This is a genomic window from Kitasatospora sp. HPM-01-4 (assembly GCF_051374625.1).
In the GTDB taxonomy this organism is placed as follows: Bacteria; Actinomycetota; Actinomycetes; order Streptomycetales; family Streptomycetaceae; genus Kitasatospora.
The window spans coordinates 5606227-5721569 of the sequence record NZ_JBPQGP010000005.1; the positions used below are offsets into that span (position 1 = coordinate 5606227).

The window sequence follows — 115343 nt, forward strand, 5'->3', positions numbered from 1 at the left end:
CCTGCGGCGGTCCGAGCGGCGGTCCGCATAGCGAGACGGCCGTCCCACCCACTTGACACCCGGTACCGCCGAGGAGGAAGGTCGGTCCCATGCGCACCCGAATTCTCGTACTTGGCAGGCGCGTCGGCTGAGCGGACCCCGCTCGTGAGAGACCGACGCGCCACCCCTCGCATGCCCTTGGCACGAGGGGTTTTTTGTTGCACTGACACTGCTCGACCACCGCACGAACACTGGCTTCGATCACCCCGAATCGGGACGATTGAGGCAGAGCCGGAGAACGGCCCACCAGTACGGCAGCACCCTCCAACTGCCGGGGCCGAACGAACCCGAGAAGAGACAGGCAGATGACTGAGCACGCCGCATCCCCCCGCCGCGGGGACAACCCGGCCGCCCATGCTCCGGGACCGAGCACCATCGTCGAGACGATGACCGGCGCACAGTCGCTCATCCGCTCGCTGGAGGCCGTAGGCGCGGACACCGTCTTCGGCATCCCGGGCGGGGCCATCCTTCCCGCGTACGACCCGCTGATGGACTCCGTCAAGGTGCGCCACATCCTGGTCCGCCACGAGCAGGGCGCCGGGCACGCCGCCACCGGGTACGCGCAGGCCACCGGCAGGGTCGGGGTCTGCATGGCCACCTCGGGTCCGGGCGCCACCAACCTGGTCACCCCGATCGCCGACGCCTACATGGACTCCGTCCCGATCGTCGCGATCACCGGCCAGGTCTCCTCCAAGGCGATCGGCACCGATGCCTTCCAGGAGGCGGACATCTGCGGCATCACCATGCCGATCACCAAGCACAACTTCCTGGTCACCGACCCCGCCGAGATCCCCGAGGTGATCGCCGAGGCCTTCCACATCGCCTCCACCGGCCGCCCGGGCCCGGTCCTGGTCGACATCGCCAAGGACGCGCTGCAGGCCACCACCACCTTCCGCTGGCCGGTGGAGACCTCGCTGCCCGGCTACCGCCCGGTCACCAAGCCGCACGCCAAGCAGATCCGCGAGGCCGCCAAGCTGCTGGTGAACTCCAAGCGGCCGGTGCTCTACGTCGGCGGCGGCGTGCTCAAGGCGCAGGCCAGCGCCGAGCTGCGGATCCTCGCCGAGCTGACCGGCGCGCCGGTGGTCACCACGCTGATGGCGCTGGGCGTCTTCCCCGACAGCCACCCGCAGCACCTGGGCATGCCCGGGATGCACGGCAGCGTCCCCGCGGTCACCGCACTGCAGAAGGCCGACCTGCTGTTCACCCTGGGCGCCCGCTTCGACGACCGGGTCACCGGCAAGCTGGACAGCTTCGCCCCGTACGCCAAGGTCGTGCACGCCGACATCGACCCGGCCGAGATCGGCAAGAACCGCCCGGCCGACGTGCCGATCGTCGGTGACGCCCGCGAGGTGCTGGCCGACCTGATCGTCGCCGTCCAGGCCGAGTTCGACGCCGGGCACAAGGGCGACTACGCCGACTGGTGGGCCAGGCTCAACGAGTGGAAGAAGACCTACCCGCTGGGCTACGAGCCCGCACCGGCCGGTGAGCTCTCCCCGCAGCAGGTGATCGAGCGGATCGGCCGACTGGTCGGCCCGGACGCCATCTACGCCGCCGGGGTGGGCCAACACCAGATGTGGGCCTCGCAGTTCATCAACTACGAGAAGCCGGCCAGCTGGCTCAACTCCGGTGGCGCGGGCACCATGGGCTACGCCGTCCCGGCCGCCATGGGCGCCAAGGCCGGCCGGCCGGAGGTGCCGGTCTGGGCGATCGACGGCGACGGCTGCTTCCAGATGACCAATCAGGAACTGGTCACCTGCGCGCTGAACGACATCCCGATCAAGGTCGCGGTCATCAACAACGGCTCGCTGGGCATGGTCCGCCAGTGGCAGACCCTGTTCTACAACCAGCGCTACTCCAACACCGTGCTGCACGCGGGCCCGGGGCACGACGGCGTCGCGCCGCCGGCCCAGGGCACCCGGATCCCGGACTTCGTCCTGCTCGCCCAGGCGATGGGCTGCGTCGGTCTGCGCTGCGAGCGCCCCGAGGACCTGGACGCGGTGATCAAGCAGGCGATGGAGATCAACGACCGCCCGGTGGTCATCGACTTCATCGTCCACCAGGACGCCATGGTCTGGCCCATGGTCGCGGCAGGCACCAGCAACGACGAGATCCAGTTCGCCAAGGGCGTCCGCCCCGACTTCGGCGACGACCTCGACTGACGACCCGCCCGCCCCCCTGCCCGCCGTCGGGCCGGAGGGGCCCTCCCGCCCCCGGTGGATCCGGCCTCGCCGGAGCCCCTCTTGAGGACGATCCGATAGAGAGCCCATGACCGACATGTCCAAGCACACCCTCTCCGTCCTGGTCGAGAACAAGCCCGGCGTGCTCGCCCGCATCGCCAGCCTGTTCTCCCGTCGGGGTTTCAACATCGACTCCCTCGCCGTCGGCCCGACCGAGCACCCGGACATCTCCCGGATGACCATCGTGGTCAATGTCGAGGACCTCCCGCTGGAGCAGGTCACCAAGCAGCTGAACAAGCTGGTCAACGTGATAAAGATCGTCGAACTGGACCAGGCCCAGGCCGTCCAGCGGGAGCTGGTCCTGGTCAAGGTCCGCGCGGACGCCGAGACCCGCTCGCAGGTCGTCGAGATCGTGCAGCTGTTCCGGGCCAAGACCGTCGACGTCTCGCCGGACGCGGTGACCATCGAGGCCACCGGCAGTTCCGACAAACTGGAGGCGATGCTCAGGATGCTGGAGCCGTACGGCATCAAGGAGCTCGTGCAGTCCGGCCTGGTGGCGATCGGGCGCGGCGCCCGGTCGATCACCGACCGCTCGCTGCGCTCCCTCGACCGCAGCGCCTGAGAGACCTCGGGGTAGGACGGGCATCCGTCTCACCCCCTGAACCACCGCACCACACCCTCGCCGGTCGCAACTACGTTTAGGTTGGCGGAACCGGCAAAACCACCACGCAAGGAGATGTGCCAGAAGTGGCCGAGCTGTTCTACGAAGACGACGCCGACCTGTCCATCATCCAGGGCCGCAAGGTCGCGGTCATCGGCTACGGCAGCCAGGGCCACGCCCACGCGCTGTCCCTGCGGGACTCGGGCGCCGACGTCCGCGTCGGCCTGCTGGAGGGCTCCAAGTCCCGTGCCAAGGCCGAGGAGGCCGGCCTGCGCGTCACCACCCCGGGCGAGGCCGCGGCCGAGGCCGACGTCATCATGATCCTGGTGCCGGACCCGATCCAGGCCGACGTCTACAAGGAGGCCATCGAGCCGAACCTGAAGGCGGGCGACGCCCTGTTCTTCGGCCACGGCCTGAACATCCGCTTCGGCTTCATCAAGCCCCCGGCCGACGTCGACGTCTGCATGGTCGCCCCGAAGGGCCCGGGTCACCTGGTCCGCCGCCAGTACGAGGAGGGCCGCGGCGTCCCGTGCATCGTGGCCGTCGAGCAGGACGCCACCGGTGGCGCCTTCGACCTGGCCCTCTCGTACGCCAAGGGCATCGGCGGCACCCGGGCGGGTGTCATCAAGACCACCTTCACCGAGGAGACCGAGACCGACCTGTTCGGCGAGCAGGCCGTCCTCTGCGGTGGCACCGCCGCCCTGGTCAAGGCCGGTTTCGAGACCCTGGTCGAGGCCGGCTACCAGCCGGAGATCGCGTACTTCGAGTGCCTGCACGAGCTGAAGCTCATCGTCGACCTGATGTACGAGGGCGGCCTGGAGAAGATGCGCTGGTCGATCTCGGAGACCGCCGAGTGGGGCGACTACGTCACCGGCCCGCGCATCATCACCGACGCCACCAAGGCCGAGATGAAGAAGGTCCTCGCGGAGATCCAGGACGGCACCTTCGCCAACACCTGGATCGCCGAGTACAAGGCGGGTCTGCCGAAGTACAACGAGTACAAGAACGCCGACTCCCAGCACCTGCTGGAGACCACCGGCAAGAAGCTGCGCAAGCTGATGAGCTGGGTCGACGAGGAGGCGTGACCTCCCGCTGAGGCCGTCAACGGCCTTGTACAACAAGGCTGCTCCCGTCCGGGTGATTTCGCCGGACGGGAGCAGCCCCCCGGCCAGCCCGTCGATACACTTCCGAGTGCGCGTCAGGCCCACAGCGTCGTGCGTCTACCTACGCGGCATGCCACCCTCCCCCTGCCCGTCACGCCACCTCCGTGGGCAGTGGGAACCGGACAGCCATAAGGACAACTGTCGTGAGCAAATCTGTCGTACTGATCGCCGAAGAGCTGTCGCCCGCCACCGTCGACGCGCTCGGACCCGACTTCGAGATCCGCCACTGCAACGGCGGGGACCGCGGTGAACTGCTGGCCGCCATCGCGGACGTGGACGCCGTCCTGATCCGCAGCGCCACCAAGGTGGACGCCGAGGCGCTGGCCGTCGCCAAGCGGCTCAAGGTCGTCGCCCGGGCCGGCGTGGGCCTGGACAACGTGGACGTCTCCGCCGCCACCAAGGCCGGTGTGATGGTCGTCAACGCGCCGACCTCCAACATCGTCACCGCCGCCGAACTCGCCTGCGGCCTGCTGATCTCGGTCGCCCGCAACATCGCGCCGGCCAACGCCGCGCTGAAGGCGGGCGAGTGGAAGCGCAACAAGTACACCGGCGTCGAGCTCTCCGAGAAGGTGCTCGGCGTGGTCGGCCTCGGCCGGATCGGTGTGCTGGTCGCCCAGCGGATGTCCGCGTTCGGTATGAAGATCGTCGCTTACGACCCCTACATCCAGGCCGCCCGCGCCGCCCAGATGGGCGTCAAGCTGGTCACTCTCGAAGAGCTGCTCCAGGCCTCGGACTTCATCACGGTCCACCTGCCCAAGACCCCGGAGACCATCGGCCTGATCGGCGACGAGGCGCTGCACAAGGTCAAGCCGACCGTGCGCATCGTCAACGCCGCGCGCGGCGGCATCGTGGACGAGGACGCGCTGGTCAGCGCGCTCAAGGAGGGCCGGGTGGCCGGGGCCGGCCTGGACGTCTACGCCCAGGAGCCGTGCACCGACTCCCCGCTGTTCGCCTTCGACAACGTGGTCGCCACCCCGCACCTGGGCGCCTCCACCGACGAGGCGCAGGAGAAGGCCGGTATCGCGGTCGCCAGGTCGGTCCGCCTGGCGCTGGCCGGCGAGCTGGTGCCGGACGCGGTCAACGTCCAGGGCGGCGTGATCGCCGAGGACGTCCGCCCGGGGCTGCCGCTGGCCGAGAAGCTGGGCCGGATCTTCACCGCCCTGGCCGGCGAGGTGGCCGTCCGCCTCGACGTCGAGGTGCGTGGCGAGATCACCCAGCACGACGTCAAGGTGCTCGAACTCTCCGCGCTGAAGGGCGTGTTCGAGGACGTGGTGGCCGAGACGGTGTCCTACGTCAACGCCCCGCTGTTCGCCCAGGAGCGCGGCGTGGAGGTCCGGCTGACCACCTCCAGCGAGAGCCCCGAGCACCGCAACGTGATCACCGTGCGCGGCACCCTCTCCGACGGCAGCGAGACCGCCATCTCCGGCACCCTCTCCGGCCCGAAGCAGACCCAGAAGATCGTCGGTGTGGACTCCTTCGAGGTGGACGTCGCGCTCACCGACCACATGGCCTTCTTCAAGTACGAGGACCGCCCCGGCGTGGTCGGCACCCTCGGCAGGATCCTCGGCGACGCCGGCATCAACATCGCCGGTATGCAGGTCGCCCGGGACAACGGCCTTGCGCTGGCCTCGATCACCGTGGACACCGAGGTGTCCCAGGAGGTGCTCGCCGAGATCTCCAGCGCGATCGGCGCCCGGTTCGCGCGCGCGGTCAACCTCGGCTGACCCCGGTAGGCCGGCCGCTTTTCGACAGCCCTTCTCCGCTGTTGTGCTGATTGTGCAACAGGAACGGGGAAGGGCTGTCGGCTGCTCGGCCCGGGCCTCTACAGTCATGTCGAACGATGGCACGACCAAAAGGGGAATCCCAGATGAGCGACGGTTTCGGCGGCCTGCTCGGCATCGCCCAGCAGCTGCTCGGCGGCGCGCAGCAGCAGGGCCACGGGGAGCGGCACGACGACTTCCTGCAGGGCCTGAGCCAGCGCCTGCTGGACGGTCACGAGCCGGTACAGAACGGTGTGACCTACGAGATCGACGAGAAGTTCTTCTCGCCCACCCACGACTTCTGGATCAAGCGCAACGGTGAGCGCGTCTTCCAGGTCGACGAGAAGATGTTCAGCTTCAGCGGTGCCATCGCCCTGCAGGACGTGAACGGCAACGAGCTGTACCGGATCTCCGAGAAGATCATGACGCTCCGCGACATCCGCTACATCCACCGTGGTGAGCAGCGGATCGCGACCGTGAAGAAGGCCCTGTTCTCGCCGCTGGTCTACAAGTTCACCGTGACCTTCGAGAACGGCGCCGAGCTGCACGTCACCGGCAACATCACCGACCACCAGTACGCCATCACCTACGGCCAGCAGGAGGTCGCGCACATCGACCGCAAGTGGTCGCTGCTGAGCGAGCACTACGGCGTCACCGTGGTTCCGGGTCAGGACGACGCGCTGCTCCTGACCATCGCGGCCTGCGCCGAGGCCATGGTGCTGGACGACTGATCCGCTGTCGGTGAAAGGCCCGGACCGCTTCGGTCCGGGCCTTTCGCGCTGTCCCGGGTGAATGCCGTCTCAGATACTAGGAAATCCAACTATTCGTGCAGACAGCGACTGCCGGGCGTCGTACTTTGGAAGAGCCGCACGGTGAGCCGCCCTCGACAAGCGGGGAGCGCCGGCCCGTGCATGCGGTACGCGTACCGGCGGGTGACCCCTGTCCGGCGTGCCCGCCCGTCGTCCGCCACCACCCTGTCAAGGGCGAGCTGCGCGCGGCACTCACTCCTTACCTCTGAGTCTCCCTGCACCCTCGGCGCGCCTCGGCGCGCGCCCCGCACCAAGGAGCCCGGCATGCCCCCCACCGCAGACCGCCACCCCGCCCCGACCGCTCCCGTCCGCACCCCGCGCCGCCGGCGCCGCCTGGTGCCCGATCCCCATGCGGCCGCCGCGCTCCAGCGCTCGCTGGACCGCCGGGACAACGGCGGTGCCACCGGCCACGTCGGATGAATCATCCGATTGGCCCGAGAGACTGACGATGCATCACTCACAGGAGTGCACTCCCTCCCCGAAGGAGGGGCTCCGCTCGCCCGCACCGGCGCGATGATCGTAATTTGAGCCCTTCCGGAGGGGTGATCGACGTCCGCGCGGCGCGGGCGGCAGCGAGATCTGTCCGCCCCTGCCGGGGAAGGACGGCTCAGTGCACACCCCACCGGCTCCCCGCCCGATCCCTACCGGCCCGATCCCCACTGGTTCGATCCCTGGCCCGATCCCCGCTGGCCCGATCCCCGCTGGCCCGATCCCCACAGGCCCAAGACGCCGGCCCAGCGGGCCGACCAGGCTGGGGCTCGCCCTCGCCATGCTGGCGGGCTGTGCCTCGCTCACCTGCGCGCCGCCCGGCGTGGCGGCCGGTCCGGGACCGCTGCCGGTCCGGTCCGGGCCGCAGCGGGTGCTGCTGGAGCTGGACACCGAACCCGTCGCCCCCGTCTGGCGCAGGGCCGCCGACGGCGCCCGCCGGGCCAGGCGCTCACCGGAGGAGGTCCGCCGGGCCGCCGCCGAAGCCGGGGCCGGGCAGCGCCGCCAAGCCGACCGGGCACTGGACCGGCTGGGCGGCGAGGTCCGCCGCGCCGCCCCCGGAGCCCGCGAGCTGTACCGCACGCACACCCTGCTCACCGGCATCGCGGTGGCCGCGCCGCCCGCCCGGCTGGCCGCGCTGCGGCGGCTGCCCGGGGTGCGGGCGGTGCATCCGATCACCCTCAAGCACCGCTCCAACGGGTACTCGGTCCCGCTCACCGGCGCCCCCGCCCTCTGGTCGGGCACCGCCGGGCTGCCGGGCAACACCGGCGAGGGGGTCAGGGTCGGCGTCATCGACTCCGGTATCGACTACACCCACGCGGACTTCGGCGGACCCGGCACCGAAGCGGCGTTCCGCTCGGCATCCGGTGCCAGGACCGCCCCCGCCGGGCTCTTCCCCAGCGCCAAGGTGGTCGGCGGCAAGGACCTGGTCGGCGACGACTACGACCCCGACCCCCAGGCCGAGCACCCGCAGCCGGTGCCGCACCCCGGCGACAACCCGCTCGACTGCGCCGCCAACGGCCACGGCACCCATGTCGCGGGCACCGTCGCCGGCCTCGGCGTCACCACCGCCGGCCGCACCTACACCGGCCCCTACCGCCCGGGCCTCGACCCGGCCGCCTTCAAGGTCGCCCCCGGCGCCGCCCCCGGCGCCAAGCTGTACGCGATCCGGGTCTTCGGCTGCCACGGCTCCACCGACCAGCTCGGCCAGGCCCTCGACCTGGCCGCCGACCCCGACGGCGACGGCGATCTGGCGGACCGGCTGGACGTGGTCAACCTCTCCCTCGGCGGCCGCTTCGGCGGAGCGGACGACGCGGACGCGATCGCCGTGGACCGGCTGTCCGAGCTCGGCACGGTGGTGGCCGCCGCGATCGGCAACGACGGCGACGTGTACGGCATCGGCGGCAGCCCCGGCACCGCCGCGCGCGCCATCGGGGTGGCCGCCTCGGTCGGTCCGCACACCGACGCGGACGGGATCCGGGTGCTCGCCCCCCAGTCCCTGGCCGGACTGGTCCCGGCGCACTGGAGCGCCAGGTACCCCGGCTGGTCCACCGAGGAGGTCGGGGGCCGACTCGCCCTGCCCGCGGACCAGGCGGACGGCTGCACGCCGTTCGACGCGGCCGACACCGAGCGGCTGCGCGGCAGGGTCGCCGTACTGTCCTGGCGGACCAGCGGGGCCGACCGGGCCTGCGGCTCCACGGTGCGGGCGGACCACGCGGCACAGGCCGGGGCGGTGGGCGCGCTGTTCGCGGCCGACGGCGACGACCTCGGCGAACTCTCCGGTGACGACCGGATCCCGGTGGCGATCGTCGGGAAGGCGGACGGCGAACGGCTGACCAGGGCCGCGGCCGCCGGCGAGGTGCGGGTCCAACTGGCCGGCAGGGGAAACCCGCTGCACGGCGCGGTGAGCCAGGACCAGCCGCAGCGCACCGACACCCTCGCCTCCTTCAGCTCGCGCGGCATCGGCGTCCCGGGCCTGGTGAAGCCGGACCTCGCGGCGCCCGGGGAGACCATCTGGTCGGCCAGGGCGGGCAGTGGCAGCGGCGGTGCGCGCGAGGACGGCACCTCGATGGCCACCCCGCACATCGCCGGACTCGCCGCCCTGGTCCGCGCCGCCCACCCCGACTGGACGGCGGCCGAGGTCAAGGCGGCCCTGATGAACACCGCGGCCGACACCTTCCCCGGCGACAACCGCTCCGGACCGGTCTACGGGCCCGAGCGGGCCGGCGCCGGCCGGGTCCAGGTGGACCGGGCCGTCCGGACACCCGCCGTGGCGTACGCGGCGGGCGAGGGGGCGGTGGACGGCGCGGTCGGCGTCTCCTTCGGCCCGGTACCGGTCACCGGCCCGACCTCGCTGCGACGGGAGGTGGAGATCCGCAACTTCTCGTCCCGGCCGGTCGGTTACGCCACCGGTTACCAGTCGTCCACCGAAGTCCCCGGCGCGGCCTTCGAAGTGACGCCTGGTCACATCGACGTCCCCGCGGGGGGAAGGGCCAGGGTCACCGTCACACTGAGCGTCCCCGGGCGGCTGGGCCGCTCGCCCGACCCGACCATCGACCTCATCCAGGCGGGCCGGGCCCGCAGCTGGCGGGCCGAGCTCTCCGGGCGGCTGCTGCTCACCCCCGCCGACGCGGGGCTGCCGGCTCTGCGGGTGCCGCTGTTCGCCGCGCCGCGTCCGGCCTCCGGGCTCCTGGCCGGGGCCCAGGTGCGCTTCTCGCGGTCCAGCACCGTGCTCGCCCTGAACGGCACCGCCGCTCCCGCCGAGGGCGGCGGCCTGGTCAGCGCCTTCGCCCTCGGCGGGGAGGGCGCACGCCGGCCGGACTGCGCGGTGGGCGCCCCGGACGGCCCGCACCAGGTCGGGCGGGCACCGGATGTCGAGGACACCGACCGGTGCGCCGCCTCGGACGGGGACCGCGCCGCCGACCTGCGCTACGCCGGGGCGGCCACCGACGCCCCGGCGCTCGGCGGCGGGGGTCTAGAACACGGCATGCTCTACCTGGCCGCGGCCTTCTGGGCCCCGGCGGCCACCCCGGTGGGCGACTTCGCGGTCCGGGCCTCGCTGGACACCGACGGGGACGGCGTCACCGACGCGGTCGTGGTCGCCGACCGGCTGCCCGACAGTGACGTCCTGGTGGCCCGCACCCTGGACGCCAGGAGCGGCAAGGAGCTGGACGTCCAGCCGCTGAACGCCCGCTGGGGCGACACCGACACCGGACTGCTGGACAGCGCCGCCGTGGTGCTGCCGGTCCGGCTGGACAGGCTGCCCGGGCTGAAGCCGGACGCCACCGGCATCCGCTACGGACTGTGGACGGGCGTCACCGACGGCCCTCTGCCCAGCGCGCTGGACGCCGTCTCCTCGATCGGGATGGACGGCGAGAAACCCACCCTGGCCATCGACGTCCTGCACCCGGCGCTGGACGTCCGCAGCGGACCCGGCGGTCCGGCCGCGGTCCTGGCCCCGGAGCAGCCGGGCGGAGTGCTGGAGCTGCGCCGCGCGGCGGGCGACCGCTCCAGGCTGCTACTTCTCCACCACCTCAACCCGGACGGCGGCCGCGTCCAGCTGGTCGACCCCGACTGAGCCGTGCTGACCGGCCGGGGCGGGCGTCCCGGCCCGGCCGGTCAGCACGATCTTCGACAGCACGAAGGTGACCGGGATCGCGACCAGCGCGGCCACCAGCGGGGCGATCCTGCTGTCCAGCCGCACCCACTGGACCAGGGCGACCACGCCGAAGCTCTGCACCAGGTAGTTGGTGATGTTGGGCAGCGGGAAGAGCAGGAACTTCTTCCAGGTCGGCCTGGTCCGGTAGGTGAAGTAGGTGTGCAGGAAGAACGAGCCGACCATGCTGAGCAGGAAGGCTATGGTGAACGCCGCGAAGTACGGCAGGAACGGGTGCAGCGCCAGGTAGACGAGGTAGAAGGTCGCGGTGTTGGCGACGCCGACCAGCCCGAACCTGACGATCTGCCAGAGCTGCGGCTTCACCGCTCTTCCTCCCCGGGGCCCCGGTAGCCCTCGGTCCTGAAGGTCGCGCGCGGCGTGTTGCTCTCCTTCACCAGGAAGTGCGGGCGGCGCTTGGTCTCGTAGTAGATCCGCCCGATGTACTCGCCGATCAGGCCGAGCATCACCATCTGCAGACCGCCGAGAGCGACTATCGCGACGATCAGGGTGACGTAACCGGGGGAGTCGATGCCGTCCACCATGGCCACGCCGGTGACCCACGCCGCGTAGAGGGCGGCCAGGCCGACCAGGGCCAGGCCGAGGTAGATGGCGATCCGCAGCGGGCGGTTGTTGAAGGAGATCAGGCCGTCCATGCCGTAGTTCAGCAGGGCGCCGAACCGCCACTTGGTCTCGCCGGCCTCGCGGGCGACGTTCTTGTAGTCGAAGGTGACGGTGTCGAAGCCGATCCAGGAGAACAGGCCCTTGGAGAAGCGGTTGTACTCCGGCAGCGAGAGCAGCGCGTCCACGGCCTTGCGGGAGAGCAGCCGGAAGTCGCCGACGCCGTCCTCGATCTCGACGTCCACCCACTTGTTGATCAGCTGGTAGTAGAGCCGGCTGACCGCGCTGCGCACCGCCTTGTCGCCCTCGCGGGTGCGGCGGGCGATCACCTGGTCGTGGCCCCGGTCGTACAGCTCCAGCATCCGCTCGATCAGTTCCGGGGGGTGCTGGAGATCGGCGTCCATCAGCACCACGGCGTCGCCGGTGGCCTCCCGGAGGCCGGCCAGCATGCCGGCCTCCTTGCCGAAGTTGCGGCTGAAGGACACGTACCTGGTGGAGCCCGGATGCTCGGCGGCGAGCTTGCGCAGGTGCTCCAGGGTGCCGTCGCGGCTGCCGTCGTCCACGTAGCAGAGCTCGTAGTCGACCGGCAGTTCGTCCAGGTTGGCGCGGATCGACTTGTCGAAGAGTTCGATCACGTCTTCTTCGTTGTAACAGGGGACAACGACCGACAGTCGCACGGGCTCACCTCCGGTAGTGGGCACTCAGGGCGGCTGGTCGCACGGCCACATTTGTCCCGATAATCACGTCGATGGTACCGGGGCGGCCGGTCCGTCCGTCCGGCCCTTGCGCCGCAGCCTAGCGGCGAGCGGCACTGCGACGAGGAGCACCATGCCGACTCCGCCGGCCGCGAGTCCCGGGGCGAGACCGGGCGTGTGGTAGCTGCAGGACAGACGCGAGGCGCCGCTGCCGAGCGGTACCCCGATCATCCCGAGCACGGACCGCACGGGGCGCTCGGCACCGCCGTCCACCGAGCACTGCCAGCCGGTGACGGCGGGGAGCGCGACCAGGGCGGTGCCGCTCGACCCGGCGGGCAGCTCGGCGCTCAGGGTGTGCCCGCCGGAGCTGACGTGGGTGGCGCCCTTGAGAGCGGTGAGCGCCCGGTCGAGCGCGGCCTGGCTGAAGCAGCCGACCGGCTGGGCCGGGACCTGGGCCGCGGCCGAGGCGCGCAGCTGCACCTGGACCCTGCCGTCGGCGCCGACCGTGCCGAGCGACCTGATCGGCATGGCGGTCATCGGCTGCTTGCCGTAGCTCTCGTACTTGGCGCCCATGCCCATCACCGTGCCGCCGAACCACGGCGCGTAGAGGAACGCGCTGCTGCCGGGGGTGCAGCTGCCGGTGAAGGTGGTCCACACACTGCCCCGCGGCGTGGCCGGGACGGACCAGCCGCTGGTGCCGTGCGGGGTCGGCCTGGGCCCGGCGGTCCAGGCCAGCTGCGGGACCTCGTACACCTTGGCGCCGAGCAGGGACTCCTGGCGGGACCAGACCGAGGTGGTGTCCGGCCTGATCGAGGGGTGCACGGTGACCAGCGGCGCCGCGGTGGCCCGCTTGGCGGTGAAGCCGTTCGGGGCCGAGCTGCTGTCCAGGTAGGTGGTCACGCCGAACAGCGCCCGCCCGACCGGGTCGGCCGGGCTGAGGGTGTGCCGGCCCTGGATGAACCAGCCCGCGCCCAGGTCGTGCAGCAGGTCGGCGGTGACCGCCGGCAGGTAGCTGCTGTAGTACGAGCCGCCCTCGCCGGCCAGCAGCATCGGGTCGTTGGAGGCGAACTCGTGCGGACCCGGGTCGGTGCGGGTGGCGGGCCAGTCGTCGTGCTGCTTGAGCACCCGGTACGCTGCCAGGCTCGGCCCGCTGACGGTGGGCCGGGGGAAGAAGAACGGCAGCTTGTCGCGGATCACCGTGGCCGAGTAGGTGGACAGGGTGGTCCCGGCCAGTACGGCGCAGCCGAGCACCACGACGGCGAGCCGCTCGGTCCGGCGGTCGCCGTGCCGGCGCTCCAGCACCCAGAGCGTGGCGAAGGTGAGCGCGCCGCCCGCGAGGACCAGCGCCCAGGTCATGGCGTAGACCGAGCTGCGGCCGTGCCCGACCAGGAGGACCAGCGCGACCAGGGCGGCGCCGCCGGTCAGCGCGAACGGGTCGGGGCAGCGGGAGAGCGAGACCCAGGCGGCCATCGTCAGCATGCCGCTGAGCACGAAGGCGGCCCGGTAGGGGCTGCCGTTGGGGATCGCCAGGCCGTGCCAGAGCAGGATGGTCGGCTCCCAGACGAAGCTGAGCGCGACCAGCAGCAGCAGCGCGTACCAGGCCACCCGTTCGCGCACGGCCAGCCGGCGGTTGAACGGCAGCGAGGCGACCAGCAGCAGACCGAGCATCCCGATGAAGAGGTTCGGCGCACTGACCGCGGAGCGGCCGCCGGGCAGCAGCTGGGCCAGGTAGTCGGTGAGGGCGGGCGGGCCGTCGTAGGTGGCCGGCGGCGCGGGCTGGGAGGCCTTGCTGGCCTTGAGGCCGACGAACATCACCGGCGCGGTCAGCAGCACCCCGACCACGACCATGCCGGCCGCCCGGCCGAGCACCAGCAGCCGGGCCCGGACCGGCCGGTCGCCGGCCAGCACCACCCGGACCAGCAGCACCAGACCGGCGCCGACGGTGGCCATCGCACCGGTGTAGAAGTTCCCGGCCCAGGCGACCGCCACGAAGAGCGTGCCGAGCACCCAGCGGCGGCCCTGCAGACACCAGTCGCAGGCGATGCCCACCAGCGGCAGCGAGACCAGGCCCCACATCCACATCGGGTCGGCGGCGCCGTCGTTGACCACCCAGGCGCAGACCCCGTACCCGGTGCCGAGCAGCGCGCGCAGCCAGGGCGAGCCGGGGTGCAGCCGGCCCAGGAAGTACGTCATCACGGCCGCGCCGAGGCCGATGCTGAGCAGGGTCACCAGGAAGACCGGGAAGTTCACCGCGGCACGCGGGAACAGCCCGGTCAGCCAGGAGAACGGATTCATCAGGTAGGTGAAGAAGTCCGCCAGGAACGGCGCGCCGTAGCCGCTGTTCCAGTTGAAGACCAGGTCACCGGTGGTGTTCCCGTGCTGGAGGTCCCACAGGTGGGCGTGGAACGGCACGAACTGGTTGCCGAGGTCGTTCACCGCCCGCGAGCGGGCACCGAACGGGTACGTGCCGCGCAGCGCCAGCGCCAGGCAGTAGGCGCCCATCGAGAGTGCGGCCGCCAGCACGGCCGCGCCGAGCTCCGGACTTCTCAGGCGTCGGGTGACGGCGGTGGTCCGGCTCACGGTGTGGGGCTCCCTGGTACGGCTCGGCTTGAACTGGTCGAGCATAAGACCGACCGGCGATAGGGCCCGCGGCGTCGCGTGCCGATAGCTTTCGCCTGAACGCACATCCCTCGTCGCGCGCAGCGCCGCTGCGCTCTCTTCCCCCAGCCTGACGGCCGGGGGGACCCCCGCACGATGCACGCCCAGACTCGGCTCTCGCCCCGCTCCTTCATCCACGCTCCCTATCGCCGGTCGGTCCAAGCGGGCTGACATCACGGAAACCGGTCGCCTCAGCGGGCCGTGGTCCACGGCCCGAACGGCTGGTCCGCAGCCGGGCGCCGGGTGGTGTAGAGCTGTCCGTCGCAGCCCATCGCGACGGCGACCGGCAGGCCCTCCCGGTCGGTGGCGAGCGAGGGGGTGCCGGCCAGCAGCGGTCCGGAGTGCAGCCACTCCTGACCCTGGGAGTGCAGCCAGTCCTGGTTCGGGGAGAGGGCGACGCGGCCCTTGCCGTCCCGGATCGCGAGCGCTTCCGCGGCGGCCGCGACCCGGCCGAAACCGCCCGGCGGGGTGGTTTCGGAGACGACCTTCCAAGTACCTGCCGTACCCGCGGCATCTGCCGCACCCGCCGCACCCATGTGCCCCGTCCCGGGCTGGAGCTCGGCGGTCAGCACCCTGGCCGACCTGGGCTCGCGGAAGTGCAGCCGCAGCCGGCCCTCGCCGCCGAGCACGGCGGTGATCGGACCGCCCGGCACCGGCAGACCGGTCGGCGCGGCCGGGCGCAGCGGCCCGCCCGGGGTGTCGCTCATCCAGTGCGCGACTCCCTTGCCGGGTGCGAAGACATGGGTGCGGCCGTCGGCGTCGAGCACCGCGCCGAGACCGTCCCTGACCTGCGGGCCGACCCCGTTCGGCAGCGGCAGCACGTTCCAGCCGCCGTCCAGGGTGCGCACGGCGAGGGTGCCCGTGAAGGAGCGGGCGAAGACCTGCACGCTGCCGTCCGGACGGGCCAGGGCGCACGGGTAGCCGAACTCCATCGACTTCACCGCGTCGTCGCCGTCCGGCGCGCCCAGGCTCTGCCAGTCGCCGAAGGCCGGCGGCTCGCCCGGGCCGCCCGGGGTCTGCACACAGGTGACGATCTCCCGCCGGTGGTCCTGCAGGGTGTACCCGAGCACCGTGCGGACGCCGAACAGCCGTAGCAGCCCGTCGGCGTGGCGGACCACCTGCAGCTGGCCCTCCATGCCGTCGCCCGCGATCCGCCGGGGGCCCTGCCAGCCCTTGGCGTCCTCGTACCAGTACGCGGCCGTTCCGTTGAGCAGGGTGAAGGCCGCCAGGGTGCCGGCGGCGGTCTGCTGGAGCCACTGGCCGCTGCCCGCCGCGCGGTAACGGGTGCTCTGCGCCCAGCCGTTGCGCAGCGCGCCCTTGCCGACCTTGCGGTCGCCGCAGCCGGCCGGGTCGCCGCAGTCGCGGTTGTCCGCCCAGCCGTAGGTGTCGATCAGCCGCGCCTTGCGCTGCACGGTCGGCTGGTCGAGGTTGGCCGGCAGCTCGGCGTTGACGTAGCCGAGGTAGCTCTCCACCGTCGCGGTCCTGGCCTTGCCGTCGCCCCAGTGCCTGGCCAGCGCCGCCTGGGTGAAGTAGGCCGAGTAGGTGTGGTCCTGGTGGTCGAGGTAGAGCAGGCCCTGCGGCCTGGGCGGCGCCTTGAGGGCGTGGTCCGGGTTGGGGTCCAGCATCCGGACCACGGTGGGGCGGAAGTGGTCGAGGATGTTCACCAGGGTGTCTATCAGCTGGTCCCGGGTGTAGGTCGCGTGCGCGGGCAGGCCGCTGCGCACCGGCGGCAGGGTGGATATCTGCTGCTCCTGGCCCAGCCACAGGCCGCGCAGGCTGTCCTTCCTGGGGGTGCTGACCGCGCGGGCCTCGACCAGCGCCGGGAATATCAGCTGCACGTGGGGGGCGGCCCTGAGGGTGTGCTGCTCGACCGAGAACCCGTTGTGGTAGCTGACCAGCTTCACGTCCCACGGGCTGTTCTCGTCGCCGGTGGCCATCACCGCGTACGAGGCGGCGAGTCCGTTGATCCGCGCCCTGGTGTAGTCGGGCCGGTCGGCGGGGACGCGTCTGTGGCCGGCGTCGCTGTGCAGGACGTTCCGGCCGTCCGACTCCCCGTCGGTGAGGCAGACCGTGACGCAGGAAGCGCCGGTGGCGATGGCCTGGTCCAGGTCGGGGTTCATGAAGTAGAGGTTGTCGTCCGGGTGGGCGATCACATGGACGAAGGACATCCGCTCCGAGTTGCCCGCGATGCCGCTGGCCTGGATGGTCTCCGGCGGTGCCTTGGTGCTGTGGGACTCAGGTGGCGCTGAGCGAGTCGCCTCCCACAGTCCGTAGCCGGCTGCGGGCAGTGCCACCATCCCGCCGGTCAGCCATAGTGCGCGGCGCCGGCTGATGGGATTGACCATCGATGTTCCCCCGTGAAGAACCCATGAACTCTGGATGGATATTACCGGTTACGCCCGCTTCGTTCGAAGCTGCGTACCTCCGTCCTCGCGACACGCAAGTCCGGATCGTGGACAGAATGTGTCACGACCTGGGACGCGGAGTATGGTCCCTGCCATGTCTCGCAGCCTTCGTCTCGCAGTGATCCCCGGTGACGGCATCGGCCAGGAAGTGGTCGCCGAGGGCCGTAAGGTGCTCGCCGCCGCCCTTCCCGCCGACGTCAAGGTGGAGACCACCGAGTACGACCTCGGTTCCCGGCTCTACCACCGAACCGGTGAGACCCTGCCGGACAGCGTGCTGACCGAGCTGGGGGCGCACGACGCCATTCTGCTCGGCGCCATCGGCGACCCGTCGGTCCCCTCCGGTGTGCTGGAGCGCGGTCTGCTGCTCAAGCTGCGGTTCGCCTTCGACCACCACATCAACCTGCGTCCGGCCAAGCTCTTCCCGGGCGTCACCGGTCCGCTGGCGGGGCGGCCGGAGATCGACTTCGTGGTCGTCCGCGAGGGTACCGAGGGGCCCTACGCCGGCAACGGCGGCACCCTGCGGACCGGCACCGAGCACGAGATCGCCACCGAGGTCAGCCTCAACACCGCCTTCGGCATCGAGCGGGTCGTCCGCGACGCGTACCGCCGCGCGGCCGCCCGTCCGCGCCGGAAGCTCACCCTGGTCCACAAGAACAACGTCCTGGTGCACGCCGGCCGCCTGTGGACCCGGATCTTCGAGCAGGTCGGCCGGGAGTTCCCCGAGGTCACCACCGACTACCTGCACGTCGACGCGGCGACGATCTTCCTCGTCACCCAGCCCGAGCGCTTCGACGTCATCGTCACCGACAACCTGTTCGGCGACATCCTCACCGACCTGGCCGCGGCGGTCACCGGTGGCATCGGCCTGGCCGCCAGCGGAAACATCAACCCCGGCGGTGAGTTCCCGTCGATGTTCGAGCCGGTCCACGGCTCGGCGCCGGACATCGCGGGCCAGGGCAAGGCCGACCCGACCGCCACCGTGCTGTCCGTCGCCATGCTGCTGGAGCACCTCGGCTTCACCGCCGAGGCGGCGAAGGTCGAGGCCGCCGTCGCGGCCGACCTCGCGGAGCGCACGGGTGCCAGGAGCACCTCCCGGATCGGCGACGCGCTCGCCGGGCGAGTATCCGGCTGACGGGCCGGAACCGACAGCGAGTTCCGGCCATCGGGCCGGTCTTACTATCGGAGCAGTCTGTGGCTGTTCGGCACGGCCCCCTGGATGCGAGTATCGACAGTGGGCCGTGCCGTCGCGTGTTCGAACACCGGTGGCGGGGCCCGGACCAACCCCACGGTGAAGGACAGACAGACATGAGTACGCCCACCCAGGCGCCCATCACGTTCGAGCTCAAGCCCTCCGCGCACCCGCTGTCCGAGGCGGAGCGGCAGGCCCGGCTGGTCAACCCCGGTTTCGGCCGAGTCTTCACCGACCACATGGTCACCATCCGCTGGACCGAGGGCCGCGGTTGGCACGACGCCCAGCTGACGCCGTACGCGCCGCTGGAGATCGACCCGGCCAACATGACCCTGCACTACGGTCAGGCGATCTTCGAGGGCCTCAAGGCCTACCGTCAGGCCGACGGTTCCATCGCGACCTTCCGGCCGACCGCCAACGCCGAGCGCTTCCAGGCGTCCGCCCGTCGCCTGGCCATGCCCGAGCTGCCGGTCGAGACCTTCATCGAGGCGGTCGAGCTGCTGGTCCAGCAGGACCAGGGGTGGGTGCCGAACGAGCCGGAGCAGAGCCTCTACCTGCGTCCGTTCATGTTCGCGACCGAGGTCGGGCTCGGCGTCCGCCCGGCCGGCGAGTACCTCTTCATGATCATCGCCTCCCCGGCCGGAGCCTACTTCCCCGGTGGCGTCAAGCCGGTCTCGGTCTGGCTCTCCGAGGAGTACGTGCGCGCCGCGCCCGGCGGCACCGGCGCGGCCAAGTGCGCCGGCAACTACGCCGCCTCGCTGGTCGCCCAGGCCCAGGCCGCCGAGAAGGGCTGCGACCAGGTCGTCTGGCTCGACGCCGCCGAGCACCGGTGGATCGAGGAGATGGGCGGCATGAACCTGTACTTCGTCTTCGGCGAGGGCAAGGACGCGAAGATCGTCACCCCCGAGCTCTCCGGCGCGCTGCTGCCCGGCATCACCCGCGACTCGCTGCTGGCGCTGGCCGCCGACCTCGGCTACGCCGTCGAGGAGCGGAAGATCTCCACCGAGGAGTGGAAGCAGGGCAACGCCGACGGCACCCTCACCGAGGTCTTCGCCTGCGGCACCGCCGCCGTCATCACCCCGGTCGGCTCGGTCAAGTCCGCCCGAGCCGACTGGACCGTCGGCAAGGGCGAGCCCGGCCCGGTCACCATGGAGCTGCGCCGCAACCTGCTCGCCGTCCAGGGCGGCCAGGCGCCGGACGCCCACGGCTGGCTGCACAAGATCGTCTGAGCCGTGGCCGGGCGCCCCGCCCCGGCGGGGCGCCCGGTAGGGGTAACCTCGAACCGCTCCGCTCGCTGAGCGGTAGCGATGGAAGGAGGGGTTGTGACCGCGCTGCCTCACGAGTTCGCCGAGTCCTGGCTGGGCCAGGACGACGACCTCCTCGAAGCCTTCCTGGCCCTGGACACTCCCGAGGGGTTCAAGGCCGAGCTCATCGAGGGGGAGATCATCGTGACCCCACCGCCCGACGGTGACCACGAGACCGTGATCGGCCGGATCGCCCGGCAGGTGTTCCGCCGGTGCCCGACGGACCTTGACTTCGCTCCCGGCAAGGGGCTCATCGTGCCGGGCGGCCGGTACATCCCCGACGGCACCTTCACGGACCGCGGCGCGATGCTGGGCCGCGAGTCCTGGTCCAAACCGGACGGCGTGCTGATGGTCCTGGAGGTCACCTCCAACCGCCCGGTCAAGGACCGCGAAGCCAAGCGCAAGGGTTACGCCGCTGCTGGAATCCCGTTCTACCTGCTAGTGGACCGTCAGAAGAACCGGATCATCCTGCACGGTGATCCGCAGGGCGGCGACTACGAGTCCGTCGCCGACGTCGGGGTCGGCGAGCCGTTGCCGTTGCCCGAGCCCTTCGGCTTCGAGCTGGACACGGCCGACCTGGTCGAGTAGGTGATCCGATCCCGCATCGCGAGACGCGCAGGTCGGATTCCGGAAGGTGTGCAAGACTCCGGGGGTGTCCTCGCTTTCGCTGATTATTAGCGGCAGGCGCGCCGGTCCGCAGTGACCGCCCTCCGGCTACCCCCGGTATGGAGCGATCACCGTCGTCCAGACCCGCGCGCAGACCTCTCGCACCCGCGAGGGGTCTTTTTGTTTACCCCCGGACCGGCCGGAGCCCCCACAAGGGGCCGAGGGACACCGGGGAGCGTGCGGGATGGTGGACAGTGGAGCCGGATCCAACCGGCAGAAACGACAGCAGTACTCCCGGAAACGGAGAACCCAGGGTCATGACCGAGGCCAGCAGCCGTCCCGAAGACGGCTTCCACGTGTTCGACACCACGCTGCGCGACGGTGCCCAGCGCGAGGGCATCAACCTCACCGTCGCCGACAAGCTGACCATCGCCCGGTACCTGGACGAGTTCGGCGTCGGCTTCATCGAGGGCGGCTGGCCCGGCGCCAACCCGCGGGACACCGAGTTCTTCGCCCGGGCCGCAACCGAACTGGACCTCAGGAACGCGCAGTTGGTCGCCTTCGGAGCCACCCGAAGGCCCGGCGGCAAGGCCGCCGAGGACCCGCAGCTGGCCGCCCTGGTCAGCTCCGGCGCCCCCGTGGTCACCCTGGTCGCCAAGTCCCACGACCGCCATGTCGAACTGGCGCTGCGCACCACCCTGGAGGAGAACCTGGAGATGGTCCGGGACAGCGTGGAGTACCTGCGCTCCCAGGGCCGCCGGGTCTTCATCGACTGCGAGCACTTCTTCGACGGCTACCGGGCGAACCGCGAGTACGCCCTCGAGGTGGTCCGCACCGCGCACCGGGCCGGCGCCGACGTGGTGGTGCTCTGCGACACCAACGGCGGGATGCTGCCCGCGGGCGTCCGTGAGACCGTCGCCGACGTGCTCCGGGAGACCGGCGCCAGGCTCGGCATCCACGCCCAGGACGACACCGGCTGCGCCGTCGCCAACACCCTGGCGGCGGTGGACGCCGGGGCCACCCACGTCCAGTGCACCGCCAACGGCTACGGCGAGCGGGTCGGCAACGCCAACCTCTTCCCGGTGGTGGGCGCGCTGGAACTCAAGTACGACAGGCGGGTGCTGCCCGAAGGCCGGCTGGCCGAGATGACCCGGATCTCGCACGCCATCGCCGAGGTGGTCAATCTCGCCCCCTCCACCCACCAGCCCTACGTCGGCCTCTCCGCCTTCGCCCACAAGGCCGGGCTGCACGCCTCCGCGATCAAGATCGACCCGGACCTGTACCAGCACATCGACCCCGAACTGGTCGGCAACACCATGCGGATGCTGGTCTCCGACATGGCCGGCCGCGCCTCCGTGGAGCTCAAGGGCAAGGAGCTCGGCTACGACCTCTCCGCCGACCGGGACCTGGTCGGCCGGGTGGTCGCCAGGGTCAAGGAGCAGGAGAACCTCGGCTACACCTACGAGGCAGCCGACGCCTCCTTCGAACTGCTGCTCCGCGACGAGGCGAAGGGCCGCCGGGAGCGCTTCTTCACGCTGGAGTCCTGGCGCACCATCAGCGAGCAGCTGCCGGACGGGAAGGCGGACAACGAGGCCACCGTCAAGATCTGGGCCAAGGGCGAGCGCAGGATCGCCATCGGCGAGGGCAACGGTCCGGTGAACGCGCTGGACAAGGCGCTGCGTACGGCTCTCGAGCACATCTACCCGGAGCTCGCCCGGATCGAGCTGGTGGACTACAAGGTCCGCATCCTGGCGGGCCAGCACGGCACCGGGTCCAGGACCCGGGTGCTGATCGAGTTCGGCGACGCCGGTTCGACCTGGTCCACGGTCGGGGTCGCGGACAACGTGATCGCCGCGTCCTGGCGGGCACTTGAGGACGCCTACACCTACGGACTGCTCAGGGCCGGGCTGGACCCGGCGGAGGGCTGAGCCCCCCGGGGCGCGGGGAACCGGGTGGTTCCCTGCGCCCCTGGGGTGCTTGCCCTTGGGGTGCTGGTGCCTTTGGGGGTTGCTCGTCTCTTAGCGGAGGCGGGCGAGGAGGGCATGTTCGACGAGGGTGATGAGTGCGCTTTTGGCGCTGTCGCGTCGGCGGGCGTCGAGGGTGATGATGGGGGTGTCGGCGCCGAGTTGGAGTGCTTCGCGGACTTCGTCGGGGGTGTGGGGCTGGTGTCCGTCGAAGCCGTTGAGGGCGACGACGAAGGGGAGTCCGGAGTTCTCGAAGTAGTCGAGGGCGGGGAAGCAGTCTGCGAGGCGGCGGGTGTCGACGAGGACGACGGCGCCGATGGCGCCGCGGACGAGGTCGTCCCACATGAACCAGAAGCGGTCCTGTCCGGGGGTGCCGAACAGGTAGAGGATGAGGTCTTCGTCGAGGGTGATGCGGCCGAAGTCCATGGCGACCGTGGTGGTGGTCTTGCCCGCGGTGTGGGTGAGGTCGTCGATGCCGGCGGAGGCGCTGGTCATGACGGCTTCGGTGCGCAGGGGGTTGATCTCGGAGACGGCGCCGACGAGGGTGGTTTTGCCGACGCCGAAGCCGCCTGCGACGACGATCTTCGCGGAGGTGGTGGCGCGGCTGGGGGCGGCCGCGTTAGAGCTTGCGAAGTCCACTGAGGACCCTTTCGAGCAGCGTGACGTCGGGCTGGTTGCCGGATTCACCGCCGGCAGCGGGCTGGTGGATGGCCACTAGGCCGGCCTCGGCCAGGTCGGCCACGAGGATCCGGGCCACTCCCAGGGGAAGGGAGAGCAGCGCGGAGACCTCGGCCACGGATTTGACCTCGGTGCAGAGGGTGCAGATCCGCTGGTGCTCGGGCAGCATCGTGGCCAGGCGTTCGGGGGCGACGCTGGCGGAGACCAGTGCCTCCAGGGCCAGTTCGTACCGCGGCCGGGTGCGGCCGCCGGTCATCGCGAACGGGCGGATCAGCGGCCCCGAGTCATCGTCGTCCAACTCCTCGGCGTAGCCGGGGTCTTCGGCCTGTTCAGGGAAGTCCTCCGGTCCCGGGTAGCCGGGATGGCCGGGAGCGGGCTGCGCGAACCGCTGTTCCTGGTAGGCCTGGTGGCCGTACGGATGGGGCGGCTGCGGCTGATGGTCGCTTAAGTGCTGCTGGTAGCCGAACTGGCCGGGGTGCGGCTGTGTCGCGGGGCCGGGGTGCTGACCGTGGCCGACACCGGGCGCTCCGAAAGCGTCATGGCCGGTGCCAGGGTACGGAACGCCGTACTGGCCGCTGCGGTCGTTGGGCGGGGTCACGGTTCCTCTCCTCACTTGGTGCGGCGGTGCGGTGCGAGCTCAGCCCCCGGGGGGCCGAGCAGGTGGTGCGAAAGCCGTACAACGCCCGATCCCGGGACCGCATTGGAACGGTCCCGGGACGGGCCGGAGGTCTTTCGAATACCAGGACGGTATCCGACGAACCGTCAGTGCAGGAGACTGCCCTGGAGTTCCGCGCGGAGTGCGGGGGTGAGGACGGCCCCGGCACGGTCGACGAGCAGGGCCATTTCGTAGCCGACCAGACCGATGTCGGAGTCGGGTGCGGCGAGGACGGCGAGGGCGGAGCCGTCGCTGACGGCCATCAGGAAGAGGAAGCCGCGTTCCATCTCCACGACGGTCTGGTTGACCTCGCCGCCCTCGAAGATCCGGCTGGCGCCGGAGGTGAGGGAGGTGAGGCCGGAGGCGACGGCGGCGAGCTGGTCGGCGCGGTCGCGGGGGAAGCCCTCGGACATGCAGAGCAGGAGCCCGTCGGCGGAGACCACCACCGTGTGCGACACCCCGGGGGTGTTGTCCACGAAATTGGTGATCAGCCAGTTCAGGTTCTGTGCGGCCTGGCTCATCTGACTCAACTCAACGCTCCTGGTGGTTCGAGCCGCCGAAGAGATCGGTGCTGCTCTGCTGTCCGTTGCCGGAGTCGCCCCGGTCGGGGTCGATCCGGAAGCTCCCGGTGGAGCCGTCGCCGCTCGCGCTGCGGCCCTGCTCGACACCGCGGCGCAGGTTGGTCAGCCGGCCGCGGACCTCCTCCGGGCTGCGGGAGACCTGCGGGCCGTCCTGCGGCGTCGCCTTGGCGTTGCCCGGGACGAGGTTCTGCTTGGGCACCCGGCGCGGCAGTCCGGAGGGGGTGGTGCCGCCGGCCGCGGGCTCGCGCAGCTGTTCGGCCCGTGCCCAGTCGCCGTCGTTGGGCGACTGCCAGGGCGCGTTCGGCGAGTTGGTCGGTCCGGTCGGGCCGTAGCCGCCCAGGGCCGACACCTCGTGGCCGCGGTTCTCGTCGCCCGGGGAACCGGTGTCCTTGGCGCCGGTGAACCAGTTCGGCGTCTCGCCGCCGAAGACCGACGGGCCGCCGTGGCCGCCACCGACATCACGGGTGGAGCCGAAGCCGCCGCCCAGCTGCTGGCCGGGGAGCCGCTGCGGCAGACCCGAGCCGGGGTCGGCGGAGTGCGGCGCGGCCGGCGGCAGCGCGGGCTGCTCGGCCGCGTACGGCTCCGGGCTGTACGGGTGCCCGGCGGGCTCGTCGGCCCGGCCACCGAACGGCTGGTTCTGTTCGAACTGCTGCCCGGTGCGGCCGTAGCCGCCCTCGTCGTAGCCGTAGCCGTCGGCGTACCGGTCCTCGGCGTAGGCCTGGGGCTGGTACTGCTCCCGGCCGTACGGCTGGTCCTGGTACTGCGGCTCGGTGTAGCCCTGCCCGGGCTGCTGGTAGCCGTAGTCGTCCGCGTACTGCGGGCGGCCGTACGGCTCCTGCGGGTCGTGCTGTCCGTAGGCCTGGTACTGGTCCTGGCCGTACTGGTAGCCCTCCTCGGCGTACGGCTGGCCGTACGGCTCGGCGGGGGCCGGCGGGACCTCCTCGACCTCGGCCTCGACGATCTCCTCGGCCTCGATGGCCTCGGGGGCCGCGTCCAGGGCGGCGCGGCGGCGCTGCTGGTCCAGACGCTGCGAACGCTGCATGGCCTCCAGCGCGGGGCTGAAGCCACTGCTGCCGCTGTTGCCGGTCAGATGGTCGTCGAAGCCCAGCTCGGCGGCGCTGCGCTGGGACTCGCTGACCTCCCAGGCTGCCTCCTGCGGCTCCTGCGGCTCCTGCGGCTCCTGCTCGAAGATCCGGGAGACGGTGAACTGCTCCTCCGGCTCCGGCGCCCGGCGCATCTGGGTGAGGAAGGGCGGGAGCATGACCAGCGAGGTGGTACCGGCGGACTCGCCCGAGGGGCGCAGCTGCACGCGGATGTCGTGCCGCTGGGACAGCCGGCCGACCACGAAGAGGCCCATGCGGCGGGAGATGGTGGCGTCGACCGTGGGCGGCTCGGCCAGCTTCTCGTTGATCTCGGCGAAGTCCTCGGCGGTGAGGCCGATTCCCTTGTCGTGGATCTCGACCAGCACCCGGCCGTCCGGCAGGCCGGTGGCGTTGACCAGAACGCGGGTCTGCGGGCTGGAGAAGGTGGTGGCGTTCTCCAGCAGCTCGGCGAGCAGGTGGACGAGGTCGGTCACGGCGGCGCCGACGACCTCGGCCTCCGGGATGCCGGAGAGCTCGACACGCTCGTACTGCTCCACCTCGGAGGCGGCGGCACGGAGCACGTCGACCAGCGGGACCGGGGTGTTCCAGCGGCGGCCGGCCTCCTCACCCGCGAGAACGAGCAGGTTCTCACCGTTGCGGCGCATACGGGTCGCCAGGTGGTCCAGCTTGAAGAGGTTCTCCAGCTGGTCCGGGTCGGCCTCGTTGTTCTCCAGGTCGGTGATCAGCGCCAGCTGGCGCTGGATGAGGCCCTGGCTGCGACGCGACAGGTTGGTGAAGATCGCGTTGACGTTCCCTCGGAGCAGGGCCTGCTCGGCGGCCAGCGAGACCGCCTGCTGGTGGACCTGGTCGAAGGCGCGGGCGACCTCGCCGATCTCGTCCTTGCCCCAGAGCGGGATCCGCTCGACGTTGGTGTCCACCCGCTCCGGGTCGGTCTTGGAGAGCTTCTCGACCAGGTCCGGCAGACGGTGGTTGGCGATGTCCAGCGCGGCGGTGTTCAGGACGCGCATACCGAGGATCATCGAGCGGGCGATGAAGCCGGTGAGCAGACCGGCCAGCGCGAGCGCGGCGACCACGATGGCCGAGTTGACGATCGCGTCGAGCTGGGCGTTGTCCCGGATGTCCTGGGTGTTGGTGACGACCTCGTCGAGCAGCGTCTTCTCGGCGCTGCGCAGCGGGTTCAGGTGACTGGAGGTCGCCTGCATCCAGTTGTCGGGGGTCAGGCCTTCCTTGGCGGCGCTCTGGAAGTTGTGGTTGGCCGCGGCCTCGCCGTTGGTCCAGCCGGCGATGGCGGCGTCACTGTACGAGGCGCCGATGTTCATCAGGCCCTGCATGGTCGGAATGCTGTTGTCCGGCATGCGGAGCGTGGAGCGGGCGTCCTCGGCGGACTGCGCGACCTGGGCGTTCGAGTAGACCGCGGCGTCCTGCGGGGTGCTACCGGTGGTGAACTCGTTGAGCGCCGTCTGCTCCAGCTTGCCGGCGACCAGCAGGGACTGGATCAGCTCCTGGTTCTCGAACCGGGTCACGGTCCTGGTGCCGACACCGGTGAGCACGGTGAGCATGATCGCACGCTGGCTGGAGGCCGAGGCCTTGGCCAGCGACAGGGCGTAGATGGAGCGGCCCTTGCTGGTGACGTCGGTGCTGCCGTAGCCGACGGAGTTGTCGAAGGCCAGCAGCGGGGCGTACAGCGTCGAGTACGCGGCCTGGGTCGCGGTGGCGAACAGCTGGGGCTTGTAGGCGTTGTCCCGCAGGTGCTGGAGGAAGACGACCTGCTGCTGGAAGGCGTCGTTGCGGCGGGCCAGCGTGGCGTCGCCGGAGACCTTCTTGAAGGCGTTGTTGTACGCGACCAGGGCCTTGTCGGTCTTGGCGCGCAGCTTGGGCACCACGCCCTGGTCGTCACGGCCGGTCATCAGGGGGATCAACGTGAGGTCGCGCTCGGACTGCAGCGCGTCCGCCAGCTCGGTGGCGGTACGGGCCAGCTCGGCGGTCTTCACGGCGTGGTCGGCCGTGGTGAACTCGTCGATCGAGGAGTTGACCCGCAGGCCGCCGAAGACCAGGCCGATGACGACCGGGATCAGCAGGATGGCGACCAGTCGGGTCGGCACGCGCCAGTTGCGCGGTGCCAGGAAGTCGTACTTACCGGAGCTCTGCCGGAGCTCTTCGGTGGTCTTGGCGGCGCTCGGCGTGGTCGGCCGGGGGCCCTGGGGGCCCTTCCCGGCGCCGTTCTTGCCGGAGTCCTTGCCCTTGGGCGCCGCACCTGGCGAGCCGGGGTTGCCGGGTCCGCTCAGGATCTGGGGCGCCGGGCCGGGGGACGGGCGGTCCTCGCCGGCCGGGGTGAACGCGGAGAATCCGCTCGTCGATGGCTGGCCACTACCGACCGCCTCGTTCTCGCGGGGCTCGGAGCGCCGCTGCGGTGTGTTTGGCTGCTTACGCCTCACTCGACAACAACCTCTCGGCCGCTTGGCGGCCATGGATCAATCCAGCGGCATTCCCCCGCCTGCCGCAGCCCGCTGTGGGGTGGAACGTTCCCTGGGTGACTACGGGGTAGCTGGAATTCCAGCACGAGCGGGGAAACGGAACAAACAGTCCTCTGTATGCGATGAGTAAGGAACAAATCGGACATTAGGCGACGATGCTGGCAAAACTCGGTCTAGATGCTGCAGAGCGGGTCGAAATCGCGACGCTGTGTTACTTTCGATCTCTAAATGCCTACCGAACTGTTATCCACTGCTGTGAACCTGCCCACTCCGCTGTGAAGAGAAGTGGACTGGTTCGCGCTTTCTGTGTCGATGACCTGGGCAGATGGTCCGGTCCAGGTCCTCTGCGGTTCACCGTGGACGAGCGTGTGACGGGTGGCGCCGCCGGGTCGCGCGAACCGGCTCAGGGGCGCGGGGAACCTTGCGGTCGGCTTTCCGTGGTGGGTGGCCGGTCGGGTGGTTCCCTGCGCCCCTGGGGTGCTTGCCCTTGGGGTGCTGGTGCCCTTGGAGGTTGCTCGCTCCTTAGCGGAGGCGGGCGAGGAGGGCATGTTCGACGAGGGTGATGAGTGCGCTTTTGGCGCTGTCGCGTCGGCGGGCGTCGAGGGTGATGATGGGGGTGTCGGCGCCGAGTTGGAGTGCTTCGCGGACTTCGTCGGGGGTGTGGGGCTGGTGTCCGTCGAAGCCGTTGAGGGCGACGACGAAGGGGAGTCCGGAGTTCTCGAAGTAGTCGAGGGCGGGGAAGCAGTCTGCGAGGCGGCGGGTGTCGACGAGGACGACGGCGCCGATGGCGCCGCGGACGAGGTCGTCCCACATGAACCAGAAGCGGTCCTGTCCGGGGGTGCCGAACAGGTAGAGGATGAGGTCTTCGTCGAGGGTGATGCGGCCGAAGTCCATGGCGACCGTGGTGGTGGTCTTGCCCGCGGTGTGGGTGAGGTCGTCGATGCCGGCGGAGGCGCTGGTCATGACGGCTTCGGTGCGCAGGGGGTTGATCTCGGAGACGGCGCCGACGAGGGTGGTTTTGCCGACGCCGAAGCCGCCTGCGACGACGATCTTCGCGGAGGTGGTGGCGCGGCTGGGGGCGGCCGCGTTAGAGCTTGCGAAGTCCACTGAGGACCCTTTCGAGCAGCGTGACGTCAGGCGTACCGCCCGACTCGCCCGCGGCAGCGGGCTGGTGGATGGCGACAAGACCGGCCTCGGCCAGGTCAGCGACGAGAATGCGGGCGACCCCGAGCGGGACCCCGGCGAGCGCCGAGATCTCCGCCACCGACTTGACGTCCCGGCACAGCGCCACGATCCGCTGGTGCTCCGGCAGCATGCCGGCGGTGCGCTCGGCATTGCCGGTGGTCGAGATCAGCGCCTCGATCGCCAGCTGGTACCTGGGCCGGGTACGGCCACCGGTCATCGCGTACGGGCGAACCAGCGGCTGCTGCTCGTAGCCGTCGGACTGCTGGCCACCGTAGCCGCCGGCCTGCTGGCCGCCGTAGCCACTGCCGTACCCGTTGCCGTATGAGCCGGGTGTCGGGGGCGGGGTCATGTTCGTCTCCTAGCTAGGGCCGAGTGCGGCTCGCTCCGCGTGGAGCGGGCCGCGAATGCACCGGATGACGCTGCGCATTCAGTGGTGTGCTGTGGACTGTCAGCCGTCACGGGGTGACGGCTGGTCCCGGCGCCGGGAAGGCGCCGGGAGAGACCTGCGGAGCTGGTGCTGAAGCTCGGCTTGGATTCGTCCCGGAGTCGGTCAGGGCGGAAGCGGGAAGGTCTGCCGGGTGACCGGCGGACTCCCTGCCTCCTCGACGAGGGCGGGGAGGATGCCAAAACTCCTCCTTGCGTCCGGGAACGGCTCTGGGTGGGCCGCCGGGCTCGGGCCGACCGGGCCCGGCGGTTCCGTGCGGTGTCTCAGTGCAGCAGGCTGCCCTGGAGTTCCGCGCGGAGTGCGGGGGTGAGGACGGCCCCGGCACGGTCGACGAGCAGGGCCATTTCGTAGCCGACCAGACCGATGTCGGAGTCGGGTGCGGCGAGGACGGCGAGGGCGGAGCCGTCGCTGACGGCCATCAGGAAGAGGAAGCCGCGTTCCATCTCCACGACGGTCTGGTTGACCTCGCCGCCCTCGAAGATCCGGCTGGCGCCGGAGGTGAGGGAGGTGAGGCCGGAGGCGACGGCGGCGAGCTGGTCGGCGCGGTCGCGGGGGAAGCCCTCGGACATGCAGAGCAGGAGCCCGTCGGCGGAGACCACCACCGTGTGCGACACCCCGGGGGTGTTGTCCACGAAATTGGTGATCAGCCAGTTCAGGTTCTGTGCGGCCTGGCTCATCTGACTCAACTCAACGCTCCTGGTGATCTGGGCCGAACTCGCCGAAGCCTCCGTTGCCCCGAGGGGCGTCGAAGCCGTCGAACCGCTGCGGACGGGTGGGCCGCTGGCCCTGGGACGCGGCACCACCGAAGTTGCCGGTGGGTGCACCCGCGCCCGGCGCGCCGGGGATCGGCGTGCCGGCTGCCGGTGTGGTTCCGCCCGCGCCTGCCTGGCGGCCCTGCTGGATGCCGCGGCGCAGGTTGGTCAGTCGGCCGCGGACCTCCTCGGGCGCTCGGGAGACCTGCGGGCCGGTCAGCGGCGCCGCCTCGGCGGTGCCGGAGACCAGGTTGGCCTGCGGCGTACGCCGGGGCAGGCCGGAAAGCGTCATACCGCTGGTCGAGGGCTCGCGGACCTGCTCGGCGCGGCGCCAGCGCTCGTCGTTCGCCGACGGGCGCCACGGAGTGTCCGAGGGCTGACCGGGCTGACCGGGCTGAGCCGCCGGGCCCGGCTGACCGGGCTGAGCGGGCTGAACCGCCGGGCCGGGCCGACCGGGCAGGCCCTGCTGGGGCGCCTGCTGGTCCGGCATGACCGGACGCGGGCGCTCCTGCTCCAGGCGCTGCTGCGGGGCCTGCGGCTGCTGCTGCGGGACCTCGGACTCGGGGAAGCCCGGTGCGGTGGTACCGGGACGCTGCGGCTGGTACGACTGGCGCGGCCGGCCCAGCGGCGGCTGCTGGAACTGCCGGCCGTCCCCGACGGTGCCCTGGGGGGCATCGGTACCCGGACCGGTCGGCAGCGCCATCGGTTGCTGCCGCTGCGGGGCCGGACGATCCTGAGCGGGCTGCGGCAGCGCGGGCTGCGGCTGCCGGCCGTCCGGAACCTGCGGCCGGAAGGGCGCCTGCGGGGCCTGCGCGGCCTGCGGGGCGGCCGGGTTGGGCACGCTCGGCAGGACCGGCTCGACCAGGCCGAGGCCCAGCGGGTCACGCGGGTCGATCTGGCTGGCCTCGAAGCGCGGCCGGGCGAAGGACGCGGTGGTCTCGGCCGGAGCCGGAGCCGGAGCCGGAGCCTGCGGGGCCGGGGCCTGCGGGGCCTGCGGCTGCGGCACGGGCTGCTGCTGGCCGGTCTGCGGCCCCTGCGGCTGGGCCGGGGCGGGCTGCGGCGGCTGGCCGGGCGCGGCCTGCGGACGGCGGGTGGGCAGCTCCTGGCCGGGACGGCCCTGCTCACCGCGGGCCGGACGGCTCGGCAGGCCGCCGCCCGAGGGCTGCTCGGCGAGGCCGTGCTGCGGCTGCTCGGGGTTGGGACGCGGGCGCTCCTGCGCGGGGCCGGGACGACCGGCACCGGGCCGGGCCTCGCCACGGCGCGGCAGACCACCGCCGGGGCCGGCCGGCGCACCGGAAGCACCGGGCGTACGGCGGGGCGGCTGGCCGGGCGCCGGGTTCTCGCGCAGCGACTGTCCGACCGAGCGGGTCGGCAGACCGCCGCCGGCCGGGCCGCCGGCCTGGGGCGCGTTGGGCTCGCGGGTGGGCAGGCCGTTACCGGCCTGGGGCGCGTTGGGCTCGCGGGTGGGCAGACCACCACCGGCCTGGGGCGCGTTCGGCTGGCGGGGCGGCAGGCCGTTCGGCTGGCCGCCGTTCGGGCCGCCGTTCGGGCCGCCGGGCAGGGTGGCCTTCGGGTCACGGGTGGGCAGGCCGTTCGGCTGGCCGCTGTTCGGGCCGCCGGGCAGGGTGGCCTTCGGGTCACGGGTGGGCAGGCCGTTCGGCTGGCCGCCGAACGGCGCACCCGGCGCACCCGGCATACCCGGCGCACCCGGCATACCCGGGCGGCCGCCGGCCTGCGGGCCCTGGCCGAGCTGCGGCCGGCCGGTCGGGGCACCGGCGGACGGGCCCTGGCCGAGCGCGGCGGCCTGGCGGCCGGACAGCGCCTCGGCGGCACTGGCCCGGCCCTGGCGCGGCGCCGGACCGACCCCGCGCTGCTGCTTGGTCTGTGCGGCGCCGGGACGGCCGCCGCGCCGGTCGGACGAGTTGGTGACGTCGACCGGGAGCATGACGAGTGCGGTGGTACCGCCGGAGTCGCTGGGACGCAGCTGGATCCGGATGCCGTGACGCAGGGACAGCCGGCCGACCACGAAGAGGCCCATGCGGCGGGAGACCGAGACGTCCACGGTCGGCGGGCTGGCCAGCCGCTCGTTGATCTCCGCGAGGTCGTCGGGGGAGAGGCCGATACCGGTGTCGTGGATCTCGATCAGCACCCGGCCGTCCGGCAGGGCGTGGCCGGTGACCCGGACGCGGGTCTGCGGGCTGGAGAACGAGGTGGCGTTCTCCAGCAGCTCGGCGAGCAGGTGGACGAGGTCGTTGACGACGCGGCCGGCGACCTCGGCCGAGGGGACCGCGGCGAGTTCGATGCGCTCGTACTGCTCCACCTCGGAGGCGGCGGCGCGGAGCACGTCGACCAGCGGGACGGGACGGGTCCAGCGGCGGCCCGGGTCCTCACCGGCGAGGACGAGCAGGTTTTCGCCGTTGCGGCGCATACGGGTGGCGAGGTGGTCCAGCTTGAAGAGGCTGGCGAGCTGGTCCGGGTCGGCCTCGCGGCTCTCCAGCTCGGAGATCAGCGACAGCTGACGCTGGATCAGACCCTGGCTGCGGCGCGAGAGGTTGGTGAACATCGCGTTGATGTTGCCTCGCAGCAGGGCCTGCTCGGCGGCGAGGCGGACGGCCTCGCTGTGCACCATGTCGAAGGCGTGCGCCACGTGGCCGATCTCGTCGGCCGAGTCGACGCCGACCGGGGCGATGGAGACGTCGACGTCCTGCGGGTCGCTCTCGGAGAGCGTCTTGACCAGTTCCGGCAGCCGCCGCTCGGCGACGTCCTCGGCGGCGGCCTGCAGACGGGTCAGCGAGCGCACCATCGAGCGGGCCACGATGGCGGCACCGGCGATGGCGACGATGAGGACCAGGGCGATCAGCGCGCCGTTGATCAGGGTCTCGGTGTCGGCGTCGTCCTGGAGCTGCTGGGCCTTGCCGTTGAGGTCCTCGAGCAGCGTGGACTCGATCTTCTGCTCGGCGGTGATCTTCGCGGTGGCGTCGTCGTACCAGCTCTTGTAGGTACGGACGTCACCCTGCTTGATGCCGTTGGTGTTGAGGACGGCCTTGGTGTACCGCTCGGCCTCCGAGATCACCTGGTTGTAGGTGAGCGGGGCGCGCAGCGCGACCGCGGCGGCGTTGCCGTAGATCGCGGTGAAGTTGGTGTTGGCGTTGTCCTCTTCGGTCTGCAGCCGGATGCCGAAGGTCTCGTCCGAGGTGTTCAGGTCCTGGCCGCCGGGGCGGGCGAGCGCGGCGCTGATCAGCGCGCGCTGCATCGAGGCGGCCTCCTTGGCCAGCGAGAACTGCTGCAGGGCACGGGTGACCTTGACCAGCTCGGTGCTGTTCGAGGCGATCGCGATGTCCTGGGTGATGCCCAGCAGGTCCTTGATGATCACGTCGTAGTTGGTGATCGTGGCCTGGATGTTGTCCGGGTTGGTGTACGCGGTGCTGCGGGCCTCGGAGAGCTGGTTGAGGTCCTTGCGGACCTGGAGCAGCAGCGCCTGGCCACCGGCGAGGTCGAGGTTGTCGAAGTTGTCGGCGGTGGTCGCGAAGGCCTTGCTGAGGGTGTCCGTGTCCTTGCGGGCGTTGACGATGTCCGGGTCCTGCTGGTTGCCGTTGCTGGCGGTCAGCGGACCGGCGCTGATGTCGCGCTCGGTCTGCAGGGCGTTCGCCAGCGCGGTGGCCTTCTGCGCCAGGTCCGACAGGCCGTGCATCTGCGACAGCTGCTTGGAGTTCTGCACCGAGTTCTGGACTCGCAGACCACCGAGCACCAGGGCGACGACCACGGGGAGCAGCAGCAGGGCGATCAGGCGGGTACGGATTCGCCAGTTGCGCATGGCGAACCGGGACATACCCGTGGCGCGCCGACGGTTCAGGGAGCCGCGCAGGCGGGAGCGGCGCTTCTCACCGGCCGGCTCGCCCTCGGGAGCGCCGTCGCCGGTGCCGGGCTGCTCGGACCCGGTGACCGCGCCGACCGCCGGCTCGCCTGGCTCGGTGGCCGGTGCTGCCTGGTGGGGGCCTGCCGCGGGCTCGTGCGACTCCGGGTCACCCGCGCCGCCGCTGCCCCTCTTGAAACGTCCCTGCACTGGCGTCGCAACCTCTGGACCGGGCGTCCCTCTCCGCTGCCGCGGATGGAACGGTGTCGAGTTTTTCCGTGGCATTCCAGCACAGCGGGAGAAGTCCAACAAGGGCCGTTACCTGCCGGTGTCCTGAGCTACCCAGCGCATGCACATTCTTACTGACTGTGCGGTAACCCCGCCCGAATACGGTCCTTTTCGGACACTCGCCAGATACATGCCAACTCGGCCATCGACGGACAAGAGTCGCAGACGTTCTCATCTGTCCGGAATGCCGCGATTGTCCGGCCAGTCGGCGGGTGTGAAATGTCCCGCAATATGTATTCTGTTCATCTATTTGTGAGTGAGATCACAGCCGAATGTATAGCCCTGACCGCAGTGGCTGTGGAATGAGGTCCCTAGTCTGGCCGTGCCGGGCAGTGCGTCCATGAGCCTGCCCGGAATCACGCAGGCCGACTCCTGTGAGCGGCCCCGAACTCCGAGGTGCTACGCGATGTCCCAGTCGGCCGCCACCACGTCCATGATCATCAGCGCTGCGACGGCGAACCCGCGCCGGACCACGCTGGCCGCCGTCGGGGACTTCGGCCAACTGCCGGGCGGCGGCGCCGTACGGCGGATCGAGTACGCGGCCGAGCTGCCGGCCAGCACCGCCAACCCGCGCCGGACCGTCCTGATGGTCGCCCCGGCGCCGCGCAAGCCGGTGGACTGAACCCGGACACGGGGAACGAGGGGCGTCTGCCGCGGAGTGCGGCGGGCGCCCCTCTCCGTATGTCCCGGCCGTGCGCGAGGGGCCCGCCGCGGCCCACGCGATAGCCTGGGGAACGTTCGAGCAGGGCCCGGTAAGGCCGGTGCCCGACTGACCGAGAGGCTCCCAACCGTGCGCATTGCCAGGTTCTCCGTCCGGGAAGGGAGCCCTGCCGCCGGCAGTGTCTCCTTCGGAGTGGTCGAGGGCGACCCCGCTCAGCCCGAGTCTCTGGTGGTCCACGCGCTGGCCGGCCACCCGATCGTCTCCATGCAGCTCAGCGGTGAGACCTACCGGATGCAGGACATCCGGCTGCTCTCGCCGATCCTCCCCAACAAGGTCGTCGCGGTCGGACGGAACTACGCGGCGCACGCCGCGGAACTCGGCAACGAGGTCCCCGACGTTCCGCTGACCTTCTTCAAGCCCTCCACCGCGGTGATCGGTCCCACCGAGTCCATCGCGTACCCGCCGTTCTCCTCGGACGTCCAGCACGAGGCCGAACTGGCCGTGGTGATCGGCAGGATGGGCCGGGAGGTGCCGCTGGAGCGGGTACCGGAGATCATCTTCGGTTACACCTGCGCCAACGACGTCACCGCGCGCGACGTGCAGCAGCGCGAGGGCCAGTGGGCGAGGGCCAAGGGCTTCGACACCTCCTGCCCGCTCGGACCGTGGATCGAGACGGAGCTCGACCCCAGTGATCTGGCGATCACCTGCACGGTCAACGGCGACCTGCGGCAGACCGGCCGGACCTCCCTGATGGTCCGTTCGATCGCGGAGCTGATCGTCCACATCTCCGAGGCGATGACGCTGCTTCCGGGCGACGTCATCCTCACCGGCACCCCGGCGGGTGTCGGCCCCATCAACGTCGGCGACGAGGTCGCCGTCTCCATCGAAGGCATCGGCACTCTCACCAATAAGGTGATCAAGCGTGGTTAGCACCGAGCCGGGCACGACCCCGGCTACCCCGAAGGACCCCAGCGTTCGGGTTCGTTTCTGTCCCTCCCCGACCGGCAACCCCCATGTCGGCCTGGTCCGCACCGCTCTCTTCAACTGGGCCTTCGCCCGCCACCACGGCGGCACCCTGGTCTTCCGGATCGAGGACACCGACGCGGCCCGCGACTCCGAGGAGTCGTACAACCAGCTGCTGGACGCGATGCGCTGGCTCGGCTTCGACTGGGACGAGGGCCCCGAGGTCGGCGGCCCGCACGTGCCGTACCGGCAGTCGCAGCGGATGGACATCTACGCCGACGTCGCCCAGCGCCTGCACGAGGCCGGCCACGCCTACCACTGCTACTGCACCACCGAGGAGCTGGACGCCCGCCGCGAGGCCGCCCGCGCGGCCGGCAAGCCCTCCGGCTACGACGGCCACTGCCGCGAGCTGACCGAGGACCAGGTCGCCGTCTACAGGCAGGAGGGCCGCAAGCCGATCCTCCGCTTCCGGATGCCCGACAAGACCCTCTCCTTCGACGACCTGGTCCGCGGTGAGACGAGCTTCGAGCCGGAGAACGTGCCGGACTACGGCATCGTCCGGGCCAACGGCGCCCCGCTGTACACCCTGGTCAACCCGGTGGACGACGCCCTGATGGGCATCACCCACGTACTGCGCGGCGAGGACCTGCTCTCCTCCACCCCGCGTCAGATCGCGCTGTACGCGGCGCTGGCCGAGATCGGCGTCGGCAGCGGCCTCACCCCGCGCTTCGGCCACCTGCCGTACGTGATGGGCGAGGGCAACAAGAAGCTGTCCAAGCGCGACCCGCAGGCCAACCTCAACCTGTACCGCGAGCGCGGCTTCATCCGCGAGGGCCTGCTCAACTACCTCTCGCTGCTGGGCTGGTCGCTCGCCGAGGACCGCGACCTGTTCTCCATGGACGAGCTGGTCGCCGCCTTCGACATCTCGAAGGTGAACTCCAACCCGGCCCGCTTCGACCTGAAGAAGTGCGAGGCGATCAACGCCGAGCACCTGCGCCGGCTGGCGCCGGAGGACTTCGTCCAGCGCCTGGTCCCGTACCTGCAGGCCGCCGGCCTGCTGCCGGAGCAGCCGAGCGCCGAGCAGCTCGACCTGCTGGCCAAGGCCGCGCCGCTCACCCAGGAGCGGATGGTCGTGCTGGGCGAGATCGTCAACATGGCGGGCTTCCTCTTCGTCGACCCGGCCGACTTCAAGGTCCAGGAGGAGGACGCGGCCAAGGCGCTCACCGCCGACGCCCGTCAGGTGCTGGAGGCCGGCGTCAAGGCGCTGGAGGAGCTCGACGACTTCAGGCCCGAGCCGATCCAGGCGGCCCTGCGCGAGGCGCTGGTGGAGGGCCTGGGCATCAAGCCCAAGTTCGCCTTCACGCCGCTGCGGGTGGCCGTCACGGGCCGCCGTGTCTCCCCGCCGCTGTTCGAGTCGATGGAGCTGCTCGGCCGCGCCGAGACGCTGCGCCGGCTGAGGGCCGCTCTGGACCTCGTCCCGGCCTCCTGACGTGCGCCCGGGCGGCCGCGCGACCAGTCGCGTGGCCGCCCGGGGCCGGGCCTGGGGTTATCGATTTTGGACCCTGGCCGGACGTCGGGTAATGTTCTTTCTGCGCCGCCCGGGAGGGAACGGACGAGGGAGTGAAACCCCGTCGGTAACCAAGCGAGAGGCGCAACGCCCGAGAGGGGCTCGCAAGGGTCCAACTCTGGTGGGGTATGGTGTAATTGGCAGCACGAGTGATTCTGGTTCATTTAGTCTAGGTTCGAGTCCTGGTACCCCAGCGCAGTACAACTGAAGATCAAGCCCCCGTTGTGTAGCGGCCTAGCACGCTGCCCTCTCACGGCAGTAGCGCCGGTTCGAATCCGGTCGGGGGTACTGATCCCGCAAGGGATCGCTTGAAAGCCCCCGTTGTGTAGCGGCCTAGCACGCTGCCCTCTCACGGCAGTAGCGCCGGTTCGAATCCGGTCGGGGGTACTGATCCCGCAAGGGATCGCTTGAAAGCCCCCGTTGTGTAGCGGCCTAGCACGCTGCCCTCTCACGGCAGTAGCGCCGGTTCGAATCCGGTCGGGGGTACCAGAGCGGCTGGGCCGATGGGTGTGAACCCCATCGGCCGAGCGCTTTGTTGGGGTATGGTGTAATTGGCAGCACGAGTGATTCTGGTTCATTTAGTCTAGGTTCGAGTCCTGGTACCCCAGCCAGAAGGAAAGTCCCGGTGATCCGGGGCTTTTTTGTTTTCCCGGACTTGATCGCAGTCAATGCCGAAGGGCCGCCCCGGAAATCCGGGGCGGCCCTTTCGCGTCGCTTTTCAGCCGCGCCGCAGCGCCTCGGTAAGGCGGTTGGCGGCCTCGATGATGGCCTGGGCGTGCAGCCGGCCCGGGTGGCGGGTCAGGCGCTCGATCGGGCCGGAGACGGAGACGGCGGCCACCACGCGGTTGGAGGGGCCCCGTACGGGCGCGGAGACGGAGGCCACGCCGGGCTCCCGCTCCCCGATGGACTGGGCCCAGCCGCGCCGCCGGACGCCGCTCAGCGCGGTCGCGGTGAAGCGGGCGCCCTGGAGCCCCCGGTGGAGCCGCTCGGGCTCCTCCCAGGCCAGCAGGACCTGGGCGGCCGAGCCGGCCTTCATCGGCAGGGTGCTGCCGACCGGGACGGTGTCCCGCAGGCCGGAGAGCCGCTCGGCGGCGGCGACGCAGATCCGCATCTCGCCCTGACGGCGGTAGAGCTGTGCGCTCTCGCCGGTGACGTCGCGCAGGTGGGTCAGGACCGGGCCCGCGGTGGCGAGCAGCCGGTCCTCGCCCGCCGCGGCGGAGAGTTCGGCAAGTCGGGGGCCGAGGATGAACCGGCCCTGCATGTCCCTGGTGACCAGGCGGTGGTGTTCGAGTGCGACGGCGAGTCGGTGGGCGGTGGGCCGCGCCAGACCGGTGGCGGCGACCAGCCCCGCCAGCGTGGCGGGGCCCGACTCCAGTGCGCTGAGCACCAGAGCGGCCTTGTCGAGAACGCCGACGCCGCTAGTGTTGTCCATGCCCCGATACTGCCGTCTCATTCTGCGAGACGCAAGTTCAATCTTCCGGGAAAGGCGCCACTCTTGAAGCAGCGGCCCGGGAAGAGCCCAGGATCGGCCCCCCGCCGGGGTGTCCACATCCTGGACGGCGGATCCGGCGTGCGGGTCCACCCGCGCAGCCTCACCGGGGCGGCACGGGAAGCGACCTCGACGACACGAGAAGGCCGGCAGAGCGGCCGGCCGGAGGGAATGCGATGGGACGGACACTCGCGGAGAAGGTCTGGGACGACCACGTCGTCCGGCGCGCCGAGGGCGAGCCCGATCTGCTCTACATCGATCTGCACCTGCTGCACGAGGTGACCAGCCCGCAGGCTTTCGACGGTCTGCGCCTGGCCGGCCGGAAGGTCCGCAGGACCGACCTCACCATCGCCACCGAGGACCACAACACCCCCACCCTGGACATCGACAAGCCGATCGCCGACCCCGTCTCCAGGGTGCAGCTGGAGACCCTGCGCAGGAACGCCGAGGAGTTCGGCGTGCGCATCCACTCGCTGGGCGACGTCGAGCAGGGCGTGGTGCACGTGGTCGGCCCGCAGCTGGGCCTGACCCAGCCCGGCACGACCGTCGTCTGTGGCGACTCTCACACCTCCACCCACGGCGCCTTCGGGGCGCTGGCGTTCGGCATCGGCACCAGCCAGGTCGAGCACGTGCTGGCCACCCAGACGCTGCCGATGGCCCCCTTCAAGACCATGGCGATCACGGTCGAGGGCGAGCTGCCCGAGGGCGTCACCGCCAAGGACCTGATCCTGGCCGTCATCGCCAGGATCGGTACCGGCGGCGGCCAGGGCTACGTCCTGGAGTACCGCGGATCGGCGATCCGCAGCCTCTCGATGGAGGCCCGGATGACCATCTGCAACATGTCGATCGAGGCCGGTGCCCGCGCGGGCATGATCGCCCCCGACCGGACCACCTTCGACTACCTGCAGGGCCGCCCGCACGCGCCCCGGGGCGAGGACTGGGACGCCGCCGTCGAGTACTGGAAGACCCTGGTCACCGACGAGGACGCGGTCTTCGACGCCGAGGTCCTCATCGACGCGGGCGAGCTGACCCCGTTCGTCACCTGGGGCACCAACCCCGGCCAGGGCGCCCCGCTCGGCGCCTCGGTGCCGGACCCGGCCTCCTTCGCCGATCCGCAGGAGCGGACCGCCGCCGAGAACGCGCTCAAGTACATGGGCCTCCAGGCCGGTACGCCGCTGCGCGAGGTCGAGGTGGACGCGGTCTTCGTCGGCTCCTGCACCAACGGCCGGATCGAGGACCTGCGGGCCGCCGCCGCCGTCCTGCAGGACCGCAGCGTCGCCGCGGGCGTCCGGATGCTGGTCGTCCCCGGCTCGGTCCGGGTCGCCCTGCAGGCCGTCGAGGAGGGCCTGGACAAGGTGTTCACCGCCGCCGGCGCCGAATGGCGGCACGCGGGTTGCTCGATGTGCCTGGGCATGAACCCCGACCAGCTGGCACCCGGGGAGCGCTGCGCCTCCACCTCCAACCGCAACTTCGAGGGACGGCAGGGCAAGGGCGGCCGTACCCACCTGGTTTCCCCCCAGGTCGCCGCCGCGACCGCGGTCCTGGGCCGCCTGGCCTCGCCCGCCGACCTGACCGTTTCGCTCAAGCAGGGCGTGGAGGCCTGACCATGGAGAAGTTCACCGACCACACCGGCCGGGCCGTTCCGCTGCGCCGCAGCAACGTCGACACCGACCAGATCATCCCGGCGCACTGGCTGAAGAAGGTCACCCGATCCGGTTTCGAGGACGGGCTGTTCGAGGCCTGGCGCAAGGATCCGGAGTTCGTGCTCAACCGGCCCGAGCGGCAGGGTGCGACGGTCCTGGTGGCCGGCCCCGAGTTCGGCACCGGCTCCTCGCGCGAGCACGCGGTCTGGGCCCTGCAGAACTACGGTTTCGCGGCCGTCATCTCGTCGCGGTTCGCCGATATCTTCCGCGGCAACTCGCTGAAGAACGGCCTGCTGACGGTGGTCCTGCCGCAGGAGACGGTGGAGCGGCTGTGGGCGCTCACCGAGGCCGACCCGGCCGCCGAGATCACCGTCGACCTCCAGGCCCGCGAGGTGCGCGCCGAGGGCGTGAAGGCCTCGTTCGAGCTGGACGACAACGTCCGTTGGCGGCTGCTCAACGGCCTGGACGACATCAGCATCACGCTGCGGAACGAGGCCGACATCGCGGCCTTCGAAGGCACCCGGCCGGGCTTCAAGCCGCGTACGCAGCCGGTCGCCTGAGCACCGTCATTCTGACGGCCCGGCGGATGGCCCGCTCCCCATCGGGGGGGCGGGCCATCCGCTGTTCCGGTCCCGAGTTCGGGTCTCACGCGTGCTCGCGATAGTTGCCGTGATTTGTCGGAAGAGGGGTGCGGACAGCGCAACTCTGTACAGATGGCACAATCGATGCATGCACTGGCACCATGAACCTCCGTACGAGGGTGGCGAACCCGCGTCGACGGAGGGGACGGACGGTGTCGCCGAGAGTCGAATTGACGATCGGCAGGACGACCAGACCTCACCTGCCGCGGAACCGGACGAGCCGGAAGTCGCGGCGCTCTACGCGCTTGTGGCCGAGCGGTTGAAGCAAGCTCATGCACGCGTTCATGCGCTGAACGTGTCAGCAGCGGCAAAGACTGCTCTCACCCGTCAACTGTTGATGGTCACGGAGACCGCCAAGCGTGATCTTCCTGAGGCGGCAAGGCGGTTGAGTCGCTTTGTGCAAGACCTCGACGAGGGGCGCATGCCTCTCGGCTGAGGTCGCCGACGCGCAAATCCATTGCGACACTAGGGTGATTCGCGCGTTTGGTAATTGAAAGTCCGCAGATACATACCTAACGTGCGAAAAGAACGGATGGAATCATCCGGCGCCCGTTTCCGAAGGGGAAGACGTGAACAAGGCTCAGCTTGTCGAAGCGGTGGCCGAGCAGCTGGGTGGTCGCAAGGCTGCCGCAGAGGCCGTCGATGCAGTGCTCGACACGATGGTGCGTGCCGTGGTGGCCGGAGACCGGGTGTCGGTCACCGGTTTCGGCACCTTCGAGAAGGTGGAGCGCTCCGCGCGCTTCGCCCGTAACCCGCAGACCGGCGAGCGGGTCAAGGTCAAGAAGACCTCGGTGCCGCGCTTCCGCCCCGGCCAGGGCTTCAAGGACCTGGTCAGCGGCAGCAAGAAGCTGCCGAAGGAAGGCCCCTCGGTGAAGAAGGCCCCCAAGGGCTCGCTCACCCCGGGCAAGGCCGGCGCCGCCGCCGCCCCCGCCAAGCGCGCCGCCGCCAAGCGCGCCGCCGCGGCCGCCGCTGCCGCTCCCGCCAAGAAGGCGGCGGTGAAGAAGACCACCGCCGCTGCGGCGAAGAAGGCCGCTCCGGCCGCCGCGAAGAAGGCCGCGGTCAAGAAGACCACCGCCACCAAGACGGCCGCTGCGAAGAAGGCGACCGCCACCAAGGCCACCACCGCCAAGACCACCGCCGCGAAGACCACCGCGGCCAAGACCACCGCGGCGAAGAAGACCACCGCCGCGGCGGCCAAGAAGGCGGCGGCGGCCAAGAAGACCGCTCCGGCGAAGAAGACCACCACGCGCAAGACCACCGCGCGCAAGTCGACCGCCAAGTAAGACCCGACGGGTTTCCGAGCGGTATCAGCGGTACCAGTCGACGGCCGGACCGGCCGTGAGCCGTGGCGGCTCGCTATCGGGGAGATCCCGGAGCGAGCCGCCACGGCTCTTCCGCGTCCAGGGGCGGTGACTTCCCGCCCGCCGCCCGCCGCCGGATGCCTCCGGCAGCGAAGCCGTAGGCCGGCACCCCGGCGCCGGTGCGCCCGGCGGTCCCCGAGGGAGCGGTGCGCCCGGCGGCCCCTATTGCCGGTCGGCCTAAGACCGACCGGCAATAGGGCCCGCGGCGTCGCGTGCCGATAGCTCTCTCCCTCCTTGCCCGCCATCGGGCAGGAGGGGCCCTCGAACGCACATCCCTCGTCGCGCGCAGCGCCGCTGCGCTCTCCTCACGATGCACGCCCAGACTCGGCTCTCGCCCCGCTCCTTGATCCACGCTCCCTATTGCCGGTCGGCCCAAGCCGCGGAGGGACGCCGCTCGTCGCCCGGCCCGCGTGGAGGGCCGCCGGTCACGGGCGCTCGACCGGGAGTTCGTAACTGATCTCCCATTTGGCGTCCGGGATGACGAAGTCGGCGGTCTCCACCGGGCGGCCGTCGACGTCGAAGTACGTCCGCTCGATCAGCATGACCAGGTCGCCGGTGGTGATGCCGAGCTTCAGGGCCTGGTCCGCGGTGGCGCGGGAGGCCCGGACGGTCTCCACCGCGAAGTCGACGACGATTCCGAGCTCCGCCATCCGCTTCACCACACCCTGGTGCTTGCGGCGGCCGAACTCGGGCAGCTGGGCCCCGCTGCGGCGGGTGAGGGCCGCCGGCTCCCAACTCTCGGCGAGCTGGCCCGGTTTGCGGTCCACCAGGAACTCGTAGCTGGTGCAGACCGTGTCCGCGCCCTCCTCGATGCCGAGCCGGGCGGCGATCTCGGGCGGTGCCGGGAGGAACCGGCTGGTGCTCTCGAAGTCGTCCTGCGGCTGGAGCTGGTCGGGCTCCGCGAAGAACCGCATGCCCGTGTTGAGCGCGAGGTGGCTGGAGCGGAGCAGTCTGCGGCGGACGGTGGGCAGGCGCACGAAGGTGCCGGAGCCGCTGCGGCCCTCCAGCAGGCCTTCGGCGATCAGCCGTTCCTGGGCGCGCTGCAACGCGAACGGATGGGCACCGTACGTCTCGGCGAGCTTGGCCCGGGACGGAAGACGCTCGCCGGGTGCCCACTCACCCTGGTTGATGCGGCGCCGGAGGTCGTCGGCGATGGGCACGTAAGCGGGATCACTCCTCGACATCTGGCTCTCCATTGGCGCAGATCGGGTGACACATGGGGCAGATCGGGTGACTCAGTGTTGACAAATCTAATGCATCAGGTGAAATCTAAAGCTTTAGATTCACGTTCCGTGACTGGCCGCTCGCGGGGAGAGGCGTGGCGTGCGAAGCACCAGGGTGTATGACCTCGCGGACCGGCTCGCCGCGGCGACGGGTGCGCGGACCCGCGTCCGCCCACGTCCGGGCGGTGGCTACCTGGTGGAGGTGACCCTCCCCGCCGGCCTCACCGAGGAGCAGGAGCTCGCCGCCCTCGACGTCCTGTCGGATGCGGACCGTTACGGACACCGATACAGCTCGGCGGTCGAGAAGCTCTGGGCCGAGTTCGACGAGGAGCGGGAACAGCACACGTGAACAGCAGAGAACCCGGGGCCGCGACGGCCTTCACGGTGTCGATCGAGGACATCACCCCGCCGACGACCTTCAGTCGGCTTCCGGACGCCCTGGCGGCACTCTGGGAGGCACTCAGGGTGCTGCCGCTCGGGTGGACGCAACATGAGGCGTACCGGTACTTCCTCGGGCCCGGCGCGCAGGAGCGGGTCGCGGCATTCCTGACCCGCGACGGGGAGTTGACGCTCAGCTTCACCATGGCCGGGCGCTCGCACGCGGTCCGGGTGGTGCCGGTGCGGCCGGACGGAGGCTGAGAGCGGTCCGGGCGGTTCGCGTCGTGTGCCCGGCGTGAACCGCCGGGCGGGTCTCAGCCCTGGCCCTGGTGCTCCGCGGGGTCGGGGAAGGTCTGCAGGGTCACGAAGACCACCCGGAGGCTCTCGCCGCTGCCCTCGGTGCGGATCCGCACCCGCTGGCCGGGGCGCAGCAGGCGAAGGCCCCCGGCGTCGAAGGCCGCCGCGTCGAACGGCACCGGGGTGCCGTCGTCCAGCAGTACGGAGCCGGCGCGGGTCTCGGGGTCGAAGGTGAATGCGGTGGCCTGCATACCCGCAGCATATCGGCGAGTTGATGCGCGCGGCATCGTCGGGGCGCGGGGAGTCGTGCGAGCGACCCCGCGGCCGCGGACGGATTCGGGGAACCGTGACCACGCGGTTCCCGGGGCGTGGCCGCGGTGGCTGGAAGCCGCGCCCCCGGGGGGGCCTGCCGGCCCGGTCAGCGGTGCCCGAGGGGTGCGAACAGGGGCGCGGAGGCGGTGGCGGTGCGGGGCCCGAGGCCCAGGGAGCGGGCGGTGGCGAGGTCGTCGCCGGTGTCCACGTCGCGGCGTACCGAGGGGACGTCGGGCAGGGTGATCTCGTAGGCGCCACCGGCCGCGTGGCGCTCCCGGCTCGCCCCGCCGAACTCCGGACGCAGGCCGCAGTCCGCGGCACAGGCGAGCAGCGTGGTGCCCACCCCGGGCGCGTCCGCGAGGAAGGCCCGCCCGGTGGGCGGCACGGCGGCGAGCACCCGGCCGAGTTCGGCGGGCCGAAGGGCTGGAAGGTCGGCCGAGAGCGCGGCGACGGGGGAGCGCGGTGCGATCCGCCGGGCATGCGCCGCGCCGTGTGCGAGGGCCGGGTTGAGACCGCCACCCGGCTCGTCGTCCAGGATCAGAGCACCCAGCCGGGCCAACTCGGGCCCGGCCAGCCGGTCCTGGGTGACCACCAGGACCCTCGCCACGTCCCGGCAGGCCAGCGCCGCCGTCACGGTGTCCAGCGCGAAGGCGAGCGCGAGTGCCGCGCGCCGTTCGCCCGCGAAGGCGCCGAGGCGGCTCTTGGCCAGCGCGAGCGGTTTCACCGGCAGCACCAGCGACCAGCCGGGGCGGGTAGCGGGCGGAACCGGCTCGACGGGGCGTACCGTGTCCTGGGTCATCGGCGTCATTGTGGCGTCGGTGCCAAAGCCCTGGCCAGGCGGGTGCCGCGCGGGTTGACGTGCGATTGGTCACTTGCCCCGGGCCGTGGGGGATGGCTCCTCGACAGCCGGTGAGGCGACGGGTGAGACTGATCCGCGCCCGGGGGCCCGGGCACCAGGAACGTTCTGCGGCACCCCGGGGTGCCGCACCTGATGAGGAGGAGCTGGGGTGGCCCGCCGCTCGTACGCCAGATTCGGCAACGCCGACTACGGGTTCTGGTACCGCTTCGCGGCCGTACTCGTGAAGCCGGTGACGACCGCCCTGGTGAAGCCCGAGTGGCGCGGCTGGGAGCAGCTGCCCAAGGAGGGCGGCTTCATCGCGGTGGTGAACCACAACTCGATCATCGACCCGGTGGTGTACGCGCACTGGCAGTACAACAGCGGCCGCCCGCCCCGGATACTGGGCAAGTCCTCGCTCTTCTCGGTGCCGTTCATCGGCTTCATGCTGCGTAAGACCGGCCAGATCCCGGTGTTCCGTGAGTCCACCGACGCCGCCGAGGCGTTCCGCGCGGCGATCGACGCCATCGAGCGGGGCCAGTGCGTGCAGTTCTACCCCGAGGGCACTCTCACGCGTGACCCCGACCTGTGGCCGATGACCGGCAAGAGCGGGGCCGCCCGGGTCGCGCTGATGACCGGCGCACCGGTGATCCCGGTGGCGCACTGGGGCGCGCACGAGATCATCCCGCCGTACGGCCGGGGCGGGAAGGGCAAGTTCAACCTCTTCCCCCGGCACAAGGTGACGGTCGCGGCGGGTCCGCCGGTCGACCTGAGCAGGTACCAGGGCCAGGAGCTCACCGCCAAGGTGCTCCGCGAGGCCACCGACGACATCATGGCGGCGATCACCGCCGTCCTCGCCGACATCCGGGGCGAGGAGCCGCCGGCCGAGCGCTACGACATGCGCAAGGCCGCCCGTGCGCGGGCCGCGGCAGCCGCCGCCAAGCGCGAGCGGGCGGGCGGCAACCAGGACGATGAAGGCACCACCCCCGAGGAGAGTTCCAAGTGACCCGCTGCGCCGTCTTCGGGACCGGTTCCTGGGGTACCCCGTTCGCGATGATCCTGGCCGACGCCGGCTGCGAGGTGACCCTCTGGGGCCGCCGCCAGGAGCTGGTGGACACCATCGAGCGGACCCACGTCAACCCCGACTACCTGCCCGGGGTGCGGCTTCCGGACAGCGTCCACGCCACCACCGACGCCGCCGAGGCGCTGGCCGGCGCGGACTTCGCGGTGCTCGCCGTGCCGTCCCAGACGCTGCGTCAGAACCTGGCCGCCTGGGCGCCGTTGATCGGTCCGCAGACGGTGCTGGTGAGCCTGATGAAGGGCATCGAGCTCGGTACCGCCAAGCGGATGAGCGAGGTGATCCAGGAGGTCGCCGGGGTCGGTCCGGAGCGGGTCGCGGTGGTCAGCGGGCCCAACCTGGCCAAGGAGATCGCCAACCGGCAGCCGGCCGCGGGCGTGGTCGCCTGCAGCGACGAGGAGGTCGCCACGCGCCTCCAAGCCGCCTGCCACACCCCGTACTTCCGCGCCTACACCAACACCGACGTGGTCGGCTGCGAGCTCGGCGGCGCGGTCAAGAACGTGATCGCGCTGGCGGTCGGCATGGCGGACGGGATGGGCCTGGGCGACAACAGCAAGGCCACCCTGATGACCCGCGGACTGGCCGAGACCACCCGCCTGGGGCTCGCCCTGGGTGCCGACCCGCTCACCTTCTCGGGCCTGGCCGGGATGGGCGACCTGGTCGCCACCTGCTCCTCGCCGCTCTCCCGCAACCACACCTTCGGCACCAACCTCGGCCGGGGCATGACGGTCGAGGAGACCATCGCGGCCACCAAGCAGACCGCCGAGGGCGTCAAGTCCTGCGAGTCGGTGCTCGATCTGGCCCGGCGCAACAACGTGGAGATGCCGATCGTCGAGGCCGTGGTGGACGTGGTGCACCACGGACGGCCCACCCAGGAGGTGCTCGCCGGGCTGATGGCCCGCTCGGCGAAGCCGGAGCGGCGGTAGCGGCCGGGCGGCGGTAGCGGCCGGGTCGGCGGCCGCGGCCGGAGGGCGGCCGAAGAGGAGCAAACCGGACAACGCCCGATTCGAGCAGTCCGCGTGACTTTCCCGAAACCGCTCGCACGGTAGTCTCAAGCGCGATATGAGCATCGAACAGCACTCCCCGAACCCGGGCGCTTCGGGCGCCAAGCCGCGCGTCGCGATCGTCTTCGGCGGTCGCAGCTCCGAGCACGCCATCTCGGTCTCCACGGCCGGCAGTGTGCTCAAGGCCATCGACCGCACCAAGTACGAGGTGCTGCCGATCGGCATCACGCAGGAGGGCCGCTGGGCCCTGGTCAGCGACGAGCCGTCGCGGATGGCGATCACCGACGGCAGGCTGCCGGCCGTGTCCCAGATCGCCGAGGCCACCGAGGGCCAGGTCACCCTGCCGGTCAGCCCGGACAGCCGTGAGGTGGTCCTGGCGACCAGCACCGAGGCGCCCAAGGCCCTCGGCGAGGTCGACGTGGTCCTGCCGCTGCTGCACGGCCCGTGGGGCGAGGACGGCACCATCCAGGGCATGCTGGAGCTCTCCGGCGTCCCCTACGTCGGCTCCGGCGTGCTGGCCAGCGCGGTCGGCATGGACAAGGAGTTCACCAAGCGGATCCTCGAGTCGCACGGCATCGGCGTCGGCTCCTACACGGTGGTCAGGCCGCGCGAGTGGGAGTCCGAGGCGGGCCGCGCGGCGGCGCGCGAGCGGATCGGCGAGCTGGGTCTGCCGCTCTTCGTGAAGCCCTGCCGGGCCGGTTCCAGTGTGGGTATCAGCAAGGTCAAGGACCTCGCCGACCTGGACGCGGCGATCGAGGAGGCCCGCCGGCACGACCCCAAGGTGATCGTCGAGGCCGGGCTCGACGGCCGCGAGATCGAGTGCGCCGTGCTGGAGTTCGAGGACGGCCCGCGGGCCAGCGTCCCGGCCGAGATCCTGGTCGGCGGCGACTACGAGTTCTACGACTTCGAGGCCAAGTACATCGACTCCTCCGAGGTGCGGATCCCGGCCGAGCTGACCGAGGGCGAGACCGCCGAGATCCGCCGCCAGGCCGTCGCCGCCTTCGAGGCGCTCGGCTGCGAGGGGCTGGCCCGGGTGGACTTCTTCCTGCTCACCGACGGCCGCTGGGTGGTCAACGAGATCAACACCATGCCCGGCTTCACCCCGATCTCGGCCTACCCGAAGATGTGGGAGGCCAGCGGCGTGGGCTACGCCGAGCTGATCGACCGGCTGCTCCAGGCGGCGCTGCGCCGCTCCACCGGCCTGCGCTGAGCGGCGTCGCCCGCTTCGAGCCCGCGCGCCCGGTCCCGGGGGGTTACAGGCCCTCCGGGACCGTGGACTTGATCGCGTCGGTGAGCGAGCTGAGCGGGTCGATGTAGTTCGGGTACGCGCCCTTGGGCACGGTGATCTCCACGTACGCCTTCCGCAGCGTGGTGACGAAGTGGTATCCGCCCTGGCCGTCCGGGGCCATGCCGAACTGCACGTCGTTCACCTCGGGCGCGGAGGCGGTCGGATCCTCGTCGAGGTAGCCGGGACGGTCGATGCCGCACTTCAGCACGGTGCGCGGCGAGCTGTTCCAGGCGGCCGTATACGGCGAGGCCGGTTCGGGGTCCTGCCGCCTGTGCCCCAGCACGGTGTCGGGCAGTGCCTTGTCCAGCGCCTCGCAGATCTTCGCCACGGCCGGCTTGGGCGTGGGCGGGGTGACGTTCGGCGGGGTGTCCCAGTCGATGAGCAGCAGCCCGATCACGCCCGCCAGCACGACCGGCGGCGCGGCCCAGCGCAGCGGGGCGGGCAGCGACTTCAGGCGGGCGCTCGGGCGGAGGATCGGGGGCATCCGCCGATGGTAACCGGCTCTACAGATGGACGACCGGACAGGTCAGCGTGCGGGTGATCCCCTCGACCTGCTGGATCCTGGCCACCACCAGGCGCCCCAGCTCGTCCACCGTCCCGGCCTCGGCGCGCACGATGACGTCGTAGGGGCCGGTGACGTCCTCGGCCTGCAGCACTCCGGTGATCTCGGAGATGGTCCGGGCCACTGCGGTGGCCTTGCCCACTTCGGTCTGGATCAGGATGTATGCCTGTACCACGGGAGACCTCCAGGCGAGGGGGTGGGCTGACCGGGCAGTGTGATCACCACGCTACCGCGCAGAGGGGCCGGGCGGGGCGACTTCGGCGGGGTCCGAGGGCGTACGCTGCGCGCGGGGGCGTGTGGAACGAGTGCGGGCACGTACGGACGGGTGCGGGCGCGGCCGGGGAGGCCGGGAGCGGACCCGGCCGGGTCGGGTGCCCCAGTCATCAGTTGCTTCAGGCATCAGTGGAGAGGACGGCAGATGCAGGGGACCGTGGGCGAGCTGGGCGAGTTCGGACTCATCCGGGAGCTGACCGCCAGGCTGCCGCTGACCCCGGCCGTCGAACTCGGCCCCGGGGACGACGCCGCCGTGGTCAAGGCGCCGGACGGCCGGGTGGTGGCCACCAGCGACGTGCTGATCGAGGGCCGGCACTTCCGCCGGGACTGGTCCACCGCCTATGACGTGGGCCGCAAGTCCGCCGCGCAGAACCTGGCGGACATCGCCGCGATGGGCGCCGTCCCGACCGCCATCCTGCTGGGCCTGGTCACCCCCGCCGACCTGCCCACCACCTGGGCCACCGAGCTGATGGACGGCCTGCGCGACGAGTGCCAGGTGGCCGGGGCGGCCGTGGTCGGCGGCGACGTGGTGCGCGGCGACGCCATCACCCTGGCGATCACCGCGCTCGGCGACCTCCAGGGCCGGGCCCCGGTGAAGCGCTCGGGCGCACAGGTCGGCGACGTGGTCGCGGTGACCGGCTGGCTCGGCTGGTCGGCGGCCGGGCTGACCGTACTGCAGCGCGGCTTCCGCTCCCCGCGGGCGTTCGTGGAGGCGCACCGGCGGCCCGAACCGCCGTACCACGCGGGCCCCGCGGCGGCGGACCTCGGCGCCACCTCGATGGTCGACGTCAGCGACGGCCTGGTGGCCGACCTCGGCCATGTCGCCAAGGCCAGCGGTGTCGACATCGACCTGCACGCGGCCGACTTCGACATCCCCGCGCAGATGGCCGACATCGGCCAGGCGGTCGGGGTGGACCCGCTGGTCTGGGTGCTCTCCGGCGGTGAGGACCACGCGATCGCGGCCACCTTCCCGAGCACCGTCCAGCTGCCCGCCCGCTGGCGGGTGGTGGGCAGCGTGGTCCGCGTCGCCGGCGCCGCCCGCGGGGGCCAGGTCACCGTGGACGGGGCCCCCTGGGACCGGGTCGGCGGCTGGGACCACTTCTCGGCCGAGTAGCGAGGTAGCGAGGAGCCGTACGAGCGCCGGGCGAGTGCCCCCGGGCGCGGGGGAGTTGGCCGCGCGCACCCGGGGGAGCCCCGGGGTGCGGGCCCAACTCCCAGGCGCGGCAGGGCAGTTCCTCCGGGTGGGGGAGGCGGTGCGGCCGGCCGCGCGGCGCGGCGGGGCCGAGCCCGTGCTGCCCCTTGGCCCCCGGGGAACTGCCCTGCCGCCCGGAGGAGTTCGGCTTCCCCGACTCCCTTTCGCTCCGGGGGCACGCCTCTTTGTCGCCGGAGCTCCGCTCTACCACCGAATCCCGCCCGGTGGGGCGGGAGCCTTCCCGTAGGGGTGGTGCGGGCGCCAAGGCGCCGTTCGGGCGGGTTCCGGCGCGTAGGCTTGCGCTGTCGGTCCTGGCCGGGTTTGTCCGGTCTGCCCGGCCTGTACGGATCCATCTACCCGGAGGCGGCACCGCCTCCGGAGCGGGAGAGCGCAGCCACCATGCGAATCGGCGTCCTGACCAGCGGAGGCGACTGCCCCGGCCTCAACGCGGTGATCCGCTCGGTGGTGCACCGGGGCACCGACGTCCACGGCGACGAGATCATCGGCATCGAGGACGGCTTCCTCGGCCTGATCGAGGGCCGTGCCCGCCCGGTCTCGCACGACGACGTCACCGGCCTGCTCACCCTCGGCGGCACCATCCTCGGCTCGGCCCGGGTGCGGCGCGAGCGGATCGAGTGGGCCGTGGAGAACGCCCGTACGCTGGCCCGGAACCTCGGCATCGACGCCCTGATCGCGATCGGCGGCGAGGGCACGCTCACCGCCGCCAAGATGTTCTCCGAGGCCGGACTGCCCGTGGTGGGCGTCCCGAAGACCATCGACAACGACATCGAGGCCACCGATGTGACCTTCGGCTTCGACACGGCCGTCCATGTCGCGACCGAGGCGATCGACCGGCTGAAGACCACCGCCGAGTCCCACCAGCGGGTGATGGTGGTCGAGTTGATGGGCCGGCACACCGGCTGGATCACCCTGACCGCCGGGATGGCCGGCGGCGCCCACGGCATCCTCATCCCCGAGAAGCCCTTCGACATCGAGGCGGTGGCCCGGATGGTCGAGGAACGCTTCGAACGGCACAAGAAGTTCGCCATCATCGCGGTCGCCGAGGGTGCCAAGCCCGCGCCGGGCACGCTCCGCTTCGACCACGGCGAGATCGACCAGTACGGCCACCAGACCTTCGGCGGGATCGGCAACCGGCTCGCGCACGAGCTGGAGGACCTGCTCGGCAAGGAGGCCCGCCCGGTCATCCTCGGCCACACCCAGCGCGGCGGCACCCCCACCGCCCGGGACCGGGTGCTCGCCTCCCGCTTCGGCTGGCACGCCGTGGAGGCGATCCACCAGGGGGCCTTCGGGCACTTCACCGCGCTGCGCGGCACCGAGATCAGGCTGGTGCCGATCGCGGACGCCGTGGTCAGGCTGAAGACCGTGCCCGAGGACCGCTGGCTGGAGTCGGAAGCGGTGCTCTGAGCCGCCGGCCTCCGCGTGCCGGGCGGCCGGGTAGGTTGGCGGCATGAGCAGCCAGTCAGCACCCCCCGTCGAGGCACCTCCCCGCGTTCTCACCGTCGCCGGCTCCGACTCCGGCGGTGGCGCGGGCATCCAGGCCGACCTCAAGACCATGCTCGCGCTCGGTGTGCACGGCATGAGCGTGATCACCGCCGTCACGGCGCAGAACTCGGTCGGCGTGCAGGGCTACTGGGAACTGCCCGCCGAGGCCGTCCGCGCGCAGTTCCGCAGTGTGGTGGACGACATCGGCGTGCAGGCCGTGAAGACCGGCATGCTGGCCTCCGTCGAACTGGTCGAGACCGTGTCCGAGCTGCTCGCCGGTGTCCGGGCGCCCGTGGTGGTGGACCCGGTCGGCGTCTCCAAGCACGGCGACCCGCTGCTCGCCGCCGAGGCGGTCGCCACCGTACGGGAGCGGCTGCTCCCGGTCGCGACCCTCGTCACACCCAACCTGCACGAGGTGGCGCAGCTCACCGGCCGCACGGTGGAACGGGAGAGCGGCATGCCGGACGCCGCCAGGGCGCTGTACGACCTCGGCCCGCGCTGGGTCCTGGTCAAGGGCGGGCACCTGGCGGGCGAGGCCGCGGACCTTCTCTACGGCGGCCCCGGCGAGGAGTACTGGTACCGCGCCGAGCGCTACGACAACCGGCACACCCACGGCACCGGCTGCACCCTGGCCAGCGCCGTCGCCGCCGGACTCGCCAAGGGCCTGGCCATGCCGGAGGCGGTCGACGCGGCCAAGGCGTACGTCACCGGCGCGATCCGGCAGGGCTTCCCGCTCGGCGCGGGCATCGGCCCGGTCGACCACGGCTGGCGCTGGCGTCAGGGCGCGTCCGAGTAGTTCCCACCGGGCGCGCGACGCCCGGGCACACGACTGGGGCCCGTGAACACGTACGGCCCGGGGTGGGAACCCCGGGCCGTACGGTCAGAGCGGGACGCCGGGGCGTCCGGGAAAGACAGATAGCCGATCCACCCGAGGATGGATCGGCTGTCCGGAGGACCGGCTTACCGGTCTGCGCGTCAGCGCGAGACCTTACCGGCCTTGATGCACGAGGTGCAGACGTTGAGCCGCTTCGGCGTCCGCCCAATCACAGCGCGCACCGTCTGGATGTTGGGGTTCCAACGACGGGAGGTACGGCGGTGCGAGTGGGAGATGCTGTTGCCGAAGCCCGGCCCCTTGCCGCAGACGTCGCAGTTGGCAGCCACAGGAGTCACTCCAAGACTTCAGATCATTTACGTTCGAAAACCCCGGCTGAGCCTCCCGGGCCACTCGCGTGGACCGGATCGGTTCAAGGGGTGAGCCCGGGTTGTTCCAGGCAACCGGAAGAGCATACAACGCCTCGTCCGGTTCAACGAAACTACCACGCCCGGGGCGATGATCGTTCCCGCCGCCCCCCGGGCCGGTGCTGGTCAGCGCGCCTTCCGGGCCGCGTCCCCCCGCCTGCCTCCGCCGGGGAGGGGCCCTCTCGCCGCCCGCCTCCGGGCGCCGGCGGCGATCGCCCTGCGCGCGGCCCGTGGACGGCCACCGATAACCTGCGGGTATCGCCCCTCGCCACCGCGTTCAGTCGTGTTCCCGTGGCGTTCACCCGGAGGAGAGCTGGTGCTGGACACGCTCGACGCCCCGACCGTCCGCACCTGGAGCCGTCTCGCCCTGGCCGCCCTCGGCCAGGCCCGCGAGGAGATCGACGCGCTCAACGTCTACCCCGTTCCCGACGGCGACACCGGCACCAACCTGTACCTGACCGTCGAGGCCGCCGCCGCCGCCGTCGAGCACTGCTTCGCCGAGTACGCCGGGCGTGCCGAGGAGCCGGACCTCGCCGCCGCCGTCGCGGCCATGGCCAGGGGAGCGCTGATCGGCGCCCGCGGGAACTCCGGCGTGATGCTCGCCCAGCTGCTGCGCGGGATGGCCGAGGTGCTCGCCCGCGGCGGCGGCCCCGCGCTGCTGCGCCAGGCCCTCCAGCGGGCCGCCGAGGCCGCCTACCAGGCCGTCGCCGAACCCGTCGAGGGGACTCTGCTCACCGTCGCAGCCGAGGCCGCCAGAGCCGCGGCCCAGGCCAACGGCGGCCTCGCCGAGACCGCCGACACCGCCTACCGGGCCGCCCGCACCGCGCTGATGCACACCCCCGAGCAGCTGGACGTACTGGCCGAGGCCGGGGTGGTGGACGCCGGCGGCCGCGGACTGGTCGCCGTCCTCGGCGCCCTCGCCGACGCCGTCGCGGGGCAGACCCCGATGGGGCCGGTCGCGCTGCGCCAGGGACTCGGCGAGACCGGGCCGGTGGAGAGCTGCGAGGGACACGAGCGCCCCGCGGGCCCCGGCCACCCCGCCTTCGAGGTGGTCTACCTCCTGGACGCCTCCGACGAGGCCCTGCCGGCGCTGCGCGCCAGGCTCGCCGCCCTCGGCGACTCCCTGGTGGTCGGCGGCGGCGACGGCCTGTGGAACGTCCATGTGCACGTGGACGACGCCGGGGCCGCCGTCGAGGCCGGAGTCGAGGCCGGCCGCCCGCACCGGATCCGGATCACGCACTTCGCCGAGGCCGCCGCCCGGGCGGGGGAGCGGACCCGGACGGCGCCCGAGGGCCGCGCCGTGCTCAGCGTGGTCTCCGGCACCGGCCTCGCCGAACTCTGCGGACAGGCCGGATCCGCCGTACTGCTCGCCGACCCCGACCGGCCGCCGGCCAGCGCCGAACTCGCCGAGGCCGTCCGCCGCTGCGCCGCCCGCGAGGTCGTGCTGCTGCTCAACGACCCCGAACTGCGTGCCGCCGCCGGGGCCGCCGCCGACCAGCTCCGCGAGGAGGGCGTACGGATCGCCGTACTGCCCACCCGCTCACCCGTCCAGGGCCTGGCCGCGCTCGCCGTCCACGAGGGCGCCCGGCGCTTCGACGAGGACGTGGTCGCCATGACCTCCGCCGCCGGGGCCACCCGCTACGCCGAACTCGCCGTCGCCGAGGGCGAGTCCTGGACCATGGCCGGGGTCTGCCAGGCCGGGGACGTGCTCGGCCTGATCGACGGGGACGTCGCGGTGATCGGCGGCAGCCTCGCCGAGACCGGTGCGGTGGTGCTCTCCCGGATGCTCGCGGCCGGCGGTGAACTGGTCACCCTGGTCCTCGGCGAAGGCGTACCGGCGGGCCTGGCCGAGGAGTTGGTGGCACTCGCCCGCAAGCAGCGGCCCGAGGTCGACACCGTGGTCTTCGACGGCGGGCAGGAGGGCGCGCCGCTGCTGATCGGGGTGGAGTGACCCGGTCTGTCACGGCCGTGGTGTACACAGGGTGCGATGGGCGCTCTCGATGAACCACTGACCAAGCTGGTCGGCGACCGCACCGCGAAGGTGCTGGCCGACAGCCTCAAGCTGCGCACGGTCGGCGACCTGCTGCACCACTACCCGCGCCGCTACGTCGAGCGCGGCCAGCTCACCAGCCTGGAGGAGCTGGAGGTGGACGAGCACGTCACGGTGCTCGCCAGGATCGAGAAGGTGACACTGATCCCCTTCAAGGCGCGCAAGGGCGACCGCCTCGAGGTGGTCGTCACCGACGGCCGCAGCCGGCTCTCGCTGGTCTTCTTCAACCAGGGCTGGCGGCAGAAGGAGCTGCGCCCGGGCGCCCAGGGCCTGTTCGCCGGCAAGGTCGGCCTGTTCAACCGCACCCGCCAACTCGCCTCCCCGGACTACCAGTTGCTGGACGAGGACGCCGACTCGGGTGCCGCGCAGCAGTTCGCGGGCCGGCTGATCCCGGTCTACCCGGCCAGCGCCCAGATGCCCAGCTGGAAGCTGTCCATCTGCATCGAGACCGCCCTCACCAAGCACCTCGGCGACGTCGGCGAGCCGCTGCCCGCCGAACTCCGCGAGAAGCACCGGCTGATCCCCCTGCGCGAGGCGCTTGAACTCATCCACCGCCCGCGCAACCAGGCCGAGCGCGAGCGCGCGCAGAGCCGGCTGCGGTGGGACGAGGCCTTCGTCCTCCAGATCGCCCTGGCCCAGCGCCGGGCCGCCGACGCCGCACTGCCCGCCGTCCCCCGGCAGGCCCGCCCCGGCGGCCTGCTGGCCGCCTTCGACGCCCGGCTGCCGTTCACCCTCACCGAAGGCCAGCGGAAGGTCTCCGCCGAGATCGCCGCCGACCTCGCCTCCGCCCACCCGATGCACCGCCTGCTCCAGGGCGAGGTCGGCTCGGGCAAGACGCTGGTGGCGCTGCGGGCCATGCTCACCGTGGTCGACGCGGGCGGGCAGGCGGTGCTGCTGGCACCGACCGAGGTGCTGGCCCAGCAGCACCACCGCTCGATCGCCGAGATGATGGGGGACCTCGCCGAGGGCGGCATGCTCGGCGGCTCCGAGCTCGGGACCAAGGTCGTGCTGCTCACCGGTTCGATGGGCGCGCCGGCCCGGCGGCAGGCGATGCTCGACATGGCCTGCGGCGACGCCGGGGTGACCATCGGCACCCACGCCCTGATCGAGGACAAGGTCCAGTTCCAGGACCTCGGCCTGGTCGTGGTGGACGAGCAGCACCGCTTCGGGGTCGAGCAGCGGGACGCGCTGCGCAACAAGGGCGAACAGCCCCCGCACCTGCTGGTGATGACGGCCACCCCGATCCCGCGGACCGTCGCCATGACGGTCTTCGGCGACCTGGAGACCTCCGTCCTCGACCAGCTCCCGGCCGGGCGCTCGCCGATCTCCAGCCATGTGGTGCCCGCCGTCGAGAAGCCCAACTTCCTCGCCCGGGCGTGGGAGCGGGTCCGCGAGGAGGTGGCCAAGGGCCACCAGGCGTACGTGGTCTGCCCCCGGATCGGCGACGAGGATCCGAAGGAGCAGAAGAAGCGTCCGAAGGCGGCGCCGGACGACCCGGAGGACCTCGGCGCGGCCGGTGACGACCGCAGGCCCCCGCTCTCGGTGGTGGAGACCGCCGAGATGCTCGCCAAGGGGCCGCTGGCCGGGCTGCGGGTCGAGATCCTGCACGGCCGGCTCGCACCCGAGGCCAAGGACGACGTGATGAAGCGCTTCGCGGCCGGCGAGGTGGACGTCCTGGTCGCCACCACCGTGATCGAGGTCGGGGTCAACGTCCCCAACTCCACCGTCATGGTCATCATGGACGCCGACCGCTTCGGTGTCTCCCAGCTCCACCAGCTGCGCGGCCGGGTGGGCCGGGGCAGTGCTCCCGGCCTGTGCCTGCTGGTCAGCGACATGCCCGCGGGCAGCGCGGCCCGTGCCCGGCTGGACGCGGTGGCCGGCACCCTGGACGGCTTCGAGCTCTCCCGGATCGACCTGGAGCAGCGCCGCGAGGGCGATGTGCTCGGGCAGGCCCAGTCCGGGGTGAAGTCCTCGCTGAAGGTGCTCTCCGTCCTGGACGACGAGGACGTCATCGCCACCGCCAGGGCGGAGGCCGCCACCCTGGTCGCCGAGGACCCGGCCCTCGCCGACCACCCGGAGCTGCGCACGGCCCTGGAGAGCCTGCTGGACGAGGACCGCGCCGAGTACCTCGAAAAGGGCTGAACGCGAGCGGGCGGCGCCGGGGGCGAGGACGGCGGTCCCCGGTCCGCGGCCGGTCGGTTGTCAGTGCCCCGCGAGAGAATGAAGGTGTTCAGGGCGCACCTCAAGGTGCGTACCTGGCACGACACTTGGGGGTCCTGCCATGGCATTCCGTCATCTCAACGAGCTCCCGCTCGGCGACAAGGTCTTCCGGATCGAGCTCGCCAGTGAGGACGACCGCGAAGTCACCCTGACCCTGACCGGCTGGCGCGAGGGCGCCGCCGCCACTCCGCTCGCCTCCGGCAAGCTCCGCCTCCCCGTCGAGGACGTCGCCAGCCTCCGGATCGCACTGAACCGCGCGCTGCGGGCCCTGGCCATCGTGGCCGACGTCGCCGAGCCCATCCCCGACCGGGACGTGCTGCGCGAGCTGTACCCCGGCCACGGCGCCCCGTGGGTGCCGCAGCACGAGGAGGAGCTGGTCCGCCGCTTCCACGAGAGCGAGACCATCGCCCGGATCGCCGCCCGCTTCGGCCGCACGCCCGACTCGGTCCGCACCAAGCTGCGCGAGCTCGGCCACGACCCGCGCCGCCCGGAGCACTGCCCGCCCGACGGCTGCCTGTCCTGGTCCCGCTACGCCTCCCCGGCCCTGCTCGGGGCGGCGTCCGCCACCGAGTAGCCGGGCGGGGGAGCCGCGCGGGCGTCCCCGCCGGCCGTGATCCGGTCGCAGTCCGGCCGCGGTCCGGTCGCACGGGGCGCCCGCGCGGGCCTTCGCTCCCCTCGGTGACGGTGCGCGCCATCGCTGAGTCCCCGTATAGCGTGGTGGCGGACCCACGAAAGGACTCTGCAGCTCATGACCCGCGTGATCGCCGGTGCGGCCGGCGGCCGGCGCCTGGCCGTGCCGCCCGGCCGCAACACCCGCCCGACCTCGGACAAGGCGCGGGAGGCGATGTTCTCCACCCTGGAGGCCCTGCGCGGGACCATCCACGGCGCCCGGATGCTGGACCTGTTCGGCGGCTCGGGCGCGGTCGGCCTGGAGGCGCTGTCCCGTGGCGCGGAGCACGCCCTGTTGGTCGAGGCGGACACGAGCGCGGCCCGCACCATCCGTGCCAACATCCGCACGGTCGCCCTCCCGGGCGCCGAGCTCCGCGCCGAGCGGGCCGAGCGGGTGCTCGCGGGCCCGGCCCCCGCGGCCCCGTACGACCTGGTGTTCCTCGACCCGCCGTACATGGTCACCGACGACGCGGTGCGGGAGATGCTGATCACACTCCTCGCTGGGGGCTGGATCGCGGACGGCGCACTCGTCACCGTGGAACGCAGCACCAGGGGCGGTGAGTTCGGCTGGCCCGAGGGCTTCGAAGTGCTGCGCTCACGCCGGTACGGCGAGGGCACCCTCTGGTACGGTCGCGCCGCTGCCGAGGTTGATCAAGACTCGTAGCACCGCACCCCACAAGGGAGTCCACGCCATGCGCCGCGCCGTCTGTCCGGGATCGTTCGACCCGATCACCAACGGCCACCTCGACATCATCGAACGTGCGTCGAAGCTGTACGACGTCGTCCACGTCGTGGTGGCGATCAACCCGAGCAAGCAGGGCATGTTCAGCGTCGCCGAGCGCATCGAGCTGATCGAGGAGACCACCGCCCAGTGCGGGAACGTGGTGGTCGAGGCGCACCAGGGCCTGCTGGTGGACTACTGCAGGGAGCGCGGGATCCCGGCGATCATCAAGGGACTGCGCGCCGTCAGCGACTTCGACTACGAGCTGCAGATGGCCCAGATGAACCACGGCCTCACCGGGGTCGAGACGCTCTTCGTGCCGACCTCGCCGACGTACAGCTTCCTCTCCTCCAGCCTGGTCAAGGAGGTCGCCTCGTACGGCGGCGACGTCTCGCACCTGCTGCCGGAGCCGGTGCACCGCCGGCTGCTCGCGCGGATCGCGGAGCGGAGCGCCGCCGGCAGCGCCTGAGGCGGTGCGCCGGCCCGGTCCCGGGCCGCCTCGGTCGGGCACATCTGCCGGACCGTCATGCCGTGCTGCCGCCGCCCGGGTGGCCGGAAGGGTACGGCCGTTGTGAGCTGCGGGGTGAGTGGACGTACAGTCAGTACTCCACTGCCCGGTGGCGATACGGCGCCGTCCGGGCCTGCCTCCGCCGCATCTCGGCGGCACACGGAAAGACAGAAGCGCCCGTGGACGTGCAGAACAGACTCGACGCGATCGTCGCGGCCGTGGAGAACGCCCGCTCGATGCCCATGTCGGCGTCCTGCGTGGTGAACCGGGCCGAGCTGGTGGGCCTGCTCCAGGAGCTGCGGGAAGCCCTCCCCTCCGAGCTCGCCCAGGCCAAGTCGGTGATGGCCGACCACGAGCAGGTGGTGGCCGACGCGCAGGCCCAGGCCGACGAGATCATCCGCGGCGCGCACGACGAGCGCGGTTCGCTGATCTCGGACACCGAGGTGGTGCGCCGCGCCCAGAACGAGGCCGACCGGATCCTCGCCGAGGCCAGGGCCGAGGTCGAGGCCAAGCGTGCCGAGGCCGACGACTACGTCGACGCCAAGCTGGCCAACTTCGAGGTCGTGCTCACCAAGACCCTGGGCTCGGTCGGCCGCGGCCGGACGAAGCTGCGCGGTGAGGCGCTCGACCCCGCGGAGGGCGAGGGCGACGAGTTCCGCCCGCGCGGCACCCCGAGCCCCGAGGTGGACGAGTACGTCGATGTGAAGCTCGCCACTCTGGAGGCCGTGCTCAGCGCCACCCTGGAGGCGGTCGGCAAGGGCCGCGACAAGCTCCTCGGCAAGAAGGCGATCGACGAGCTGGGCGCCTACCTGGCCGCCGCCGACGAGGCCCAGCAGCTCAGGCACCGGGCCGAGGCGGTCGCCGCCGGCTTCTCCGAGGATGGCGAGGAGCAGCCCTGGTACCGCGAGGAGGTGCCGCAGCAGCAGAGCTGGCCCGAGCCGGCCGCGGCCGGCTGGCAGGGTGCCGGGCAGGCCCGTGGCGAGGAGTCCTACGACAACGGCTTCAACCCGCCCGCGGAGCAGTACTCCGAGGCCTACAACGGAGGCTTCGACCCGGCGGGGCAGCCGCAGCAGGATCCGTACGGCAACCCGTACGGCGGCTATCCCCAGCAGCCGCCCTACCCGCCCCAGGAGCCCGCGCTGCACGACCCGTACGGCGTCCCGCAGGCGTACTCCCAGCAGCCGGTGTACCAGCAGGACCAGGGCTACGACGCCTACGGCTACCCGCAGCAGCCCCAGCAGCCTCCGCACGGCCAGCCGCCCCACCAGCAGCAGGCGGGCCTGGACGAGACGAGCTTCTTCGACACCAGCATGATCGACATGACCAGGCTGAGGGAGCTCGGCGGCCGGTAGCGGCCGCCCGAAGTTGGGCCTGGCCGAAGTGTCCGGTAGTCTGACCACTCCGGCCTGTTCAGCGCCGGATCGTTCGGCTGCTCGCTCGAAGCTCACAGCGCGGTGCCGCACATCGTACGAAACTCGTCTCGCGCCATGCAGTGATGCGTGCCGCCGCCAGGAAGTCAGGGAACCTTGAACCGCCTCGACCACCGCGACCCGCTCGTGTTCGACACGCATGAGCTGGGCCGTCGCGCGGGCTCGATGCGCCGGATCTCCCGCACCCTGGAGGCCCCCGAGGGCCTGGGCATCGCCGATGTGATCGGTGTCCCGGAGAAGAGCGAGGTCAAGCTGGAGCTCCGCCTGGAGTCGGTGGTCGAGGGTGTGCTGGTGACCGGCACCGCGGCCGCCCACGTCGAGGGCGAGTGCGTGCGCTGCCTGGAGCCGGTCGAGGACGACCTCGAGGTCGACTTCCAGGAGCTGTACTACTACCCGGAGTCCGACGAGCGCCATCGCGCCAGGACCGCCGGGACCGAGGACCTCGACGAGGACTCGGAAGAAGAGACTTACCGCCTGGAGGGCGACTTCTTCGACCTCCAGCCGGTGCTGCGTGACGCGGTGGTGCTCGCACTGCCGCTGCAGCCGGTGTGCCAGGAAGACTGCCTGGGTCTGTGCTCCGAGTGCGGGGCACGCCTGAGCGACGACCCGGACCACCAACACGACGCCGTCGACCCGAGGTGGGCGGCTCTGCAGGGACTCTCCGCCGCCCCCGGCGACGAGGGTGACGAGAACAAGAACAGCGACACCCGTGAGGGTCTCGCCGAGAACCAGGAGAAGTAGCCGTGGCTGTTCCGAAGCGGAAGATGTCGCGCAGCAACACGCGCCACCGCCGTTCGCAGTGGAAGGCTGTCGCCCCCGCGCTCGTCGCGTGCGACCGCTGCCACGAGCCGAAGCTGGCGCACATCGCGTGCCCGAGCTGCGGCACGTACAACCGTCGCCAGGTCCTCTCGGTCTGATCGGCGGGGTGTACGGATCGATGTCGGAAAGCACCTTTTCCCGCAAGTCGGCTTCCAACGGGAGCAGGGCCGGCGGGCCGGCTTCGACCGAATACGACGTCCTGGAAGGGCGCCTCGGGTATCCACTTGAGCGCGCCCTTCTGGTACGTGCCCTGACCCACCGCTCGTACGCGTACGAGAACGGTGGTCTGCCCACCAACGAGCGCCTGGAGTTCCTCGGCGACTCGGTGCTGGGCCTGGTGGTGACCGACACCCTCTACCGCCTCCACCCGGAGGTCGCCGAGGGCACGCTCGCCAAGCTGCGCGCCGCGGTGGTCAACTCCCGCGCGCTCGCCGAGGTCGGCCGCAACCTGGACCTGGGAGCCTTCATCCGGCTCGGCAAGGGCGAGGAGGGTACCGGCGGCCGCGACAAGTCGTCGATCCTCGCCGACACCGTCGAGGCCGTGATCGGCGCCATCTACCTGGACAAGGGCCTGGACGAAGCCACCGAGTTCGTCCACCGGCTGTTCGACCCGCTGATCGAGGAGTCCTCTCGGCTGGGCGCCGGACTGGACTGGAAGACCAGCCTCCAGGAACTCACCGCCTCCGTCGGCATCGGCGTGCCCGAGTACGTCGTCTCCGAGTCGGGCCCCGACCACGAGAAGACCTTCGACGCCGCCGCCCGGGTGGCCGGCGAGGACTTCGGACACGGCAGCGGCCGCTCCAAGAAGGAAGCCGAGCAGAAGGCCGCCGAGAGCGCCTGGCGGGCGATCAAGGCCAAGTACGCCGACCAGCTGCCCGGTAACGCGGGCTGAGGCGGGCCCGGTGCCCGAACTCCCCGAGGTCGAGGTGGTCCGGCGCGGTCTGGCCCGCTGGATCACGGGCCGCACCGTGGCCGAGGTCGAGGTGCTGCACCCGCGCGCGGTGCGCCGCCAGGTGGGCGGCGCACCCGACTTCACGGCCCGGATGACCGGTGCCACCTTCGGCCAGGCGCAGCGGCGCGGCAAGTACCTCTGGGTGCCGGTTGGCGCCGGCTTCTCGATGATCGGGCACCTGGGCATGAGCGGGCAGCTGCTCGTCCAGGACCCGGCCGTGCCAGACGAGACCCATCTGAGGGTCCGCTTCCGCTTCGCCGACGGCGCCCGCGAACTGCGCTTCGTCGACCAGCGGACCTTCGGCGGCCTGGCCGTCGAGGAGGCCGAGCCGGACGATCCCGAGTCCACCCCGGTCTCCATCGCGCACATAGCCCGGGACCCGCTGGACCCCCGCTTCGACGACGGCGCCTTCATCACCGCGCTGCGGGCCAAGCGCACCACGGTCAAGCGCGCCCTGCTCGACCAGACCCTGATCAGCGGTGTCGGCAACATCTACGCCGACGAGTCGCTCTGGCGCGCCAAGCTGCACTACGAGCGGCCCACCGCGTCCCTCACCCGTCCGCAGGCCGCCCTGCTGCTGCAGCACGCCAGGGACGTGATGGACGCCGCCCTCGCGGTCGGCGGCACCAGCTTCGACAGCCTGTACGTCAACGTGAACGGCGAGAGCGGCTACTTCTCCCGGGACCTGGACGCCTACGGGCGCGAGGGCGAGCCCTGCCGCCGCTGCGGCACGCCCATCCGCCGCGCCGCCTGGATGAACCGCTCCAGCTACTTCTGCCCCCGCTGCCAGCGCGCACCCCGGTAGGACCTGCCCGACACCGGGCGCGCCGCCGGGGCCGCCCTCAGCGGCGGGCCGGTTCGGGGAGCTGCGGCTCGGCGGCCGGGTGGACCTCGGTCTCCTCCTGGCCGAAGTAGGCGACGCCGACCGCGCTGACCACGGCGAGGACGAAGCCGGAGACGGCCAGCCAGCCCAGGCCGGCCCGGGAGGAGTCGCCGAGCCAGAGCACGCCCACGGCACCCGGTACGACCGTCTCCCCGACCACCAGCGCGGCCGTGGCCCCGTTCACCGAGCCGACCTGCAGCGCCACGGTGTGCAGGTACATTCCGCCGATCCCGCCGACCATGATCGCGTACAGCGCCGGGTCCGAGAGCAGCTCACCCACGTGGAAGGGCTGAAGACCGTTCAGCACCCGGACCCCGATGCCCAGCGCGCCGAAGCCGAGCCCGGAGAGCAGACCGGCCACGATCGCGCCGCTGGAACCGAGCCGCCGCACGATCAGGCTGCCGCCGGCGATCAGCACCACCGACACGCCGAGCAGCCACCAGTGCACCGCCATCGCGGTGTGGTGCCCGCCCTCGGGCCCGGCGGCCGTGGCCAGCAGCACCAGCGCACCGCAGAGCACGCCGATCGAGGCCCACTCCAGCCCCTTCAGCCGCAGACCGAGCAGCTTGATGCTCAGCACCGCGGTGATCACCAGGTTGGCGCTGATGATGGTCTGGGAGAGGAAGAGCGGCAGCAGCCGGGCGGCCAGCGCTCCGAGCCCGAAGCCTATGAAGTCCAGGACCGTGCCGAGGATGAACTCCCAGGTCACCACGGCCTTGGCGGTCGAGGAGAGGCTCGGCCCGCCGTGCTCGGTGACTCCTGCGGCGGCGCCCTTGGCCGCCTCCTCACGGGCCGAGCGGCGGGAGCCGACCGCCTGGAGTACCGATCCGGAGCCGTAGCAGGCGGACGCCGCGACGGCGGTGACGAGACCGAGGATCACCAAGAGCTCCGATTCCCAATGGGCGGCGGATCCGGCAGTGCCGATCAGCCCGGGCAGTACTGACCAGCACAACTATGCCTGGTCCGGGCGGATGCCGGGTCACCCGTTGGGAGGAGCCGGAGACGAACCGCTCGGCGGGGGTCGGGATGAGACCAGGGGAGGTCCCGCAACAGTGGTCCGGCCAGGTACCTTCTCTCCCATGAGAACTGTGCTCCGCCGTTCCCCGGCCGCCAGGCCAGCCGCCCGCTCGGCGGCAGTGCTGGCGGGTCTGCTGGGAATGCTGCTCCTGCTGATCGCGCCCCCCGCCTCGGCGGCGGGCGGTGTCGACGAGGCCGCGTCCGCGTTGAGGAAGACTCAGGTCTACGTCGATCCGGCAATGACCAGCCGGTTCTCCGAGGACCAGGCCGACGCCCTGGGCAAGAAGCTCAGGGACTCCGGCAAGGCCGTCTACATCGCGGTCATCCCCGACAGCGCGCAGTACCCGGCCGCGACCGTCGCCCGCGACCTGCGGACCAAGGTCGGCGTGGTCGGCCTCTACGGCGTCTGGCGCGGCAACGAGTTCAAGGCCTTCGCGGACCGGTCCGCCGTCGCCAAGGGCACCGTCGCCAACATGACCGGCGCCGCGGTCCGCTCCCACCCGGGCGACATCGACGGGACCTTGAACGACTTCGCCGACCAGGCCGTCCGCCAGGTCAAGGGCCACGCCCCGGAGGCCTCCTCCGGCGGGATCAGCACCGCCGCGATCGTCATCCCGATCGCCCTGCTGGTGCTGGCCGGCGGCGGTGTCTTCCTGCTGTTCCGCCGGGCGAAGAAGCGCAAGGAGGAGAAGGCCCGCGCCGAGCTCGCCCAGCTGCGCACGGTGGTGGACGAGGACATCACCGCCTTCGGCGAGGAGCTCGACCGCCTCGACTTCAACCCCGGCGCGCCCGACGCCGACGACGCCCAGCGCGCCGACTACTCGCACGCCCTCGACTCCTACGAGCGCGCCAAGCAGACCATGGAGGCCGCTCAGCGGCCCACCGACGTCTCGCAGGTCACCGAGGCGCTGGCGGACGGCCGCTTCTCGCTGGCCACGCTGGCGGCGCGGCGGGAGAAGCGTCCGCTGCCGGAGCGCCGTTCGCCCTGCTTCTTCGACCCGCGCCACGGCGTGTCCGTCCAGGACGTCTACTGGGCGCCGGCCGGCGGCGCGCCGCGCACCGTGCCCGCCTGCGCGGCGGACGCGGCCCGGGTGACCAGCGGCCAGGAGCCGGACATCCGTACCGTGCAGACCGAGTACGGCCAGCAGCCGTACTGGAACGCCGGCCCGGCCTACAGCCCGTGGGCCGGCGGCTACTTCGGCGGCGGGATGCTGCCGGGCCTGCTGGTCGGTACCGCGCTCGGCTCGATCATCGCCGGGCCCGACACCGCCTGGGCGGCCGGTGCGGAGAGCCACGGCTACGGCGGCCTGGAGGCCGGTGACGACAGCGGCGCCGACTTCAACCCCGGTGACTTCGGCGGCTTCGACGGCGGCGACTTCGGCGGTGGCGGCGACAGCGACTTCGGCAGCTTCTGACGCTCGCCCCGACGTCCGGCCCCGGTGACCTGCCCGTCAGGTCACCGGGGCCGCTGCCGTTCCAGGGCGGGTGGCCGGGCGGCGGTCCGCAACCCGCTCCGCTGTGGCAGGCTGGCGCGGTGACCTCCCAGACCGCCGAAGACCTTCCGGGCCGTCGCCGCCCGGCGCCACCGTGCCGCACGTCCTGGCCGGTGGCCGGGTGACGGCGGCGGACAGGGCCCCGGCCGCGCCCGCTGAGGACGGCGACCGGCCGGTGCGGGCCACCATCTGGGTCCGGGGCAAGGTCCAGGAGGTCGGCTTCCGCTGGTGGACCAGGGCCCGCGCCCTGGAGATCGGTCTGAACGGGTACACCAGCAACCTCGGCGACGGCCGGGTCCAGGTGGTCGCCGAGGGCTCCCAGCCCGACTGCGAACGGCTGCTGGCCGCGTTGCGCGGGCCCGGCACGCCCGGCCGGGTCACCGGTGTCACCGAGATCTGGGGCCCCACCCGCAACTGTTATGACGGCTTCGCACTGCGCTGAGCAGGAACAGCGCGTACCGGGCGGGCAACTGCCGGTGTCATGCGGTTGCCTTCTGGGCAGACTCGTGGTTGACTCCGCAGCGAACAGTGATCCAACCCGCTGGTGCGGTGCTGTTCCCGACGGCCCCGCCGATCCCCGTGGTGTGACCATCCGCCATGCAGGTGACAGGCGCGCGGTAGCGTGCGGTGATCGTGTTGACCCGTACGGTCTTTGGTGAGACGCTGAAAGCCCGCGCACCAGTCTGCGTACTCCCGGCAGGGTCATGTTTTCATGGGCGCAGTTCATGACGGCATTCCGGCGGTGCCCAGTCGACACTTCCGGTGCGATGACCGGTGCGTACCCCCCCTTCCCCCTAGACCTAAACCGTTTCGGTTCGGTCACTCAGCGTGGAGGACCATTCATTATGGCAAAGGCGCTTCTCGGGTACGTCGGTGGCCCCGACCCGCGAATGCTCTCCGAGATGCGACGGCTGCAGCAGCGCGTTCAAGACCTGGAGGCCGAGTTGGCCCGGGTGCAGGAAGAGAACGCCGCACTCACCGCTGTCGCTGACGAGCACTCGCTGCTCAGCAGCATCGACCTGGATCACCGGGAGCCCGCACTCACCTGATCCTGACCCGATCCTCACCGATCGACGCTGCTGCGCTCGTCGAGCTTCCCGTATACGCGGAGGTAGCCGTATATGGGACGCAGCTTCCGAGGGACGCCCGGGTGGCGTCCCTTCGTCGTGTCCACAGGACCGGCGCCCGGGGGAGCGCAGTGCCGACGACATCCCGTCCAGGGGAGGCTGCCCTGACTCCGGCGTGGTGAAACCGCCGCTTGGCGGCTCGCCGTGCGCGCGGCCGGATACAGTCGGCCGGCGGGCATCTGCCGAGGCCAGGAGGAGGACGCGTGCACCTGAAGAGTCTGACGCTGCGCGGGTTCAAGTCCTTCGCCTCGGCCACCACACTGCGCTTCGAACCCGGTATCACCTGCGTGGTCGGCCCCAACGGCTCCGGCAAGTCCAACGTGGTGGACGCGCTCTCCTGGGTGATGGGCGAGCAGGGGGCCAAGTCGCTGCGCGGCGGCAAGATGGAGGACGTCATCTTCGCCGGGGCCGGCGGCCGCGCGCCGCTCGGCCGGGCCGAGGTCAGCCTCACCATCGACAACACCGACGGCGCGCTGCCCATCGACTACTCCGAAGTCACCATCACCCGCACGATGTTCCGCAACGGCGGCAGCGAGTACGCGCTCAACGGCAGCGTCTGCCGACTGCTGGACATCCAGGAGCTGCTCTCCGACTCCGGCATCGGCCGGGAGATGCATGTCATCGTCGGGCAGGGGCAGTTGGACTCCGTCCTGCACGCCGACCCGATGGGCCGGCGGGCCTTCATCGAGGAGGCGGCGGGTGTCCTCAAGCACCGCAGGCGCAAGGAGAAGGCGCTGCGGAAGCTGGACGCGATGCAGGGCAACCTCAACCGGGTGCAGGACCTGGTCGCCGAACTCCGCCGCCAGCTGGGCCCGTTGGGTCGGCAGGCGAAGATCGCCCGCCGGGCCGCCGGGATCCAGGCGGAGCTGCGCGACGCCCGGCTGCGGCTGCTCGCCGACGACCTGCTCGCCCTGCGCCGGGCGGTCGAGGCCGAGGTCGCCGACGAGCTGGCACTGAAGCTGCGCCGGGCCACCGTCGAACAGGAACTCGCCCGGGCCCGGCAGCGCGAAGCCGTACTGGAGGCCCAGGTCGAGCAGCTCGGCCCGCAGCTGGAGGCCGCCCGGCAGACCTGGTACCGGCTGTCCGCCCTCGCCGAGCGCACCAGGGGAACCATCGGACTGGCCGAGGCGCGGGTGCGGCACGCGGCTTCGAGCGGTGCGCAGGGGGAGGAGCGTCGCGGCCGCGACCCCGAGGAGCTGGCACGGGAGGCGGCCCGGGTCCGCGAGGAGGAGGCCGCGCTCGCCGAGGCGCTGGAGCAGGCACGGTACGCACTGGCCGAGGAGGTCGAGCGCAGGTCCGAGCTGGAGCGCGAACTGGCCGCCGAGGAAAGGCGGTTGAAGGACGCCGCGCGGGCCCTCGCCGACCGGCGGGAGGGCCTGGCCAGGCTGCAGGGCCAGGCGGGGGCGGCCCGGCAGCGGGCGGCCGGTGCGCAGGCCGAGATCGGACGGCTGACCGAGGCCAGGGATGCGGCGCTGCGGCGCGCCGAGGCGGCGCAGCAGGAGTACCGGCAGCTCGGGCAGCAGGTCGACGGCCGGGCGTCGGAGGAGGCGGACCTGGACTCGGCGCACCGGCGGGCGCGGGAGGAACTGACCGAGGCCGATCGCGAACTGGCCGAGGTGCGCGACGCCTTGGGCCTCGCCGAACGCGAGCGGGCCGGGCTGGCGGCGCGGCACGAGACACTGGCGCTCGGACTGCGCCGTAAGGACGGCAGTGCCGCACTGCTCGCCGCCGAGGACCGGCCGGCCGGGCTGCTCGGCCCGGCGGCGCAGCTGCTGCGGGTCGCGCCCGGGTACGAGGCCGCGCTGGCGGCGGCACTCGGCGCGGCGGCGGACGCGGTCGCGGTGGACGGGGTGGACACCGCCGCGCAGGCGCTGCGGCTGCTGCGCAAGCGGGACACCGGTCGGGCCGCACTGCTGATCGCCGGCCCGGCCGTGGACCCGTACCGGCGTGGTGAACTGCCGCAGGGCACCCGTTGGGCGGCTGAGTTGGTGGAGTCGCCGGACGGGCTGAGCCCCGCCGTCGAGGCGCTGCTGGCCGATACGGTGGTCGTCGCCGGGTTGGACGAGGCACAGCGACTGGTCGCGGAGAGACCGGAGCTGACCGCCGTCACGGCCGAGGGTGATCTGCTCGGCACCGGCTTCGCACAGGGCGGCTCGGCGGGTGCGCCGAGCCTGCTGGAGACCCGGGCGGCGGTCGAGGAGGCGGGTCGGCGGCTCGACGAACTGGACCGGCGCTGCGCCGGGCTGGCCGAGCTGATGGCACCGGCCGAGGAGCGGCGGCGGACGCTGGCCGCCGAGGTCGAGCAGCTGTCCGAGCAGCGGCGGCAGGCCGAGAAGGAGCAGGCGCGGACCGCGGGCCAGCTGGGGCGCCTCGGCGGGCAGGCCAGGGCGGCGGCCGGGGAGGCCGAGCGGCTGGCGGCGGCGGTGGCCACCGCGGAGGCAGGGCTGGCCCAGGCGCTGACGGCGGCCGAGGAGCTGGCCGAACGCCTGGCCGCCGCCGAGGAGTCGGCCGCCTCGGGCGAGGACGAGCCGGACGGCACCCGGCGCGAGGGGCTGGCCGGCGAGGCCGCCACGGCCCGGCAGACCGAACTGGAGGCCAGGCTCTCGGTCCGCACGCACGAGGAGCGGATCCGCTCCCTGTCCGGGCGGGCGGACCAACTCGACCGCGCCGCACGGGCGGAGCGCGAGGCCAGGGCCAGGGCGGCGGAGCGCCGTGAGCGGGCCCGGCACGAGGCGGCGGTGGCCGGCGCCGTCGCGGCCGGGGCCCGGCAGCTGCTGGCCCGGCTGGAGAGTTCGCTGGTGCGGGCCGAGGCGGAGCGGGTGGCGGTGGAAGAGGCCCGCGCCGAACGCGAGACGGAACTGCGGGCGGGCCGTGAGACGGGCCGCGAACTCAAGTCCGAGCTGGACCGGCTGGTGGACGCCGGGCACCGGGACGAGGTGCTGCGAGCGGAGAAGCGGCTGCGGATCGAGCAGCTGGAGGCCAGGGCGCTGGAGGAGTTCGGCATCGAGGGCGGCGAACTGCTCGCCTCGTACGGGCCGGACCAGCCGGTGCCGCCCCCGTTGCCCGAGGACGGCGGCGAACCCGGTGCGCCCGGGCCGTACGTCCGGGCCGAGCAGGAGCGGCGGCTCAAGGCCGCCGAGCGGGCCTACCAGCAGCTCGGCAAGGTGAACCCGCTGGCGCTGGAGGAGTTCGCGGCGCTGGAGGAGCGGCACCGGTTCCTCGGTGAGCAGCTGGACGACCTCAGGAAGAGCCGCCGCGACCTGATGGACATCGTCCGGGACGTGGACGCCAGGGTGGAGCAGCTGTTCAGCTCGGCCTACCAGGACACGGCGGTCCAGTTCGAGGGCGTGTTCTCCCGGCTCTTCCCCGGCGGGGAGGGCCGGCTGGTGCTCACCGATCCGCAGGACATGCTCACCACCGGGGTGGAGGTGGAGGCCAGGCCGCCCGGCAAGAAGGTCAGGCGGCTCTCGCTGCTCTCGGGCGGCGAGCGCTCCCTGACCGCGGTGGCGCTGCTGGTCGCCATCTTCAAGGCGCGGCCCAGTCCGTTCTACGTGATGGACGAGGTCGAGGCGGCCCTGGACGAGACCAACCTGCGCCGGCTGATCGCGATCATGGAAGAGCTGCGGGAGAGCTCGCAGCTGATCGTGATCACCCACCAGAAGCTGACCATGGAGGCGGCCGACGCGCTGTACGGCGTGACGATGAAGGGCGACGGCATCTCGCAGGTGATCAGCCAGCGTCTGCGCGACGAGCACCGCGAGCGCCGGCGTACCCCGGCGCCCCGGCGGGAGGGCACCGGGCTGCCGCAGGGGGAGCCCTCCGGCGGTCCGTCGGACTGATCGGACGGCCCGGACGCCGATGCTTCTGCCCGTGTCGCGGGCCCGTCGCGGATACTGGACAGGTTGTGAATCCTCCCCCTCACCGGCGAGGGGGCTTCTCACTCGGCCGCGGTGACCTCACCGCGGCCAGGCCCCGGCAGGTCCCGACGACCCGGCCGGGGCGCAGCAGTGGAGCGGCAGCGCCGTGTGCCTTGCCGACCGAAGGATCACTGAAACCCCTCGGCCGCCCGGCCGGGGGAGCCAGCAAGGGAGATCTATGTGGAATACGTGATCCTTGCCGTCGTCCTCGCCGTGATCGCCATCGGCGCGGTCGCGGGGCTCGTCGTCAGCGGCAGACGGAAGAAGGAACTGCCTCCGCAGGCCGGGGCACCCGTCATCACCAAGCCGGCCGAACCGAAGGCGGTACCGACGGCCGAGCCCAAGGCCGAGCCCGAGGCCAGGCCCGAGGCCAGGCCCGAGGCCGAGCCGGGTGCGCCGGCGGTGGCGGAACCCGTCGAGGCCGCCGAGGCCGTCGAGGAGGTGGAGCTCCCGGAGGCCGCCGCGGCCGCCCCGGCCGTCGAGGTCCCCGCGCCCACGGCCGGCCGCCTGGTCCGGCTGCGCTCCAGGCTCTCCCGCTCGCAGAACTCGCTGGGCAAGGGGCTGCTCACGCTGCTCTCCCGCGAGCGTCTGGACGAGGAGACCTGGGAGGAGATCGAGGAGACCCTGCTCACCGCCGATGTCGGTGTCGCCCCGACCCAGGAGCTGGTGGAGAAGCTGCGCACCCGGGTCAAGGTGCTCGGCACCCGTACGCCGGAGGAGCTGCGCGGGCTGCTGCACGAGGAACTGGTCGCCCTGATCGGGGCGGACGCCGACCGTTCGCTGAAGACCGCCAGGCACGAGGCCGGCCGCCCGGCCGTCGTCCTGGTGGTCGGCGTCAACGGCGTCGGCAAGACCACCACCTCGGGCAAGCTGGGCCGGGTCCTGGTCGCGGACGGCCGCAAGGTCGTGCTCGGTGCGGCGGACACCTTCCGTGCCGCCGCCGCCGACCAGCTGCAGACCTGGGGCGAGCGGGTCGGCGCGCGGACCGTGCGCGGGCCCGAGGGCGGCGACCCCGCCTCGGTCGCCTTCGACGCGGTCAAGGAGGGCATCGCCGAGCAGGCGGACACCGTCCTGATCGACACCGCCGGCCGACTGCACACCAAGACCGGTCTGATGGACGAGCTCGGCAAGGTCAAGCGGGTCGTCGAGAAGCACGGTCCGGTGGACGAGGTGCTCCTGGTGCTCGACGCCACCACCGGCCAGAACGGCCTGGTCCAGGCCCGGGTGTTCGCCGAGGTCGTGGACATCACCGGCATCGTGCTCACCAAGCTGGACGGCACCGCCAAGGGCGGCATCGTCGTCGCCGTCCAGCGCGAGCTGGGCGTACCGGTCAAGCTGATCGGGCTCGGTGAGGGCGCGGACGACCTGGCGCCCTTCGAGCCGGGTGCCTTCGTGGACGCGCTGATCGGCGACTGATCCACCCGCTCACGCAGAGGGTCCGCTCCGGATGGGAGCGGACCCTCTCGCGTTCGGGGCCCTCACGGCCGAGGGCCGCTCGCCCGCCCTACCGAAGGCTCAGGACGCGAGCCAGGCCGGTTCGGCGGAGCGTTCGCGGCTGCGGTGGCAGGCGTAGGCGAGGGTGCCGAGCAGGAGCCGGGCCTCCGGGGGGCAGCCGGCGCTGTCGCGGGAGGGGCGGCGCAGCCAGCGGACCGGCCCGAGCACGCCGAACGAACTGGGCGGCGCGGCGATCCAGCTGCCCTCGCCGTGGCAGGCGAGGTCGAGCGCGGCGTCGTCCCAGCCCATCCGGTACAGCAGCTCGGGCAGCCGCTGCGCGGTGCCCACCGCGACGAAGAAGAGCAGCCGCCCGGTCGGCAGCGCCAGCACCGGGCCGACCTGGGTGCCCATCCGCTCCAGCCGGACGAGGGCCTGCAGGCCGGGCTGCGCGGGTACGTCCAGGACGTCGAAGGAGCGCCCGGCCGGGAGCAGCAGGGGAGCGTCGGAGGCCCAGAGCGCGCGCAGTTCGGCGGCGGGCGGTCCGGGCTCGGGGCGGGGGCTGACGGTGTGCTCCGGGCCGACCGCGGTGTGAAGGCCGGGTGCCGCGCAGTGGGGTTCCCTGCAGTCGCAGCGGCCGTCCGCCGGGGTGCGGCCGGAGCCGACGGCGACCGTCCAGCCCCAGCGGCCGGTGTACTCGGCGGCGGCCTGGAAGGCGGTGGCCCGAGTACGGCGGCGGGCGCCGAACCGGAGATCGCCGAAGAGGTTGTCCATGCCTCCCCCAACAGGTCGGGATTGTCCGTGGTTACGGGACTGTTGCGGTGCGTCGATTGTCAGCTGTGGAGCGCGTTGTGCGTCGGCGGCGCGCGCTGGACGACGTGCTCCTATTCGTGTCGCCTGTGCGAGGAACCGCCTTGCCCCGGCGTGCCGGATGCCGGATCGTCGTTGCTGCACTGGGTTTCTCCGTCCTCGGCCATGGGCGGCAAAGCCGGTGTCGTCGAAGCGAGTTGACGGTGGAGCGAGTTGGCGGTGGAGCGGGCTCCGGGGAGAGCGAGCCGGCGGGGCGGGCCTGGCTGAATACCAGTGAAGCGCGGTGCGGCGCCGAGTAGTTCACTCATAGGGGTGGCGAAAGGTGGCGTTTCCCCGTTGCGGCTCCCTCGGATGGCGGAGGGAGCGTTACGTTCGGCGTACGGAACGCAGCGGACCGTCCGGCAGAGGGCGGGAGCAGAACAGACACCGCCGAATACGGCGGTCGGGTCATATGACAAGCGGGGCCCTGTGGGGCCGGGCGGGATGGGTGACGTTCCCATGGCAGAGAAGCAACCGAACGAGAAGCTGACGTCCTGGTTCGGCCGCAGCGGCTGGTCCAAGGGCGAGCTCGCCCGCCAGGTCAACCGCCGGGCTCGTCAGATCGGGGCGCACCACGTCAGCACCGACACCTCGCGGGTGCGCCGCTGGCTGGACGGCGAGCAGCCGCGCGAGCCGATCCCGAAGATCCTCTCGGAGCTGTTCTCCGAGCGCTTCGGATCGGTGGTCTCGATCGAGGACCTCGGCCTGCGCGCCGCGGTCCCGGTGAGCACCGTCGGCGGCGGGGTGGACCTGCCGTGGAGCGGCACCCAGACCGTGCAGCTGATCAGCGAGTACTCGCGCAGCGACCTGATGCTCAACCGCAGGGGTTTCCTCGGCACTTCGCTGGCGCTGACCGCGGGCGCCGCTCTGATCGAGCCGATGCAGCGCTGGCTCAGCCCGGGCCCGAGCGGCACGCCCACCCCGATCCTGGCCGCGGCCAACGGCGGTGAGCCGTACACCGGCAGGCTCTCCGAGCCCGAGCTCCAACTGCTGGAGCAGACCACGGTGATGTTCCGCCAGTGGGACGCGCAGAACGGCGGCGGGCTGCGCCGCAAGGCCGTGGTCGGCCAACTCCACGAGGTCACCGACCTGTTGCAGGAGACCTACCCCGAGCTCACCACCAAGCGGCTGTTCCGGCTGACCGCGGAACTCGCCCACCTGGCCGGGTGGATGTCGTACGACGTCGGTATGCACCCCAGCGCGCAGAAGTACTACGTGCTGGCACTGCACGCCGCCAAGGAGGCCGGGGACAGGCCGTTCGGCGCGCTGATCCTCACCGACATGAGCCGCCAGATGATCCACCTCAACCGGGGCGAGGACGCCCTGGAGCTGATCCACCTCGCCCAGTACGGCAGCCGGGACACCGCCACCCCTCGCCAGCAGGCCCTGCTGTACGCGATGGAGGCCCGGGCGTACTCGACCATCGGCGAGGTCAACCGCTGCGCCCGCGCCGCCCGGCTGGCCGAGGACACCTTCAGCGACATCCGTCCGTCCGACAACGACCCGGACTGGCTCAAGTTCTTCTCCGAGGCGGAGCTCAACGCGGAGAACGCGCACTCCTTCCGGGACCTCGCCTACAGCTCCAGCCGCAGCCCGCTCTACGCCTCGATGGCGGCGCCGGTGATGGAGCGGGCCGTCGACCTGTTCCGGCAGGACGGGGACCACGTCCGCTCCTACGCCTTCAACCTGGTCGGGATGGCCAGCGTCCACCTGCTGCAGAACGAGCCCGAGCAGGCCGTGGTGATGGCCGAGCAGGCCGTGGACATCGCCAGGACAGTGCGCTCCGAGCGGCTGAACACCCGGGTTCGCAAGACCTCGGCTGCCGCCTCGCGCACCTTCAAGGGCCTGGACGCGGTCGACCGGCTCGCCGAGCGGGTGGTGCACGACATTCCGGAGTTCACCACATCGGTGTAATCGCATGGCGGTGTGACCGGCTCCGCGGAACGGCGGGAGACCTGCTCCCGGGCGTCGCCGTTCCTTCAGCTCGGCCGTGGACGCCGCCGTAGGTCCGCAACCGATCGGGCTTCCCCGCCCCGCAACCCGGCGGGCGCCACGGTCGGTGGGCCGTCGTCGCCGCACCCGGTGGGGCGCGGCCGGACGGTAGCGCGGCCGCGCAAGCGACGCGGCCGCATTTCACGTGCTCGTAACTCTCCCGTCAACGCCGTCACACCGGTGAAACAACGAGCCGCATCGGCCGAAACCAGTCTTCGGCACTCTCCTCTTCAACGCCGACACCCCGGGTGGACACGGGACAGATATCCCGGGGGCGGTTTCAGCAGAGGAGACGCCGATGCCGGAGGGCTTCAGCGCGGGCGACACCGCATTCGTGTTCATCAGTGCGGCCCTGGTCATGTTGATGACCCCGGGCCTGGCCTTCTTCTACGGAGGCATGGTCAGGGTCAAGAGCACGCTCAACATGCTCGCGATGAGCTTCATCTCGCTGGCGATCGTCAGCGTGCTCTGGGTGCTCTACGGCTACTCGCTCGCCTTCGGCCCCGACGCCGGCGCCGGCCTGATCGGCAACCTCGACTTCCTCGGGATGCGCGGCATCGGGCTGAACGACCTCAACGGATCGATCCCGGTCACCGCGTTCGCCTCCTTCCAGCTGATGTTCGCCGTGATCACCCCGGCACTGATCAGCGGCGCCGTCGCGGACAGAGCGAAGTTCTCCGCCTGGGCGCTGTTCGTGGCGCTGTGGGTGACGGTCGTCTACTTCCCGGTCGCGCACTGGGTGTTCTTCTTCGACAACGGCCACGGCGGCTGGCTCGGCGACCGCGGCGGCGTGATCGACTTCGCCGGCGGTACGGCGGTGCACATCAACGCCGGTGTCGCGGGCCTCGCGCTCTGCCTGGTGCTCGGCAAGCGGGTCGGCTTCAGGAAGGACCCGATGCGTCCGCACAGCCTCCCGCTGGTGATGCTCGGCTCGGGCCTGCTCTGGTTCGGCTGGTTCGGCTTCAACGCGGGCTCCGCGCTGGCCGCCAACGGCGTGGCCGGGATGGCCTTCCTCAACACCCAGGTGGCCACCGCGGCGGCGATGCTCGGCTGGCTCGCCTACGAGCGGATCAAGCACGGCGCGTTCACCACGCTGGGCGCCGCCTCCGGCGCGGTGGCCGGTCTGGTCGCCATCACCCCGGCCTGCGGTTCGGTCTCGGCGCTCGGAGCGATCGTGATCGGTCTGATCGCCGGGGCGGTCTGCGCCGCCGCGATCGGTCTCAAGTACCGCCTGGGCTTCGACGATTCGCTGGACGTGGTCGGTGTGCACGCGGTCGGCGGCATCGTCGGCTCGCTCGCGGTGGGGCTGTTCGCCACCGGCCACGTCGGGCAGACTGCCCAGGGCCTCTTCTACGGCGGCGGGTTCGGACAGCTGGGCAGGCAGGCGATGGGCGTGGTCGTGGTCGGCGGCTACTCCTTCGTGCTCTCCTGGCTGCTCGGCAAGGCGATCCAGCGGACCGTCGGCTTCCGGGTCGCCGAGGAGGTCGAGGTCGCCGGGGTCGACCAGGCCGAACACGCCGAGTCGGCATACGACTTCAGCGCGGTCGGGGCCAGCCTGGCCCGGACCCTGTCGGTCCCGGCAGCCGAGCGGCTCGTCGAAAGGCCCGCCGCGAAGACCGCCGAAAGGCCCGCCGCGAAGCCGGCCGTGGGCACGGCGGCCAAGCCCGCCGCGAAGCCCGCCGACCGGACCGCCGGGAATCCCGCTGACAAGCCGGCCGACAAGCCCTCCGAGAAGACCGAGGTCGACACCCGATGAAGCTCATCACCGCCGTCATCAAGCCCCACCGACTGGACGAGGTGAAGAACGCCCTGCAGGCCTTCGGTGTCCAGGGCCTCACCGTCACCGAGGCCAGCGGCTACGGCCGCCAGCGCGGCCACACCGAGGTCTACCGGGGCGCCGAGTACACCGTGGACCTGGTCCCGAAGGTCCGGATCGAGGTCCTGGTCGACGACGCGGACGCCGACGGACTGATCGACGTACTGGTCGAGGCCGCGCGCACCGGCCGGATCGGCGACGGCAAGGTCTGGAGCATCCCGGTCGAGACCGCCGTCCGGGTCCGCACCGGCGAACGCGGGCCCGACGCGCTGTAGGCGGTCGGGGCGCGGAGATCCGCCCTCCAAACCGCCCAGCCCGTACCCGAGTTGCACCCTCCCGGGGGGCGCCGGGAACCGCGAGGCCGGCCCCCGCCCGTGCGGCGGGCCGGCCGCTCGGCTCCCCGCGCGTGCACCGCACCTACGATTCGGCACAGAACCACCGCACCACGGACGGGGACCGATGTGACACCCACCGACACCCCTCCCGCCGGGGACCCGACCGGCCCCTCCGCCTTCGCCTCCGCCCGCGCCCGGCTGTTCGCAGAACCTGGCCCCGGCGGTGCCGAACGCCGCACCGCCCTGTCAGCCCTGGCCGACGACTGGCTCAGCGGGCTGTACGAGGCGTCCGGCGCCCCGGCGGGAACCGCGCTGGTGGCGGTCGGCGGCTACGGCCGCGGTGAACTCTCGCCGCGCAGCGACCTGGACGTCCTGCTGCTGCACCACGGCACGCTCGACCCGGCCCTGCCCGAACGCATCTGGTACCCGGTCTGGGACGGCGGTGCCGCGCTCGACCACTCGGTCCGCACCCTCGCCGAGGCGCGCAGGGTCGCCGCCGAGGACCTCAAGGCGCAGCTGGGCCTGCTCGACGCCCGCCACCTCGCCGGTGACCCGGAACTCACCGCCGGGCTCCGCTCCGCGGTACTCGCCGACTGGCGTGCCGCCGCCCCCAGACGGCTGCCCGAACTCCACCGCCTCTGCCTCGAACGGGCCGAGCGGCACGGCGAGTTGTCCTTCCTGCTGGAACCCGACCTCAAGGAGGCCAGGGGCGGACTGCGGGACGTGACCGCCCTGGGCGCGATCGCCGCCAGCTGGCTCGCGGACGCCCCCAGGGACGGCCTCGACGCGGCCGCGGCCAGGCTGGCCGACGTCCGCGACGCCCTGCACCTGGCCACCGGCCGGGCCACCGAACGGCTCAGTCTGCACGACCAGGACCAGGTCGCCGAGCGGCTCGGGGTGCTCGACGCCGACACCCTGCTGCGCCAGGTCTACGAGGCGGCCCGCACCATCGCCTACGCCGGTGACGTCACCTGGCGGGCCGTCGAACGAGTCATCGCCGCCCGTGTCGGCCGGGTCCGCAGGGTCGGCCGGCTGGCCTTCCCGTTCACCGGTGCCGGGCGCGGCACGGGTGCGGTGGCGCGCGGCGCCGTGGAGCGCAGGCCGCTCGCCGAGGGCGTGGTCGAGCAGGACGGGGAGGCGGTGCTCGCCCAGGGCGCCCGCCCGGCGCAGGACCCGGTGCTGCCGCTGCGCGCCGCCGCGGCCGCCGCGCAGGCCGGGATCCCGATCGGGTACGCCACCGTGCGCAGGCTGGCCGCCGAGAGCCGGCCGCTGCCGGTGCCCTGGCCGGACGAGGCCCGCGAACAGCTGGTCACCCTGTTCGGCGCGGGGGAGTCCTGCCTGCCGGTCTGGGAGGCGCTGGAGGCGGAGGGGCTGGTCAGCCGGCTGCTGCCGGACTGGGAGCGGGTCCGCTGCCGGCCGCAGCGCAACGCCGTACACCGCTGGACGGTCGACCGGCACCTGGTCGAGACGGCGGTCCGGGCGGCCGCGATGACCCGCCGGGTGGCCAGGCCCGACCTGCTGCTGGTCGCGGCGCTGCTGCACGACCTCGGCAAGGGCTGGCCAGGCGACCACAGCGAGGCGGGCGAGGTGATCGTCCGCGACGCGGCGGCCCGGATGGGCTTCGACAAGGCGGACACCGAGACGCTGGCCCTGCTGGCGCGGCACCATCTGACACTGATCGACACCGCCACCCGCCGGGACCCGGACGATCCGGCCACCATCGACCTGATGACCAAGGTGGTCGGCACCCTCCCGCACCTGGAGCTGCTGCACGCCCTCACCGAGGCCGATGCCACCGCCACCGGTCCCACCGCCTGGAGCAGCTGGCGGGCCTCCCTGGTGGACCGGCTGGTGGACCGGGTGGCAGGCCGGCTCGCGGGAGGGGATCCCGACCCCGGGTCGGATCCCGGAGCCGTGCCCACCGTCGAGCAGGAGCGGCTGGCGGTGGAGGCCGCGAGGACCGGCGAGCCGGCCCTCGCCCTGCTCGCCCAGCCGCAGCAGGCGCCCTTCGCCGCCGAGCCGATGGGTGCCGAACTGATCCTGGCCATCCCGGACCGCCCGGCGCTGCTGAGCACGGCGGCCGGGGTGCTCGCGCTGCACCGGCTGACGGTCCGGTCCGCGGCGCTGCGGCTGCTGGACCCGATCGGGGCCGGCCAGGTGCTGCTGATCCGCTGGAAGGTCGCCGCCGCGTACGGGGAGCTGCCCGAGGCGGACCGGCTGCGGGCCGATCTGCGCCGGGCCCTGGACGGTTCGCTGGACGTGGCCCGCAAGCTGGCCGAACGGGACGCCGCCGCCCCGCGCCGCCGGGGCATCAGCACCCCGCCGCCGGTGGTCGCGGTCGCTCCCGGCGGCTCGTCCAGCGCCACCGTCCTGGAGGTCCGCGCGCACGACGCCCCCGGTCTGCTGCACCGGATCGGCCGGGCCCTGGACGCGGCCGGCGTGGTGGTCCGTACCGCCCATGTCAGTACGCTCGGCGCGGAGGCCGTGGACGCCTTCTACCTCACCGGGCCGGACCGCCGTCCGCTGACCTCCGAGCGGGCCGGGGAGGTGGCGGCCCAGGTGCGGGAGGCGCTGGGCGGCTGACGTTCGGTCCGACGGGTGCCGGCGTCCGCGAACACGTGCCGCGGTCCCGGGTCCGTGCCCCGACCCGGCCCGACCGCGGGCGGCGAACGGCAGGTGAGTACGGCTCCCAGAGCCGGTGCCGCCCTGGTCGCCCGGGGGCCGGAGCGCCTCGCGACCCGAGGCGGGCATACGGGTGGAGACCGTTCCCCGGGCGGCCGGATACCCTTGGGGGCGACGACAGTACCCGTACCGATGCCGCAAGGGACCCGCGACCGACGTGTTCGACACTCTCTCCGACCGCCTCGCAGCGACGTTCAAGAACCTCCGGGGCAAGGGCCGCCTCAGTGAGGCGGACATCGATGCCACCGCCCGCGAGATCCGGATCGCCCTGCTCGAGGCGGATGTCGCGCTGCCGGTGGTGCGGGCCTTCATCAAGCAGATCAAGGACCGCGCGCTGGGCGCCGAGGTCTCCGGCGCGCTGAACCCCGCCCAGCAGGTCGTCAAGATCGTCAACGAGGAGCTCGTCAACATCCTCGGTGGCGAGACCCGTCGACTCCGGTACGCCAAGTCCGGCCCGACCGTGATCATGCTGGCCGGTCTGCAGGGTGCCGGTAAGACCACCCTCGCGGGCAAGCTGGGCCACTGGCTGAAGAAGCAGAAGCACACCCCGCTGCTGGTCGCCTGCGACCTCCAGCGCCCGAACGCCGTCACCCAGCTGGGCGTGGTGGCCGACCGTGCCGACGTCGCCTTCTACGGCCCCGAGCCGGGCAACGGCGTCGGCGACCCGGTCAAGGTCGCCCGCGACTCGATCGAGTACGCGAAGCAGAAGCAGCACGACATCGTCATCGTCGACACCGCCGGCCGCCTCGGTATCGACGCCGAGCTGATGCAGCAGGCCGCGGACATCCGTGCCGCGATCAACCCGGACGAGGTGCTGTTCGTCCTCGACGCGATGATCGGCCAGGACGCGGTGACCACCGCGCAGGCCTTCCTCGAAGGCGTCGACTTCACCGGTGTGGTGCTGTCCAAGCTGGACGGTGACGCCCGCGGTGGTGCGGCGCTCTCGGTGGCGCACGTCACCGGCCGGCAGATCATGTTCGCCTCCAACGGCGAGAAGGTCGACGACTTCGACGCCTTCCACCCGGACCGGATGGCCTCGCGCATCCTCGGCATGGGTGACGTGCTCTCCCTGATCGAGAAGGCCGAGCAGACCTTCTCGCAGGCCGAGGCCGAGAAGATGGCCGCCAAGCTGCAGGGCGGCGGCAAGGACTTCACCCTCGACGACTTCCTGGCCCAGCTGGAGCAGGTCCAGAAGATGGGCTCGATCTCCAAGCTGCTCGGCATGCTGCCCGGCATGGGCCAGATCCGCGAGCAGATCAACAACATCGACGACAGGGACGTCAACCGGGTCGGCGCGATCATCAAGTCGATGACGCCGGCCGAGCGCACCGACCCGAAGATCATCAACGGCTCGCGGCGGGCCCGTATCGCCAAGGGTTCGGGCGTCCAGGTCGGCGAGGTCAACAACCTGGTCGAGCGGTTCTTCGACGCCCGCAAGATGATGTCCGCGATGGCCTCCGGCAAGGGCATCCCCGGCATGCCGGGCATCCCGGGCATGGGTGGCGGCGGCGCCAAGAAGTCCGGCAAGAAGGCCCCGGCGGCCAAGGGCCGCAAGCGCTCCGGCAACCCGCTGAAGCGGGCCCAGGAGGAGGCCGCCGCGGCACAGCGCAAGGCGCTCGGCCCCGGGCAGGCCCCGGAGCAGGGCGGCGCCTTCGGCCTCGGCGCGGGCAAGGGACCGGCGGACTTCGAGCTCCCCAAGGAGTTCAAGGACCTCCTCTGAGGTCCACGGGGGAAGCAGCCCCCAGGGGCACGGGCGGCCGCCCGTGCCCCTGGGGGCTGCGCCCTTTCCCACCCGGGAGGGCCGCATGGCCGCAGGCCCCCCGGATGGCGGATGATGGGTGCGTGCGAGTGATGATCCGTGCCCCGAAGTCCGCAGACCTGGCCCCGTACGCCGAGGCGGTCCGCCGTTCGGCCGAGCACGTCGGCCGGTGGAACCCGGTCGAGCCGGACGGTCTCGCGGATCTGCTGGAGCGTCAGGGGCCCGGACTGCGCACCTTCCTGATCGTGGACCTGGACACGGGCGGCCTGGTCGGCAAGTGCAACGTGGCCAACATCGTGATGGGCCGGTTCTGCAACGGGGCGCTCGGCTACGACTCGTACCTGCCGTTCGCCGGGACCGGCCGGATGAGCGAGGGGATGCGGCTGGTGGTCGACCGCTGCTTCGCCCCGCCGGAGGGCGGCGGTCTCGGGCTGCACCGCCTGGAGATCAACGTCCAGCCGGAGAACGAACGCTCGATCGCGCTGGCCAAGCGCCTCGGCTTCCGGCACGAGGGCTACACGCCCCGGATGCTCTTCCTGGGCGGCGCCTGGCGCGACCACGAGCGCTTCGCGCTGACGACGGAGGAGTGGGAGCCGCTGCCCCGGCCGTAGCGGCGGCCCGGCGTTTCGCGTGGATCACCCGTCCGGTTGTCCGTATCGTCCGACTGGTGAGCACTCCGGTACCGCCGCGTCAGACCCCCGAGCAGCCCTGGCGTTCCGAGGGCGCCCCACCCCCGCCACACCGTCGGAAGATGCCCGGCGGCTGGGGCGGCCTCGTCCTCACCGCCCTGGTGGTCTTCCTGCTCTCGGACCTGCTGCTGAGCTTCTTCGGGGCCGGCAGGTCGACCACGATCTCCTACACCGAGTTCGACCGCCAGCTCGCCCAGGGCAACATCACCAAGATCTATTCCAAGGGCGACTCGATCGAGGGCACCCTGAAGAGCGCGGCGCCCAAACCCGAGGGCAAGGGCAACTACACCGAGTTCACCACCCAGCGGCCGTCCTTCGCCGACGACAGGCTCTGGGCCACCCTCCAGCAGCAGAACGTCACGGTCACCGCCGAACCGGTCGTCCAGCAGCGCAGCTTCCTCGCCAATCTGCTGATCTCGCTCGCCCCGATGCTGCTGCTGGTCCTGGTCTGGGTGCTGCTGGCCCGCCGGATGGCCGGCGGGCTGGGCGCCGCCGGGGCGCTCGGCCGCAAGGCGCCGCCCAAGCCCGTGGACACCACGGCGGGCAAGCGGACCACCTTCGCGGACGTGGCCGGCATCGACGAGGTCGAGGCCGAACTCACCGAGGTGGTCGACTTCCTGAAGAACCCGCAGGCCTACCGCCGGCTCGGTGCCAAGATGCCGCGCGGTGTGCTGCTCAGCGGCCCGCCCGGCACCGGCAAGACCCTGCTGGCCCGGGCGGTGGCGGGCGAGGCCGACGTGCCGTTCTTCTCCGCCTCCGCCTCCGAGTTCATCGAGATGATCGTCGGCGTCGGCGCCAGCCGGGTCCGCGAACTCTTCGCCGAGGCCCGCAAGGTGGCGCCCGCGATCATCTTCATCGACGAGATCGACACCATCGGCCGCCAGCGCGGCGGCAGCGGCAGCATGGGCGGCCACGACGAGCGCGAACAGACCCTCAACCAGATCCTGACCGAGATGGACGGCTTCACCGGCTCCGAGGGCGTGATCGTGATCGCGGCCACCAACCGGGCCGAGATCCTGGACCCGGCCCTGCTGCGCCCGGGACGCTTCGACCGCCGGATCACCGTCAGCCCGCCGGACCGCGGCGGCCGCGAGGCCATCCTGCGGATCCACACCCGGGACGTGCCGCTCTCCCCGCGGAGCGATCTCGGCCAACTCGCCAAGGTGACACCGGGGATGACCGGTGCCGACCTGGCCAACCTGGTCAACGAGGCCGCGCTGCTGGCCGTCAAGCGCAAGGAGGACAGCGTCGGCCCGAACGACCTCTCGGACGCACTGGAGAAGGTCCAGCTCGGCGCGGTACGACCGCTGGTGATGCCGCAGAGCGAGCGCGAGCGCACCGCGTACCACGAGAGCGGCCACGCGCTGCTCGGCATGCTGCAGCCGGGCGCCGACCCGGTCCGCAAGATCACCATCGTGCCGCGCGGCCGGGCCCTCGGTGTCACCCTCTCCACCCCGGAGACCGACCGCTACTCCTACACCGAGCCCTACCTGCGCGGCCGGATCATCGGTGCGCTGGGCGGAATGGCCGCCGAGCAGGTCGTCTACGGGGTCGTCACCACCGGCTCCGAGAGCGACCTGGAACAGGTCACCAACATCGCCCGCGGCATGGCCGGGCGCTGGGGCATGAGCGAGCGGGTGGGCCGCCTCACCGCCGTCCCCAACGACGCCCAGGGCGCGTACGGGCTCTCCGCCGCACCCACCACGCTGGACGCGGTCGACCAGGAGGCCCGCCGGATCGTCTCCGAGTGCTACGAGGACGCGATCCGGCAGCTCACCGAGCACCGCGCCAAGCTGGACGCCCTGGCCGGAGCCCTGCTGGAGGCCGAGACCCTGGACGAGGAAGCCGCCTACCGGGCGGCGGGCGTGCCGCGCGGGGAGCACGAGCTGCCCTGACGGCTCGCGCAGGCCCTCCGGGCGGGGCCGCGGACCTGCCCGGCTCGGCGGACCTGTTCGCTTCGGTACCGCCGGTTCAGCGGGCCCGTTCGGCGATCACGTACCGGAACAGGTTGGCCATCCGTACCGAGGCGTCCGGCTGGACGAACGGCTGCAGCGCCTCCTCCAGCTCCTTCTCCACCAGGGCCGTGCCGGAGTCGTCGATCGCCGCCTCGTACACGCCGGTCGAGAGCATCCCGCGTACCGCGCTCTCCAGATCCGGGTACGCGAACGGGCAGTTCACCCGTCCGCTGCCCGCCGGGCGCAGTCCGGTGCCGGCCAGCAGCGCCTCCAGTGCGCCCGGCGAGCTCAGCGCGAACGGGTCGCAGCCGGACGCCGGGGCGGCCCGCCGGCGCGCCACGTCCAGAACGACGGCGCTCTCGCAGCGCTCCGGCGGGCCCCAGCCCGCCAGCACCACCTGGCCGCCCGCCAGGGCCAGCCGCGCGGCCATCGCCACCGACCGCCCGGGCTCGCCGGACGGCCGCAGGAACGGCGCCTGCCACAGCTCGAAGAGAGTCACCAGCGAATAGGCCGTGTGGGGGAACGGACCACCCGACCGGTCACGGTGCCCGGGACCGGAAACCCGCAGCCGCCGGCCCTGCGCCAGCTCCCTCAGCTCGGTGTCCAGCTCCTCGCCGGCCACCTGGGCCCCCCGCTCCGCCGCCAGCAGCAGGGACAGTCCCGACCGGCAGCCGAGACCGAGCAGACTGGTCGCCGAGCCGACCTCCAGGCGCTCGTACACGGCCTGGTAGAGCGGCACGAGCATGCGCTCCTGGATCTCAGCCCAGTCGCGCGCCCGCCCGTGTGCACGCGCCCCTCCATGGGCGCGGGGTCGCTGCGCGGTCGTACCGGTCACCTGCGCTGAAGCCATCGCGGCCTCCCATCCGGTCCTCTGCTGGTCTGCTCGTGACACCCCCCGGAAAGTCCCGCCCCGAGTCCAGCGAACAGCGGCCGAGCCCCGGCGTCCAGAGGGGTGCGACGGGGTACTCACGCGCCGTGGTCGTGCGCCCCCCGACCCGTGGGATCGAAACCGATTCACGGTCAGGCGCCGGATCCCCGTACCATCTGCCCCATGGCAAAGGCACCCGTTCTCACCCCCCAGGCGGACGACTTCCCGCGCTGGTACCAGGACCTCATCAACAAGGCCGAGCTGGCCGACAACGGTCCGGTGCGCGGCACCATGGTCATCCGACCGTACGGCTACGGCCTGTGGGAGCGGATGCAGCAGGAGATGGACGCCCGGATCAAGAAGGCCGGCGCCCAGAACGCGTACTTCCCGCTGTTCATCCCGCAGCACTACCTGACCAAGGAAGCCGAGCACGTCGAGGGCTTCGCCCCCGAGCTGGCCGTGGTCACCCACGGTGGTGGCAAGGAGCTGGAGGAGCCGGTCGTGGTCCGGCCGACCTCCGAGACCATCATCAACGAGTACTTCTCCAAGTGGGTGCAGAGCCACCGCGACCTGCCGCTGCTGATCAACCAGTGGGCCAACGTGGTCCGCTGGGAGCTGCGCCCGCGCGTCTTCCTGCGCACCACCGAGTTCCTCTGGCAGGAGGGCCACACCGCCCACGCCACCTACGAGGACGCGCAGGCGTACGCCTCGATGATCCACACCGACGTCTACGGCGACTTCATGACCAACGTGCTGGGCATCGACGTGGTGCTCGGCCGCAAGACCGCCAAGGAGCGCTTCGCGGGCGCCATCAACACCCTCACCCTCGAGGGCATGATGGGCGACGGCAAGGCGCTGCAGATGGGCACCAGCCACGAGCTGGGCCAGAACTTCGCCAAGGCGTTCAACACCACCTACCAGCTCCAGGGTGCCGAGCGCGAGTACGTCTGGCAGACCTCCTGGGGCGTCTCGACCCGTATGGTCGGCGGTCTGATCATGTCCCACGGCGACGACAACGGCCTGCGGGTTCCGCCGCGGCTGGCCGCCGTCCAGGCCGTGGTCCTGGCCATCAAGGGCGACGACGCGGTGCTCGCCAAGGTCCGTGAGATCGGTGCCCGGCTGGAGGCCGCCGGTGTCCGGGTCGTGGTCGACGACCGCACCGACACCCCGTTCGGCCGCCGCGCCGTCGACTGGGAGCTGAAGGGCGTGCCGGTGCGCATCGAGGTCGGCCCGCGCGACCTGGAGAACGGCACCGCGATGCTCGCCCGCCGGATCCCCGGCGGCAAGGAGCCGGTCTCCATCGACGGTCTGGCCGAGCTGCTGCCGGGCATCCTGGAGGAGGACCAGGCCCTGCTGCTGCGTCAGTCCCGCGAGCGCCGCGAGGCCCGCACCGTCGAGGTCAAGACCATCGAGGAGGCCGTCGAGGCGGCCGCGACCGGCTGGGGCCGGATGTCCTGGGCCGAGCTGGGTCCCGAGGGCGAGGCCAAGCTGGCCGAGCAGGGCGTTTCGGTGCGCTGCATCGTCGCGGCCGACGGTTCGGTTCCGCTGACGGACGATCAGGAAGGCAACGTCGCGATCGTCGCGCGCGCCTACTGATGTGCCGATAACCGGTCTCGGTTCTCGAGCCGGAGAGGTCGATTGTTCTACCGCTCGCAGACTGTCAGTTGAGAGTACTGACCAGCCGACTGCCAGTCCTATCGAACTAGCGGTACGGTGTACGGCCCGTGGCCTTGTCAATTTCCGACATTGCCACGGGCCGTCCGCCTTGGGGCGGCGCCGCCGTGCCCGCCCGGGCGTGCGGGGCCCGGACCCCGGGGCAAATCCAAGAGCCCGGCGAGGCTTGTTGGGCCCACAGTTGCAGGGGGTTGGTCTTGCGTCAGATCCGAGCAGCGAAATTCGCGCAGCGATGCGCATTGCTGGGAGTTTCCTGGGAATTCCCGGCGAAGGGGAACGTGCGGAACATCGGCTCTCGCTCCATCGTTGGCATAGCGTGAGCACGACACAGCCTCTCGTTCTCGCGGCCGAACTGGCCGCCGCCTGGAGCGACATCCAGGCATACCACCAGGACCTTCCCGACCTCGCCTCGCCCGAGGCCCTGATCGGCGAGTCCTCCTCGGCCTGCGGCACCCGGCTCGGCTTCGAGCGGTTGCTGCACGAGGCCGCCCACGGTCTGGCAGCCGCGCGGGACATCCGCGACACCTCGCGGGCCGGCCGCTACCACAACCGCCGCTTCCTGATGCTCGCCAGCGAGCTCGGGCTGGCCCACCCGATCGAGCCGCACGCCAGCAGCGGCTTCTCCCAGGTGACCATGCTCAAGGAGACCCAGGAGCGCTACGCCCAGACCATCGAGCGGCTCGACAGTGCGCTCGGTGCGCACCAGCTGGCCGTGGCCGGCGAGGGCGGTCAGCGCACGTTCCGCGGTCCGGCGGCGCGGCACGGCTCCTCGGGGGGCGGCGTCCGGGTCAAGGCGGTCTGCGGCTGCGGCCGGAACGTCCGGGTGGTGCCCTCGGTGCTCGCCCAGGCGTCGATCGTCTGCGGGGCGTGCCAGCAGCCGTTCCGGATCGCCTGAGACTTCGGGCGTCGTTCGGGTGGGGGCTCTTGCCGTCGGGGTGTCGGCGAGGGCTCTTCCCGTGGGGCGGCGCGGCCTTCGTCGGCCCGCCGACTCGGTCGGGTCGGCGCGGCGGAGCGTTCGCCGGTTCGGTGGGGCCGTCGGGCTGGGCGCGTCGGAGCGTTCGTCCGTTCGGTGGGGCCGCCGGGCCGGGGTGTCCGGTGTTCGGTGGGCCCGTCGGTCCGGCGGGTCCGTTGAATCCGGGGTGTCGTCGGTCGGTTCGGTACGTCTGCCGGCCTGCTCGTCCTCCTTGGCGCGCCGACGCTGTTGGATCGCCGCTCCCGCTGGTTCGCCGTCCGGCGGGAAGGCCCTGATTCGGGGCGGCCGGCCGCGTGTGGCAGAATGGACAGCTGAGTACTCGGCAGCCGGGCAGGACCCCTCTCTCCTACGGCTGGCGTGTCCCTTGAACGGCCCGCCCCGCAACCCCACGCGATGGCAGTGGCTGCTCACCCACGTCAACACCAGGAGAATCCACTCCCGTGGCAGTCAAGATCAAGCTGAAGCGACTCGGCAAGATTCGCTCCCCGCACTACCGCATCGTCGTCGCCGACTCCCGCACCAAGCGTGACGGTCGCGCGATCGAGGAGATCGGCCTCTACCAGCCGACCTACAACCCCTCGAAGATCGAGGTCGACAGCGACCGCGCCCAGTACTGGCTGTCCGTCGGCGCCCAGCCGACCGAGCCGGTTCTCGCCATCCTGAAGCTGACCGGCGACTGGCAGAAGTTCAAGGGCCTGCCGGCTCCGGCGCCGCTGAAGGTCGCCGAGCCGAAGGTCGAGGACTTCTCGCACCTGTTCGCCAAGGCCGTCGCCGGCTTCGAGGACAGCACCACCGGTGTCGCCATCACCCCGAAGGCCAAGAAGTCGGACAAGGCCGAGGCTGACGCCGAGGCCGCTTCCACCGAGGCCTGATCGTGATCGAGGAAGCCCTCGACCACCTGGTGAAGGGCATCGTCGAGCACCCCGACGAGGTTCAGGTGCGCTCGCGCAACCTGCGGCGGGGTAACACCATCGAGGTGCGAGTGCACCCCGATGACCTCGGCAAGGTGATCGGTCGGGGCGGCCGGACGGCGCGTGCTCTGCGCACCGTGGTCGGCGCCCTCGGCGGTCGCAACGTCCGGGTCGACCTGGTCGACGTGGACAGCATTCGCTGACGCACAGCCGTCAGGCTTGGGGCCGGTCGGGACGCTCGTCGTCCCGACCGGCCTTCTTTCGTTCCGCCCATTCCATTCCTTCTGTTCCTCGTTCCTTACGTTTTTCCGTTCCTTCGATCCTTCGCAGCGCAAGTCCAGCAACTTCAGGAGAGCGATCACCGTGCAGCTCGTCGTCGGCAAGATCGGCCGCGCCCACGGCATCAAGGGGGACGTCAGCGTCGAGGTCCGTACCGATGAGCCGGAGCTCCGGCTCGGCCCCGGCGCGGTACTGCTCACCGACCCGGCGTCGGCCGGCCCGCTGACCGTCGAGTCGGGCAAGGTGCACAGCGGCCGGCTGCTGCTGCGCTTCGCCGGAGTGAAGGACCGCAACGACGCCGAGGCGTTGCGCGGCACCCTCCTGATCGCCGAGGTCGACCCGGACGAGCGGCCGGAGGAGGAGGACGAGTACTACGACCACCAGCTGATCGGCCTGGACGTGGTCCTCCTCGACGGCACCCTGGTCGGCGAGCTGACCGAAGTCGTCCACCTGCCCTACCAGGACCTCCTCACGGTGAAGAAGGCCGATGGCACCGAGGTGCTGGTGCCGTTCGTCGAGAAGATCGTCCCGACCATCGACCTGGAGAACCAGCGCGCGGTGATCGACCCGCCGCTCGGTCTGATCGACCCCGACCAGGCAGTGGTGGCCGTCGCCTCGGCCGAGGGCGGTGCCGAGGGTGGGCCCGCAGAGGCCGGTGCCGGTGCCGAGGACGGGGACGACGCAGCAGGTGATGCTGGTGAGGGCAAGGCCGACGCATGAGTGAGATGCGGATCGACGTCGTCACGATCTTTCCCGAGTACCTGGAACCGCTGAACGTCTCGCTGGTCGGCAAGGCCCGTGCCCGCGGCCAGCTGGACGTCCACCTGCACGACCTGCGCAGCTGGACCACGGACGTCCACCGCACCGTGGACGACACCCCGTACGGGGGTGGCCCCGGCATGGTGATGAAGCCCGAACCGTGGGGGGCCGCGCTGGACGCGGTGGTCTCGCAGGGGCCCGAAGGCGCTGTGCCGACCCTGGTGGTGCCCACCCCGAGCGGCCGCCCGTTCACCCAGGAGCTGGCCCAGGAACTGGCCGCGCGGCCCTGGCTTGCCTTCGCGCCGGCCCGTTACGAGGGCATCGACCGCCGGGTGATCGAAGAGGCCGCGACGCGGATGCCCGTGGTCGAGGCGTCGATCGGCGACTACGTCCTGGCCGGTGGCGAGGTCGCCGTGCTGGTCATGGTCGAGGCGATCGCGCGCCTGCTGCCCGGTGTCCTCGGCAACGCCGAGTCGCACCGGGACGACTCCTTCGCCCCCGGCGCCATGGCCGACCTGCTGGAGGGGCCGGTCTACACCAAGCCCGCCGAGTGGCGGGGCCGGGCCGTGCCGGAGATCCTGCTCAGCGGCCACCACGGCAAGATCGCCCGCTGGCGCCGTGAGCAGGCGTTCGCGCGAACCCTGGCCAACCGGCCCGACCTCGTCGAGCGTTGGCAGTACGACTCGTTCGACAAGAAGGAACGGCAGGCCCTCAGCATCCTCGGCCTGGTGTGGGACGAGCGGCTCGGCCGATTTCGGTCCGCAGCCGATGCTGTGGAAGAATAGGCGACTGTTGTCTGTCGCTGGACTCCTCTCGTAGGGGTCAGTGGTCCGACGCCCCCGCCACGGGGGGTACGTCGAAGGCCGAAGCGGCCCGCAGCACACCCCATTGAGACGAATTTCCGTGGGCGGCCCGTGGCGCCTGCGATGGAGAGCATCATGAGCAACAAGCTCGCTGCTGTCGACGCGGCCTCGCTGCGTACCGACATCCCGGCGTTCCGCGCCGGTGACACCCTGAAGGTCCACGTCCGGGTTATCGAGGGCAACCGCTCCCGTATCCAGGTCTTCCAGGGCATCGTCATCCGCCGCCACGGCTCGGGCGTCGGCGAGACCTTCACCGTTCGCAAGGTCAGCTTCAACGTCGGCGTGGAGCGCACCTTCCCGGTGCACACCCCGGTCGTCGAGAAGATCGAGGTCGTGACCCGCGGTGCGGTCCGCCGCGCCAAGCTGTACTACCTGCGTGACCTGCGCGGCAAGGCCGCCAAGGTCAAGGAGAAGCGCGACAGCTGATCCGCTCACCCTCGGCATCGCCGAGGGCTGGGTACGCTCGGACCGGGCTGAGAACCCTAGGGATAAGCTCAGCCCCGATGAGCACGCACGAACCTCCCGCGGACCGCGACGGCAGTCCCACACCTTCGGGTGCGGACTCGCCGTCGCGGTCCGCGGTCGTTTCCGGCGAAGACCGGCCCTCGGGAGAATCCACCGCTGGTGGAGGCGGAGCTGAGCCCGGCAGCGGCGAAGCCATGCCCGGTAGGGGCGGGGCCGAACCCGTTGCGGGTGGAGCCGGATCCGGCGGGGAGGGAGCCACGCCCGGCCCGGGCGCGGCCGAGCCCGGTGCGGGCGGAGCCGAGCCCAGCCCAGGATCATCGCCACCTGATGATGCGAAGCACTCCGAGGACGAGGACGAGGACGAGGACGAGGCACGGGCGGCGGGTGGGGACCGGTGGTTCTCACGGACGTTCCTCCTGGGTGTTGGGATCTGTCTGCTGGCGTTGCTGCTGCTGAACTCCTTTGTCGTCCGCCCCTTCGGGGTGCCGTCCGAGTCGATGGAGGGCACACTCCGCCCGGGTGACCGTCTCCTGGTGAACCAGTTGGCGTACGACTTCGGTCGGCACGTTCAGCGCGGGGACGTGGTGGTCTTCGACGGCATCGGCTCCTTCCTCCCGTACGCGTCCGAGCCCTCGGCCGTGCAGCGATTTCTCGCTGGGTTCGGGCTGTCCTCCGGAGGCGACTCGGTCTATGTGAAACGGGTGATCGGGATCGGCGGGGACCGGATCACCTGCTGTGGTTCGGACGGTCGGATCAAGGTCAACGGCGTGCCGTTGGACGAATCGCAGTATCTCTATCCCGGTGACGCTCCTTCGGGAGTGGGCTTCGACGTGGTGGTACCGCCAGGCAAGTTGTGGGTGATGGGAGACCACCGGAGTGACTCCCGGGACTCCCGGGATCACCTTGGTGAGCCCGGCGGCGGCTTCGTCCCCGAGGACAAGGTGATCGGCCGTGCGGAGTGGGTGGTCTTCCCGATCGGGCGCTGGACTTCACTGAAGCGCCCTGCCGGGTTCGCCGCCGTCGAGGGGACCGGTGGCCATGGGGGGCAGAGGTAGGGGACGGTCTGCCCCTTCGACAACCGGTGCGCCGGCTGCCTCGGTGGCGGAGTCGATACCCGGATCGATGGTCGGAGGCGGGTCTGAGTCGGCGCAGGGGCCGGTAGTTGCCCGAGGGCGGGCTGAGCGCAGGCGGACAGTGCGCCGAGCCGAGCGCCGCAGGCGTCACTCACTGTTGCGCGAACTGCCCATGATCCTGGTGGTCGCACTGGTGATCGCGCTGCTGCTCAAGACATTCCTGGTACAGGTCTTCGTCATCCCTTCCGGCTCGATGGAACCGACCATCCGGATCGGCGACCGGGTGTTGGTGGACAAGGTCACGCCCTGGTTCGGCGCAGAGCCTCGGCGCGGTGAGGTGGTCGTCTTCAGGGATCCGGGTGGCTGGCTGGAGGCGGAGCACAAGCGTTCCTCGGACGGGCCGGTACTCCGCGGGGTGAAACAGGTCTTCTCCTACGTGGGTCTGCTGCCGTCCGAGAACGAGCAGGATCTGATCAAGCGGGTGATCGGTGTTGCCGGGGACACAGTGGAGTGCTGTGACGCCAAGGGCAGGGTGAGCGTCAATGGCACTCCGCTGGACGAGCCTTACGTCGCGCCGGGCAACGCGCCGTCGAGGCAGCCGTTCAAGGTCACTGTCCCGCCCGGACGGCTCTGGGTGATGGGGGACCACCGGGACGTCTCGGCCGATTCCCGTTTCCACATGGACAGGCCCGGTGGCGGCACCATCCCGGTGGGCAATGTGATCGGGCGGGCCTTCGTGATCGCATGGCCGAAGGGACACATGCGACAACTTGACGCACCTGCTTCCTTTTCCGTGCTCCCTTCATCGGCCGGAGCTTCCGCTCTGCCTGATTTCGACCGTGCCGGAGTCGCTGCGGAATCGGACGGGGCCAACCCGGATCCAGCGGAACCTCCGCTCGTTATGGGTGTGTTGGGCGTCACCCCGTTCCTCGCGGGACCAAGGCGGATGGTGGTCCGGCCGGGGCGGATGGTGGTCCGGCCCGGGCAGTCGGCCTGTTGATCACCGCATCTGCCGTGTGGGAGCAGTGGCGTGATGTCCTGGAGTGATAGAGAAGATCTGGAGCGCTCGGTGTACGTTTCGGTGGCCTCCGGAGGCTGGGCCGGTGTCAGGATCGCCCGTGCTGGGCAGGCCTGAGGCGGTTGACGGTCGGTCGCAGAGTGTGGTGCCCGCTGTGCGGCACTGGTGAGCGCGGGCGCGCGGGCGTCCGCACAGCAGGGAGGAGATGTTGTGGGGGATCTGGTGATCGGCGCCCGCTCGGGGGCCCCCGAGCCGGAGGGCGTCGACGGTCGTACTGTTCGGTCCGCCGAGTCCGCACAACCGTCGGAGCCCGGCGAGGGCGGATCGGCTGCCGGCGCGGCGGGTGAGTCCGACGGTCCGGACGGCAGGGAATCGGGCAGAGGGGCCGGGAGATTGAGTGGTGGCGGTGACGGGGACGGCTCGCCGAGCGCTTCGGACGACGCTTCCGAGGACACTCCGGAACCCCCGAAGCAGCGTTCCTTCTGGAAAGAACTGCCCATCCTGGTCGGCATCGCGCTGATCCTGGCGCTGGTGATCAAGACCTTCTTCGTCCAGGCGTTCTCGATTCCTTCGGGGTCGATGGAGAACACCCTGCGGATCGGTGACCGGGTGCTGGTGGACAAGCTCACGCCGTGGTTCGGCGCTGAGCCGGAGCGCGGTGACGTGGTGGTCTTCCAGGACCCGGGGGGCTGGCTGAACGACGAGCCTGTTCAGCAGAGCAGCAACTCCTTCCTCCGAGGCGTGCAGGATGTGCTCGGCTTCATCGGTCTCATGCCGTCGGCCAACGAGAAGGACCTGATCAAACGGGTCATCGCGGTTGGTGGCGACACCGTCGAGTGCCAGGGCACCGGGCCGGTCAAGGTCAATGGTGTCGCGCTGGACGAGCCGTACATCTTCCCGGGCAACACCCCCTGTGGTGACAAGCCGTTCGGTCCGGTGAAGGTGCCCGAGGGCAGGCTCTGGGTGATGGGTGACCACCGAGGCAACTCGCTGGACTCCCGGTTCCACCAGGACCAGCCCGGTGGCGGGACGGTTCCGGTGGGCAACGTGATCGGGCGTGCGTTCGTGGTGGCCTGGCCCATCAGCGACTGGGCGACGCTCCCGGTGCCCGACACCTTCGGTCAGAAGGGGCTGGCCTCTGCGGCAATGCCGTTCACGCCTCCCGTTGCCGGGGCGGCGGCCGCGCTGCCGGTGGTCTGGTGGCTTCGGAGGTCTCGCCGCTGAGGCCTTCCGGGTCTGCTGTCGGGTCTTGCGCGGGCCGTGGTACCGGCGAGTAGTCTGCTCGCACGCACCACGGCCCGTCGGCTTTTTCGAGCCGGCCGCGGTGCACTCGTGCGCTGCGCGGGTCGACCTGGAAGGGGCGGTGGCGATGGGCGGTGTCGTGGAGCACACGGCCCCGGCGTCGGCTGCGGCCGGCAGAGCGGGCGCGGTGAGACGACGGAGCCTGGCCTCGCTGCTGCACGGCCTGGTGATCGGCCTCGGCTTCGCCGCCATGGTCGGGGGATTCGTGGTGATCGGGCTCAACTACCGTCCGTACCGGGTTCCGACCGATTCGATGTCCCCCACAGTGCACGCGGGGGACACCGTGCTCGCCCGCTCGGTGCACGACGGTGCCGTGGGCCGAGGGGACATCGTGGTCTTCCGCGACTCGCAGTGGGGTGACCAGATGATGGTCAAGCGAGTGGTGGCGGTCGGCGGGGACACTGTGGCGTGCTGCGACTCCAAGCAGCGCCTGCTGGTGAACGGCAGGCCGATCGACGAACCCTACACGGCGCGTTCGATGATGCCCGGGGCGGACTTCAAGACGACCGTCCCGGCTGGGCGGCTCTTCCTGCTCGGCGACTTCAGGGCGAACTCGCTGGACTCGCGAGCCCATCTCGATGTCGCGAGTGGAACCGTCCCCGCCACCGACGTGATCGCTCGGGTCGAGGCGACGGTCTGGCCCTACGGCCGGTTCGCCGTGGCCAAGCGTACGGTTGCGTTCGACGGACTCGGCGCGCCGCTGGCGGCCGGGCCGGGGCCGGTAGGGCCGGCGATGTACGCGATGGCCGGTGGCGCGGGGGTGGTCGTACTCGCTTCGGCCGCCGGCGGGCTCGTGTCGCTCGGCCGCAGGCTGGTGCGTCGCAACGGCTGAGCGCTCCGGCGGGCCGGTCTCGTCCGGGTGGCCGGGGAGGCCCGTGCCATCTGCGTCGCAGGCCGCCGGGCAGTGGCTGATCGGGCGGCTTGAGTGCCTACCTGGGCTACCGGGATTCCCAGTGGCCCTGGGGGTTCCGGGCCTCCACGGGTAGCCGGGATTCCCGGTGCTTTCGGTGGCCCCGGGGCTCCCGGGGCGAGTGAAACGACTTCCGCAGGGCGTGGAGGTGACGGGCGTGGTCGAGCGGCGGCGAGCAGCGCGGGTCCTGCTCCTGGACGGCGAAGGCCGGATCCTGCTCTTCCGCGGTGCGGACCCGGTGGTCCCGGGTGTCCGCTGGTGGATCACGCCTGGCGGCGGGCTGGAACCGGGTGAGGCGCCGCGCGATGCGGCGCTGCGTGAGCTCGCGGAGGAGACCGGGCTGACGGATGTCGAGTGGGGACCGGTGGTGGCGTACGACACGGTTGTCTACTCCTTCCAGGGGCAGCATTACGAGCAGGACCAGTCATTCCACCTCGCCCGCCTCCGGGCCGGCGGACGGAGGAGCGGGGGAGGCCGTGGACCGGCGAACGGACCGGACGGCGGGCCCGGGAGCGAGTGGAAGGGCAGGCCTGGGAACGAGTCGGGAATCGGCACCGGAGACCGGGGTTCCGAGTGGCTGTCCGCGACGTGCGATGCTGAGGAACACGCACGGCTGCTGACCGCCCGCTGGTGGACCGTGCCGGAGTTGCGAGCGACCGGTGAGACGGTCTATCCGGCGGTGCTGGCGGACCTGGTCGACCGCCTGCTGAGGGACGGCCCGCCAGTCCTGCCGGTAAGGCTCTCCGGGCGGGTGTGGTGGTCCACAATGGGGTGGACCAGACGAGTTGAGGGGACGCCTGAATGAGTGCCGAGGATCTCGAAAAGTACGAGACCGAGATGGAGCTCAAGCTCTACCGGGAGTACCGGGACGTCGTCGGCCTGTTCAAGTACGTGATCGAGACCGAACGACGTTTCTACCTGACGAACGACTACGAGTTGCAGGTGCACTCGGTCCAGGGCGAGGTGTTCTTCGAGGTGTCGATGGCGGATGCCTGGGTGTGGGACATGTACCGACCGGCTCGGTTTGTCCGCAAGGTGAGAGTGCTGACCTTCAAGGACGTCAATATCGAGGAACTGGCGAAGAGCGATCTGGAGCTGCCCTCCGACGACGCGGCCTTCGGCAGCTGACATTGGTGCGGGCTCCGGTCTGATGTCCAGAGTTCCGCCCGATGTTCACCCCTGTGGGTTATACGAGTTATCCACACCCCCGAGTTGTCCACAGGAATCGAGAACCCTCTGGCCTGATTTACGGCCGGCACGGCAACCTCCCCGACACGGAGGTGATAGCCGTGCAGAGTTCCAACAACGGCCTCGGCCGTTACGGCGAGGAGGTGGCCGCCCGGTGGCTCGCCGCAGGCGGTCTGAGAATCCTGGAGCGCAACTGGCGTTGCGCGGAGGGCGAGCTCGACATCGTCGCCCTGGATGGCGACACGCTCGCTGTCTGTGAAGTCAAGACCCGGTCCGAGCGTGGGTTCCAGCAGCCGAGTGAAGGAATCGATCGGACCAAGGCCGCGCGCCTGCGGCACCTGGCCGAGCGCTGGCTCGGCGAACGCTGGCCGGCCCACTTCGACGGCCTCGTTCGGGCCGTCGCGGTAGCCGGGCCGGATCCCGCGGTCCAGGCCGAGGCCAGCACGCGGACGACACCACGGACCCGCCCGGTACCCCTGCCGCCCGGTGGGGTCCGGATCGACCTGATCGCGGTGGTCAACCGGGCCAAGGGCGCCGCTCAGGTCGAGCACCACCGCGGGGCGGTGTGAGATGGCCTTCGCCCGGACCTGTTCCGTCGCGCTGGTCGGCGTGGACGGTGTCGTGGTCGAAGTACAGGCCGACCTCGAACCCGGCCTCGCGGCCTTCGCCCTGGTCGGTCTGCCGGACAAAGCCCTCACCGAGGCCCGGGATCGTGTTCGCGCGGCCTTGGTCAACAGCGGGGAGAGCTGGCCGCAACGGAAGCTGACGGTAGGCCTCAGCCCCGCGTCCGTGCCGAAGAGCGGTAGCGGCTTCGACCTCGCCGTCGCCTGCGCGGTCCTGGCGGCGGCCGAGCGGCTGGACCCGGCCGCCATCGCTGATCTGCTGATCATCGGCGAGCTGGGTTTGGACGGGCGAGTCCGTCCGGTACGAGGAGTGCTTCCCTCCGTGCTCGCCGCTGCGGAAGCGGGGTACAGACAGGTCGTCGTCGCGGAGCCGACCGCTGCCGAAGCCGCCCTCGTCCCCGGGGTCTCCGTTCTCGGCGTCCGCAGCCTGCGCCAGCTGATCGCCGTACTCACCCGGGCACCGGTACCGGAAGAGGAGCCGGATCAGCCGTCAGGACGCCGGGATCCGTCACTTGCGGGCCTGATGGTTCCCGGGGCGGGCGTCCGGGGGCACCTGCGAGAGGGCGTCGCGCAGCTCGACCTCGCCGATGTCACCGGTCAGTACGAGGCCCGCCGCGCACTGGAGATCGCCGCCGCAGGTGGTCACCACCTCTACCTCAAGGGACCGCCGGGAGCAGGGAAGACCATGCTCGCCGAGCGGCTCCCCACCCTGCTCCCGCCGCTGAGCCAGACCGAGGCACTGGAGGTAACGGCTATCCACTCGGTCGCCGGGCTGCTGCCGCCCGATCGGCCGCTGATCGACACACCGCCGTATTACGCGCCGCACCACTCCACCACCATGCCGGCCATCGTCGGAGGAGGCAGCGGCCTGCCCAGGCCCGGCGCGGTCTCACTGGCCCACCGGGGCGTCCTCTTCCTGGACGAAGCCCCGGAGTTCCCGGTCCGTGTGCTCGACGCCCTGCGGCAGCCGCTCGAATCCGGCGAGGTGACCATCGCACGAGCCGCCGGGTCGCTGCGGCTACCGGCCAGATTCCAGCTCTGCCTGGCTGCGAACCCCTGCCCCTGCGGTCGCTTCTCCCAGCGGGGCGGAGGCTGCGAATGCAGCTCGGCGATGGTCCATCGCTACCAGGCCAGGCTTTCCGGGCCGCTGCTGGACCGGGTGGACCTTCAGGTCCAGGTCGCCCCTGTGACCAGGGCGGAGCTGATGGAACGCGGCCGGTCGGCCGAGAGCACCGCCACGGTCGCGGCCCGGGTACTGGCCGCGCGTGCGCGCGCCGCGACTCGGCTCAGCGACACCCCTTGGCGCACCAACGCCGAGGTGCCAGGGCACTACCTGCGTACCCGGTGGCAGCTCGCGCCGGGCGCCCTCACCGATGCCGAGCGGGAACTGGAGCGCGGCATCCTGACCGCCAGAGGGCTCGACCGGGTCCTGCGAGTCGCCTGGACGGTCGCCGATCTGGTCGGCCGCGACCAGCCCTCCAGGCTCGACGTCCGCACCGCTCTCGTCCTGCGGACGGGCGTTGAACGCGGGCTTCCGGCCATGGATCCCAAACCGCTCGCCTGCCAGGATCCCGATCCGGACCTGCGCGGCGAGAGTTGACCGACAGCCGGCAGACCGATGCAGAAGGGCAGCGCTCTGCCGTTCCCCCGGAGGTGCAGATGAACCGCGCTCGGACGACCACCAACCACTCGAAACCCGGCCAGCCCGCGCCCGCCCGGACGGCGCCTCCCTCCAGAGCGCCTGGAGCACCGGGAACGGCTCCGTCGGGCCGGCCCCCGTCGGGCCCCGCGTCGCCGGGCCAGCCCCCTCCGGTTCAACCCACGCGGCACCGAGCGCAGTTGATCCGTCCCACAGGAGCCCGCTGCCCCGAGCCGGTCCCTGACGCCGGACGGCCGGGCGGTGAGCCGTCGCTCGGACCGTGTCCGCCGAGCGGTGAGGCCCGAGAGCCGGAACGGCTCGCCAGAGCGGCCCTGACGCGCCTCACCGAGCCCGGTGACGCGGTGATCGGGCGGTGGCTCTCCAAGGCCGGCGCGCCCACCCTCATCGAGGCCATCCGCGCGCGTACGGTGCCCGGCTACCTCGATCTGGACGCCACCAGACTCGACGGCTACCGCTCCAGACTCCCGGGCCTCGACCCCGAGGCGGATCTGGAGCGGGTGCATGGCCTCGGTGGGCGGTTCATCATTCCGGGCGACATGGAATGGCCCTCGCAGCTCGATGACCTGGGTGACAGCAGACCGATCGGCCTCTGGACCAGAGGTACCGGCTCCCTCCGCCTGTTCGCTCTGCGCTCGGTCGCCGTCGTCGGCGCCCGAGCCTGCACCGCCTATGGCGCGCACGTCGCCGGAGAGCTGGCAGCCCAACTGGCCGAGCGCGGCTGGGTGGTCGTCTCAGGGGCGGCGTACGGGATCGACGCCGCGGCTCACCGGGGTGCGCTCGCGGTCGGCGGCATCACCATCGGGGTCCTTGCCTGCGGGGTGGACGAGGCCTACCCGTCGGGCAACTCCGAACTCATCTCACGGATCGCCGTGCAGGGCCTGCTGCTCAGCGAGTTGGCGCCAGGGGAGCACCCCAACAGGTTCCGGTTCGTGCTTCGGAACCGGGTGATAGCGGCACTGACCCGAGGGACGGTGGTGGTCGAAGCGGCCCTCCGCAGCGGGGCCTTGAGCACAGCCCGCCGTGCCAGGGACCTCAACCGCCACACCATGGGTGTGGCCGGGCCGGTGACCTCGGAGCTCTCCGCCGGAGTGCACGCGCTGATCCGCAGCGGGGACGCGACACTGGTCACCGACGCCGCCGAGGTCGGCGAGCTGATCGGCGCCATCGGGGACGACCTGGCGCCGCGCCGGTCCGGTCCGATCCTGCCCAGGGACCACCTGGAGCCCACCGTGGCAAGGGTGTTGGAGGCGGTGCCGGCCACTGCCGAAGGTGCGCCCGTCGAGTCCCTGGCACGCGCAGCGGGGCTTTCGGCCGACGAAGTCCTGCAACGGCTCTACGAGTTGGGTTCGCTCGGCTTCGTGGAACGGTTCGGAGCGCATTGGAGGCTGGTCAGAGGCGCTCGATCCCGCTCGCGCTGAGGCGCCGGACGCCGCGGCGGGCAGGCATGCCGGAGTGAGAGCCCGCCGGTTCTTGCGCCGTTGCACCGGATCGTGTGTCAACGGGACCATGCCGACGGGTCACCCACCGGGGCACCGTGACTCACGCACCAGTCGAACGACCTGACCGGGCTGAATCGGACCTGGAGGTGGTGAACCCGTCATCGCGGGGGCGAGGGCGGAATGACGCGCCGGGCTCGCCACCGGTTCGAGGGACGACCGAGTGGCGGTAGCACACCGCAGCGAGTCGGTCACGCTACGCTCGCAGTGTCTCCTATCAGCACATGACTCGGCAGAACGGCGCAGACCAACGCATGCCCACACACATTCCCGGACACCGGGTAGTCGGTGGCCTCCGGTCCTCGGGAGGGCCTGGGGCCGAGGCGCGCCCCAACGCTGATCACCAGCCGAAGGCGCCAGGGGTGATGGGGCTGACCCGACAGGCCGGGCGGCCACCCTCCCCGGGCGGCAAGGAGGAGACCTCGCCCCCGACCGGTGCCCGGCCGCCGGCCGCCCGGCGCGGTCCCGGCAGCGCGGTACCTCCAGGAGCCGCCCCCGCCCCGGGGTCTGTCCCCGCGGCAGCGGCGACGCCGGGCGCGGCGCCCGTGCCGAGTCCCGTGGCCGACGCCCGTGCCAACGCCGAGCGCACTGCCCTGGAGTCGCTCTGGCGCTCGTACAAGGAGACCGGGGACACCAGGCTGCGCGAGCAGCTGATCCTGCACTACTCACCGTTGGTCAAGTACGTTGCGGGCCGGGTCAGCGTCGGCCTCCCGACCAACGTGGAACAGGCGGACTTCGTCTCCTCGGGGGTCTTCGGGCTGATCGACGCGATCGAGAAGTTCGACATCGACCGGGCCATCAAGTTCGAGACCTACGCCATCAGCCGGATCCGCGGCGCCATCATCGACGAGCTCCGGGCACTCGACTGGATCCCGCGCTCGGTCCGGCAGAAGGCCAAGGCGGTGGAGCGGACGTACGCCACGCTGGAGGCCCGGCTGCGCCGTACCCCGCACGAGCCGGAGGTGGCCGCCGAGATGGGCATCGCGATCGAGGACCTGCACGCCATCTTCAGCCAGCTCTCGCTCGCGAACGTCGTGGCCCTGGACGAGCTGCTCCACCCGGTGGGGGAGAGCGGCGACCGCTTGAGTCTCATGGACACCCTCGAGGACACCGGCGCCGACAACCCCGTCGAGATCGCCGAGGACAGGGAACTGCGCCGTCTGCTGGCCACGGCGGTCAACACCCTCCCCGAGCGGGAGAAGACCGTGGTGACGCTCTACTACTACGAGGGACTCACCCTCGCCGAGATCGGTCAGGTGCTGGGGGTGACGGAGAGCAGGGTTAGCCAGATCCACACCAAGTCCGTGCTGCAGCTCCGGGCCAAACTGACAGACATTCGCTGATGGGCATTCGCTGACGGACAGTCGTTGACTGACTTCCATCGGCGGACAGTCGCTGGTGGGCTTCCGGCGGCGGGTATCCACTGACTGCCGATGACCACGGAGAGCGGACGGGCGGAGCGTCGGCGGGACGGCCCGCCCCGGCATCCGGCGGCCGCCGGTCGCGTGGTGCTGTACCGGGCGGTCACCGGTCTCCGTACAGTAGGAACGTGCCGAGAATCCGAGCAGCCACAGTCGCCGAGCATCGTCAGCTGCAACGCGCAGCCCTTCTGGACGCTGCCCGGGCTCTACTCACCGATGGTGGGATGGACGCTCTCACCTTCCCGGCCCTCGCGGCGAGGACCGGCCTGGCTCGATCCTCGGTGTACGAGTACTTCGGGTCGCGCGCCGCTGTGGTCGAGGAACTCTGCGCCGTGGACTTCCCGCTCTGGGCGGCTGAGATCGAAACGGGTATGGCCGCCTGCGACGGCCCCGAGGCCCGGGTCGAGGCCTATGTACGGGGGCAGCTGGCGCTGGCCGGAGACCCGAGGCACCGCGCGGTCATGGCCATCTCGATGCTCGAACTCGACGAGACTGCCCGGGAACGCATCCGTGCCTCGCACGCCGAGTTGGTCTCGCTGGTCGTTCAGGCTCTCCGGGAGCTCGGACACGGGCAGCCCCGGTTGGCGGCAGCGCTGCTCCAGGGCGTGGTCGAAGCCGCGGTCCGGCAGGCGGAACGGGCACCGGCCGAGGATGCGGGGGCCATCGCGGACGCCGCCGTCGCCCTCGCACTGCGCGGGCTCGCTACAGGGACGGCGACTGTGGCGAAGACTGCCGGACCTGCCGCCGGGACTGCCTGACCGCTCCCATGTGGTCGGGTGCCTGAGCCTGCGTACACAGGGGCTTCCTGATCGCGCCCGGGCGTCCGGGAGTGTCCGAGCCGCGCCCGGTCGGCGCCGTCCGCGCCGTTCCGCCCGGCCGACGCCGGCGGTTGCCACCCGGCCGTCATGTGTCTTCCAGAGGCAGCAACCGGGCCCGGCCGTCGCCGAACAGCGCCAGCGGGTCGAGGTAGCGCTTTCCGCGGAGCAGACCCCAGTGCAGGCATCCGGTCGCACAGTGTCCGGTCCCCGGGGACACCGTTCCGATGGCATCGCCCGCAGCCACCGAGGTGCCGACCGGAATGCTTCCGGTGACCGGCAGGTAGGTGGTCCGCAGTGGGGGCGTACCGGAGGAGGGGTGGGTCACCGTCACCACGGGGCGGCCGGCGACCATGCCCGAGAACGAGACCACTCCCGGTGCGGCGGCTCGAACGGTCATGCCCTCCGAGGCGGTGAGATCCACCCCGCGGTGACCGGCCGCCCATCGCACTGGTGGCGCGTCGAACCGCCGCAGCAGACCGGACCGCCGGCCGACCGGCCATGCGCGTCCAGCGCCGGGACCGGGCCCGGAGGTGAGTGTGGCTGCCGGTGCGGAGCCGAGGGTCGACGTGGAGCCGAGGACCGGTGCGACAGTCGGCTCCGTCACCCCGTGGGCGGACGGTGGCGGGCAGACCAGCACCAACGCGGCCAGCAGCAACGTGAGCAGCAGCGCCTGTACCCGCCGGTCCGGCGCGGGCGGCGGCATCGCCGCGTCGAGTCCCCGGCCGAACCCGCTTCGCCAGCCGAGCCCGGAAGGCCCTGGAAGTCCGCCGGGGAGATCCGGAAGTCCGCCGGGGATGCTCGAGGGCCCGCCGGGGAGGTGCGGAAGCCCGTCGAGCAGGTGTGAGCGAGCCCGTAGTGCCGAGCGGCGGGGCGCTGTGGGAGGGAGGAGAGACTTCGTCATGCGCAGGAGGCTGCTGCTCGGCAGCCCCGTCTGGCCAGTCCCGCCTCGATTCCTGTGGACAACTCCCGCCTGTGGAGAACCGGAGTCGCCCGAACGGGTGAAAACGAAGGCTTGCCAGTGCCTCACAAGGCGTGCCGGACCATCCGGGCGTCCTCCCGCGTGCCGCCTGGAAACGGTGGAGTCGCTCGCTGCTCGGCGCTTCCCGTACACTTCACACGCGACCCGGTCCACCCGGGTCGACTTCGCACGCCCCGCCACTGGTCGAAATGTGTCGGAAGGTGAGGGTCCACAGGGCCTGAACCAGCCCGGCTCATCCGGTGCGAGTGCCGCTCGGTCCACCGAGCCTGCCACGGCCCACGGCCGCCAGGCCCGGGCGGCTCGGCACGTTCGGGGCGTCAGGCGTGACGGTCACCCGACCGCCACGGACAACCGAGTCAGACCTGGCTGCTTCCCTACGACGGTGCCCGACAACGGCGCCGACGGGGGCCGACGAGCCAGGCGCAACACTGAGGAGCACGGCCATGGCCGTCGTCACGATGCGGGAGCTGCTGGAGAGCGGCGTCCACTTCGGTCACCAGACCCGTCGTTGGAACCCGAAGATGAAGCGCTTCATCTTCACGGAGCGCAACGGCATCTACATCATCGACCTCCTGCAGTCGCTGAACTACATCGACCGCGCCTTCGAGTTCGTCAAGGAGACCGTTGCCCACGGCGGCAGCGTCCTCTTCGTCGGCACCAAGAAGCAGGCCCAGGAGGCCATCGCCGAGCAGGCCACCCGCGTGGGCATGCCCTACGTGAACCAGCGCTGGCTCGGCGGCATGCTGACCAACTTCTCGACCGTCTACAAGCGTCTGCAGCGCCTCAAGGAGCTCAGCGAGATCGACTTCACGGATGTGGCCGGCTCCGGCCTCACCAAGAAGGAGCTCCTGGTCCTCCAGCGCGAGTACGACAAGCTGGAGAAGACCCTCGGCGGTATCCGCGACATGCAGCGCGTTCCCAGCGCTGTCTGGATCGTGGACACCAAGAAGGAGCACATCGCGGTCGGCGAGGCCCGGAAGCTGAACATCCCGGTCGTCGCCATCCTCGACACCAACTGCGACCCGGACGAGGTCGACTACAAGATCCCGGGTAACGACGACGCCATCCGCTCCGTCACCCTGCTGACCCGCGTCATCGCCGACGCCGTCGCCGAGGGCCTCAAGGCCCGTGCCGGTGTCGCCAAGGGCGACGTCAAGGCCGAGCCGGGCGCCGACCAGCCGCTGGCCGCCTGGGAGAAGGACCTGATCGAGGGCCAGAAGGCCGCCGAGGAGGCCCCGGCCGCCGAGGCTCCGGCCGCCGAGGCTCCGGCCGCTGAGGCTCCGGCCGCTGAGGCCGACCAGGCCTGACGTACCAAGGGCGAGGGGCACCCGCCGGTACGACACCGGTAGGTGCCCCTCTCTCCACGTACCGGGGCTGAACCACCAGCCCCGGTGCAACTCCACGCAGACACGCGAGACGCGAGAAGAGATTCACACCATGGCGAACTACACCGCCGCGGACGTCAAGAAGCTCCGTGAGCTCACCGGCGCCGGCATGATGGACTGCAAGAAGGCTCTGGACGAGGCCGAGGGCGCCGTCGAGAAGGCCGTCGAGATCCTGCGTATCAAGGGCCAGAAGGGTGTCGCCAAGCGCGAGGGCCGTGACGCCTCCAACGGCGCCCTGGCTCTGGTGCTGGAGGCTGGCAACTCCGGCGTTCTGGTCGAGCTGAACTGCGAGACCGACTTCGTCGCCAAGGGTGAGAAGTTCGTCGAGGTCGCGGACAAGCTGGCCAAGCACGTCGCCGCCACCGCCCCGGCCGATGTCGAGGCCGCGCTGGCCAGCGAGATCGAGGCCGGCAAGACCGTCCAGCAGTTCGTGGACGAGGCCAACGCCAACCTGGGCGAGAAGATCGTCTTCAAGCGCTTCGCGCAGTTCGCCGGCGAGGGCTTCGTCGGTGCCTACATGCACCGCACCTCTCCGGACCTGCCGCCGCAGGTCGGTGTCCTGGTCGAGCTCGACAAGGAGAACGCCGAGGTCGCCAAGGACGTCGCGCAGCACATCGCCGCCTTCGCCCCGACCTACCTGTCCCGCGAGGACATCCCGGCCGAGATCCTGGACAACGAGCGCCGCGTCGCCGAGGCCACCGCTCGCGAGGAGGGCAAGCCCGAGGCCGCCCTGCCGAAGATCGTCGAGGGTCGCGTCACCGGCTTCGTCAAGGAGAACTCCGTTCTGGAGCAGGCGTTCGCCAAGGACAACAAGAAGACCGTCGCCAAGGTCCTCGACGAGGCCGGCGTCAAGCTCGTGCGCTTCGCCCGTTTCCGCGTCGGCGCCTGAGCCACGTTCCCCAGCGCTTCCCGCCTAAGGTAGGAAGCGCCCGGTCACCCGCTCGGGTGGCCAGGAACGCGCCGATCGGCTCATCCAGCGCCGCCGAAGACGAGGGCGGGCCGCGTCGGCACCATGAACGACGAGGAGGCCATTGCCGTGCAGGACACCGTACCGGTTCCCGCGGCAGTGGCCTCCTCGCGTGTACGCACGGGTCTGGGCCCCACACGGCACACTCGGCCCTGTGAGACATCCAGTCCTGTGAACCAGTAGGTGGAGAAGGAGAAGTCCATGCAGGAGACGCAGGAGACCGCGCTGGGCCGTTCGCGCCGCCGCGTTCTGCTCAAGCTGTCCGGTGAGGCGTTTTCCGGCGGTGGCGGCCTCGGCGTCGACCCGGACGTCGTTCACGCGATCGCCAGGGAGATCGCCACGGTGGTCCGCGCCGGTACCGAGGTCGCGGTCGTGATCGGCGGCGGCAACTTCTTCCGCGGCGCCGAGCTGCAGGTCCGCGGTATGGACCGGGCGCGCTCCGACTACATGGGCATGCTCGGCACCGTGATGAACTGCCTCGCGCTGCAGGACTTCCTGATGAAGGAAGGCATCGAGACCCGGGTCCAGACCGCCATCACCATGGGTCAGGTCGCCGAGCCCTACCTGCCGCTGCGCGCCGTCCGGCACCTGGAGAAGGGCCGCGTCGTGATCTTCGGCGCGGGTATGGGCATGCCGTACTTCTCCACCGACACCACGGCCGTCCAGCGTGCGCTGGAGATCCACGCCGAGGTGCTGCTGATGGGTAAGAACGGCGTGGACGGCGTCTACGACTCGGACCCGCGGACCAACCCGGAAGCGGTCAAGTTCGATTCGCTCGACTACGCGGAGGTGATCGCCCGCGACCTGAAGGTCGCCGACCTGACCGCGATCACCCTGTGCAAGGACAACGGGCTGCCGATCCTGGTCTTCGAGCTGCTGGCCGAGGGCAATATCGCCCGGGCGGTGAAGGGTGAGAAGATCGGCACGCTCATCAGCGAGGACTCCGGCCAGGCCTGAGCCGGGCCAGTCGCGCCGTAGTCGGCCGTGCAGTAAACAGCCGTCCGGGGCACCGGTACGGGACAACAGCAGATGAACCGGACAGGGAGCACACAGTGATCGAAGAGACCCTCCTCGAGGCCGAGGAGAAGATGGAGAAGGCCGTTTCGGTCGCGAAGGACGACTTCGCCGCGATCCGCACCGGCCGCGCGCACCCGGCGATGTTCGCCAAGATCGTCGCGGACTACTACGGCGCCATTACGCCGATCAACCAGCTCGCCTCGTTCGCCGTGCCGGAGCCGCGGATGGCGGTCGTCACCCCGTTCGACAAGTCCGCCCTGCGCAACATCGAGCAGGCCATCCGCGACTCGGACCTGGGTGTCAACCCGTCCAACGACGGTTCGATCATCCGGGTGGTGTTCCCGCAGCTGACCGAGGAGCGCCGCAAGGAGTACATCAAGGTCGCCCGCGGCAAGGGTGAGGACGCCAAGGTCTCCATCCGTTCGATCCGCCGCAAGGCCAAGGACGGCATCGACAAGCTGGTCAAGGACGGCGAGATCGGCGAGGACGAGGGCCGTCGCGCCGAGAAGGAGCTCGACGACACCACGGCCAAGTACGTGGCCCAGATCGACGAGCTGCTCAAGCACAAGGAAGCCGAGCTGCTCGAGGTCTGATCCGGCTGCCGCCCCGACGGCTTCGGCCTGCGGGGCGGCGCTCGGCAGACCTCGGGGCGCCCCGCTGCGGGGATCCCGTACTCCGTACCGGTTGACCTGAGGCCCGTCCGGCGTGCCGTCCGCCGGGCGGCTCACCCGCAAGCGGCCCCCCGGTGTCATCGGGGCGCCACCAGTGGCACAGACTCTGATCATGCCCTCTGTCCAGGAGACATCCTTGGCCCAGCCCGACCAGCAGCCCCGTAAACAGCGCGGCGGCCGCAACCTCCAGGCCGCGATAGGGGTCGGTGTCGGCCTCGGCGCGGTCATCGTCGCTTCGCTGTTCTTCGTGAAGGTGCTGTTCCTGGTCGTCGTGGTGGCGGCTGCGGCGGTCGGCGTCCAGGAGCTCACCAGCCGGCTGACCGAGCGCAAGGGCATCGCCGTGCCGCTCTACCCGCTGCTGGCGGGAGCGGTCGCGATGCCGGTGCTGGGTTACTGGGCGGGTGCCCGGTGGGCGGCCGCCGCGCTGGCGCTGACCGGGCTCGCGATCATGATCTGGCGGATGAACCGGCCGCCGGAGAACTACCTGCGCGACATAACGGCAGGCATCTTCACCGCCTTCTACGTCCCGTTCCTGGCCACCTTCGTGGCGCTGATGCTGGCCGCCGACGACGGCCCGCAGCGGATCCTGCTCTTCCTGGTCGTCACCATCTGCAGTGACACCGGTGCCTACGCCGTCGGCTACAAGTTCGGCAGGAACAAGCTGGCGCCGACGATCAGCCCGGGCAAGACCCGCGAGGGCCTGGCCGGGGGTGTCGGTCTGTCGATGCTCGCGGGCGCGCTGATCATGCAGTACGTGATCGACGACGGCCAGTGGTGGCAGGGTCTGATCCTCGGTGGCTGCGCGGCGGTCACCGCGACCCTCGGCGACCTGGCCGAATCCATGATCAAGCGGGATCTGGGCATCAAGGACATGGGCACCCTGCTCCCGGGCCACGGCGGGATCATGGACCGGCTCGACTCGCTGCTGCCGACCGCCCCGGTGGTCTGGCTGCTGCTGACGGCCTTCGTCGGCGGCTGACCCGGGCCCGACCTGTCGGAAGGCCCGGACGCACAGCGCGTCCGGGCCTTCCGCTTTCCGACACCACCGCTCCCCTGGAGCACTTCGCCGATCTGCGACACTGGATGAACCATGCCTAAGCCCGGAGAACTGACGTTTGTCGCGCCGCGCGGCGCCAAGCCCCCGCGACACCTTGCCGACCTCAGCCCTGCCGAGCGCAAGGAGGCCGTCGCCGAGCTGGGCGAGCAGCCGTTCCGCGCCAAGCAGCTGTCGAACCACTACTTCGGCAGGATGTCCGACGACCCGGGTTCGTGGACGGACATCCCCGCCGCCTCCCGCGGCAAGCTCACCGAGGCGCTGCTGCCCGAGCTGATGTCGGTGGTCCGGCATGTGTCCTGTGACGACGACGCCACCCGTAAGACGCTCTGGAAGCTCTTCGACGGCACACTGGTCGAGTCCGTGCTGATGCGCTATCCCGACCGGGTGACCATGTGCATCAGCTCGCAGGCCGGCTGCGGCATGAACTGCCCGTTCTGCGCCACCGGCCAGGCGGGTCTGACCCGCAACCTCTCCACCGCCGAGATCGTCGAGCAGATCGCGGCGGGCATGCGCGCGCTCAAGGCCGGAGAGATCCCCGGCGGCGAGGCACGGCTGTCCAACGTGGTCTTCATGGGCATGGGCGAGCCGCTCGCCAACTACAACCGGGTACTGGCGGCGATCCGCCGCCTCACCGACCCGGCCCCGGACGGCTTCGGGCTCTCCCAGCGCGGTATCACCGTCTCCACCGTCGGTCTCGTACCGGCCATGCACCGGTTCGCGGACGAGGGGCTCAGCTGCCGGCTCGCGCTCTCGCTGCACGCGCCCGACGACGAGCTGCGCGACGAGCTGGTCCCGGTCAACACCCGCTGGAAGGTCGCCGAGGTCCTGGACGCGGCGTGGAACTACGCGGAGAAGTCCGGCCGCCGGATCTCCATCGAGTACGCGCTGATCAAGGACATCAACGACCAGGCCTGGCGTGCCGACCTGCTGGGACGGCTGATCAAGAACCAGCGGGTACACGTCAACCTGATCCCGCTGAACCCGACCCCGGGCTCCAAGTGGACGGCGTCCCGGCCCGAGGACGAGCGCGAGTTCGTCCGGCGTCTCCAGGCGCACGGTGTACCGACCACCGTCCGCGACACCCGTGGCCAGGAGATCGACGGCGCCTGCGGCCAGCTGGCCGCCGCGGGCTGACACACCCCCGACGCGCGGGGAACGGCATGAGCGACATGTGGTCTGCTCGCTACCCGTTCCCCCCGAGGGGTGCACTCAGCGCAGGACGCCCGCCGCCAGTGCCGCGGTCAGGCCGCCGGTGACCAGCAGTACGGTCCCGGCGGCCGCCGTGCGCAGTAGGGCTGCCCCGAACAGCAGCCGGGGCGCTGCCCCGAGCTGCACCAGTACCGCGGCCACGTTCCGCCGGGAGTTGCGGATCTGGGCCGCCCGGATGAGTACCGCCGCCACCGTGCAGCAGACGATCAGCGTCGTCTCGACCGCGGGCACCACGTGGACCGTGCCGGGCCGGTGGGCCCAGTAGCGGACGGCCGTGAGCCCGGCCGCCAGGCTCAGCGCGAGCACCGCCAGCGGTGCGCCGAGCCGGTGCGCCTCCGCGGTGAGCCCGCGTCCGGCGAGCAGGCGGAGCGGGGTGGGCCGGCCGATCACCATCAGGCGTCCGCCCCAGGCCAGCAGCGGGCCGGTGAGCAGCGCCAGGCCGAGGGCCGCGAAGGCCCAGCCGATGAGAGCGGCGGCGCTGGTGGCACCGAGTCCTGCGGGCAGCCCGACCGGCCGGCCGTCCTGGTCGGCGCCGGGGCGCAGCCCGTACAGCTCAAGGGCGAGGCCGATCAGGAGCCCTCCGACGGGCAGGGCGAGGCGCAGGCTGCCGAAACCGGTCCGGTGGGGGAGCCCGATGCCCCCCGGCAGAGCCTCGGTGAGCGGGACGGCCGCGGCGGCCGAGGCGCCGGCGACAAGTGGGACCAGGAGCAGCAGGGTGATGGGGGCGGCGGCCGGAAGCGGCCTGCCGAGACCGACCGCGGGGGCCAGCGCGGGCCCCGCGATGTCGTTGCGCAGAACCAGGAAGGCCAGCAGGGTGAGTCCGCTGCCGAGGGCGCAGGCGAGCGCGGTCTCCCCGGCGATCAGGGTGCGGATGCTGGTGGGGCCGGCCCCGGCGGCGGTCAGACCGGTGATCCGTTCGGGGCGTACGGCGGGCAGGGCACGGGCGGCGACGGCCGCGAACCAGCCGACGGCGGCGAGCGGCGGAAGGCACCAGAGCAGCCGTTCGACCGAGACGCCGGCGGGTTCGCCGAGTGCGTGGCCGAGGGCACGCAGCAGGAGGGCTGCCACTGCCGCGGCGGCGGTCGCGGTGAGCAGCCAGCGGCCGAGGTCGGCGATCCGGTAGCCCCTGGCCAGGCGGAGGTAGAGCAAAGAGGGGTCCCTTTCAGCGCCCGGCGGAGACGGGGGAGCCGCCGCGCGGCACGGGAGCGACCGGGGCGGCCAGCCTGCCGTCCACCAGGGCGACGGTACGGTCCGCGAAGTGGGCCAGCTCCGGCTCGTGAGTGGCGAGCACCAGGGTGAGCTGGTGCGAGCGCGCCGCCGTGACCAGTATCCGCAGGACCTGGTCCCCGGCCTCGCGGTGCAGCGGTGCGGTCGGGTCGTCGGCGAAGACCACCGGGGGGAGCGGGGCCAGGGCGCGGGCGACGGCGATCCGCTGGCGCTGGCTCTGGAGCAGTTCGCCGGGCCGGGAGGCGGCGCAGTCGGCGACGTCGAGGCGCTCCAGCCACTCGGTGGCGGAGCCGTGGGCGGCCTTGTGCCCGGCGCCGGCGAGCAGCAGCGGCAGGGCGACGTTCTCCCGGGCGGTCAGTTCCGGTACCAGGTGCGGCTCGGAGCCGACGAAGCCGAAGCGGTCGCGGCGGAGCCGCTCCCTCCCGGCGCGGGTCAGGGTGTGCACGGGCGAGCTGTTGAACCAGACCTCGCCGTCGTCGACGGGGAGCAGCGCGGAGAGGCAGCCGAGCAGGGTGCTCTTGCCGGAGCCGCGCGGTCCGGTGATGGCGAGCACCTCGCCGGTCCGGACGCCGATGGAGACGCCCCGCAGGGCGGGGGTGCCGTGGTGGGACTTGACGATCCCTCGGGCCCAGAGCACGTCGTTGTCGGGCGGGGCCGCTGACATGGAGGTCCATCCTGGTGCCGACGGGGATATGACAGTCGTCAGATTAGAACGACAAGGTCACGCGGAGGATGCGGCACACTGGCCTATTCATGGGCAAAATCGTTCGAATCCGGCGGGTGAGTTTCACCGTTCACCGCCGGAAAACGCCGAAGGGCGGCCCCACTCGGCAGTGGGGCCGCCCTTCGGCGGACGGACGGAGGGTCAGATCTTGGCCCAGGCGTCGGTCAGCGTGGTCCGCAGGATCTGCTCGATCTCGTCGAAGGTCGACTGGTCGGAGATCAGCGGCGGGGCCAGCTGGATGACCGGGTCGCCGCGGTCGTCGGCGCGGCAGTACAGGCCGTTGTTGAACAGCTCCTTCGACAGGAAGCCGTAGAGGACGCGCTCGATCTCCTCGGCGTTGAAGGACTCCTTGGTGGACTTGTCCTTCACGAGCTCGATGCCGTAGAAGTACCCGTTGCCACGGACGTCGCCGACGATCGGCAGGTCGCGGAGCTTGCCCAGGGTGCCCAGGAACTTCGACTCGTTGTCGAGCACGTGCTGGTTCAGGCCCTCGCGCTCGAAGATGTCGAGGTTGGCCAGCGCGACCGCGGCCGAGACCGGGTGGCCACCGAAGGTGTAGCCGTGCAGGAAGGTGTTCTCGCCCTTGTAGAACGGCTCGGCGATGCGGTCCGAGATGATGGTGGCGCCGATCGGGGAGTAGCCCGAGGTCATGCCCTTGGCGCAGGTGATCATGTCGGGCTGGTAGCCGAACTTGTCGGCGCCGAACATGGTGCCCAGGCGGCCGAAGGCGCAGATGACCTCGTCCGAGACCAGCAGCACGTCGTGGCGGTCGCAGATCTCGCGCAGGCGCTGGAAGTACCCGGGCGGCGGCGGGAAGCAGCCGCCGGCGTTCTGCACCGGCTCGACGAAGACGGCGGCGACGGTGTCCGCACCCTCGAACAGGATGGCCTGCTCGACCTGGTCGGCGCACCAGCGGCCGTAGGCCTCCGGGTCCACCGAGCCGTCCGGGCCCTCCAGGTACTCGGGGGCGCGGTAGATGTTGGTGTTCGGGGCCTTGTGGGTGCCCGGCACCAGCGGCTCGAACGGAGCCTTCAGGCCCGGCAGACCGGTGATGGCCAGGGCGCCCTGCGGGGTGCCGTGGTAGGCGACCGCGCGCGAGATGACCTTGTACTTGGTCGGCTTGCCGGTCAGCTTGAAGTACTGCTTGGCGAGCTTCCAGGCGGTCTCGACGGCCTCGCCGCCACCGGTGGAGAAGAAGACCTTGTTCAGGTCGCCGGGAGCGTAGTTCGCCAGGCGCTCGGCCAGCTCGATGGCCTTCGGGTGGGCGTAGCTCCACACCGGGAAGAAGGCCAGCTCCTTGGCCTGCCGGGCAGCGGTCTCGGCCAGCTCCTCGCGGCCGTGACCGGCCTGGACGACGAACAGGCCGGCGAGCCCGTCCAGGTACTTCTTGCCCTTGTCGTCCCAGACGTAGGTGCCCTCACCGCGAACGATGGTGGGAACGGGCGAGTTCTCGTACGACGACATGCGGGTGAAGTGCATCCACAGGTGGTCGTAGGCGGTCTTGGAAAGGTCCTTCTGCGCCGGGTCGGCTGTCATCGGGTGCCCCAGGTGTAGGTCTGTTTCCGGAGCTTCAGATAAACGAAGCTCTCGGTGCTCCGCACGCCGGGAAGGGCGCGGATGCGCTTGTTGATCATTTCGAGCAGGTGCTCGTCGTCCTCGCACACCAGCTCGGCCAGCAGGTCGAACGAGCCTGCGGTGCAGACCACGTAGTCGACCTCGTCGAGGGCGGCCAGCGCGTCGGCGACGGGTTCCACGTCACCCTCGACCGTGATCCCGACCATCGCCTGGCGGGTGAATCCGACGGTGAGGGGGTCGGTCACGGCGACGATCTGCATCACGCCCTGGTCGAGCAGCTTCTGGACCCGCTGCCGCACGGCCGCCTCGGACAGGCCGACGGCCTTGCCGATGGCGGCGTACGGGCGGCGCCCGTCCTCCTGGAGCTGCTCGATGATCGCCTTGGAGGCGGCGTCGAGGGGAACGCTGGCGTTCCGGTCACGGTTGGCCACGCCGCCACTGTGCCTTATCCATTTCCGTCACGCAAGCCCATCCGCTGCTGATTTCGTCGCCATTTCGAAAGATGGGTGCGGATTGCGTTGCATACACGCGTGGGGCCTGTCGATTAACGCAGCCTGAGAGGTAGCCTGGCCAGGTGCTCGCGTAGGCGCGCACATCCACAAGTGGAACGCGGCTCGCAGGCCCCGGCCACTCGGCGCCAGCGGTACCCTGGCGCCGGATTCTGCAATGCCGCAGGCCCAGACCGAGGAGAGACCCGTGAGCGAGCTTCGTACGCTGCGCAACTACATCAACGGCGAGTTCGTCGATGCGGCCGACGGCCGCACGCTGGATGTGATCGACCCGACCACCGGCGAGGTGTACGCGACCTCTCCGCTGTCCGGTGCGGCGGACGTGGACGCGGCGATGGCCTCGGCGGCCGCGGCCTTCCCGATCTGGCGCGACGCCACCCCGAGCACCCGGCAGAAGCTGCTGCTGAAGATCGCCGACGCGGTCGAGGCGCGTGCCGACGAGATCGTGGACACCGAGTGTCGCAACACCGGCAAGCCGCGCGGGCTGACCCGCTCCGAGGAGATCGGTCCGATGGTGGACCAGATCCGCTTCTTCGCCGGTGCCGCCCGTCTGCTGGAGGGCAAGGCCGCCGGTGAGTACATGGACGGGATGACCTCGATCGTCCGCCGTGAGCCTGTCGGTGTCTGCGCCCAGGTCGCGCCGTGGAACTACCCGATGATGATGGCCGTCTGGAAGTTCGCCCCGGCGATCGCCGC

101 protein-coding genes and 5 tRNA genes (2 of these 106 only partly in view) are annotated in these 115343 nt (G+C 71.5%); 79 read left to right on the forward strand and 27 right to left on the reverse strand.

Annotation, left to right across the window (positions count from 1 at the left end; all coding sequences use genetic code 11):
- The 8 genes from ACSMTC_RS24385 to ACSMTC_RS24420 form a co-directional block, all read left to right on the forward strand.
- Positions 1–56: the final stretch of a putative bifunctional diguanylate cyclase/phosphodiesterase gene (locus ACSMTC_RS24385; protein ID WP_436561851.1), read on the forward strand. It extends 3265 nt beyond the left edge of the window; the window shows 56 of its 3321 coding nt (coding positions 3266–3321); its start codon lies beyond the left edge, outside the window; it ends in the stop codon at positions 54–56.
- Between the two features lie 288 nt (positions 57–344).
- The gene (locus ACSMTC_RS24390) at positions 345–2198 is read left to right on the forward strand and encodes an acetolactate synthase large subunit (protein WP_436561852.1); all 1854 of its coding nucleotides are present in this window, start codon (positions 345–347) and stop codon (positions 2196–2198) included.
- A 115-nt stretch (positions 2199–2313) separates the two neighbouring features.
- Positions 2314–2838 carry an acetolactate synthase small subunit gene (gene ilvN, locus ACSMTC_RS24395; protein WP_436564797.1) on the forward strand — a complete coding sequence of 175 codons (525 nt, stop codon included), beginning with the start codon at positions 2314–2316 and terminating at the stop codon, positions 2836–2838.
- Positions 2839–2963: 125 nt separating this feature from the next.
- Positions 2964–3962: a ketol-acid reductoisomerase gene (ilvC, locus tag ACSMTC_RS24400; protein WP_436561853.1), complete on the forward strand. Its 999-nt coding sequence runs from the start codon at positions 2964–2966 to the stop codon at positions 3960–3962.
- A 221-nt stretch (positions 3963–4183) separates the two neighbouring features.
- Positions 4184–5764, forward strand: coding sequence for a phosphoglycerate dehydrogenase (gene serA / locus ACSMTC_RS24405; protein WP_436561854.1), 1581 nt, complete (start codon positions 4184–4186; stop codon positions 5762–5764).
- A 143-nt stretch (positions 5765–5907) separates the two neighbouring features.
- Entirely contained in the window at positions 5908–6531 is a 624-nt protein-coding gene (locus ACSMTC_RS24410) for an LURP-one-related/scramblase family protein (RefSeq protein WP_436561855.1), read from the forward strand.
- Between the two features lie 342 nt (positions 6532–6873).
- Complete coding sequence (locus ACSMTC_RS24415) at positions 6874–7029, forward strand: hypothetical protein (RefSeq protein ID WP_436561856.1); 156 nt, start codon at positions 6874–6876, stop codon at positions 7027–7029.
- 349 nt (positions 7030–7378) lie between these two features.
- Positions 7379–10672 carry a S8 family peptidase gene (locus tag ACSMTC_RS24420; protein ID WP_436561857.1) on the forward strand — a complete coding sequence of 1098 codons (3294 nt, stop codon included), beginning with the start codon at positions 7379–7381 and terminating at the stop codon, positions 10670–10672.
- Here the strand turns inward: ACSMTC_RS24420 and ACSMTC_RS24425 are convergent.
- The 4 genes from ACSMTC_RS24425 to ACSMTC_RS24440 form a co-directional block, all read right to left on the reverse strand.
- A complete protein-coding gene (locus tag ACSMTC_RS24425) occupies positions 10613–11074 on the reverse strand; it encodes a GtrA family protein (protein ID WP_436561858.1) in 462 nt (153 codons plus the stop codon). The genes ACSMTC_RS24420 and ACSMTC_RS24425 overlap by 60 nt on opposite strands.
- Positions 11071–12045, reverse strand: coding sequence for a glycosyltransferase family 2 protein (locus ACSMTC_RS24430; protein ID WP_436561859.1), 975 nt, complete (start codon positions 12043–12045; stop codon positions 11071–11073). The genes ACSMTC_RS24425 and ACSMTC_RS24430 overlap by 4 nt, the downstream gene beginning before the upstream one ends.
- Before the next feature lie 63 nt (positions 12046–12108).
- The gene (locus ACSMTC_RS24435; protein ID WP_436561860.1) at positions 12109–14643 is read right to left on the reverse strand and encodes a YfhO family protein; all 2535 of its coding nucleotides are present in this window, start codon (positions 14641–14643) and stop codon (positions 12109–12111) included.
- A gap of 269 nt (positions 14644–14912) precedes the next feature.
- Positions 14913–17066, reverse strand: coding sequence for a PIG-L family deacetylase (locus tag ACSMTC_RS24440; RefSeq protein ID WP_436561861.1), 2154 nt, complete (start codon positions 17064–17066; stop codon positions 14913–14915).
- A gap of 154 nt (positions 17067–17220) precedes the next feature.
- On the opposite strand from ACSMTC_RS24440, the gene ACSMTC_RS24445 reads away from it, so the two are divergent.
- From ACSMTC_RS24445 to cimA, 4 genes are all read left to right on the forward strand, one after another.
- On the forward strand, positions 17221–18258 hold the full coding sequence (locus ACSMTC_RS24445; RefSeq protein ID WP_436561862.1) for a 3-isopropylmalate dehydrogenase: 1038 nt from the start codon (positions 17221–17223) through the stop codon (positions 18256–18258).
- A 173-nt stretch (positions 18259–18431) separates the two neighbouring features.
- Positions 18432–19544: a branched-chain amino acid aminotransferase gene (locus tag ACSMTC_RS24450; RefSeq protein WP_436561863.1), complete on the forward strand. Its 1113-nt coding sequence runs from the start codon at positions 18432–18434 to the stop codon at positions 19542–19544.
- A gap of 93 nt (positions 19545–19637) precedes the next feature.
- Positions 19638–20207, forward strand: coding sequence for a Uma2 family endonuclease (locus tag ACSMTC_RS24455; RefSeq protein WP_436561864.1), 570 nt, complete (start codon positions 19638–19640; stop codon positions 20205–20207).
- Between the two features lie 335 nt (positions 20208–20542).
- Positions 20543–22153: a citramalate synthase gene (cimA, locus tag ACSMTC_RS24460; protein ID WP_436561865.1), complete on the forward strand. Its 1611-nt coding sequence runs from the start codon at positions 20543–20545 to the stop codon at positions 22151–22153.
- Positions 22154–22243: 90 nt separating this feature from the next.
- On the opposite strand, the gene ACSMTC_RS24465 is transcribed toward cimA, so the two are convergent.
- From ACSMTC_RS24465 to ACSMTC_RS24500, 8 genes are all read right to left on the reverse strand, one after another.
- Positions 22244–22828, reverse strand: a complete 585-nt coding sequence (locus ACSMTC_RS24465) for a GTP-binding protein (RefSeq protein ID WP_436561866.1) — start codon at positions 22826–22828, stop codon at positions 22244–22246.
- Positions 22809–23465 carry a DUF742 domain-containing protein gene (locus ACSMTC_RS24470; protein WP_436561867.1) on the reverse strand — a complete coding sequence of 219 codons (657 nt, stop codon included), beginning with the start codon at positions 23463–23465 and terminating at the stop codon, positions 22809–22811. The genes ACSMTC_RS24465 and ACSMTC_RS24470 overlap by 20 nt, the downstream gene beginning before the upstream one ends.
- 164 nt (positions 23466–23629) lie before the next feature.
- A complete protein-coding gene (locus ACSMTC_RS24475) occupies positions 23630–24043 on the reverse strand; it encodes a roadblock/LC7 domain-containing protein (protein WP_030248297.1) in 414 nt (137 codons plus the stop codon).
- 10 nt (positions 24044–24053) lie between these two features.
- Positions 24054–27641 (reverse strand): sensor histidine kinase, encoded by a 3588-nt coding sequence (locus tag ACSMTC_RS24480; RefSeq protein WP_436561868.1) that lies wholly within the window; start codon positions 27639–27641, stop codon positions 24054–24056.
- A 561-nt stretch (positions 27642–28202) separates the two neighbouring features.
- Positions 28203–28787 carry a GTP-binding protein gene (locus tag ACSMTC_RS24485; RefSeq protein WP_436561866.1) on the reverse strand — a complete coding sequence of 195 codons (585 nt, stop codon included), beginning with the start codon at positions 28785–28787 and terminating at the stop codon, positions 28203–28205.
- Complete coding sequence (locus tag ACSMTC_RS24490) at positions 28768–29214, reverse strand: DUF742 domain-containing protein (protein WP_045306847.1); 447 nt, start codon at positions 29212–29214, stop codon at positions 28768–28770. Before ACSMTC_RS24490 ends, ACSMTC_RS24485 begins: the two co-directional genes overlap by 20 nt.
- A 359-nt stretch (positions 29215–29573) precedes the next feature.
- A complete protein-coding gene (locus ACSMTC_RS24495) occupies positions 29574–29987 on the reverse strand; it encodes a roadblock/LC7 domain-containing protein (RefSeq protein WP_030248297.1) in 414 nt (137 codons plus the stop codon).
- Between the two features lie 10 nt (positions 29988–29997).
- Positions 29998–34125 (reverse strand): sensor histidine kinase, encoded by a 4128-nt coding sequence (locus tag ACSMTC_RS24500; RefSeq protein WP_436561869.1) that lies wholly within the window; start codon positions 34123–34125, stop codon positions 29998–30000.
- Between the two features lie 484 nt (positions 34126–34609).
- Between ACSMTC_RS24500 and ACSMTC_RS24505 the strand changes: the two genes are divergently transcribed.
- The 8 genes from ACSMTC_RS24505 to ACSMTC_RS24540 all read left to right on the forward strand — a co-directional run bounded on the left by ACSMTC_RS24505 (position 34610) and on the right by ACSMTC_RS24540 (position 38005).
- Entirely contained in the window at positions 34610–34825 is a 216-nt protein-coding gene (locus tag ACSMTC_RS24505) for a hypothetical protein (protein ID WP_436561870.1), read from the forward strand.
- A 168-nt stretch (positions 34826–34993) separates the two neighbouring features.
- Positions 34994–35794: a fumarylacetoacetate hydrolase family protein gene (locus ACSMTC_RS24510; RefSeq protein WP_436561871.1), complete on the forward strand. Its 801-nt coding sequence runs from the start codon at positions 34994–34996 to the stop codon at positions 35792–35794.
- Positions 35787–37316 (forward strand): glutamate--tRNA ligase, encoded by a 1530-nt coding sequence (gltX, locus tag ACSMTC_RS24515; protein WP_436561872.1) that lies wholly within the window; start codon positions 35787–35789, stop codon positions 37314–37316. The genes ACSMTC_RS24510 and gltX overlap by 8 nt, the downstream gene beginning before the upstream one ends.
- Positions 37317–37516: 200 nt before the next feature.
- A tRNA-Gln gene (locus ACSMTC_RS24520) sits at positions 37517–37588 on the forward strand.
- Between the two features lie 21 nt (positions 37589–37609).
- A tRNA-Glu gene (locus ACSMTC_RS24525) sits at positions 37610–37682 on the forward strand.
- Between the two features lie 26 nt (positions 37683–37708).
- Positions 37709–37781: transfer RNA gene (locus tag ACSMTC_RS24530), tRNA-Glu, on the forward strand.
- A 26-nt stretch (positions 37782–37807) separates the two neighbouring features.
- Positions 37808–37883 (forward strand) — tRNA-Glu (locus ACSMTC_RS24535).
- Between the two features lie 47 nt (positions 37884–37930).
- Positions 37931–38005: transfer RNA gene (locus ACSMTC_RS24540), tRNA-Gln, on the forward strand.
- 107 nt (positions 38006–38112) lie between these two features.
- On the opposite strand, the gene ndgR is transcribed toward ACSMTC_RS24540, so the two are convergent.
- Positions 38113–38826, reverse strand: a complete 714-nt coding sequence (ndgR, locus tag ACSMTC_RS24545; protein WP_030275730.1) for an IclR family transcriptional regulator NdgR — start codon at positions 38824–38826, stop codon at positions 38113–38115.
- Positions 38827–39059: 233 nt separating this feature from the next.
- Between ndgR and leuC the strand changes: the two genes are divergently transcribed.
- The 4 genes from leuC (at position 39060) to ACSMTC_RS24565 (ending at position 42450) form a co-directional block, all read left to right on the forward strand.
- Positions 39060–40487, forward strand: coding sequence for a 3-isopropylmalate dehydratase large subunit (leuC, locus tag ACSMTC_RS24550; protein WP_436561873.1), 1428 nt, complete (start codon positions 39060–39062; stop codon positions 40485–40487).
- Positions 40488–40489: 2 nt separating this feature from the next.
- The gene (leuD, locus tag ACSMTC_RS24555; RefSeq protein ID WP_436561874.1) at positions 40490–41086 is read left to right on the forward strand and encodes a 3-isopropylmalate dehydratase small subunit; all 597 of its coding nucleotides are present in this window, start codon (positions 40490–40492) and stop codon (positions 41084–41086) included.
- Between the two features lie 169 nt (positions 41087–41255).
- Positions 41256–41603: an SCO5555 family protein gene (locus tag ACSMTC_RS24560; protein WP_436561875.1), complete on the forward strand. Its 348-nt coding sequence runs from the start codon at positions 41256–41258 to the stop codon at positions 41601–41603.
- 133 nt (positions 41604–41736) lie between these two features.
- On the forward strand, positions 41737–42450 hold the full coding sequence (locus ACSMTC_RS24565) for an HU family DNA-binding protein (RefSeq protein WP_436561876.1): 714 nt from the start codon (positions 41737–41739) through the stop codon (positions 42448–42450).
- A 503-nt stretch (positions 42451–42953) separates the two neighbouring features.
- On the opposite strand, the gene ACSMTC_RS24570 is transcribed toward ACSMTC_RS24565, so the two are convergent.
- A complete protein-coding gene (locus ACSMTC_RS24570; RefSeq protein ID WP_436561877.1) occupies positions 42954–43712 on the reverse strand; it encodes a GntR family transcriptional regulator in 759 nt (252 codons plus the stop codon).
- A 139-nt stretch (positions 43713–43851) separates the two neighbouring features.
- Between ACSMTC_RS24570 and ACSMTC_RS24575 the strand changes: the two genes are divergently transcribed.
- Both ACSMTC_RS24575 and ACSMTC_RS24580 read left to right on the forward strand, forming a co-directional pair.
- Positions 43852–44100 carry a hypothetical protein gene (locus tag ACSMTC_RS24575; protein ID WP_436561878.1) on the forward strand — a complete coding sequence of 83 codons (249 nt, stop codon included), beginning with the start codon at positions 43852–43854 and terminating at the stop codon, positions 44098–44100.
- Positions 44097–44390, forward strand: coding sequence for a hypothetical protein (locus tag ACSMTC_RS24580; protein WP_436561879.1), 294 nt, complete (start codon positions 44097–44099; stop codon positions 44388–44390). The genes ACSMTC_RS24575 and ACSMTC_RS24580 overlap by 4 nt, the downstream gene beginning before the upstream one ends.
- 53 nt (positions 44391–44443) lie before the next feature.
- On the opposite strand, the gene ACSMTC_RS24585 is transcribed toward ACSMTC_RS24580, so the two are convergent.
- Both ACSMTC_RS24585 and cofC read right to left on the reverse strand, forming a co-directional pair.
- Positions 44444–44677 carry a hypothetical protein gene (locus tag ACSMTC_RS24585; protein WP_436561880.1) on the reverse strand — a complete coding sequence of 78 codons (234 nt, stop codon included), beginning with the start codon at positions 44675–44677 and terminating at the stop codon, positions 44444–44446.
- A 167-nt stretch (positions 44678–44844) separates the two neighbouring features.
- A complete protein-coding gene (cofC, locus tag ACSMTC_RS24590) occupies positions 44845–45537 on the reverse strand; it encodes a 2-phospho-L-lactate guanylyltransferase (protein WP_436561881.1) in 693 nt (230 codons plus the stop codon).
- A gap of 208 nt (positions 45538–45745) precedes the next feature.
- Between cofC and ACSMTC_RS24595 the strand changes: the two genes are divergently transcribed.
- The 3 genes from ACSMTC_RS24595 (at position 45746) to ACSMTC_RS24605 (ending at position 48865) form a co-directional block, all read left to right on the forward strand.
- Complete coding sequence (locus ACSMTC_RS24595; protein WP_436561882.1) at positions 45746–46579, forward strand: lysophospholipid acyltransferase family protein; 834 nt, start codon at positions 45746–45748, stop codon at positions 46577–46579.
- Entirely contained in the window at positions 46576–47577 is a 1002-nt protein-coding gene (locus ACSMTC_RS24600; RefSeq protein WP_436561883.1) for an NAD(P)H-dependent glycerol-3-phosphate dehydrogenase, read from the forward strand. The genes ACSMTC_RS24595 and ACSMTC_RS24600 overlap by 4 nt, the downstream gene beginning before the upstream one ends.
- A gap of 136 nt (positions 47578–47713) precedes the next feature.
- The gene (locus ACSMTC_RS24605; RefSeq protein ID WP_436561884.1) at positions 47714–48865 is read left to right on the forward strand and encodes a D-alanine--D-alanine ligase family protein; all 1152 of its coding nucleotides are present in this window, start codon (positions 47714–47716) and stop codon (positions 48863–48865) included.
- A 43-nt stretch (positions 48866–48908) separates the two neighbouring features.
- Here ACSMTC_RS24605 and ACSMTC_RS24610 read toward each other — a convergent pair whose 3' ends face one another.
- Together ACSMTC_RS24610 and ACSMTC_RS24615 are read right to left on the reverse strand one after the other, a co-directional pair.
- Positions 48909–49427: a DUF3515 domain-containing protein gene (locus tag ACSMTC_RS24610; protein ID WP_436561885.1), complete on the reverse strand. Its 519-nt coding sequence runs from the start codon at positions 49425–49427 to the stop codon at positions 48909–48911.
- Between the two features lie 19 nt (positions 49428–49446).
- Positions 49447–49680: an Lrp/AsnC ligand binding domain-containing protein gene (locus ACSMTC_RS24615; RefSeq protein WP_436561886.1), complete on the reverse strand. Its 234-nt coding sequence runs from the start codon at positions 49678–49680 to the stop codon at positions 49447–49449.
- A 243-nt stretch (positions 49681–49923) separates the two neighbouring features.
- On the opposite strand from ACSMTC_RS24615, the gene ACSMTC_RS24620 reads away from it, so the two are divergent.
- The 3 genes from ACSMTC_RS24620 to thiD all read left to right on the forward strand — a co-directional run bounded on the left by ACSMTC_RS24620 (position 49924) and on the right by thiD (position 53269).
- Positions 49924–50892 (forward strand): thiamine-phosphate kinase, encoded by a 969-nt coding sequence (locus tag ACSMTC_RS24620; protein ID WP_436561887.1) that lies wholly within the window; start codon positions 49924–49926, stop codon positions 50890–50892.
- 477 nt (positions 50893–51369) lie between these two features.
- On the forward strand, positions 51370–52395 hold the full coding sequence (locus ACSMTC_RS24625) for a 6-phosphofructokinase (protein ID WP_436561888.1): 1026 nt from the start codon (positions 51370–51372) through the stop codon (positions 52393–52395).
- A gap of 43 nt (positions 52396–52438) precedes the next feature.
- Entirely contained in the window at positions 52439–53269 is an 831-nt protein-coding gene (gene thiD / locus ACSMTC_RS24630) for a bifunctional hydroxymethylpyrimidine kinase/phosphomethylpyrimidine kinase (RefSeq protein WP_436561889.1), read from the forward strand.
- A 179-nt stretch (positions 53270–53448) separates the two neighbouring features.
- On the opposite strand, the gene rpmB is transcribed toward thiD, so the two are convergent.
- Positions 53449–53634 (reverse strand): 50S ribosomal protein L28, encoded by a 186-nt coding sequence (gene rpmB / locus ACSMTC_RS24635; RefSeq protein WP_344639849.1) that lies wholly within the window; start codon positions 53632–53634, stop codon positions 53449–53451.
- A gap of 394 nt (positions 53635–54028) precedes the next feature.
- On the opposite strand from rpmB, the gene ACSMTC_RS24640 reads away from it, so the two are divergent.
- The 10 genes from ACSMTC_RS24640 to mutM all read left to right on the forward strand — a co-directional run bounded on the left by ACSMTC_RS24640 (position 54029) and on the right by mutM (position 63886).
- Entirely contained in the window at positions 54029–55663 is a 1635-nt protein-coding gene (locus ACSMTC_RS24640; protein WP_436561890.1) for a DAK2 domain-containing protein, read from the forward strand.
- 36 nt (positions 55664–55699) lie between these two features.
- Positions 55700–57904 (forward strand): ATP-dependent DNA helicase RecG, encoded by a 2205-nt coding sequence (gene recG, locus ACSMTC_RS24645; RefSeq protein ID WP_436561891.1) that lies wholly within the window; start codon positions 55700–55702, stop codon positions 57902–57904.
- Between the two features lie 139 nt (positions 57905–58043).
- Positions 58044–58556 (forward strand): hypothetical protein, encoded by a 513-nt coding sequence (locus ACSMTC_RS24650; RefSeq protein ID WP_436561892.1) that lies wholly within the window; start codon positions 58044–58046, stop codon positions 58554–58556.
- Positions 58557–58730: 174 nt separating this feature from the next.
- Positions 58731–59315, forward strand: coding sequence for a 16S rRNA (guanine(966)-N(2))-methyltransferase RsmD (gene rsmD, locus ACSMTC_RS24655; protein ID WP_436561893.1), 585 nt, complete (start codon positions 58731–58733; stop codon positions 59313–59315).
- 28 nt (positions 59316–59343) lie between these two features.
- Positions 59344–59841: a pantetheine-phosphate adenylyltransferase gene (gene coaD, locus ACSMTC_RS24660; RefSeq protein ID WP_436561894.1), complete on the forward strand. Its 498-nt coding sequence runs from the start codon at positions 59344–59346 to the stop codon at positions 59839–59841.
- Between the two features lie 218 nt (positions 59842–60059).
- Complete coding sequence (locus ACSMTC_RS24665) at positions 60060–61232, forward strand: ATP synthase F0 subunit B (protein WP_436561895.1); 1173 nt, start codon at positions 60060–60062, stop codon at positions 61230–61232.
- A gap of 174 nt (positions 61233–61406) precedes the next feature.
- Positions 61407–62051, forward strand: a complete 645-nt coding sequence (locus ACSMTC_RS24670) for a YceD family protein (protein ID WP_436561896.1) — start codon at positions 61407–61409, stop codon at positions 62049–62051.
- A 2-nt stretch (positions 62052–62053) separates the two neighbouring features.
- Positions 62054–62227: a 50S ribosomal protein L32 gene (rpmF, locus tag ACSMTC_RS24675; RefSeq protein WP_344639841.1), complete on the forward strand. Its 174-nt coding sequence runs from the start codon at positions 62054–62056 to the stop codon at positions 62225–62227.
- A gap of 20 nt (positions 62228–62247) precedes the next feature.
- Positions 62248–63021 carry a ribonuclease III gene (gene rnc / locus ACSMTC_RS24680; RefSeq protein WP_436561897.1) on the forward strand — a complete coding sequence of 258 codons (774 nt, stop codon included), beginning with the start codon at positions 62248–62250 and terminating at the stop codon, positions 63019–63021.
- A 10-nt stretch (positions 63022–63031) separates the two neighbouring features.
- Positions 63032–63886 (forward strand): bifunctional DNA-formamidopyrimidine glycosylase/DNA-(apurinic or apyrimidinic site) lyase, encoded by an 855-nt coding sequence (gene mutM, locus ACSMTC_RS24685; RefSeq protein ID WP_436561898.1) that lies wholly within the window; start codon positions 63032–63034, stop codon positions 63884–63886.
- Between the two features lie 37 nt (positions 63887–63923).
- On the opposite strand, the gene ACSMTC_RS24690 is transcribed toward mutM, so the two are convergent.
- Positions 63924–64844: a DMT family protein gene (locus ACSMTC_RS24690; protein WP_436561899.1), complete on the reverse strand. Its 921-nt coding sequence runs from the start codon at positions 64842–64844 to the stop codon at positions 63924–63926.
- A 199-nt stretch (positions 64845–65043) separates the two neighbouring features.
- On the opposite strand from ACSMTC_RS24690, the gene ACSMTC_RS24695 reads away from it, so the two are divergent.
- The 5 genes from ACSMTC_RS24695 to ftsY all read left to right on the forward strand — a co-directional run bounded on the left by ACSMTC_RS24695 (position 65044) and on the right by ftsY (position 72934).
- A complete protein-coding gene (locus ACSMTC_RS24695; protein ID WP_436561900.1) occupies positions 65044–66396 on the forward strand; it encodes a hypothetical protein in 1353 nt (450 codons plus the stop codon).
- 199 nt (positions 66397–66595) lie between these two features.
- Positions 66596–66916 (forward strand): acylphosphatase, encoded by a 321-nt coding sequence (locus tag ACSMTC_RS24700; protein ID WP_436564798.1) that lies wholly within the window; start codon positions 66596–66598, stop codon positions 66914–66916.
- 403 nt (positions 66917–67319) lie between these two features.
- Positions 67320–67523 carry a hypothetical protein gene (locus tag ACSMTC_RS24705; protein WP_436561901.1) on the forward strand — a complete coding sequence of 68 codons (204 nt, stop codon included), beginning with the start codon at positions 67320–67322 and terminating at the stop codon, positions 67521–67523.
- Positions 67524–67804: 281 nt separating this feature from the next.
- Positions 67805–71440, forward strand: a complete 3636-nt coding sequence (smc, locus tag ACSMTC_RS24710) for a chromosome segregation protein SMC (protein ID WP_436561902.1) — start codon at positions 67805–67807, stop codon at positions 71438–71440.
- Between the two features lie 258 nt (positions 71441–71698).
- The gene (gene ftsY / locus ACSMTC_RS24715; RefSeq protein ID WP_436561903.1) at positions 71699–72934 is read left to right on the forward strand and encodes a signal recognition particle-docking protein FtsY; all 1236 of its coding nucleotides are present in this window, start codon (positions 71699–71701) and stop codon (positions 72932–72934) included.
- A 99-nt stretch (positions 72935–73033) separates the two neighbouring features.
- Here ftsY and ACSMTC_RS24720 read toward each other — a convergent pair whose 3' ends face one another.
- On the reverse strand, positions 73034–73723 hold the full coding sequence (locus ACSMTC_RS24720; protein WP_436561904.1) for a bifunctional DNA primase/polymerase: 690 nt from the start codon (positions 73721–73723) through the stop codon (positions 73034–73036).
- A 534-nt stretch (positions 73724–74257) separates the two neighbouring features.
- Here ACSMTC_RS24720 and nsdA point away from each other — a divergent pair.
- The 7 genes from nsdA to ftsH all read left to right on the forward strand — a co-directional run bounded on the left by nsdA (position 74258) and on the right by ftsH (position 84966).
- The gene (nsdA, locus tag ACSMTC_RS24725) at positions 74258–75712 is read left to right on the forward strand and encodes a transcriptional repressor NsdA (RefSeq protein WP_436561905.1); all 1455 of its coding nucleotides are present in this window, start codon (positions 74258–74260) and stop codon (positions 75710–75712) included.
- A 376-nt stretch (positions 75713–76088) separates the two neighbouring features.
- The gene (locus tag ACSMTC_RS24730; protein WP_436561906.1) at positions 76089–77546 is read left to right on the forward strand and encodes an ammonium transporter; all 1458 of its coding nucleotides are present in this window, start codon (positions 76089–76091) and stop codon (positions 77544–77546) included.
- Positions 77543–77881 carry a P-II family nitrogen regulator gene (locus tag ACSMTC_RS24735; protein WP_436561907.1) on the forward strand — a complete coding sequence of 113 codons (339 nt, stop codon included), beginning with the start codon at positions 77543–77545 and terminating at the stop codon, positions 77879–77881. Before ACSMTC_RS24730 ends, ACSMTC_RS24735 begins: the two co-directional genes overlap by 4 nt.
- A 186-nt stretch (positions 77882–78067) precedes the next feature.
- Positions 78068–80524 (forward strand): [protein-PII] uridylyltransferase, encoded by a 2457-nt coding sequence (locus tag ACSMTC_RS24740; RefSeq protein WP_436561908.1) that lies wholly within the window; start codon positions 78068–78070, stop codon positions 80522–80524.
- A gap of 256 nt (positions 80525–80780) precedes the next feature.
- Positions 80781–82343: a signal recognition particle protein gene (gene ffh / locus ACSMTC_RS24745; RefSeq protein WP_436561909.1), complete on the forward strand. Its 1563-nt coding sequence runs from the start codon at positions 80781–80783 to the stop codon at positions 82341–82343.
- Between the two features lie 104 nt (positions 82344–82447).
- Entirely contained in the window at positions 82448–82993 is a 546-nt protein-coding gene (locus ACSMTC_RS24750; protein WP_436561910.1) for a GNAT family N-acetyltransferase, read from the forward strand.
- Between the two features lie 56 nt (positions 82994–83049).
- Positions 83050–84966: an ATP-dependent zinc metalloprotease FtsH gene (gene ftsH / locus ACSMTC_RS24755; RefSeq protein WP_436561911.1), complete on the forward strand. Its 1917-nt coding sequence runs from the start codon at positions 83050–83052 to the stop codon at positions 84964–84966.
- Positions 84967–85042: 76 nt separating this feature from the next.
- On the opposite strand, the gene ACSMTC_RS24760 is transcribed toward ftsH, so the two are convergent.
- Positions 85043–85876 (reverse strand): class I SAM-dependent methyltransferase, encoded by an 834-nt coding sequence (locus tag ACSMTC_RS24760; RefSeq protein ID WP_436561912.1) that lies wholly within the window; start codon positions 85874–85876, stop codon positions 85043–85045.
- Positions 85877–86077: 201 nt separating this feature from the next.
- Between ACSMTC_RS24760 and proS the strand changes: the two genes are divergently transcribed.
- The 18 genes from proS to ACSMTC_RS24850 all read left to right on the forward strand — a co-directional run bounded on the left by proS (position 86078) and on the right by ACSMTC_RS24850 (position 103267).
- On the forward strand, positions 86078–87490 hold the full coding sequence (gene proS, locus ACSMTC_RS24765) for a proline--tRNA ligase (protein ID WP_436561913.1): 1413 nt from the start codon (positions 86078–86080) through the stop codon (positions 87488–87490).
- Positions 87491–87884: 394 nt separating this feature from the next.
- Positions 87885–88463 carry a hypothetical protein gene (locus ACSMTC_RS24770; RefSeq protein ID WP_436561914.1) on the forward strand — a complete coding sequence of 193 codons (579 nt, stop codon included), beginning with the start codon at positions 87885–87887 and terminating at the stop codon, positions 88461–88463.
- 518 nt (positions 88464–88981) lie between these two features.
- Positions 88982–89413, forward strand: a complete 432-nt coding sequence (gene rpsP, locus ACSMTC_RS24775; protein ID WP_436561915.1) for a 30S ribosomal protein S16 — start codon at positions 88982–88984, stop codon at positions 89411–89413.
- A gap of 2 nt (positions 89414–89415) precedes the next feature.
- The gene (locus tag ACSMTC_RS24780) at positions 89416–89655 is read left to right on the forward strand and encodes an RNA-binding protein (protein WP_030275689.1); all 240 of its coding nucleotides are present in this window, start codon (positions 89416–89418) and stop codon (positions 89653–89655) included.
- A gap of 160 nt (positions 89656–89815) precedes the next feature.
- On the forward strand, positions 89816–90451 hold the full coding sequence (gene rimM / locus ACSMTC_RS24785; RefSeq protein ID WP_436561916.1) for a ribosome maturation factor RimM: 636 nt from the start codon (positions 89816–89818) through the stop codon (positions 90449–90451).
- Positions 90452–90456: 5 nt separating this feature from the next.
- Positions 90457–91275 carry a tRNA (guanosine(37)-N1)-methyltransferase TrmD gene (gene trmD / locus ACSMTC_RS24790; RefSeq protein WP_436564799.1) on the forward strand — a complete coding sequence of 273 codons (819 nt, stop codon included), beginning with the start codon at positions 90457–90459 and terminating at the stop codon, positions 91273–91275.
- Positions 91276–91428: 153 nt separating this feature from the next.
- On the forward strand, positions 91429–91779 hold the full coding sequence (rplS, locus tag ACSMTC_RS24795) for a 50S ribosomal protein L19 (protein ID WP_436561917.1): 351 nt from the start codon (positions 91429–91431) through the stop codon (positions 91777–91779).
- 482 nt (positions 91780–92261) lie between these two features.
- On the forward strand, positions 92262–92873 hold the full coding sequence (gene lepB, locus ACSMTC_RS24800) for a signal peptidase I (protein ID WP_436561918.1): 612 nt from the start codon (positions 92262–92264) through the stop codon (positions 92871–92873).
- Between the two features lie 175 nt (positions 92874–93048).
- Positions 93049–93891 (forward strand): signal peptidase I, encoded by an 843-nt coding sequence (gene lepB / locus ACSMTC_RS24805; protein ID WP_436561919.1) that lies wholly within the window; start codon positions 93049–93051, stop codon positions 93889–93891.
- Between the two features lie 228 nt (positions 93892–94119).
- Positions 94120–95133 carry a signal peptidase I gene (lepB, locus tag ACSMTC_RS24810; protein WP_436561920.1) on the forward strand — a complete coding sequence of 338 codons (1014 nt, stop codon included), beginning with the start codon at positions 94120–94122 and terminating at the stop codon, positions 95131–95133.
- 205 nt (positions 95134–95338) lie between these two features.
- Positions 95339–96043 carry a signal peptidase I gene (gene lepB / locus ACSMTC_RS24815; RefSeq protein ID WP_436561921.1) on the forward strand — a complete coding sequence of 235 codons (705 nt, stop codon included), beginning with the start codon at positions 95339–95341 and terminating at the stop codon, positions 96041–96043.
- A gap of 199 nt (positions 96044–96242) precedes the next feature.
- Positions 96243–96926, forward strand: coding sequence for an NUDIX hydrolase (locus tag ACSMTC_RS24820; RefSeq protein WP_436561922.1), 684 nt, complete (start codon positions 96243–96245; stop codon positions 96924–96926).
- Positions 96923–97249, forward strand: coding sequence for a DUF2469 domain-containing protein (locus tag ACSMTC_RS24825; protein ID WP_045301221.1), 327 nt, complete (start codon positions 96923–96925; stop codon positions 97247–97249). The genes ACSMTC_RS24820 and ACSMTC_RS24825 overlap by 4 nt, the downstream gene beginning before the upstream one ends.
- Positions 97250–97410: 161 nt before the next feature.
- Positions 97411–97878 (forward strand): YraN family protein, encoded by a 468-nt coding sequence (locus ACSMTC_RS24830; RefSeq protein ID WP_436561923.1) that lies wholly within the window; start codon positions 97411–97413, stop codon positions 97876–97878.
- Between the two features lies 1 nt (position 97879).
- Positions 97880–99532, forward strand: a complete 1653-nt coding sequence (locus ACSMTC_RS24835) for a YifB family Mg chelatase-like AAA ATPase (RefSeq protein WP_436561924.1) — start codon at positions 97880–97882, stop codon at positions 99530–99532.
- Between the two features lie 239 nt (positions 99533–99771).
- On the forward strand, positions 99772–101010 hold the full coding sequence (gene dprA / locus ACSMTC_RS24840; protein WP_436561925.1) for a DNA-processing protein DprA: 1239 nt from the start codon (positions 99772–99774) through the stop codon (positions 101008–101010).
- A 623-nt stretch (positions 101011–101633) separates the two neighbouring features.
- Positions 101634–102431, forward strand: a complete 798-nt coding sequence (gene whiG, locus ACSMTC_RS24845; protein WP_436561926.1) for an RNA polymerase sigma factor WhiG — start codon at positions 101634–101636, stop codon at positions 102429–102431.
- Positions 102432–102637: 206 nt separating this feature from the next.
- Complete coding sequence (locus ACSMTC_RS24850; protein ID WP_436561927.1) at positions 102638–103267, forward strand: TetR/AcrR family transcriptional regulator; 630 nt, start codon at positions 102638–102640, stop codon at positions 103265–103267.
- A gap of 145 nt (positions 103268–103412) precedes the next feature.
- Here ACSMTC_RS24850 and ACSMTC_RS24855 read toward each other — a convergent pair whose 3' ends face one another.
- On the reverse strand, positions 103413–104030 hold the full coding sequence (locus ACSMTC_RS24855) for a M23 family metallopeptidase (protein WP_436561928.1): 618 nt from the start codon (positions 104028–104030) through the stop codon (positions 103413–103415).
- Between the two features lie 719 nt (positions 104031–104749).
- Between ACSMTC_RS24855 and rpsB the strand changes: the two genes are divergently transcribed.
- The 6 genes from rpsB (at position 104750) to rlmN (ending at position 110537) form a co-directional block, all read left to right on the forward strand.
- Positions 104750–105613 carry a 30S ribosomal protein S2 gene (gene rpsB, locus ACSMTC_RS24860; protein WP_436561929.1) on the forward strand — a complete coding sequence of 288 codons (864 nt, stop codon included), beginning with the start codon at positions 104750–104752 and terminating at the stop codon, positions 105611–105613.
- Between the two features lie 130 nt (positions 105614–105743).
- Positions 105744–106580 (forward strand): translation elongation factor Ts, encoded by an 837-nt coding sequence (gene tsf / locus ACSMTC_RS24865; protein WP_436561930.1) that lies wholly within the window; start codon positions 105744–105746, stop codon positions 106578–106580.
- A gap of 279 nt (positions 106581–106859) precedes the next feature.
- The gene (gene pyrH, locus ACSMTC_RS24870; protein WP_436561931.1) at positions 106860–107615 is read left to right on the forward strand and encodes a UMP kinase; all 756 of its coding nucleotides are present in this window, start codon (positions 106860–106862) and stop codon (positions 107613–107615) included.
- 95 nt (positions 107616–107710) lie between these two features.
- A complete protein-coding gene (gene frr, locus ACSMTC_RS24875) occupies positions 107711–108268 on the forward strand; it encodes a ribosome recycling factor (protein WP_436561932.1) in 558 nt (185 codons plus the stop codon).
- 190 nt (positions 108269–108458) lie between these two features.
- A complete protein-coding gene (locus ACSMTC_RS24880) occupies positions 108459–109325 on the forward strand; it encodes a phosphatidate cytidylyltransferase (protein ID WP_436561933.1) in 867 nt (288 codons plus the stop codon).
- Between the two features lie 111 nt (positions 109326–109436).
- Complete coding sequence (gene rlmN, locus ACSMTC_RS24885; protein ID WP_436561934.1) at positions 109437–110537, forward strand: dual-specificity RNA methyltransferase RlmN; 1101 nt, start codon at positions 109437–109439, stop codon at positions 110535–110537.
- 75 nt (positions 110538–110612) lie between these two features.
- Here rlmN and ACSMTC_RS24890 read toward each other — a convergent pair whose 3' ends face one another.
- From ACSMTC_RS24890 to ACSMTC_RS24905, 4 genes are all read right to left on the reverse strand, one after another.
- Positions 110613–111761, reverse strand: coding sequence for a hypothetical protein (locus tag ACSMTC_RS24890; RefSeq protein WP_436561935.1), 1149 nt, complete (start codon positions 111759–111761; stop codon positions 110613–110615).
- A 13-nt stretch (positions 111762–111774) separates the two neighbouring features.
- A complete protein-coding gene (locus ACSMTC_RS24895) occupies positions 111775–112503 on the reverse strand; it encodes an ABC transporter ATP-binding protein (protein WP_436561936.1) in 729 nt (242 codons plus the stop codon).
- Positions 112504–112704: 201 nt separating this feature from the next.
- Positions 112705–114099, reverse strand: a complete 1395-nt coding sequence (locus ACSMTC_RS24900) for an aspartate aminotransferase family protein (protein WP_436561937.1) — start codon at positions 114097–114099, stop codon at positions 112705–112707.
- The gene (locus ACSMTC_RS24905; protein WP_045301249.1) at positions 114096–114569 is read right to left on the reverse strand and encodes an Lrp/AsnC family transcriptional regulator; all 474 of its coding nucleotides are present in this window, start codon (positions 114567–114569) and stop codon (positions 114096–114098) included. Before ACSMTC_RS24905 ends, ACSMTC_RS24900 begins: the two co-directional genes overlap by 4 nt.
- A gap of 235 nt (positions 114570–114804) precedes the next feature.
- Between ACSMTC_RS24905 and ACSMTC_RS24910 the strand changes: the two genes are divergently transcribed.
- Positions 114805–115343, forward strand: the 5' portion of a protein-coding gene (locus ACSMTC_RS24910) for a gamma-aminobutyraldehyde dehydrogenase (protein ID WP_436561938.1). Its footprint extends 937 nt past the window's final position; 539 of the gene's 1476 nt are visible here — the first part of the coding sequence; its start codon is at positions 114805–114807; the stop codon falls past the right edge of the window.

Excerpts from the sequence above, each read along its gene's own strand:
- ACSMTC_RS24390 (WP_436561852.1), top strand. The coding sequence starts at position 345 with ATGACTGAGCACGCCGCATCCCCCCGCCGCGGGGACAACCCGGCCGCC.
- ilvN (WP_436564797.1), top strand. The coding sequence starts at position 2,314 with ATGTCCAAGCACACCCTCTCCGTCCTGGTCGAGAACAAGCCCGGCGTG.
- ACSMTC_RS24410 (WP_436561855.1), top strand. The coding sequence starts at position 5,908 with ATGAGCGACGGTTTCGGCGGCCTGCTCGGCATCGCCCAGCAGCTGCTC.
- ACSMTC_RS24415 (WP_436561856.1), top strand. The coding sequence starts at position 6,874 with ATGCCCCCCACCGCAGACCGCCACCCCGCCCCGACCGCTCCCGTCCGC.
- ACSMTC_RS24420 (WP_436561857.1), top strand. The coding sequence starts at position 7,379 with ATGCTGGCGGGCTGTGCCTCGCTCACCTGCGCGCCGCCCGGCGTGGCG.
- ACSMTC_RS24440 (WP_436561861.1), bottom strand. The coding sequence starts at position 17,066 with ATGGTCAATCCCATCAGCCGGCGCCGCGCACTATGGCTGACCGGCGGG.
- ACSMTC_RS24445 (WP_436561862.1), top strand. The coding sequence starts at position 17,221 with ATGTCTCGCAGCCTTCGTCTCGCAGTGATCCCCGGTGACGGCATCGGC.
- ACSMTC_RS24450 (WP_436561863.1), top strand. The coding sequence starts at position 18,432 with ATGAGTACGCCCACCCAGGCGCCCATCACGTTCGAGCTCAAGCCCTCC.
- cimA (WP_436561865.1), top strand. The coding sequence starts at position 20,543 with ATGACCGAGGCCAGCAGCCGTCCCGAAGACGGCTTCCACGTGTTCGAC.
- ACSMTC_RS24475 (WP_030248297.1), bottom strand. The coding sequence starts at position 24,043 with ATGAGCCAGGCCGCACAGAACCTGAACTGGCTGATCACCAATTTCGTG.
- ACSMTC_RS24490 (WP_045306847.1), bottom strand. The coding sequence starts at position 29,214 with ATGACCCCGCCCCCGACACCCGGCTCATACGGCAACGGGTACGGCAGT.
- ACSMTC_RS24495 (WP_030248297.1), bottom strand. The coding sequence starts at position 29,987 with ATGAGCCAGGCCGCACAGAACCTGAACTGGCTGATCACCAATTTCGTG.
- ACSMTC_RS24505 (WP_436561870.1), top strand. The coding sequence starts at position 34,610 with ATGTCCCAGTCGGCCGCCACCACGTCCATGATCATCAGCGCTGCGACG.
- ndgR (WP_030275730.1), bottom strand. The coding sequence starts at position 38,826 with ATGGACAACACTAGCGGCGTCGGCGTTCTCGACAAGGCCGCTCTGGTG.
- leuC (WP_436561873.1), top strand. The coding sequence starts at position 39,060 with ATGGGACGGACACTCGCGGAGAAGGTCTGGGACGACCACGTCGTCCGG.
- leuD (WP_436561874.1), top strand. The coding sequence starts at position 40,490 with ATGGAGAAGTTCACCGACCACACCGGCCGGGCCGTTCCGCTGCGCCGC.
- ACSMTC_RS24560 (WP_436561875.1), top strand. The coding sequence starts at position 41,256 with ATGCACTGGCACCATGAACCTCCGTACGAGGGTGGCGAACCCGCGTCG.
- ACSMTC_RS24570 (WP_436561877.1), bottom strand. The coding sequence starts at position 43,712 with ATGTCGAGGAGTGATCCCGCTTACGTGCCCATCGCCGACGACCTCCGG.
- ACSMTC_RS24585 (WP_436561880.1), bottom strand. The coding sequence starts at position 44,677 with ATGCAGGCCACCGCATTCACCTTCGACCCCGAGACCCGCGCCGGCTCC.
- cofC (WP_436561881.1), bottom strand. The coding sequence starts at position 45,537 with ATGACCCAGGACACGGTACGCCCCGTCGAGCCGGTTCCGCCCGCTACC.
- ACSMTC_RS24605 (WP_436561884.1), top strand. The coding sequence starts at position 47,714 with ATGAGCATCGAACAGCACTCCCCGAACCCGGGCGCTTCGGGCGCCAAG.
- ACSMTC_RS24610 (WP_436561885.1), bottom strand. The coding sequence starts at position 49,427 with ATGCCCCCGATCCTCCGCCCGAGCGCCCGCCTGAAGTCGCTGCCCGCC.
- ACSMTC_RS24620 (WP_436561887.1), top strand. The coding sequence starts at position 49,924 with ATGCAGGGGACCGTGGGCGAGCTGGGCGAGTTCGGACTCATCCGGGAG.
- ACSMTC_RS24625 (WP_436561888.1), top strand. The coding sequence starts at position 51,370 with ATGCGAATCGGCGTCCTGACCAGCGGAGGCGACTGCCCCGGCCTCAAC.
- thiD (WP_436561889.1), top strand. The coding sequence starts at position 52,439 with ATGAGCAGCCAGTCAGCACCCCCCGTCGAGGCACCTCCCCGCGTTCTC.
- recG (WP_436561891.1), top strand. The coding sequence starts at position 55,700 with ATGGGCGCTCTCGATGAACCACTGACCAAGCTGGTCGGCGACCGCACC.
- ACSMTC_RS24650 (WP_436561892.1), top strand. The coding sequence starts at position 58,044 with ATGGCATTCCGTCATCTCAACGAGCTCCCGCTCGGCGACAAGGTCTTC.
- rsmD (WP_436561893.1), top strand. The coding sequence starts at position 58,731 with ATGACCCGCGTGATCGCCGGTGCGGCCGGCGGCCGGCGCCTGGCCGTG.
- coaD (WP_436561894.1), top strand. The coding sequence starts at position 59,344 with ATGCGCCGCGCCGTCTGTCCGGGATCGTTCGACCCGATCACCAACGGC.
- rnc (WP_436561897.1), top strand. The coding sequence starts at position 62,248 with ATGTCGGAAAGCACCTTTTCCCGCAAGTCGGCTTCCAACGGGAGCAGG.
- ACSMTC_RS24695 (WP_436561900.1), top strand. The coding sequence starts at position 65,044 with ATGAGAACTGTGCTCCGCCGTTCCCCGGCCGCCAGGCCAGCCGCCCGC.
- ACSMTC_RS24705 (WP_436561901.1), top strand. The coding sequence starts at position 67,320 with ATGGCAAAGGCGCTTCTCGGGTACGTCGGTGGCCCCGACCCGCGAATG.
- ACSMTC_RS24720 (WP_436561904.1), bottom strand. The coding sequence starts at position 73,723 with ATGGACAACCTCTTCGGCGATCTCCGGTTCGGCGCCCGCCGCCGTACT.
- nsdA (WP_436561905.1), top strand. The coding sequence starts at position 74,258 with ATGGCAGAGAAGCAACCGAACGAGAAGCTGACGTCCTGGTTCGGCCGC.
- ACSMTC_RS24730 (WP_436561906.1), top strand. The coding sequence starts at position 76,089 with ATGCCGGAGGGCTTCAGCGCGGGCGACACCGCATTCGTGTTCATCAGT.
- ACSMTC_RS24735 (WP_436561907.1), top strand. The coding sequence starts at position 77,543 with ATGAAGCTCATCACCGCCGTCATCAAGCCCCACCGACTGGACGAGGTG.
- ACSMTC_RS24750 (WP_436561910.1), top strand. The coding sequence starts at position 82,448 with ATGGCGGATGATGGGTGCGTGCGAGTGATGATCCGTGCCCCGAAGTCC.
- ACSMTC_RS24760 (WP_436561912.1), bottom strand. The coding sequence starts at position 85,876 with ATGGCTTCAGCGCAGGTGACCGGTACGACCGCGCAGCGACCCCGCGCC.
- proS (WP_436561913.1), top strand. The coding sequence starts at position 86,078 with ATGGCAAAGGCACCCGTTCTCACCCCCCAGGCGGACGACTTCCCGCGC.
- trmD (WP_436564799.1), top strand. The coding sequence starts at position 90,457 with ATGCGGATCGACGTCGTCACGATCTTTCCCGAGTACCTGGAACCGCTG.
- rplS (WP_436561917.1), top strand. The coding sequence starts at position 91,429 with ATGAGCAACAAGCTCGCTGCTGTCGACGCGGCCTCGCTGCGTACCGAC.
- ACSMTC_RS24825 (WP_045301221.1), top strand. The coding sequence starts at position 96,923 with ATGAGTGCCGAGGATCTCGAAAAGTACGAGACCGAGATGGAGCTCAAG.
- ACSMTC_RS24835 (WP_436561924.1), top strand. The coding sequence starts at position 97,880 with ATGGCCTTCGCCCGGACCTGTTCCGTCGCGCTGGTCGGCGTGGACGGT.
- ACSMTC_RS24855 (WP_436561928.1), bottom strand. The coding sequence starts at position 104,030 with ATGCCGCCGCCCGCGCCGGACCGGCGGGTACAGGCGCTGCTGCTCACG.
- rpsB (WP_436561929.1), top strand. The coding sequence starts at position 104,750 with ATGGCCGTCGTCACGATGCGGGAGCTGCTGGAGAGCGGCGTCCACTTC.
- tsf (WP_436561930.1), top strand. The coding sequence starts at position 105,744 with ATGGCGAACTACACCGCCGCGGACGTCAAGAAGCTCCGTGAGCTCACC.
- pyrH (WP_436561931.1), top strand. The coding sequence starts at position 106,860 with ATGCAGGAGACGCAGGAGACCGCGCTGGGCCGTTCGCGCCGCCGCGTT.
- ACSMTC_RS24880 (WP_436561933.1), top strand. The coding sequence starts at position 108,459 with ATGCCCTCTGTCCAGGAGACATCCTTGGCCCAGCCCGACCAGCAGCCC.
- rlmN (WP_436561934.1), top strand. The coding sequence starts at position 109,437 with ATGCCTAAGCCCGGAGAACTGACGTTTGTCGCGCCGCGCGGCGCCAAG.
- ACSMTC_RS24895 (WP_436561936.1), bottom strand. The coding sequence starts at position 112,503 with ATGTCAGCGGCCCCGCCCGACAACGACGTGCTCTGGGCCCGAGGGATC.
- ACSMTC_RS24900 (WP_436561937.1), bottom strand. The coding sequence starts at position 114,099 with ATGACAGCCGACCCGGCGCAGAAGGACCTTTCCAAGACCGCCTACGAC.